This window comes from Mumia sp. zg.B17 (assembly GCF_019550915.1).
In the GTDB taxonomy this organism is placed as follows: domain Bacteria; phylum Actinomycetota; class Actinomycetes; order Propionibacteriales; family Nocardioidaceae; genus Mumia.
The window spans coordinates 1-112731 of record NZ_JAHWCI010000005.1 but is presented as its reverse complement, the minus strand read 5'-3'; the positions used below and the strand labels follow the sequence as shown (position 1 = coordinate 112731).

109 protein-coding genes (1 of these 109 only partly in view) are annotated in these 112731 nt (G+C 70.8%); 81 read left to right on the top strand and 28 right to left on the bottom strand.

All coding sequences use genetic code 11. From position 1 onward, the window contains the following. The 7 genes from KV097_RS06175 to KV097_RS06145 all read left to right on the top strand — a co-directional run. Positions 1 to 662, top strand: the 3' portion of a protein-coding gene (locus tag KV097_RS06175) for a ribonuclease HII (RefSeq protein ID WP_308289359.1). 205 nt of this gene lie to the left of the window's left edge; only the last 662 of its 867 coding nucleotides appear in the window; its start codon lies off the left edge, out of view; its stop codon occupies positions 660 to 662. Between the two features lie 67 nt (positions 663 to 729). Further along, positions 730 to 1038 (top strand): DUF2469 domain-containing protein, encoded by a 309-nt coding sequence (locus KV097_RS06170; RefSeq protein ID WP_220341290.1) that lies wholly within the window; start codon positions 730 to 732, stop codon positions 1036 to 1038. Between the two features lie 102 nt (positions 1039 to 1140). Continuing rightward, positions 1141 to 1509 carry a YraN family protein gene (locus KV097_RS06165; protein WP_220341291.1) on the top strand — a complete coding sequence of 123 codons (369 nt, stop codon included), beginning with the start codon at positions 1141 to 1143 and terminating at the stop codon, positions 1507 to 1509. Beyond that, positions 1506 to 3074 carry a YifB family Mg chelatase-like AAA ATPase gene (locus KV097_RS06160; protein WP_301021654.1) on the top strand — a complete coding sequence of 523 codons (1569 nt, stop codon included), beginning with the start codon at positions 1506 to 1508 and terminating at the stop codon, positions 3072 to 3074. The genes KV097_RS06165 and KV097_RS06160 overlap by 4 nt, the downstream gene beginning before the upstream one ends. Then, positions 3071 to 4303: a DNA-processing protein DprA gene (dprA, locus tag KV097_RS06155; RefSeq protein WP_220341292.1), complete on the top strand. Its 1233-nt coding sequence runs from the start codon at positions 3071 to 3073 to the stop codon at positions 4301 to 4303. Before KV097_RS06160 ends, dprA begins: the two co-directional genes overlap by 4 nt. 48 nt (positions 4304 to 4351) lie before the next feature. Beyond that, positions 4352 to 5335: a tyrosine recombinase XerC gene (locus tag KV097_RS06150; RefSeq protein ID WP_220365384.1), complete on the top strand. Its 984-nt coding sequence runs from the start codon at positions 4352 to 4354 to the stop codon at positions 5333 to 5335. Positions 5336 to 5509: 174 nt separating this feature from the next. After that, entirely contained in the window at positions 5510 to 7762 is a 2253-nt protein-coding gene (locus KV097_RS06145) for an NADP-dependent isocitrate dehydrogenase (RefSeq protein WP_220365383.1), read from the top strand. Between the two features lie 55 nt (positions 7763 to 7817). Here KV097_RS06145 and KV097_RS06140 read toward each other — a convergent pair whose 3' ends face one another. Further along, entirely contained in the window at positions 7818 to 8741 is a 924-nt protein-coding gene (locus tag KV097_RS06140; protein ID WP_220365382.1) for a peptidoglycan DD-metalloendopeptidase family protein, read from the bottom strand. Positions 8742 to 8864: 123 nt separating this feature from the next. Here KV097_RS06140 and KV097_RS06135 point away from each other — a divergent pair, with 123 nt between their 5' ends. The 11 genes from KV097_RS06135 to KV097_RS06085 all read left to right on the top strand — a co-directional run bounded on the left by KV097_RS06135 (position 8865) and on the right by KV097_RS06085 (position 17681). Next, entirely contained in the window at positions 8865 to 9377 is a 513-nt protein-coding gene (locus tag KV097_RS06135; RefSeq protein WP_220365381.1) for a CAP domain-containing protein, read from the top strand. 260 nt (positions 9378 to 9637) lie between these two features. Continuing rightward, positions 9638 to 10621, top strand: coding sequence for a 30S ribosomal protein S2 (gene rpsB / locus KV097_RS06130; protein WP_220346932.1), 984 nt, complete (start codon positions 9638 to 9640; stop codon positions 10619 to 10621). Positions 10622 to 10690: 69 nt separating this feature from the next. After that, positions 10691 to 11515 carry a translation elongation factor Ts gene (tsf, locus tag KV097_RS06125; protein ID WP_220365380.1) on the top strand — a complete coding sequence of 275 codons (825 nt, stop codon included), beginning with the start codon at positions 10691 to 10693 and terminating at the stop codon, positions 11513 to 11515. A 105-nt stretch (positions 11516 to 11620) separates the two neighbouring features. Continuing rightward, positions 11621 to 12355, top strand: coding sequence for a UMP kinase (pyrH, locus tag KV097_RS06120; protein ID WP_220342465.1), 735 nt, complete (start codon positions 11621 to 11623; stop codon positions 12353 to 12355). 35 nt (positions 12356 to 12390) lie between these two features. Beyond that, entirely contained in the window at positions 12391 to 12945 is a 555-nt protein-coding gene (frr, locus tag KV097_RS06115) for a ribosome recycling factor (RefSeq protein WP_220342466.1), read from the top strand. Beyond that, complete coding sequence (locus tag KV097_RS06110) at positions 12945 to 13787, top strand: phosphatidate cytidylyltransferase (RefSeq protein ID WP_220341299.1); 843 nt, start codon at positions 12945 to 12947, stop codon at positions 13785 to 13787. Before frr ends, KV097_RS06110 begins: the two co-directional genes overlap by 1 nt. A 49-nt stretch (positions 13788 to 13836) precedes the next feature. After that, the gene (gene rlmN / locus KV097_RS06105) at positions 13837 to 14967 is read left to right on the top strand and encodes a 23S rRNA (adenine(2503)-C(2))-methyltransferase RlmN (RefSeq protein WP_220365379.1); all 1131 of its coding nucleotides are present in this window, start codon (positions 13837 to 13839) and stop codon (positions 14965 to 14967) included. Continuing rightward, positions 14960 to 15814, top strand: coding sequence for an HAD family hydrolase (locus KV097_RS06100; RefSeq protein ID WP_220365378.1), 855 nt, complete (start codon positions 14960 to 14962; stop codon positions 15812 to 15814). The genes rlmN and KV097_RS06100 overlap by 8 nt, the downstream gene beginning before the upstream one ends. Positions 15815 to 15829: 15 nt before the next feature. Then, positions 15830 to 16558, top strand: a complete 729-nt coding sequence (locus KV097_RS06095; RefSeq protein ID WP_220365377.1) for an enoyl-CoA hydratase — start codon at positions 15830 to 15832, stop codon at positions 16556 to 16558. After that, complete coding sequence (locus KV097_RS06090) at positions 16558 to 16971, top strand: thiol-disulfide oxidoreductase DCC family protein (RefSeq protein ID WP_220346935.1); 414 nt, start codon at positions 16558 to 16560, stop codon at positions 16969 to 16971. Before KV097_RS06095 ends, KV097_RS06090 begins: the two co-directional genes overlap by 1 nt. Then, a complete protein-coding gene (locus KV097_RS06085; RefSeq protein WP_220365376.1) occupies positions 16968 to 17681 on the top strand; it encodes an AMP-binding protein in 714 nt (237 codons plus the stop codon). Before KV097_RS06090 ends, KV097_RS06085 begins: the two co-directional genes overlap by 4 nt. Positions 17682 to 17685: 4 nt before the next feature. Here the strand turns inward: KV097_RS06085 and KV097_RS06080 are convergent, their stop codons facing one another. After that, a complete protein-coding gene (locus KV097_RS06080) occupies positions 17686 to 18159 on the bottom strand; it encodes an Lrp/AsnC family transcriptional regulator (protein WP_220346936.1) in 474 nt (157 codons plus the stop codon). Positions 18160 to 18404: 245 nt separating this feature from the next. Here KV097_RS06080 and KV097_RS06075 point away from each other — a divergent pair, with 245 nt between their 5' ends. Genes KV097_RS06075 through KV097_RS06060 form a run of 4 tightly spaced genes read left to right on the top strand, consistent with a single transcriptional unit; the run spans position 18405 to position 22465 of the window. Continuing rightward, positions 18405 to 19553: a PotD/PotF family extracellular solute-binding protein gene (locus tag KV097_RS06075; protein WP_220365375.1), complete on the top strand. Its 1149-nt coding sequence runs from the start codon at positions 18405 to 18407 to the stop codon at positions 19551 to 19553. Beyond that, complete coding sequence (locus KV097_RS06070) at positions 19537 to 20706, top strand: ABC transporter ATP-binding protein (RefSeq protein ID WP_220365374.1); 1170 nt, start codon at positions 19537 to 19539, stop codon at positions 20704 to 20706. Before KV097_RS06075 ends, KV097_RS06070 begins: the two co-directional genes overlap by 17 nt. Beyond that, positions 20706 to 21650, top strand: a complete 945-nt coding sequence (locus tag KV097_RS06065) for an ABC transporter permease (RefSeq protein ID WP_220341308.1) — start codon at positions 20706 to 20708, stop codon at positions 21648 to 21650. The genes KV097_RS06070 and KV097_RS06065 overlap by 1 nt, the downstream gene beginning before the upstream one ends. Continuing rightward, positions 21647 to 22465, top strand: coding sequence for an ABC transporter permease (locus tag KV097_RS06060; protein WP_255559257.1), 819 nt, complete (start codon positions 21647 to 21649; stop codon positions 22463 to 22465). Before KV097_RS06065 ends, KV097_RS06060 begins: the two co-directional genes overlap by 4 nt. An 81-nt stretch (positions 22466 to 22546) precedes the next feature. Here KV097_RS06060 and KV097_RS06055 read toward each other — a convergent pair whose 3' ends face one another. Beyond that, on the bottom strand, positions 22547 to 23923 hold the full coding sequence (locus KV097_RS06055) for an aspartate aminotransferase family protein (RefSeq protein WP_220365373.1): 1377 nt from the start codon (positions 23921 to 23923) through the stop codon (positions 22547 to 22549). 142 nt (positions 23924 to 24065) lie between these two features. Between KV097_RS06055 and KV097_RS06050 the strand changes: the two genes are divergently transcribed. Beyond that, a complete protein-coding gene (locus tag KV097_RS06050) occupies positions 24066 to 25508 on the top strand; it encodes a gamma-aminobutyraldehyde dehydrogenase (RefSeq protein ID WP_220365372.1) in 1443 nt (480 codons plus the stop codon). A gap of 15 nt (positions 25509 to 25523) precedes the next feature. On the opposite strand, the gene KV097_RS06045 is transcribed toward KV097_RS06050, so the two are convergent. After that, on the bottom strand, positions 25524 to 26168 hold the full coding sequence (locus KV097_RS06045; RefSeq protein ID WP_220341311.1) for a response regulator transcription factor: 645 nt from the start codon (positions 26166 to 26168) through the stop codon (positions 25524 to 25526). Further along, a complete protein-coding gene (locus KV097_RS06040) occupies positions 26165 to 27331 on the bottom strand; it encodes a sensor histidine kinase (protein WP_220341312.1) in 1167 nt (388 codons plus the stop codon). The genes KV097_RS06045 and KV097_RS06040 overlap by 4 nt, the downstream gene beginning before the upstream one ends. Before the next feature lie 137 nt (positions 27332 to 27468). Between KV097_RS06040 and KV097_RS06035 the strand changes: the two genes are divergently transcribed. The 5 genes from KV097_RS06035 to ispG are packed head-to-tail and all read left to right on the top strand — an operon-like array spanning position 27469 to position 33010. Beyond that, positions 27469 to 28434: an ABC transporter ATP-binding protein gene (locus KV097_RS06035; protein ID WP_220341313.1), complete on the top strand. Its 966-nt coding sequence runs from the start codon at positions 27469 to 27471 to the stop codon at positions 28432 to 28434. Continuing rightward, the gene (locus KV097_RS06030; protein ID WP_220365371.1) at positions 28431 to 29225 is read left to right on the top strand and encodes an ABC transporter permease subunit; all 795 of its coding nucleotides are present in this window, start codon (positions 28431 to 28433) and stop codon (positions 29223 to 29225) included. The genes KV097_RS06035 and KV097_RS06030 overlap by 4 nt, the downstream gene beginning before the upstream one ends. A gap of 50 nt (positions 29226 to 29275) precedes the next feature. Continuing rightward, positions 29276 to 30514 carry a 1-deoxy-D-xylulose-5-phosphate reductoisomerase gene (gene dxr / locus KV097_RS06025; protein ID WP_220365370.1) on the top strand — a complete coding sequence of 413 codons (1239 nt, stop codon included), beginning with the start codon at positions 29276 to 29278 and terminating at the stop codon, positions 30512 to 30514. Next, the gene (locus tag KV097_RS06020) at positions 30511 to 31824 is read left to right on the top strand and encodes an RIP metalloprotease (RefSeq protein ID WP_220365369.1); all 1314 of its coding nucleotides are present in this window, start codon (positions 30511 to 30513) and stop codon (positions 31822 to 31824) included. Before dxr ends, KV097_RS06020 begins: the two co-directional genes overlap by 4 nt. A 37-nt stretch (positions 31825 to 31861) precedes the next feature. Beyond that, positions 31862 to 33010 carry a flavodoxin-dependent (E)-4-hydroxy-3-methylbut-2-enyl-diphosphate synthase gene (ispG, locus tag KV097_RS06015; RefSeq protein WP_220365368.1) on the top strand — a complete coding sequence of 383 codons (1149 nt, stop codon included), beginning with the start codon at positions 31862 to 31864 and terminating at the stop codon, positions 33008 to 33010. 8 nt (positions 33011 to 33018) lie between these two features. On the opposite strand, the gene KV097_RS06010 is transcribed toward ispG, so the two are convergent. Then, on the bottom strand, positions 33019 to 33534 hold the full coding sequence (locus KV097_RS06010; protein WP_220365367.1) for a DinB family protein: 516 nt from the start codon (positions 33532 to 33534) through the stop codon (positions 33019 to 33021). Positions 33535 to 33622: 88 nt separating this feature from the next. Here KV097_RS06010 and KV097_RS06005 point away from each other — a divergent pair, with 88 nt between their 5' ends. From KV097_RS06005 to KV097_RS05985, 5 genes are all read left to right on the top strand, one after another. Then, positions 33623 to 34465 (top strand): GNAT family N-acetyltransferase, encoded by an 843-nt coding sequence (locus tag KV097_RS06005; protein WP_220365366.1) that lies wholly within the window; start codon positions 33623 to 33625, stop codon positions 34463 to 34465. Beyond that, positions 34465 to 35037, top strand: a complete 573-nt coding sequence (locus KV097_RS06000) for a hypothetical protein (protein WP_220346947.1) — start codon at positions 34465 to 34467, stop codon at positions 35035 to 35037. Before KV097_RS06005 ends, KV097_RS06000 begins: the two co-directional genes overlap by 1 nt. Before the next feature lie 49 nt (positions 35038 to 35086). After that, a complete protein-coding gene (locus KV097_RS05995) occupies positions 35087 to 35659 on the top strand; it encodes a hypothetical protein (RefSeq protein WP_220365365.1) in 573 nt (190 codons plus the stop codon). Beyond that, positions 35641 to 36222: a hypothetical protein gene (locus tag KV097_RS05990; RefSeq protein ID WP_220365364.1), complete on the top strand. Its 582-nt coding sequence runs from the start codon at positions 35641 to 35643 to the stop codon at positions 36220 to 36222. The genes KV097_RS05995 and KV097_RS05990 overlap by 19 nt, the downstream gene beginning before the upstream one ends. An 80-nt stretch (positions 36223 to 36302) precedes the next feature. After that, on the top strand, positions 36303 to 38072 hold the full coding sequence (locus KV097_RS05985; RefSeq protein ID WP_220341323.1) for a proline--tRNA ligase: 1770 nt from the start codon (positions 36303 to 36305) through the stop codon (positions 38070 to 38072). A gap of 7 nt (positions 38073 to 38079) precedes the next feature. On the opposite strand, the gene KV097_RS05980 is transcribed toward KV097_RS05985, so the two are convergent. The 3 genes from KV097_RS05980 to KV097_RS05970 are packed head-to-tail and all read right to left on the bottom strand — an operon-like array spanning position 38080 to position 40242. After that, positions 38080 to 39225 (bottom strand): GNAT family N-acetyltransferase, encoded by a 1146-nt coding sequence (locus KV097_RS05980; protein ID WP_220365363.1) that lies wholly within the window; start codon positions 39223 to 39225, stop codon positions 38080 to 38082. A gap of 31 nt (positions 39226 to 39256) precedes the next feature. After that, a complete protein-coding gene (locus KV097_RS05975; protein ID WP_220365362.1) occupies positions 39257 to 39703 on the bottom strand; it encodes a ferritin-like domain-containing protein in 447 nt (148 codons plus the stop codon). Then, positions 39700 to 40242, bottom strand: a complete 543-nt coding sequence (locus KV097_RS05970; protein ID WP_220365361.1) for a hypothetical protein — start codon at positions 40240 to 40242, stop codon at positions 39700 to 39702. The genes KV097_RS05975 and KV097_RS05970 overlap by 4 nt, the downstream gene beginning before the upstream one ends. A gap of 141 nt (positions 40243 to 40383) precedes the next feature. On the opposite strand from KV097_RS05970, the gene rimP reads away from it, so the two are divergent. The 9 genes from rimP to KV097_RS05925 all read left to right on the top strand — a co-directional run bounded on the left by rimP (position 40384) and on the right by KV097_RS05925 (position 49759). Continuing rightward, positions 40384 to 40842, top strand: coding sequence for a ribosome maturation factor RimP (gene rimP / locus KV097_RS05965; protein ID WP_220341327.1), 459 nt, complete (start codon positions 40384 to 40386; stop codon positions 40840 to 40842). Then, positions 40842 to 41840, top strand: a complete 999-nt coding sequence (nusA, locus tag KV097_RS05960; RefSeq protein WP_220341328.1) for a transcription termination factor NusA — start codon at positions 40842 to 40844, stop codon at positions 41838 to 41840. Before rimP ends, nusA begins: the two co-directional genes overlap by 1 nt. A 66-nt stretch (positions 41841 to 41906) precedes the next feature. Then, positions 41907 to 42269, top strand: a complete 363-nt coding sequence (locus KV097_RS05955) for a YlxR family protein (protein WP_308289356.1) — start codon at positions 41907 to 41909, stop codon at positions 42267 to 42269. 112 nt (positions 42270 to 42381) lie between these two features. Beyond that, complete coding sequence (infB, locus tag KV097_RS05950) at positions 42382 to 45342, top strand: translation initiation factor IF-2 (protein ID WP_220346952.1); 2961 nt, start codon at positions 42382 to 42384, stop codon at positions 45340 to 45342. 79 nt (positions 45343 to 45421) lie between these two features. Continuing rightward, on the top strand, positions 45422 to 45904 hold the full coding sequence (rbfA, locus tag KV097_RS05945; protein WP_220341330.1) for a 30S ribosome-binding factor RbfA: 483 nt from the start codon (positions 45422 to 45424) through the stop codon (positions 45902 to 45904). Then, complete coding sequence (gene truB, locus KV097_RS05940; RefSeq protein WP_220365360.1) at positions 45901 to 46791, top strand: tRNA pseudouridine(55) synthase TruB; 891 nt, start codon at positions 45901 to 45903, stop codon at positions 46789 to 46791. The genes rbfA and truB overlap by 4 nt, the downstream gene beginning before the upstream one ends. A 50-nt stretch (positions 46792 to 46841) precedes the next feature. Further along, positions 46842 to 48077, top strand: a complete 1236-nt coding sequence (locus tag KV097_RS05935) for a phosphatidylserine/phosphatidylglycerophosphate/cardiolipin synthase family protein (protein WP_220341332.1) — start codon at positions 46842 to 46844, stop codon at positions 48075 to 48077. Between the two features lie 86 nt (positions 48078 to 48163). Next, positions 48164 to 49120: a bifunctional riboflavin kinase/FAD synthetase gene (locus tag KV097_RS05930; protein ID WP_308289355.1), complete on the top strand. Its 957-nt coding sequence runs from the start codon at positions 48164 to 48166 to the stop codon at positions 49118 to 49120. A 39-nt stretch (positions 49121 to 49159) separates the two neighbouring features. Next, positions 49160 to 49759, top strand: coding sequence for a GNAT family N-acetyltransferase (locus KV097_RS05925; protein WP_220365359.1), 600 nt, complete (start codon positions 49160 to 49162; stop codon positions 49757 to 49759). 27 nt (positions 49760 to 49786) lie between these two features. On the opposite strand, the gene KV097_RS05920 is transcribed toward KV097_RS05925, so the two are convergent. Next, positions 49787 to 51397, bottom strand: coding sequence for a multicopper oxidase family protein (locus tag KV097_RS05920; RefSeq protein WP_220365358.1), 1611 nt, complete (start codon positions 51395 to 51397; stop codon positions 49787 to 49789). A gap of 98 nt (positions 51398 to 51495) precedes the next feature. Further along, positions 51496 to 54225 (bottom strand): AAA family ATPase, encoded by a 2730-nt coding sequence (locus KV097_RS05915; protein ID WP_255559294.1) that lies wholly within the window; start codon positions 54223 to 54225, stop codon positions 51496 to 51498. A 225-nt stretch (positions 54226 to 54450) separates the two neighbouring features. Between KV097_RS05915 and KV097_RS05910 the strand changes: the two genes are divergently transcribed. The 5 genes from KV097_RS05910 to KV097_RS05890 are packed head-to-tail and all read left to right on the top strand — an operon-like array spanning position 54451 to position 59084. Continuing rightward, the gene (locus KV097_RS05910) at positions 54451 to 55380 is read left to right on the top strand and encodes an ABC transporter ATP-binding protein (RefSeq protein WP_220365356.1); all 930 of its coding nucleotides are present in this window, start codon (positions 54451 to 54453) and stop codon (positions 55378 to 55380) included. Continuing rightward, complete coding sequence (locus KV097_RS05905; protein ID WP_220346959.1) at positions 55361 to 56080, top strand: ABC transporter permease; 720 nt, start codon at positions 55361 to 55363, stop codon at positions 56078 to 56080. Before KV097_RS05910 ends, KV097_RS05905 begins: the two co-directional genes overlap by 20 nt. Further along, complete coding sequence (locus tag KV097_RS05900; protein WP_255559255.1) at positions 56077 to 57054, top strand: protein kinase; 978 nt, start codon at positions 56077 to 56079, stop codon at positions 57052 to 57054. The genes KV097_RS05905 and KV097_RS05900 overlap by 4 nt, the downstream gene beginning before the upstream one ends. Continuing rightward, positions 56949 to 57788, top strand: coding sequence for an alpha/beta fold hydrolase (locus KV097_RS05895; protein ID WP_220365354.1), 840 nt, complete (start codon positions 56949 to 56951; stop codon positions 57786 to 57788). Before KV097_RS05900 ends, KV097_RS05895 begins: the two co-directional genes overlap by 106 nt. Positions 57789 to 57794: 6 nt before the next feature. Next, positions 57795 to 59084 carry a glutaminase gene (locus KV097_RS05890; RefSeq protein WP_220365353.1) on the top strand — a complete coding sequence of 430 codons (1290 nt, stop codon included), beginning with the start codon at positions 57795 to 57797 and terminating at the stop codon, positions 59082 to 59084. 9 nt (positions 59085 to 59093) lie between these two features. On the opposite strand, the gene KV097_RS05885 is transcribed toward KV097_RS05890, so the two are convergent. Beyond that, positions 59094 to 59300: a hypothetical protein gene (locus tag KV097_RS05885; protein WP_220341341.1), complete on the bottom strand. Its 207-nt coding sequence runs from the start codon at positions 59298 to 59300 to the stop codon at positions 59094 to 59096. A 224-nt stretch (positions 59301 to 59524) separates the two neighbouring features. Here KV097_RS05885 and rpsO point away from each other — a divergent pair, with 224 nt between their 5' ends. From rpsO to KV097_RS05870, 3 genes are all read left to right on the top strand, one after another. Continuing rightward, complete coding sequence (gene rpsO / locus KV097_RS05880; RefSeq protein ID WP_220342470.1) at positions 59525 to 59788, top strand: 30S ribosomal protein S15; 264 nt, start codon at positions 59525 to 59527, stop codon at positions 59786 to 59788. Positions 59789 to 60079: 291 nt separating this feature from the next. Continuing rightward, positions 60080 to 62323, top strand: a complete 2244-nt coding sequence (locus KV097_RS05875) for a polyribonucleotide nucleotidyltransferase (protein ID WP_220341342.1) — start codon at positions 60080 to 60082, stop codon at positions 62321 to 62323. Then, a complete protein-coding gene (locus KV097_RS05870; RefSeq protein ID WP_220346964.1) occupies positions 62320 to 63642 on the top strand; it encodes a pitrilysin family protein in 1323 nt (440 codons plus the stop codon). Before KV097_RS05875 ends, KV097_RS05870 begins: the two co-directional genes overlap by 4 nt. A 35-nt stretch (positions 63643 to 63677) precedes the next feature. On the opposite strand, the gene KV097_RS05865 is transcribed toward KV097_RS05870, so the two are convergent. Continuing rightward, positions 63678 to 64088 (bottom strand): TIGR03667 family PPOX class F420-dependent oxidoreductase, encoded by a 411-nt coding sequence (locus KV097_RS05865; protein ID WP_220341344.1) that lies wholly within the window; start codon positions 64086 to 64088, stop codon positions 63678 to 63680. 65 nt (positions 64089 to 64153) lie between these two features. Here KV097_RS05865 and KV097_RS05860 point away from each other — a divergent pair, with 65 nt between their 5' ends. The 3 genes from KV097_RS05860 to KV097_RS05850 all read left to right on the top strand — a co-directional run bounded on the left by KV097_RS05860 (position 64154) and on the right by KV097_RS05850 (position 68492). After that, on the top strand, positions 64154 to 66862 hold the full coding sequence (locus tag KV097_RS05860) for an HAD-IC family P-type ATPase (protein WP_220365352.1): 2709 nt from the start codon (positions 64154 to 64156) through the stop codon (positions 66860 to 66862). Further along, positions 66859 to 68076, top strand: coding sequence for a kynureninase (gene kynU / locus KV097_RS05855; protein WP_220365351.1), 1218 nt, complete (start codon positions 66859 to 66861; stop codon positions 68074 to 68076). The genes KV097_RS05860 and kynU overlap by 4 nt, the downstream gene beginning before the upstream one ends. Before the next feature lie 98 nt (positions 68077 to 68174). Continuing rightward, positions 68175 to 68492, top strand: a complete 318-nt coding sequence (locus KV097_RS05850; protein ID WP_220341347.1) for a hypothetical protein — start codon at positions 68175 to 68177, stop codon at positions 68490 to 68492. 96 nt (positions 68493 to 68588) lie between these two features. On the opposite strand, the gene KV097_RS05845 is transcribed toward KV097_RS05850, so the two are convergent. Both KV097_RS05845 and KV097_RS05840 read right to left on the bottom strand, forming a co-directional pair. Next, on the bottom strand, positions 68589 to 68792 hold the full coding sequence (locus KV097_RS05845) for a cold-shock protein (RefSeq protein WP_220341348.1): 204 nt from the start codon (positions 68790 to 68792) through the stop codon (positions 68589 to 68591). A 166-nt stretch (positions 68793 to 68958) separates the two neighbouring features. Next, positions 68959 to 69990, bottom strand: a complete 1032-nt coding sequence (locus KV097_RS05840; RefSeq protein ID WP_220341349.1) for an NYN domain-containing protein — start codon at positions 69988 to 69990, stop codon at positions 68959 to 68961. Between the two features lie 87 nt (positions 69991 to 70077). On the opposite strand from KV097_RS05840, the gene dapB reads away from it, so the two are divergent. Continuing rightward, the gene (gene dapB, locus KV097_RS05835) at positions 70078 to 70830 is read left to right on the top strand and encodes a 4-hydroxy-tetrahydrodipicolinate reductase (RefSeq protein ID WP_220365350.1); all 753 of its coding nucleotides are present in this window, start codon (positions 70078 to 70080) and stop codon (positions 70828 to 70830) included. A gap of 10 nt (positions 70831 to 70840) precedes the next feature. Here dapB and KV097_RS05830 read toward each other — a convergent pair whose 3' ends face one another. From KV097_RS05830 to KV097_RS05815, 4 genes are read right to left on the bottom strand one after another with little or no spacing between them, the layout of a single operon-like run. Further along, entirely contained in the window at positions 70841 to 71140 is a 300-nt protein-coding gene (locus KV097_RS05830; RefSeq protein WP_220341351.1) for an AzlD domain-containing protein, read from the bottom strand. Continuing rightward, a complete protein-coding gene (locus KV097_RS05825) occupies positions 71137 to 71910 on the bottom strand; it encodes an AzlC family ABC transporter permease (RefSeq protein ID WP_220341352.1) in 774 nt (257 codons plus the stop codon). The genes KV097_RS05830 and KV097_RS05825 overlap by 4 nt, the downstream gene beginning before the upstream one ends. Next, on the bottom strand, positions 71900 to 72544 hold the full coding sequence (locus KV097_RS05820) for a DUF2461 domain-containing protein (RefSeq protein WP_220365349.1): 645 nt from the start codon (positions 72542 to 72544) through the stop codon (positions 71900 to 71902). Before KV097_RS05820 ends, KV097_RS05825 begins: the two co-directional genes overlap by 11 nt. Then, a complete protein-coding gene (locus KV097_RS05815; protein WP_220346971.1) occupies positions 72537 to 73091 on the bottom strand; it encodes a GNAT family N-acetyltransferase in 555 nt (184 codons plus the stop codon). Before KV097_RS05815 ends, KV097_RS05820 begins: the two co-directional genes overlap by 8 nt. A 39-nt stretch (positions 73092 to 73130) precedes the next feature. Between KV097_RS05815 and KV097_RS05810 the strand changes: the two genes are divergently transcribed. The 4 genes from KV097_RS05810 to KV097_RS05795 all read left to right on the top strand — a co-directional run bounded on the left by KV097_RS05810 (position 73131) and on the right by KV097_RS05795 (position 77275). Continuing rightward, entirely contained in the window at positions 73131 to 73943 is an 813-nt protein-coding gene (locus tag KV097_RS05810; RefSeq protein WP_220365348.1) for a thymidylate synthase, read from the top strand. Next, positions 73940 to 74461, top strand: coding sequence for a dihydrofolate reductase (locus KV097_RS05805; RefSeq protein WP_220341356.1), 522 nt, complete (start codon positions 73940 to 73942; stop codon positions 74459 to 74461). Before KV097_RS05810 ends, KV097_RS05805 begins: the two co-directional genes overlap by 4 nt. 201 nt (positions 74462 to 74662) lie before the next feature. Further along, entirely contained in the window at positions 74663 to 75580 is a 918-nt protein-coding gene (gene dapA, locus KV097_RS05800) for a 4-hydroxy-tetrahydrodipicolinate synthase (RefSeq protein WP_220365347.1), read from the top strand. A 3-nt stretch (positions 75581 to 75583) separates the two neighbouring features. Next, positions 75584 to 77275: a ribonuclease J gene (locus KV097_RS05795; protein WP_220341358.1), complete on the top strand. Its 1692-nt coding sequence runs from the start codon at positions 75584 to 75586 to the stop codon at positions 77273 to 77275. Between the two features lie 142 nt (positions 77276 to 77417). Here the strand turns inward: KV097_RS05795 and KV097_RS05790 are convergent, their stop codons facing one another. Together KV097_RS05790 and KV097_RS05785 are read right to left on the bottom strand one after the other, a co-directional pair. Further along, complete coding sequence (locus KV097_RS05790) at positions 77418 to 79025, bottom strand: hypothetical protein (RefSeq protein WP_220365346.1); 1608 nt, start codon at positions 79023 to 79025, stop codon at positions 77418 to 77420. Between the two features lie 96 nt (positions 79026 to 79121). Then, positions 79122 to 79421, bottom strand: a complete 300-nt coding sequence (locus KV097_RS05785; RefSeq protein WP_220341360.1) for a MerR family transcriptional regulator — start codon at positions 79419 to 79421, stop codon at positions 79122 to 79124. Between the two features lie 105 nt (positions 79422 to 79526). Between KV097_RS05785 and KV097_RS05780 the strand changes: the two genes are divergently transcribed. The 6 genes from KV097_RS05780 (at position 79527) to KV097_RS05755 (ending at position 85925) form a co-directional block, all read left to right on the top strand. After that, on the top strand, positions 79527 to 79949 hold the full coding sequence (locus KV097_RS05780) for an Hsp20/alpha crystallin family protein (RefSeq protein WP_220365614.1): 423 nt from the start codon (positions 79527 to 79529) through the stop codon (positions 79947 to 79949). A 139-nt stretch (positions 79950 to 80088) separates the two neighbouring features. Next, a complete protein-coding gene (locus KV097_RS05775; RefSeq protein ID WP_220365345.1) occupies positions 80089 to 82614 on the top strand; it encodes a DNA translocase FtsK in 2526 nt (841 codons plus the stop codon). 1 nt (position 82615) lies between these two features. Further along, positions 82616 to 84298 (top strand): helix-turn-helix domain-containing protein, encoded by a 1683-nt coding sequence (locus KV097_RS05770; protein WP_220365344.1) that lies wholly within the window; start codon positions 82616 to 82618, stop codon positions 84296 to 84298. 85 nt (positions 84299 to 84383) lie between these two features. After that, on the top strand, positions 84384 to 85022 hold the full coding sequence (pgsA, locus tag KV097_RS05765; protein WP_220341363.1) for a CDP-diacylglycerol--glycerol-3-phosphate 3-phosphatidyltransferase: 639 nt from the start codon (positions 84384 to 84386) through the stop codon (positions 85020 to 85022). Between the two features lie 7 nt (positions 85023 to 85029). Further along, complete coding sequence (locus tag KV097_RS05760; RefSeq protein WP_220341364.1) at positions 85030 to 85509, top strand: CinA family protein; 480 nt, start codon at positions 85030 to 85032, stop codon at positions 85507 to 85509. Positions 85510 to 85628: 119 nt separating this feature from the next. After that, positions 85629 to 85925 (top strand): helix-turn-helix domain-containing protein, encoded by a 297-nt coding sequence (locus KV097_RS05755; RefSeq protein ID WP_220341365.1) that lies wholly within the window; start codon positions 85629 to 85631, stop codon positions 85923 to 85925. Between the two features lie 12 nt (positions 85926 to 85937). Here KV097_RS05755 and KV097_RS05750 read toward each other — a convergent pair whose 3' ends face one another. Then, complete coding sequence (locus tag KV097_RS05750) at positions 85938 to 86756, bottom strand: DNA-formamidopyrimidine glycosylase family protein (protein WP_220365343.1); 819 nt, start codon at positions 86754 to 86756, stop codon at positions 85938 to 85940. A gap of 2 nt (positions 86757 to 86758) precedes the next feature. Further along, positions 86759 to 91351 (bottom strand): ATP-dependent helicase, encoded by a 4593-nt coding sequence (locus KV097_RS05745; protein ID WP_220365342.1) that lies wholly within the window; start codon positions 91349 to 91351, stop codon positions 86759 to 86761. 105 nt (positions 91352 to 91456) lie between these two features. On the opposite strand from KV097_RS05745, the gene KV097_RS05740 reads away from it, so the two are divergent. Genes KV097_RS05740 through KV097_RS05730 form a run of 3 tightly spaced genes read left to right on the top strand, consistent with a single transcriptional unit; the run spans position 91457 to position 94031 of the window. Beyond that, positions 91457 to 92371, top strand: coding sequence for an ABC transporter ATP-binding protein (locus KV097_RS05740; RefSeq protein WP_255559289.1), 915 nt, complete (start codon positions 91457 to 91459; stop codon positions 92369 to 92371). Next, positions 92368 to 93222 carry an ABC transporter permease gene (locus KV097_RS05735; protein WP_220341369.1) on the top strand — a complete coding sequence of 285 codons (855 nt, stop codon included), beginning with the start codon at positions 92368 to 92370 and terminating at the stop codon, positions 93220 to 93222. Before KV097_RS05740 ends, KV097_RS05735 begins: the two co-directional genes overlap by 4 nt. Beyond that, positions 93222 to 94031 carry an ABC transporter permease gene (locus tag KV097_RS05730; RefSeq protein WP_220341370.1) on the top strand — a complete coding sequence of 270 codons (810 nt, stop codon included), beginning with the start codon at positions 93222 to 93224 and terminating at the stop codon, positions 94029 to 94031. Before KV097_RS05735 ends, KV097_RS05730 begins: the two co-directional genes overlap by 1 nt. A gap of 3 nt (positions 94032 to 94034) precedes the next feature. Here the strand turns inward: KV097_RS05730 and KV097_RS05725 are convergent, their stop codons facing one another. Continuing rightward, positions 94035 to 94856, bottom strand: a complete 822-nt coding sequence (locus KV097_RS05725; protein ID WP_220341371.1) for a TetR/AcrR family transcriptional regulator — start codon at positions 94854 to 94856, stop codon at positions 94035 to 94037. A 142-nt stretch (positions 94857 to 94998) separates the two neighbouring features. Between KV097_RS05725 and KV097_RS05720 the strand changes: the two genes are divergently transcribed. The 4 genes from KV097_RS05720 to KV097_RS05705 are packed head-to-tail and all read left to right on the top strand — an operon-like array spanning position 94999 to position 99272. After that, entirely contained in the window at positions 94999 to 97185 is a 2187-nt protein-coding gene (locus tag KV097_RS05720; RefSeq protein ID WP_220365341.1) for an MMPL family transporter, read from the top strand. Beyond that, positions 97182 to 97376: a DUF3046 domain-containing protein gene (locus KV097_RS05715; protein WP_220341373.1), complete on the top strand. Its 195-nt coding sequence runs from the start codon at positions 97182 to 97184 to the stop codon at positions 97374 to 97376. Before KV097_RS05720 ends, KV097_RS05715 begins: the two co-directional genes overlap by 4 nt. Before the next feature lie 22 nt (positions 97377 to 97398). Next, positions 97399 to 98232 carry an S-methyl-5'-thioadenosine phosphorylase gene (locus KV097_RS05710; RefSeq protein ID WP_308289354.1) on the top strand — a complete coding sequence of 278 codons (834 nt, stop codon included), beginning with the start codon at positions 97399 to 97401 and terminating at the stop codon, positions 98230 to 98232. After that, positions 98229 to 99272 (top strand): NAD-dependent epimerase/dehydratase family protein, encoded by a 1044-nt coding sequence (locus tag KV097_RS05705; protein ID WP_220365340.1) that lies wholly within the window; start codon positions 98229 to 98231, stop codon positions 99270 to 99272. The genes KV097_RS05710 and KV097_RS05705 overlap by 4 nt, the downstream gene beginning before the upstream one ends. Before the next feature lie 24 nt (positions 99273 to 99296). On the opposite strand, the gene KV097_RS05700 is transcribed toward KV097_RS05705, so the two are convergent. Continuing rightward, positions 99297 to 100646, bottom strand: coding sequence for a hypothetical protein (locus tag KV097_RS05700; protein WP_220365339.1), 1350 nt, complete (start codon positions 100644 to 100646; stop codon positions 99297 to 99299). Positions 100647 to 100750: 104 nt separating this feature from the next. Between KV097_RS05700 and KV097_RS05695 the strand changes: the two genes are divergently transcribed. The 7 genes from KV097_RS05695 (at position 100751) to KV097_RS05665 (ending at position 108202) form a co-directional block, all read left to right on the top strand. Continuing rightward, a complete protein-coding gene (locus tag KV097_RS05695) occupies positions 100751 to 101416 on the top strand; it encodes a glycosyltransferase family 2 protein (RefSeq protein ID WP_220341376.1) in 666 nt (221 codons plus the stop codon). Then, positions 101413 to 102075 (top strand): DUF2064 domain-containing protein, encoded by a 663-nt coding sequence (locus tag KV097_RS05690; RefSeq protein WP_220365338.1) that lies wholly within the window; start codon positions 101413 to 101415, stop codon positions 102073 to 102075. Before KV097_RS05695 ends, KV097_RS05690 begins: the two co-directional genes overlap by 4 nt. Before the next feature lie 20 nt (positions 102076 to 102095). Next, on the top strand, positions 102096 to 102743 hold the full coding sequence (locus tag KV097_RS05685) for a class I SAM-dependent methyltransferase (RefSeq protein WP_220365337.1): 648 nt from the start codon (positions 102096 to 102098) through the stop codon (positions 102741 to 102743). A 110-nt stretch (positions 102744 to 102853) separates the two neighbouring features. Continuing rightward, a complete protein-coding gene (locus KV097_RS05680) occupies positions 102854 to 105109 on the top strand; it encodes a catalase (protein ID WP_220365336.1) in 2256 nt (751 codons plus the stop codon). 297 nt (positions 105110 to 105406) lie between these two features. Continuing rightward, positions 105407 to 106543 carry a recombinase RecA gene (gene recA, locus KV097_RS05675; RefSeq protein ID WP_220365335.1) on the top strand — a complete coding sequence of 379 codons (1137 nt, stop codon included), beginning with the start codon at positions 105407 to 105409 and terminating at the stop codon, positions 106541 to 106543. 2 nt (positions 106544 to 106545) lie between these two features. Beyond that, complete coding sequence (locus KV097_RS05670) at positions 106546 to 107127, top strand: regulatory protein RecX (protein WP_220365334.1); 582 nt, start codon at positions 106546 to 106548, stop codon at positions 107125 to 107127. 304 nt (positions 107128 to 107431) lie between these two features. After that, positions 107432 to 108202, top strand: coding sequence for a M28 family metallopeptidase (locus KV097_RS05665; protein WP_220365333.1), 771 nt, complete (start codon positions 107432 to 107434; stop codon positions 108200 to 108202). Between the two features lie 7 nt (positions 108203 to 108209). Here KV097_RS05665 and KV097_RS05660 read toward each other — a convergent pair whose 3' ends face one another. Beyond that, on the bottom strand, positions 108210 to 109619 hold the full coding sequence (locus KV097_RS05660) for a CapA family protein (protein ID WP_220365332.1): 1410 nt from the start codon (positions 109617 to 109619) through the stop codon (positions 108210 to 108212). Positions 109620 to 109655: 36 nt separating this feature from the next. Between KV097_RS05660 and KV097_RS05655 the strand changes: the two genes are divergently transcribed. Genes KV097_RS05655 through KV097_RS05645 form a run of 3 tightly spaced genes read left to right on the top strand, consistent with a single transcriptional unit; the run spans position 109656 to position 110996 of the window. Further along, positions 109656 to 110228 (top strand): GNAT family N-acetyltransferase, encoded by a 573-nt coding sequence (locus KV097_RS05655; protein ID WP_220365331.1) that lies wholly within the window; start codon positions 109656 to 109658, stop codon positions 110226 to 110228. A 10-nt stretch (positions 110229 to 110238) separates the two neighbouring features. After that, positions 110239 to 110697, top strand: a complete 459-nt coding sequence (locus KV097_RS05650; protein ID WP_308289353.1) for a hotdog fold domain-containing protein — start codon at positions 110239 to 110241, stop codon at positions 110695 to 110697. Beyond that, positions 110694 to 110996 (top strand): hypothetical protein, encoded by a 303-nt coding sequence (locus KV097_RS05645; RefSeq protein ID WP_220346991.1) that lies wholly within the window; start codon positions 110694 to 110696, stop codon positions 110994 to 110996. The genes KV097_RS05650 and KV097_RS05645 overlap by 4 nt, the downstream gene beginning before the upstream one ends. A gap of 26 nt (positions 110997 to 111022) precedes the next feature. Here the strand turns inward: KV097_RS05645 and KV097_RS05640 are convergent, their stop codons facing one another. Together KV097_RS05640 and KV097_RS05635 are read right to left on the bottom strand one after the other, a co-directional pair. Continuing rightward, a complete protein-coding gene (locus KV097_RS05640) occupies positions 111023 to 111943 on the bottom strand; it encodes an amino acid ABC transporter permease (RefSeq protein WP_220365330.1) in 921 nt (306 codons plus the stop codon). Further along, positions 111940 to 112587: an amino acid ABC transporter permease gene (locus tag KV097_RS05635; protein WP_220346993.1), complete on the bottom strand. Its 648-nt coding sequence runs from the start codon at positions 112585 to 112587 to the stop codon at positions 111940 to 111942. Before KV097_RS05635 ends, KV097_RS05640 begins: the two co-directional genes overlap by 4 nt. Positions 112588 to 112731 lie beyond the last annotated feature (144 nt).

Sequence of the window (112731 nt, the reverse complement as noted above, 5' to 3'; positions counted from 1 at the left end):
GCCTCGTGCCACGGATCAAGCGGTGGGCACCGTCGCACGGCGTCGGCCATGCGACCCCGAACGAGATCGACGAGTTCGGGATCATCGCTGCGCTCCGACTGGCGGGTCATCGTGCCCTCGCCCAGCTCGACGTCGCACCGGACTCCGTGCTGCTGGACGGCAACCACGACTACCTCACGCCGCCCGAGCAGACCAGCCTCTATGGGCCGCCGCAGGTGGTCGAGCGGGTGCCTCCGGTGGTGACGATGATCAAGGCCGACATGCGCTGCGCGGCGGTCGCCGCCGCGAGCGTCCTCGCCAAGACGGCTCGGGACGCGATCATGGTGGCCCTCGCCGAGGAGCATCCCGAGTACGGATGGGCGGACAACAAGGGGTACGCCGCCCCGGAGCACATCGCGGCGCTCGCCTCGTTGGGCCCGACGCCGCACCACCGCGTCTCCTGGCGGTTGCCGGGCTTGATCACGGACGGTGCCGGCCCGGCGGCAGCGCTGGGTGAGGCGCTCCCGCCCGGCATGACGGACGAGTGGGGCCTCGAGGTCGAGGAAGCCGCTGGGGAGGAGAGCGATGCCGTCGCGTCGCAGACAGACGACCTCTGGTGGTCGTCGGTCGCTCCCGAGGGCCTGATCGGTCCCGAGGAGCGGTCGGCAGAGCGCCACGCGTGAACGGACCGCGCGCGGCGGACGCCGTACGCGGTAGTTTCGCAGGGACGGTCCCGACCGAGGGAGGACGATGAGCGCGGAGGATCTCGAGCGGTACGAGGCGGAGATGGAGCTCGCGCTCTACCGCGAGTACCGCGACGTCGTCGGCATCTTCACCTACGTGGTCGAGACGGACCGCCGCTTCTACCTGTGCAACGCCGTGGACGTGAAGGTGCGTTCGGAGACGGGTGACGCCTACTTCGAGGTGACGATGACCGACGCGTGGGTGTGGGACATCTATCGCCCCGCCCGGTTCGCGAAGAACGTCAAGGTCCTCACGTTCAAGGACGTCAACGTCGAGGAGCTGGCGACCTCGGACTTCGAGCCACCGAAGGGCTAGGCGTGGCGGCCGTCTGTCCACAGACGGTGCTCGTCCCCAGGCGCGGATGACGCGCGTCCCGGTCGTGCCGGAAGGCGCCACCTTGTCCGTGGAGGTGGCGACATGGCATCGAGCTATGAGCAGCGGCGCGCGGTCGGGGTGCACGGCGAGAACGTCGCGGCCGACTATCTGCGTGCCCAAGGCATGCGGGTCATCGACCGCAACTGGCGGTGCCGGTGGGGTGAGATCGACATCGTCGCCCAGGACGACGACGCGCTCGTCTTCTGTGAGGTCAAGACCCGCCGGAGCGCCGCGTACGGGACCCCGCTGGAGGCCGTGACCCCCCAGAAGGCAGCACGCCTCCGGCGTCTCGCGGGCGTCTACCTGTCCGAGCACCAGCCCGGTGCCGGACTCGTGCGCATCGACGTCGTCGCGGTCGTCGTCCCCGCGCGTGGAGCGGCCGAGGTCACGCACGTGGTGGGGGCGGCGTGACGGGCCTGGGCCGGACCATGTCGGTGTCGCTGGAGGGGATGCGGGGCCGGGTTATCGACATCGAGGTCGACGTGAGCCCCGGGCTGCCCCGGACGACGCTGGTCGGGTTGCCGGACGCCTCGCTCGCGGAGTCCCGTGATCGTTGCCGTGCCGCCATCGCCAACAGCCGGTTCGCGTGGCCCGACACCAAGGTCACCATCAACCTGTCACCTGCCTGGCTCCCCAAGGCGGGCTCCCACTTCGACCTCGGCATCGCGCTCGCCGTCCTCGCCAGCCAAGGGCACGTGCCCCAGGAGAGGCTCGCGAGCGCGGCCGTGCTCGGTGAGCTCGGACTGGACGGGCGGCTGCGTGCCGTTGCGGGCGTCCTGCCGGCGACCGCCGCGGCGGTGGCAGCAGGCTGCGGGCTCGTCATCGTTCCGGAGTCCAACGCTGCCGAGGCCTCCGTCGTCGCGGGCGCGCGGGTGCTCGGCGTGCGGTCGCTGCGTCAGACCGCCGCGCTGCTCCGCGGCGAGGATCCCCCGGACGACCCTCCGGTCGACGCCCTGGTGCCCGGTGAAGCGGCGCGCCCGGACCGGTTCGAGGGGCTCGACCTCGCCGACGTCGCGGGGCAGGACGACGCGCGTGCTGCCCTCGTCGTGGCGGCGGCGGGTGCCCACCACCTGCTCCTCTCGGGTCCGCCAGGGGTCGGCAAGACCATGCTCGCGCAGCGACTCCCGTCCCTGTTGCCGGACCTCGACGACGAGCAGGCGATGGAGACGAGCGCCGTCTACTCGGTCGGGGGGATGCTCTCTCCCGACGCGCCGCTGCTGCGTCGACCTCCGTTCGTCGACCCCCACCACACGGCGTCGGCGGCGGCGCTGGTCGGGGGAGGGAGCCGCACCGTGAGGCCTGGTGCGATGTCGCTGGCGCACCACGGGGTGCTGTTCCTCGACGAGGCCCCGGAGTTTCGTCGCGACGTGATCGACGGCCTGCGTCAACCGCTCGAGAGCGGGCGCGTGACCGTGTCCCGTGCGGTCCAGACCGCGGAGTTCCCGGCACGGTTCCTGCTGGTCCTCGCTGCCAACCCGTGTCCGTGCGGTCGGCGGACCGGTGAGCTGTGCGAGTGCAGCGCGGTGGTCAAACGACGCTACGGCGAGCGTCTGTCCGCACCGGTCCGCGACCGTATCGACCTCCAGCGCGAGGTCGGTCCTGTCTCGGCCCACCACTACGGACCGGGTGCGGAGCAGCCCGAGTCGTCGAAGGTCGTCGCGCAACGGGTCGTCGAGGCGCGAGACCGTCAGCGTCGACGGCTCGAGGACACGCCGTGGCGGACCAACGCCGACGTGCCCGGCGCTGCGCTACGTCGTGACCTCCCGACCCCGACACGTCTCGTGGTGGCTGTCGGTCGGCTGGTCCGGGCGGGGACGGTCAACGCCCGGACGGCCGACCGCCTTCTCCGGGTCGCGTGGACGGTGGCCGACCTGCGACAACGGCCGGCACCCGACGACGACGACCTGGAGACGGCGACGGCGCTGCGGCGCGGCACCACACCCGAGGGCTCCCTGTGGGAGCGGGTGACCGCGTGACTGCGACAGAGCAGGACGGCGTGTCGCCCCGTGGTCGGCGAGACGAGCGGCGCGCCCGCCTCGGGCTGAGCCTGGTGGCCGAGCCCGGTGATCCGAGGCTGGCCGCCGGCCTGCTCGAGCGCACGCCGACGGAGCTGCTGGCCGCAGTGACGTCCGCAGACGCGGGGACACCGGAAGCCTGGCGTGCTCGTGCCGTCGCACTCGACACGCGGCTCGAGGCAACAGTCACCGTCGCGCGCGGTGCCGGGCTGCGCTGGGTCTGCCCCGGGGATGCAGGCTGGCCGGAGCGGTTGGACGACCTCGATCAGGTCGGTGCCGTGTCGGGGGTCGTGGGGCGCCCGCTCGGCCTCTGGGTCCGCGGCCGGGGCCGTCTCGACGACCTGACCGCTCGGTCGGCTGCCGTCGTGGGAGCGCGCGACGCGACGACCTACGGCCGTGACGTGGCGGGGGACCTGGCGGCCGACCTCGTGGACGCCGGGACAGCGGTGGTGAGCGGGGCGGCGTTCGGCATCGACGCAGCGGCGCACCGTGGTGCCCTGGCCCTCGGCGGGCCAACGGTCGCGGTCCTGGCCTGCGGCCTCGACATCGACTACCCCCGTGCCCACGCGAGCCTCCTGCGCGCGATCTCCGAGTCCGGGCTGCTGGTGAGCGAGCATCCTCCCGGCGCGACTCCCACCCGGTCGCGGTTCCTCACGCGCAACCGGATCATCGCAGGTCTCACCCAAGGCACCGTCGTCGTCGAGGCGGCGCGACGCAGCGGAGCGCTCAACACGCTGAGCTGGGCCAACGAGCTCGGTCGGCTCACCATGGCCGTGCCCGGCCCGGTGGCGCACCAGTCGTCGGTCGGCGTGCACCAGGCGATCCGCGAGGGTCGTGCCGTGCTCGTCACCAACGGCGCGGAGGTTCTCGAGGACCTCGACGTGCTCGGGCGTCGTGACGCCACCCCACCGTCGGCGCCAGCGACCGTCTGGGACGGTCTCGACCCGACGTCACGGGCCGTGATCGAGGCCCTGCCTGCGCAGGGACCCCGGACCACCGACGAGATCGCCTGGCATGCCGGTGCGTCCCCGGAGGCGGTCGCCGCAGCACTCGACCATCTGGAGCGAAGCGGATTCGTCCGGCCGTCGGGTCGGGGATGGCACCTTGCGCGGCGCGCCGACCTCGCGCGCGCCGGCGATGGCGCGGGCGAGAGGGCCGGAGACCCTGCCGCCGGGGACCAGGACCGGTGACGGCGTGCCCGCTTGGAGGTCACGCGACCCACCGTCACACTCGGGGTCATGGCCACGACCGACCGCAGTCCTGCCTGGACCGACGCCCTCGAGGCCTACACGCGGCATCTGCGCTCCGAGCGTGGGCTGAGCGAGCACACGGTGCGCGCGTACGCCGGCGACCTCGACCTGCTGGCCGCCCATGCGGAGGGGCTCGGCGTCCGCGATCCGGCGTTGCTCGAGCTGAGGTCGCTGCGGAGCTTCCTTGCCGCACAGCAGGTCCGCGGCCGAGCCCGGAGCACGCTGGCGCGTCGGGCGGCAGCCGTCCGTCGCTTCACGGCGTGGCTGGTGCGTACCGGTCGCGCCGACCAGGACGCCGGCGCGTTGCTGGTCAACCCCAAGCGGCACCGCGAGCTGCCCGGCGTCCTCCGCCAGGACGAGGTGCGCGCCCTCCTCGACTCGGCCGCCGCGGTCGCCACCGGAGGTCCGGGCGGCGCCGACGAGGCGGAGGCGGGCGCTCCACGACCTGCGCACCCGTCGGACTCCGACCCCGTCGCGGTGCGCGACGTGGCGGTCCTCGAGCTCCTCTACGCGACCGGCATCCGGGTCGGCGAGCTGTGCGGGCTCGACATCGACGACGTCGACCGTTCGCGCGACGTGGTGCGGGTCATCGGCAAGGGCGACAAGGAACGCAGCGTGCCGTTCGGTCGCCCGGCCGGTCGCGCCGTCGACCGGTGGTTGACGGTCCGGCCGGAGCTGGTGGTCGCCGGGAGCGGGCCTGCGCTCTTCCTCGGCCGACGGGGTGGGCGCGTCGACCCCCGGACGATCCGCCGGATGGTCCACTCCCGCCTCGCCGACGTCGACGACGCCCCCGACCTCGGCCCGCACGGACTCCGCCACACCGCCGCCACGCACCTTCTGGAGGGCGGCGCCGACCTGCGCAGCGTCCAAGAGCTCCTCGGCCACGCGTCGCTCGCGACCACCCAGCTCTACACCCACGTGAGCTCCGAGCGGCTGCGCAGCGCCTACGCCCAGGCACACCCGCGGGCCTGACCAGCAGTGCGAGAGACTCTTCCCGCGTCGGGCGGGGCAGCCGCGACGAAGTAGGCTGCCTGTGGAGCGCCTTCCTACCGGCGGACCATCAGCACCTGGTGCGTCCCCTCCCGCGCCGCGCGCGGGCTCGTAGGACTAGACCCCCCAGCACGCCGAACCATCCTGGGAAGCGGGATGGTCGAACGCAGGAATGGAGCCTCGGAGTTGGACTCGAAGGTCATCTACACCCACACGGACGAAGCGCCGCTGCTCGCGACGTACTCGTTCCTCCCGATCATCCAGGCCTACGCGGCCAAGGCGGGCGTCACGGTGGAGAGCCGCGACATCTCCCTCGCCGGGCGGATCCTCGCGCAGTTCCCCGACCGCCTCCCGCCCGAGCAGCAGGTCGGTGACGCCCTCGTCGAGCTCGGCGACCTCGCGAAGCGGCCCGAGGCCAACATCATCAAGCTCCCCAACATCAGTGCGTCGGTTCCTCAGCTGAAGGCCGCCATCACCGAGCTGCAGGGCCAGGGGTACGCGATCCCCGACTACCCCGACGATCCGTCGACCGACGAGGCCCGCGACGTGCGCGCCCGTTATGACAAGGTCAAGGGCAGTGCCGTCAACCCGGTGCTCCGCGAGGGCAACTCCGACCGCCGGGCGCCGGCGTCGGTCAAGCAGTACGCCCGCCAGCACCCGCACTCGATGGGTGCGTGGAGTGCCGACTCCAAGACCAACGTCGCACACATGGACTCGGGCGACTTCCGGTCCAACGAGAAGTCCGCCGTGATCGACAAGGACGGCTCGCTGCGGATCGAGCTGGTCGCCGAGGACGGCTCGACCACCGTGCTGCGCGAGTCGGTGCCGGTGCTCGCCGGCGAGGTCGTCGATGCGACCGCCATGGACGTCGCCGCACTGCGTGAGTTCCTGACCGCGCAGATTGCGCGGGCGAAGGCGGAGGGCGTCCTGTTCTCCGTCCACCTCAAGGCCACGATGATGAAGGTCTCCGACCCGATCATCTTCGGGCACGTCGTGCAGGCGTTCTTCCCCGAGCTGTTCGCCGAGCACGGCGAGGCGCTCGCCGCGGCCGGCCTGAGCCCCAACAACGGTCTCGGCAGCATCGTCTCCGGTCTCGGGACGCTCCCGGCCGACAGCCGCGATGCCGTGCAGGCCGCGATCGAGCAGGGGATCGCGGACGGCCCCGCGCTCGCGATGGTCGACTCCGACAAGGGGATCACCAACCTGCACGTCCCGAGCGACGTCATCGTCGACGCGTCCATGCCCGCGATGATCCGTACCTCGGGTCACATGTGGGGACCGGACGGCGTCGAGGCCGACACGCTGGCGGTCATCCCCGACAGCAGCTATGCCGGCATCTACCAGGTCGTCCTCGACGACTGCCGGGCTCACGGCGCGTACGACCCGACGACGATGGGCTCCGTACCCAACGTCGGCCTCATGGCGCAGGCAGCAGAGGAGTACGGCAGCCACGACAAGACGTTCGAGATCCCCGCTGCCGGCACGGTCCGCGTGACCGACCAGGACGGCTCGGTCGTCTTCGAGCACCCGGTCTCCCAGGGCGACATCTGGCGCATGTGCCAGACCAAGGACGTCCCGATCCGCGACTGGGTCAAGCTCGCCGTGACGCGGGCCCGGGCCACCGGCGCCCCTGCGGTCTTCTGGCTCGACGAGTCGCGGGCGCACGACCGCAACCTCATCGAGAAGGTGACGACCTATCTCGCCGACCACGACACCGACGGTCTCCAGATCGAGATCATGTCCCCGGTCGACGCGACGGCGTTCTCGCTGGAGCGCATCCGCAAGGGCGAGGACACCATCTCGGTCACGGGCAACGTCCTCCGCGACTACCTGACCGACCTGTTCCCGATCCTGGAGCTGGGGACGAGCGCCAAGATGCTCTCGGTGGTGCCGCTCATCAACGGAGGTGGTCTCTTCGAGACCGGCGCCGGCGGCTCGGCGCCCAAGCACGTGCAGCAGCTCATCAAGGAGAACTACCTTCGGTGGGACAGTCTCGGCGAGTTCCTCGCCCTGGCCGTCAGCCTGGAGCACCTCGCCCAGGTCACCGACAACCCGAAGGCTCAGGTTCTCGCCGACACGCTCGACCGAGCGACCGGCACCTTCCTCAACGAGAACAAGTCGCCCAGCCGCCGCGTCGGCGGGATCGACAACCGTGGAAGCCACTTCTATCTCGCGCTCTACTGGGCGCAGGAGCTGGCCTCTCAGACCGAGGACGCCGAGCTCGCGGCGGAGTTCGCGTCGTTGGCAGAGCAGCTCGCTGCCAACGAGCAGGCGATCACCGAGGAGCTCATCGGGGTCCAGGGCTCGCCCGTGGACATCGGCGGCTACTTCCGCCCCGATGACGCACTCGCGTCGTCGGTCATGCGGCCCTCGAAGACCCTGAACGACGCGCTGGCGGCACTCGGCTGACAGGCCACCGCTGACGACGAGACCCGCCGGGTGCACACCCGGCGGGTCTCGTCGTCTACAGCATGGAGGTCGGATCCACCGGGTGTCCCTCGTCGACGACCATGAAGTGAAGGTGGCAACCGGTCGAGAAGCCGGTGGACCCGACCGACCCCACGACGGTGCCTGCCTCGACCGACGTGCCGGCGGCTGTGCCCGGCCGGATCAGATGGTTGTAAGTGGTCGACAGCCCGCCGCCGTGCTCGACCACCACTCGGTTGCCGTACGCGGGGTCGTACCCCGAGCCGACCACGCGTCCCGCCGCCGCCGACCGGACCGGCGTCCCGCACGGGACCGCGAAGTCCGTGCCGTCGTGCAGTCGGAGCTCTCCGGTGACCGGGTGCACGCGCATCCCGAACGGGGAGCTGATCGGACCGTCTACCGGATGGACCAGCCCTCCCGGGGTGCCACGTCCCAGTGCCGGGGTCGGCGGCGGCACCGGTGGCGGTCCGTACGGCGTCACGAGCCGCACCGCAGCCGCACGGCCGAGGAGCGCGAGCGGATCGGCGTACGCGCGCCCGTGACGACGACCGAGGTGCAGGCAGGCGACGGGAAAGCAGTGTCCGCCCGCGAGGAGGACCCTGCCGAGGACGGCGCCGCGAGCGACGCGGTCACCCTTCACGACGTCGGCGCCGACCGGTTGGTACGTCGAGCGCACGCCGTCGTGGTCGACGCTGACCACCTCGACGCCGGCGACCCGGCCGGCGAACGCCACCACCCCGCCGTCCACCGCCCGGACGATCGCGCCCGGCGCCGCAGCCAGGTCGACCCCGCGGTGACCGGCGGCGTACGGGCCGGTGGGGGCCTCGTAGGCGCGGACGATCGACGGTCGCGGCTCCAGGGGCCACGACCAGGACGACTCCTCGGCGGCTGCCGGGGGAGAGAGGGCGGCGGCCGCGGCCATCACAGGAAGCGCGACGAGGCGAAGACGGTGGGTGTTCATCCGAAGATGCCATCGCAGACAGCGCGGTTAGCGTAGGGACAAGTCGGACATCTGTGGACGGACATCTCGAGCGGACACCTGGGGACGATCTCGGCGTCGCTCGTTCTGCGAGTGGGGGTTCGTATGAGAAGGATCGGTCCTGTCGCAATCATCACCGCCGCGCTGATGGCGGCGTCCGGGGCGTGGACGTCGGCGCAAGGGGCGTCCGCGGCCGCCCCCGTGACGGCGACGGCCGTGACCGCGGTCGCGGCCTCGGCTCCTCCCGGCCCCTCGCGCTACGAGAGGAGAGTCGTCCGGCACACCAACCGCGCGCGCTCGGCCCGCGGCCTGCGCGCGCTCGGCAGGTCCGCGTGTCTCGACCGCTACGCCCAGCGCAGTGCCGACCGCATCGCGCGGACCGGACGACTGACGCACCAGAACCTCCGACCGGTCCTGCGGGCCTGCGGCGGCCACAAGGTGGGGGAGAACATCGCCTACGGCTATCGCTGGCCCGTCCGGGTCGTCCGGGCGTGGATGAACTCACCAGGCCACCGGGCCAACATCCTGGAACCGCGCTACCGGCGGATCGGGGTCGGCGTCCGGCGGGACCGCCGCGGCATCATCTGGGTGAGCCAGGTCTTCGCCTACCGCCGTTGACGCGAAGGACCGGGATTTCGCCGGCTGGACCCTGTGTCCTAGACTGGGAGAAGCGCTCAGACCGTCTGCTGTTCCCTTCACCAGGAACGCCGGCGTGACGAGTGACTTCGCGTGCCCTTCGCCCAGCAAGGCTGGGATGTGCGGCCCTGGTCCTCCCCACACGGGAGGCGGTCCGCGCAAGGGTGCCAGGGTGTCGGCGCCGCCGGCACGTCAACCAGGATCGGGCGCACCCGTGCGCCCTGGCAAGAAAGAGGAACGCCATGGCCGTCGTGTCCATGCGCCAGCTGCTCGAGAGCGGTGTCCACTTCGGGCACCAGACCCGCCGCTGGAACCCCAAGATGAAGCGCTTCATCCTCACCGAGCGCAACGGCATCTACATCATCGACCTGCAGCAGTCGCTGGCCTACATCGACCGCGCGTACGACTTCGTCAAGACGACCGTCGCCCGCGGCGGCACGATCCTCTTCGTCGGGACCAAGCGTCAGGCGCAGGAGGCCATCACCGAGCAGGCGACCCGCGTCGGCATGCCGTACGTGAACCACCGCTGGCTGGGCGGCATGCTCACCAACTTCCAGACCGTCCACGAGCGGATCAAGCGCCTCAAGGAGCTCGACGAGGTCGACTTCGACGACGTCGCCGGCTCGGGCCGCACCAAGAAGGAGCTCCTGCAGCTCAAGCGCGAGCACGACAAGCTCGACCGCACCCTGGGCGGCATCCGCGACATGAGCCGTACGCCGTCGGCGCTGTGGATCATCGACACCAAGAAGGAGCACCTGGCGGTCGACGAGGCCAAGAAGCTGGGCATCCCGGTCGTCGCGATCCTCGACACCAACTGCGACCCCGACGACGTCGACTACCCGATCCCGGGCAACGACGACGCGATCCGGTCCGTCACGCTGCTCACGCGCGTCGTCGCCGACGCCGTCGGTGACGGCCTGATGTCGCGCGGCGCCGGCAAGGAGTCAGAGGGCACCGAGGCGGCCGCCGCGGGTGCCGTCGCTGCCGACGAGCCGCTGGCGGAGTGGGAGCGCGAGCTCGCACAGGGCACCGACCCTGTCACCACCGAGGCTGCCGAGGCCGAGGTCCAGTCGTCGGCCAGCGCCGACGACACCCCGTCCGAGGTCGCCGAGGAGACGGCTGAGGCCCTCGAGGACAAGCCGGCCGATGCGACCGCCGAGGACGCGACCGTCTCCGACGAGCCGGCCGAGGACAAGCCCGCCGACGACAAGCCCGCCGAGGCCTGAGCGCTCCCGCGACACGTCACCACCACTTCGGCCGGTCTCCGGCCACGGACACAGACGAGAGAGATAGAGATGGCAATCTCTGCAGCAGAGGTGAAGAAGCTCCGCGACGCCACCGGCGCGGGCATGATGGACGCCAAGAAGGCGCTCACCGAGGCCGAGGGCGACTACGACAAGGCCGTCGAGATCCTGCGCGTCCACGGTCAGGCCAAGGCCGACAAGCGTGGCGCCGAGCGCCAGGCGACCGCCGGACTGGTGGCCGCGTCGGGCAACGCGATCGTGGAGCTCAACGCCGAGACCGACTTCGTCGCCAAGAACGAGCAGTTCGTCGCGCTGGCGCAGGAGCTCGCCACGCTGGCCGACGAGACCAAGCCCGCCGACGCGACCGCGTTCGCGTCGACCAAGACCGCTGACGGCTCGACCGTCGCCGAGCGGATCTCGAGCCTCGCCGCGATCATCGGCGAGAAGCTCGAGCTCGGGCGCGTCCAGGTCCTCGAGGGCAAGGGCCGCGTCGCGACCTACCTGCACCGTCGCGCGAGCGACCTTCCGCCGGCCGTCGGCGTGCTCATCGAGTACGAGGGCGACGGCGAGGAGACGGTCGCGCGCAGCGTGGCCATGCAGGTCGCCGCGATGCGCCCGCGCTACCTCACGCGTGAGGACGTCCCGGCGGAGGTCGTCGCCAAGGAGCGCGAGATCGCCGAGGCCGCGGCCCGCGAGGAGGGCAAGCCCGAGCAGGCGATCAGCAAGATCGTCGAGGGCAAGGTCAACGCGTTCTACAAGGACTTCGTGCTCCTCGACCAGCCGTCGGTGACGGAGCAGAAGAAGTCCGTGCGTCAGGTCCTCGACGAGGCCGGCCTGAGCATCACGCGCTTCGCGCACATCGAGATCGGCGCCTGACGCGCTCCGATTTGGCAGGATGATCTGACGACGACGCGCGATACGGAGGCCGGTGTGGTGGACGAGAACGAGACAGTCGACCCGCCGGCCTCCGTGCCGTCCGGGCTGGAGCAGGATGCCCCTCCGGCGGAGCCGGCGCGTCGGGTGCTCCTCAAGCTCTCCGGCGAGGCGTTCGGCGGTGGCAGCCTCGGAGTCGATCCCGACGTCGTCAACACGATCGCGCGCCAGATCGCGGAGGGCGTCGCGGCCGGTGTCGAGGTCGCGATCGTCATCGGGGGCGGCAACTTCTTCCGTGGCGCAGAGCTTCAGCAGCGGGGGATGGACCGGGCGCGTGCCGACTACATGGGCATGCTCGGGATCGTCATGAACTGCCTCGCCCTCCAGGACTTCCTGGAGAAGCGTGACATCGAGACCCGTGTCCAGACCGCCATCACGATGGGCCAGGTCGCGGAGCCGTACATCCCGCGTCGGGCGATCCGCCACCTCGAGAAGGGGCGCGTCGTGATCTTCGGTGCGGGGGCGGGCATGCCCTACTTCTCCACCGACACGGTCTCGGCCCAGCGTGCGCTGGAGATCAAGGCCGACGAGGTGCTGATGGGCAAGAACGGTGTCGACGGCGTCTACACCGCCGACCCCCATAAGGACTCCAGCGCCACCAAGATCGACTCCATCTCGTACACCGAAGCGCTCCAGCGCGGGCTGCGGGTCGCCGACGCGACCGCGTTCGCGCTCTTGATGGAGAACAAGCTGCCGATGCGCGTCTTCGGGATCGAGGGAGACGGCAACATCTCCTCGGTCCTGAGAGGTGAGAAGATCGGCACGCTGGTCTACGCAGACTGATCGACCAGAGACCTCTACGAAGGAGCAGGCCAGTGATTGACGAGACCCTGCGCGACGCTGACTCCAAGATGGACAAGGCCGTCGAGCACGCGCGCGAGGAGTTCGCCGCGATCCGCACCGGGCGTGCGCACCCCGCGATGTTCGCGAAGATCACGGCCGACTACTACGGCACCCCGACACCGATCCAGCAGCTCGCGGGGTTCCAGATCCCCGAGCCGCGGGTCGTCATCGTGAGCCCGTACGACATCGGTGCCAAGACCGCGATCGAGAAGGCCATCCGTGACTCCGACCTCGGCGTCAACCCGACCGACGACGGCAAGGTGCTGCGGCTCGTCCTCCCGCAGCTGACCGAGGAGCGCCGCAAGGAATACATCAAGCTCGCCAAGTCCAAGGCCGAAGAGGGCCGGGTGGCCGTCCGCAACATCCGCCGCAGCGCGAAGCAGGCGATGGACAAGGCGGAGAAGGACGGCGAGATCAGCAAGGACGACGTGACCGGCGGCGAGAAGCGCCTCGACGGGCTCACCAAGAAGCACGTGGACCGCATCGACGAGCTCGTCAAGAACAAGGAGCAGGAGCTGCTCGAGGTCTGATGAGCTCACCAGACGTGCCCGCGGCGCCCCAGCAGCGCGGCGGGCGAGACCTTCCTGCCGCGATCGGGGTCGGTGTCGGCCTCGCGGGCGCCGTCATCATCTCGCTCTTCTTCGTGAAGGCGCTGTTCGTGCTGGTGGTCGTCACCGCGGGCGCGGTGGCGATCTGGGAGCTCTCGTCCGCGCTCGCGAAGGCCGGCATCGCCGTCCCGCTCCCGCCGCTGATGGCCGGCGGTCTGGCGACGCTGGCCGCGGCGTACGTCGGTGGCACGGAGGCGATCGCCATCGGTGCCGCTCTGACGGTGCTCGGCGTGTTCGTCTACCGGATGCCCCGCGGCGCGGACGGGTTCGTGCGCGACACCTCCGCCGCCGTCTTCATCTTCGGGTACGTCCCCGTGCTCGGGTCCTTCGTCGTCCTGATGGCGGCCGAGGACGACGGTGCGTGGCGGATCGTGACCTTCATCGTCGTTACCATCGCCTCCGACATCTTCGGGTACGCCGCGGGCTACAAGCTGGGCAAGCACCCGATGGCTCCCACGATCAGCCCCAAGAAGTCCTGGGAGGGCTTCGCCGGATCGGTGCTGGGGTGCGTGCTCGCCGGCGTGCTGTGCGTGGTGCTCCTCCTCGACGGTCGCTGGTGGGTCGGAGTGCTGCTCGGTCTGGCCGCGGTCGCGATGGCCACGCTCGGCGACCTCTCGGAGTCGATGATCAAGCGCGATGTCGGCATCAAGGACATGAGCGATCTGCTGCCGGGCCACGGAGGCCTCATGGACCGCCTCGACTCGCTGCTGGCGGTCGCGCCGATCTGCTGGCTGGTGCTGCACTTCCTCGTCCCCGTCGCCTGACCGCCGGACGGCGCGCGGGGTTGGTGGCGGATGGGACAATAAACCTGACATGTCTCACGTGAACCCGAACCCGCTCCCGCTCGTCTTCGAGCAGCCCAAGGGACGGGGCAAGCCGCCGCGTCACCTGGCCGACCTCGACCTCGCCGCCCGCAAGGAGGCCGTCGAGGCGCTCGGTCTCCCCGGCTACCGCGCCAAGCAGCTCTCGACGCACTACTTCACCCGGCTGGTCTCCGACCCCGGCGAGATGACCGACCTGCCGGCAGGCATCCGCGACCAGCTCGTCGCCGGTCTCATGCCGCAGCTGATCACGCCCGTCAAGACGCAGACCGCCGACCGAGGCACCACCCGCAAGACGCTCTGGCGGCTCTTCGACGGTGCGCTCGTCGAGTCGGTGCTCATGCGCTACCCCGACCGCGCGACGATCTGTGTGTCGAGCCAGGCCGGGTGCGGGATGGCGTGCCCGTTCTGCGCCACCGGCCAGGGTGGGCTGCAGCGCAACATGTCGACCGGCGAGATCATCGAGCAGGTCGTGGACGGAGCCCGGACGATGGCTCGTGGCGAGGTCCCCGGTGGGCCTGGCCGGCTGTCGAACGTCGTGTTCATGGGCATGGGCGAGCCGATGGCCAACTACAAGGCCGTGATCGGCGCCGTACGCCGGATGGTCGACGACGGCCCCGAAGGGCTGGGCATGTCGGCCCGCAACATCACGGTCAGCACCGTCGGGCTGGTGCCCCGGATCAAGCAGCTGACGGAGGAGGGCATCCCCGTCACGCTCGCGCTGTCGCTGCACGCCCCCGACGACGAGCTGCGCGACGAGCTCGTCCCGATCAACACCCGCTTCAAGGTCGCGGAGGCGGTCGAGGCAGCGTGGGACTACGCGCGGACGACCAAGCGGCGTGTCTCGATCGAGTACGCCCTGATCAAGGACATCAATGACCAAGCCTGGCGTGCGGACATGCTGGGCGACCTGCTCCGCTCCTACGGGGACTGGGGCTGGGTCCACGTCAACCTGATCCCGCTCAACCCGACCCCGGGCTCGATCTGGACCGCGTCCGAGCCCGAGGACGAGCGGGAGTTCGTCCGCCGGCTCGAGGCCAAGGGCATCTCGACGACGGTCCGTGACACCCGCGGCCAGGAGATCGACGGGGCGTGCGGCCAGCTCGCAGCGGCCGATGCCTGATCCCACCCACCGGCTCAGCCGGGCCGGGCTGCCGGCGGTGCTCGCCACCGACCTCGACGGGACGCTGCTGCGCTCCGACGGCAGCCTGTCGCCCCGTACCCGCGAGGCGATCGCCCGCGCGGAGGAGTCCGGGGTGCCGACGGTCTTCGTGACCGCGAGGCCGCCCCGGTGGTTGGACGCGTTCGCCGACGCGGTCGGAGACGCCACCGGGGGAGTGGCGCTCAGTGCAAACGGCGCGTTCGTCTACCACGTGGCGAGCCGGACCGTCACCGACCACGGCACGATCGCCCCCGGTCTGCTCCGTGACCTCGGGGCGTCGCTGCGGGAGGCGTTGCCCGGTATCGCCTTGGCGGTCGAGCGTGCCGACGGCATGCGCCGCGAGGAGGCCTTCGCCTACGTCCGGGAGTCTCCCGAGGCCGACGACCTCGACGAGTGGGACGCCATCGCGTCGCAGCCCGCGGGGAAGCTCCTGGCCAAGCTGGACGGGAGTGATCCCGACGAGTTCCACAGGCGGGTGGCGGCCGTGCTCGACGGACGGGCGGAGCTCGGCTTCTCCGGTGCCGTCGGCCTCGCCGAGATCACCGCGCCGGGTGTCACCAAAGCGAGCGGGCTGGCGGCCTGGTGCGCCGGGAACGGCTTCGACCGTGAGTCGGTCTGGGCCGTCGGAGACATGCCCAACGACCTGCCGATGCTGCGCTGGGCCTCCCGTTCCTTCGCGGTCGCCAACGCCCACCACGACGTCCTCGACACGGTCGACGAGGTGGTGCCGAGCAACGACGACGACGGTGTGGCTGCCATCCTGGACCGGATCTGCGACGAGCACGGCGCGCTGCGCCGTACCCCCTGACCGACAGGAGCACCCGTGATCGACGTAACCCGCGACGGAGTCGTGACCACCGTGGAGCTGCGCCGGCCCGAGCGCCGCAACGCCCTCGACCTCGACACCTGCCACGAGGTGCGTGAGGCGGTCGAGACCGCGGTCGGCGACGGGTCACGAGCAATGCTGATCACCGGCCAGGGCACCAGCTTCTGTGCGGGCGCCGACCTCACGGGCGTGTACGGGTCGGACTTCGTCGACGCCCTGTACGCGATGCTCCGCACCATGACCCGGGTCGAGATCCCGGTCGTCGCCGCGGTCAACGGGCCGGCGATCGGCGCCGGGACTCAGCTCGCCCTCGCGTGCGACCTGCGGGTGGCCGCGCCGACCGCGGTGTTCGGCGTGCCGACCGCGCGCAACGGGATGGCGGTGGACGCGTGGACGATCCGCACGCTGGCGGCAGTGGCCGGTGCCGGCACGGCCAAGGCCCTCATGCTCGGCGCAGACCTGCTCGACGCCGAGACGGCGTACTCGCGCGGGCTCGTCGACCGGCTGGGTGACACCGACGCCGCAGCGGCGTGGGCGCACGAGATCGCGACCTTCGCGCCGCTGACGCTGGCCTACAACAAGCTCGTCCTCAACGGTGACCCCACCGATCCCGAGACCGCGGAGCGCATCGCCCGCGGCTGGGAGGCGTGCTGGGGGAGCGAGGACGTCCGGGAGGCCGCGCTCGCCCGTACGGAGAAGCGCGCTCCGGTGTTCCGGGGGGTGTGATGTCTGCTCAGGTGCTCGTCTTCGACGGCGACTGCGGCTTCTGCTCCTCGTCGGTTCGGTGGTTGCGGCGCTGGGCGCCGTCGCGTCGCGCCCGGATCGTCGCCTGGCAGCAGGCCGACCTCGACGCCCTCGGGCTGACGGCTGTGCAGTGCTCGGCGGCCCTCCAGTGGGTCGACTCCGGGCGTCGGGCCGCTGGGCCCGAGGCTGTCGCCGCCTACCTCCGTACGGCTCGCCCGCCCTGGCCGGTGGTCGGACGCGTGCTCGTGACACGACCGGCGACGGCGTTGGCGTGGCCGGTCTACCGGTGGATCTCCGCACACCGTCACCAGCTTCCGGGCGGCACCCCGCAGTGCGCGCTGCCCACGACCCCGGGCGAGCCGGGAGACGCTCCCGACGGAAGGACGGCCCCATGAGCGGACCTCGCTGGTTCACTCCGCCGAAGGATCCGGCCGACCCCTCGACGGGTCGGCTCAACGCCGTCTACGACGCCCTCGACCACCTGGTCGTCGCGGGAGCCGCCGAGGTGCCCGCCCTGCGAGCGCCGACGGGGACGACCTCGTACGCGGTGCTGCTGGAGCAGGTCGCGGCGATGGGTGGGTTGATGCGCGCTCTGGGCGTGCGTGAACGCGACGCGGTCGCCGTGGCGTCCCTGCCCTCGCCCGAGTCGGTCGTCGCGCTACTCGCTGCCGGTCGGGTCGGAGCGACGGCCTGGGTCGGTGAGCAGCCCGCGCCGTTGATCGAGCGGAGCGACCCCGCGCTCGTGGTCGCCGACGGGGAGCAGATGCCCGTGGTCGCGACCGCCGTCGACGCGCTCGACCCTGCGCGTCCGCGTGCGGTGGTGGTCGTACGCCCGGGGGAGTGGTCTCTTGTCGAGACCCGCGACGTCGCCTGGGACCCCGCGTTGAAGGCCGGGGCCACCGATCCCGCGCCCGTCGTCCCGGTGGCCGGCGGGACCGCGCTGGCCGTGACCGGTGACGGGCACCGGGTGGTGCACGAGCGTGCCGGCCTCGTGACGCCGTACGAGGAGCCGGCCGTCCTCGGGTCGGCGTGGGACGAGGCCACCGTGGTCGCCGTCCTGGCCGGGCTCATGTCCGGTCGGGGGCTCGTGCTGCCCGGCGCCTGACGGGCTACTGCACGCCCCACGCGTAGGTCTGCTTGCGCAGCCGCAGATAGACGAACGTCTCGGTCTGTGTGACCGCCGGGATGGCGCGGATCTTGCTGGTGATGACGTCGAGGAGGTCGTCGTCGCTCTCGCACACGATCTCGGCCAGCACGTCGAACCGGCCGGTCGTGATCACCAGGTAGTCCAGCTCGGGGATGTCCGCAAGCGCGTCGGTCACCGCGAACACGTCTCCGTCGACCCCGATGCCGACCATGGCCTGGCGCGCGAAGCCGAGCTCGAGCGGGTCGGTGACCGCCACGATCTGGATCACGCCGGCGTCGGTGAGCTTCTGGACGCGTTGGCGTACGGCCGCCTCGGAGAGCCCGACCGCCTTGCCGATCGCGGCGTACGACCTCCGGCCGTCCACCTGGAGCTCGGCGATGATGCGCTTGGAGACCTCGTCGAGGACGACACCGTTGGTGGACCTGCGCTCCGTCATGCGCACATCCTGCCCGAGCGCCGGGTCCTCTGCCTCCGCACGTCAGTCGTTTCAGCGTGGAGATTGTCACGCATTCTGGGCAGATCGGCCCCGCTGGCTCGCGATTTCGTTGCGAGACAGTAAACAACTGCGGAATCCCTTGTCCCGGTTGCTCCCGACGTGTGACGATCCCCGCAGGTCGAACGCCACCACGGTGCCCGTGAGGCACCCCGTACGGATCGAGGTCGCGTCACTTGGTGAGGCAGATGAGCCGCCGGACGATGCTCCGGGGCGTAGGAGGAGCCGCGTTCCTCGCCGGGAGCGCCGCCGTGCTGCCGATGTTCGGCACACCTGACCGCCGGCAGGACCCGGCCGACTGCAGGGCACCGGACCGCAGCTCGGACCGTCGTCTGATCGTCTCGAACTGGCCGGAGTACATCGACCAGCCCGACGACGGCTACGTCACCACGATGGACCAGTTCATGAAGGAGACGGGCATCCAGGTCAGCTATACCGCCGACGTCAACGACAACAACGAGTTCTTCGCGAAGGTCGTCAACCAGCTCGGCGCCTGCGAGCCTGTGAACCGCGACATGTTCATGCTCACCGACTGGGCCGCGGCACGGACGATCGAGATGGGGTGGATCCAGCCCCTGGACGCCGCGAAGGTGCCCAACCTCCACAACAACCTCATCTCGTCCCTGCAGGGACTGGGCTGGGATCCGGACCGGACCTACTCGGCACCGTGGCAGGCCGGGTTGACCGGCATCGCGTACAACAAGGCCAAGGTCTCCGAGGTGGGCTCGTTCTCCGACCTCCTGACGCGGCCGGATCTCAAGGGGCGCGTGAGCCTGCTGACCGAGATGCGCGACACCATGGGCTTCCTGCTGCTCAAGAACGGCGCCGACCCAGCCGACTTCAGCGACGACGAGTGGGGCGTCGCGATGGAGGATCTCCGGCGTGCCTCCGACGGCGGGCAGATCCGGGCCTTCACGGGCAACGACTACGTCCAGGACCTCGCGGCGGGCAACATCGTCGCGTGCGAGGCCTGGTCGGGCGACGTCCTCGCGGCGGGCGACCCCAACATCGAGTTCGTCGTGCCCGAGGAGGGCCTGATGATCTGGGCCGACAACATGCTCGTCCCCAACCAGGCCGAGCACCAGGCCAACGCCGAGACGTGGATCGACTACTACTACCGGCCGGACGTGGCCGCCAAGCTCGCGGCGTGGGTCAACTACATCTGCCCCGTGGAGGGCGCCCAGGCCGAGATGGAGAAGATCGATCCCGACATGGCGGCCGACCCGCTGATCTTCCCCGACGACGCGACGCTCGCCATGACCCACTCGTTCATGGCGCTCGACGAGTTCACGATGCGTGAGTACGAAGGAGACTTTGCCGATGTCACTGGTGGCTGACGACGACGCGACGACGCGCGACGACCAGGAGACGAGCAACCGCGACCTGCGGCTGACGGCCCTCACCAAGTCGTACGGCTCATTCACCGCGGTGCGGTCGCTGGACCTCGTCGTGCCGCAGGGATCTTTCTTCGCGCTGCTCGGTCCGTCGGGGTGCGGCAAGACCACGACGCTCCGGATGGTCGCGGGTCTGGACACGCCCACCTCGGGGACGATCACCCTGGGCGACCGCGACATCACCTACGACAAGCCGTACAAGCGGCCGGTGAACACCGTCTTCCAGAGCTACGCGCTCTTCCCGCACCTCGACGTCTCCGAGAACGTCGCCTTCGGGCTCAAGCGGCGCGGCGTCAAGGACACCAAGGCGAAGGTCGCCGAGATGCTCGACCTGGTGGAGCTGGGCGGTCAGGGGCACAAGAAACCCACCCAGCTCTCGGGTGGCCAGCAGCAGCGCGTCGCCCTCGCACGGGCCTTGATCAACAGCCCCGAGGTGCTCCTCCTCGACGAGCCGCTCGGTGCGCTCGACCTCAAGCTGCGACGCGGCATGCAGATCGAGCTCAAGCGGATCCAGACCGAGGTCGGGCGGACCTTCGTCCATGTCACGCACGACCAGGAGGAAGCCATGACCATGGCCGACACGGTCGCGGTGATGAACGCGGGCGTGATCGAGCAGATGGGCCCGCCGGCCGCCCTGTACGACAACCCCCGGACGACCTTCGTGGCGAACTTCCTCGGCCAGTCCAACCTCCTCGCGGGAGAGATCCTGGGCCCGGACGGTGACGCCGTCACGGTGTCGGTCCAGGGCACGACCGTCTCCATCCCGGCCGAGCGCAGCCACGCCGTCGGCGGCAAGGGCTGGGTCGGCATCCGCCCGGAGAAGGTGATGATCGCCGAGGTCGGTGGCGAGATCGACGCACCGGGCAACCGCTTCGCGGGGGGTGTGGTGACCGACGTGAGCTTCGTCGGCGTCAGCACCCAGTACCTCGTCCGCATGCCGTGGGGCCAGGAGCTCATGGTGTTCGAGCAGAACACCGGTCGACGCCCGATCTTCGCGGTCGGGACGCCGGTCGACCTGTCGTGGCGCCCCGAGTACGCGTTCCTGCTCGACGCGAGCCAGGACGCGAAGGCCGGCGTCGAGGACGGGGACGACTGATGACCCACCAGCCGCAGGAGGCGCTGGTCGAGCCCGACGCCGTCGGGCTCGGGTCGTCCGGCGACGACCCGGGGGAGGGGCACGAGACGGTCCGCGGACGCGGCGGCCGGTTCACCGGCTACTGGCTGATGCTCCCGTCGGCGCTCTGGCTGGCGCTGTTCTTCCTCGTGCCGTTCTACTCGCTGATCGCGATGAGCCTGTACGACCCCACAGGGTCGAACCTGACCGGCTACGACATGACGTGGCACGTCGCCAACTACGTCGACACGATCCAGGCCTACTGGCGGCCGCTGCTGCGGTCGTTCTGGTACGCCGCGATGGCGACCGTCGCGTGCCTCGTCCTCGGCTACGTGCTCGCCTACGCGATCGCGTTCAAGGCGGGGCGCTGGAAGAACCTGATGCTGGTCCTCGTCATCGCGCCCTTCTTCACCAGCTTTCTCCTCCGCACGCTGTCGTGGAAGCTGATCCTGGCCGACGAGGGCTGGATCGCCGAAGGGCTCCGGACGCTGCAGATCCTCGGCGAGGACGGCCGGCTCCTCGCGACGCCGTTCGCCGTGGTCGCGGGACTCACCTACAACTTCCTCCCCTTCATGGTGCTGCCGCTCTTCGCGAGCCTGGACAAGATCGACAACCGGCTCGTGGAAGCGGCCGGCGACCTGTACGCATCGCCGGCGCGCGCCTTCTTCAAGGTGACGCTGCCGCTGTCGATGCCGGGGGTGGTCGCGGGGACGCTGCTGACGTTCATCCCGGCCGCCGGCGACTTCATCAACGCCGAGCTCCTGGGCAGTCCCAACCAGCGGATGATCGGCAACATCATCCAGAACCTGTTCACCAACCAGGGCGACTATGCCGCCGCCGGCGCGCTGTCGATGACGCTGATGATCGTGATCACGGTCGGCGTCGTGTTCTACATCCGCCGCGCAGGAACGGAGGACCTCGTATGAGTGCGCTGCACAGGCTCGGCCGCTGGGTCGGCGAGCACCTCGTCCTCGCCCTCGGCGTGCTGGTGCTGGTCTACATGTTCGTGCCGGTGGCGATCGTGGGCCTGATGAGCTTCAACGACCAGGCGTCGCGCAACGTCTACCGGTTCGACGGGTTCACGCTGGACAACTGGCTCAACCCGTGCGACCCCTCGGGGATGTGCTCGTCGGTGGTCCGCAGCGTCGAGATCGCGTTGCTCGCGACGGTGGTCGCCACCATCCTCGGGACCCTCGCCGCGTTCGCGCTCGTGCGACACCGGTTCGTCGGTCGCGGCCCGCTCAACACCCTCATCATCCTGCCGATGGCCGCGCCGGAGATCGTGCTCGGGTCGTCGTTGCTCGCGCTGTTCGTCTCGGCCGGGTTCGGCGGCCAGCTGGGGTTCTGGACGATCTTCGTCGCCCACGTGACGTTCTGCCTGTCCTTCGTGATCATCACGGTCCGAGCGCGGTTGTCGGGGCTGGACGACAATCTGGAGCAGGCCGCGATGGATCTCTATGCGACGGAGAACCAGACGTTCTGGCGGGTCACGTTCCCGCTGGTGTTCCCGGGCATCCTGGGCGCGGCCCTGCTGAGCTTCTCGCTGTCCTTCGACGACTTCATCATCACGAACCTCAACGCCGGCCAGACCGTCACGTTCCCGATGTACGTGTGGGGTGCCGCGCAGCGCGGCATCCCGATGCAGGTCAACGTCATCGGCACGGCGATGTTCCTGGTCGCGGTGCTGATCGTGCTCGGCAACGAGGTCGCCCGGCGCCGGCAGTCGAAGGTCACCGCCTGAGCGTGCGCTCGCAAGCGCAGGCCAGCGCACGAACGACGGCCGCCGCTCCCGGGGTACCGGGGAACGGCGGCCGTCGCCGGCTCAGAGCAGGTTCTGACCCTCCGAGATGACCGAGCGCAGGATGCTCTCCATCTCGTCGAAGTGCTCCTGGTCGCAGATCAGCGGCGGTGCCAGCTGCACAACCGGGTCGCCGCGGTCATCGGCGCGGCAGTAGAGCCCGGCGTCGTACAGCGCCTTGGAGAGGAAGCCGCGCAGCAGGCGCTCGGACTCGTCCTCGTTGAAGGTCTCCTTGGTCGCCTTGTCCTTGACCAGCTCGATCCCGTAGAAGAAGCCGTCGCCGCGCACGTCGCCGACGATGTCGAGGTCGAGGAGCTTCTCGAGCGTCGACCGGAAGCCGTCCTCGTTGGCGCGGACGCCCTCGTTGATGCCCTCGCGCTCGAAGATGTCGAGGTTGGCCATCGCGACCGCGGTCGAGACCGGGTGCCCACCGAAGGTGTAGCCGTGGAGGAAGGAGGTGTGACCCTTCAGGAACGGCTCCATGAGCCGGTCGGAGGCGATCATCGCGCCGAGCGGTGCGTAGCCGGAGGTGAGGCCCTTGGCGCAGGTGATGATGTCGGGCTGGTAGCCATAGCGCACCGCGCCGAACATCTCGCCGAGCCGCCCGAACGCGCAGATGACCTCGTCGGAGACGAGCAGGACGTCGTACTCGTCGCAGATCTCGCGGACCCGCTGGAAGTATCCCGGCGGGGGAGGGAAGCAGCCGCCGGCATTCTGGACGGGCTCGAGGAACACCGCCGCGACCGTGTCGGGGCCCTCGAACTCGATCGCCTCGGCGATGCGGTCGGCTGCCCAGCGTCCGAAGGCCTCCGGGTCGTCGCCGTGCTCCGGGGCGCGGTAGATGTTGGTGTTCGGGACGCGGAAGGTGCTCGGCACGAGCGGCTCGAACGGCGCCTTCATGTCGGGGATGCCGGTGATCGACAGGGCGCCCTGCGGGGTGCCGTGGTAGGCGATGTGACGGCTGATCACCTTGTGCTTGGTGGGCTTGCCGGTCAGCTTGTAGTACTGCTTGGCGAGCTTCCAGGCGGACTCCACCGCCTCGCCACCACCGGTGGTGAAGAAGACACGGTTGAGGTCGCCGGGTGCGTACGAGGCGACGCGCTCGGCCAGCTGGATGGCCGGCGGGTGCGCGTACGACCACAGCGGCATGAACGACAGCTCGCGGGCCTGCTTCGCGGCGGCCTCGGCCAGCTCCTCGCGGCCGTGCCCCACCTGGACGACGAAGAGGCCGGCGAGCCCGTCCAGGTAGCGCTTGCCGGCGGTGTCGAAGAGGTATGCGCCCTCCCCCTTCGCGATCACGGGCACGTCCGCGGTGTCGTACGTGCTGTGACGCGTGAAGTGCATCCAGAGGTGATCCTTGGCAGCGCGCTGGAGGTGCGCGTCGTCCCACTGTTCGCTCATGGACCGAGTATCGCGCAGGAAGGGTCTCGGGGCAAAGGTTCTCGACAGTGATAGGCCTTACGAGGTACGGAATCCGAAGGCCGACACCTCCCTGACCATTCAATCCATTGTCAGCCTCTCCGGCCTGTGCCAGATTGAGGGCATGACCGAGACCCTCACGAACTTCGTCAACGGCGACAAGGTGGCGGCCCTCGACGGCGCCACGTACGACGTCATCGACCCCTCGACCGGACAGGTCTACGCGCAGGCGCCGATGTCTCGCGAGGCCGACGTGGACACGGCGATGAAGGCCGCTCAGCAGGCCTTCGACAACGGCTGGCGCGACACCACGCCTCGGGAGCGCCAGGCCGCGCTGAACAAGCTCAACCAGGCGATCCACGACCGCCTCGACGAGATCGTCGACGTGGAGGTGAAGAACACCGGCAAGCCTCGCGGCCTCACCGTGAGCGAGGAGATGCCCATGGTGGACGACGCGCTCACCTTCTTCGCCGGTGCCGCGCGCGTGCTCGAGGGCCGCGCGGCGGGTGAGTACATGGCCGGCCACACCTCGATGATCCGCCGCGAGCCCATCGGCGTCGTCGCGCAGGTGACGCCGTGGAACTACCCGCTGCTCATGGGCATCTGGAAGATCGCCCCCGCCCTGGCCGCCGGCAACACGATCGTGATCAAGCCGAGCGACACGACGCCCGCCTCGACGGCGCTGCTCGCGGAGATCGCTGCGGACATCCTCCCGCCCGGCGTGCTCAACGTCGTCTGCGGCGACCGAGACACCGGGCGCGCGCTGATCGCTCACCCCACCCCGGCGATGGTTGCGATCACCGGGTCCGTCCGCGCCGGGATGGACGTCGCCCGCTCGGCGGCGGAGGACGTCAAGCGCGTGCACCTCGAGCTCGGCGGCAAGGCGCCGGTGGTGGTGTTCGACGACGCCGACATCGAGGCCGCGTCTGCCGCGATCGCCGAGGCCGGCTACTTCAACGCCGGCCAGGACTGCACCGCCGCGACCCGGGTCCTGGCGTCGCCGCGCGTGTACGGCGACTTCGTGGACGCGATCGCCGAGCAGGCCAAGGGCCTGAGGACAGGACTGCCCGACGACGAGGAGGTGCTGTACGGCGCCCTCAACAGCTCCGACCAGCTGACGCGGGTGTCCGGCTTCGTCGACCGTCTCCCGGACCACGCGACGCTCGCCGCCGGCGGGTCGCGTCCCGGCGGAGACCTCGCCGACGGCTACTTCTACGAGCCGACTGTCCTCGCAGGGCTGCAGCAGGACGACGAGGCCATCCAGAACGAGATCTTCGGTCCGGTCATCACCGTCCAGCAGTTCTCCGACGAGGACGAGGCGGTCCGCTGGGCCAACGGCGTCCCGTACGGTCTCGCGTCGTCGGTGTGGACCAAGGACCACGGGCGCGCGATGCGGATGGCGCGGCGTCTCGACTTCGGCTGCGTCTGGATCAACACCCACATCCCGCTGGTCGCGGAGATGCCGCACGGCGGCTTCAAGCGCTCCGGGTACGGCAAGGACCTGTCGATGTACGGCCTCGAGGACTACACCCGCGTCAAGCACGTGATGAGCAACCTCGAGGCCTGAGCGCCGCAGGTTCGGTCACACCAGGCCGGCCTCGTGGACCGCGATCGCGACCTGGACGCGGTTCGCGGCGTCGAGCTTGGTGAGGATCCGCGACACGTGCGCCTTCGCGGTCGCGAGGCTCATGTGCAGGTCGACGGCGATCTCGGCGTTGGACATCCCGCGTCCGACGGCGACCGCCACCTCGCGCTCGCGCTCGCTGAGCACGGCCAGCCGCTCTTTCGCGTCGCCGTCGCCGTCCCCGAGGTCGCGGACCCGCCGGATCAGCTGCTCGGTCACGCTCGGCGACAACATCGGGTCGCCCGCGGCAACTTTGCGCACGGCATCGACCAGCACCTCCGGCGCGGTGTCCTTCAGCAGGAACCCGCTCGCGCCGTGCCGCAGCGCGCGCAGCACGTAGTCGTCGGCGTCGAAGGTCGTCAGGACGATCACGTGGGGCGCCGACGGGGCGCGCTCGAGCTCGGCCGTGGCGGAGAGCCCGTCCATGCGGGGCATCCGGATATCCATGAGCACGACGTCGACGGGTGTCGACCGGAGGACACGGAGGGCGTCGAGACCGTCGGCGGCCTCGGCGACGACCTCGACGTCGTCGGCGCCGCCGAGGATCAGCCTCAGCCCGGCCCGTACGAGGGCGTCGTCGTCGACCAGCGCGACCCGGATCATGCCGGCCACGGTAGTACGAGGGTCAGGACGAACTCGTCCCCGGTCACCCGATGCGAGAGCGTCCCGCCGACGAGGTCGGCACGCTCCGAGAGGCCCACCAGCCCCAGCCCCGACGTAGGCAGACGGTCCTGCGTCGACCCCACCCGCAACGGGTTGCGAGCCTCGATGACGATCCCGTCGCCTGGCTCGCCCCGCATCACCACCGACAGCATCGTGTCCGGAGCGTGCTTGTGCGCGTTGGTGAGTGCCTCCTGAACGACGCGGTAGGCGGTCCGGCCGATGCGCTCGGGCGGCGCGTGCGGTGAGAGGTCATCGGTGAGGGAGACCCGCATCCCCGCGGCGCGCGCACCGCTCACCAGGTCGGGCAGGTCCCGCCACGACGGCTGAGGGCGGTCGCCCGCCCCGGCGTCCTCGTCGGCGCGGAGGATGCCGAGCACCTCGCGCAGGTCGGTGAGCGCGAGGTGGGCGTTGTCCCGGATCACCTCCGACGAGGTGCGGACCTCCTCCGGTGGCAGGTCGGTGCGGTACGCCAGCGCGCCGGCGTGCATCGCGACCATCGAGATGCGGTGGGCCAGCACGTCGTGCATCTCGCGTGCGATCCGGGCCCGCTCTGCCGTGCGAGCCTGGGCGACGCGGCTCGCCTGCTCCGCCTCCGCCACCCGAGCACGCTCCCGCAAGGTGTAGAGCAGCTCGCGGCGCGACCCCACGTACATGCCCACCGCGAACATCGTGACCACGATCGGCACGCTGAGAGCCAGGACGATCCTCCAGTCGTCCTCGAGAGTCGGGTCGATGAGCGTGACGACGACGGTCTGCACGGCCACGAGCAGGCCGATACCGACGATCTCGCGCAGCCTGCGCCGCGTCGCGAGCGAGACCACCGCGAGGACGGCGGGACCGGCGGCGGCGTACGAGAACGCTCCGATCACCGTGACCGCGGCGGCCACCGCCACGGGGTGCTGCCGGCGCCTCGTGACCAGCGCAAGAGCGACCAGACCTCCGACGAGGTCGGCCCAGAACCACCGGGGTGCGTGCTCTGCCTGCCACTGCGCCACACCCGACAGCCAGGTCACAGCGCTGATCAGGACCGCCAGGACGTAGCGCCAGAGCTGGCTCCACCACCGCAGCGGCGGCTGGTACGCCGCGGGGTCGACCTCGTTCACAGCCACAGCCTAGGCACTGGGCACGGTCGGCGAACCGGCCGAAGGTCGGTCTCCGACCCCGTACCCCCTACTTTCGGCCACGTCGGCCGAGCCAATGGGCCGATGTGGATGACCGCGCGCTGCGCGATGCTGGAGCCATGATTGAAGTCCAGAACCTCTCGAAGAGGTACGGCGACCACCTCGCGGTCGACGACATCTCCTTCACCTGTCGTCCCGGCTCGGTGACCGGCTTCCTCGGTCCGAACGGTGCCGGCAAGTCGACGACCCTGCGGATGCTCGCCGGGCTCACGATCCCGACCGCCGGCTCGGCGACCATCGGCAGCCACCGCTACACCGACATCCCCAACCCGGGCACCCAGATCGGCGTCCTCCTCGACGCGTCGGCCCAGCACAACGGCCGCACCGGTCGTGAGGTCCTCACGATCGCGAGCCGCACGATGGGCCTGGACCGCGGGCGCGTCGACCAGATGCTCGAGGTCGTCGGGTTGTCTCCCAAGGAGGCCAAGCGGCGGGTCGGCAACTACTCGCTCGGCATGCGCCAGCGGCTGGGCATCGCGCAGTCGCTCCTGGCCGACCCCCAGGTGCTGATCCTCGACGAGCCGGCCAACGGTCTGGACCCGGCAGGCATCCACTGGATGCGCCAGCTGCTGCGCCACTACGCCGACCGCGGCGGCACGGTGCTGCTCTCCTCGCACCTGCTGCACGAGATCGAGGTCATCGCCGACGAGATCATCGTGATCGGCAACGGCAAGATCGTCGCGCAGGGGCACAAGGAGGAGCTGCTCGCCGGTGCCGGCACGTTCGTACGGGCGGAGGAGGCGGACGCGCTGGCGCGGGCGCTGTCCGTCGCAGGCATCCACGTCACGCCGGCGACCGCTGACGGCTTCGTCACCGACGCTGATCCTGTCGCCGTCGGCAAGGCGGCGGCTGCTGCCGGCGTCGCTCTCGTCGAGCTCCGACCCGGTGACCGCGCGGGGTTGGAGGACCTGTTCCTCCAGCTCACCGCCGACAACCAGCGCGACCCGCTCGCGCCCACCCCCGCCCCGGACGCCGGCCCCCGGCCCGGCTTCGGCCCGCCCGATCCCCAAGGAGGACAGGCATGACCGCGCTCGCCCCGGAGGTCGGGATCGACCTCACCCGTCCTCGGGTGCCCTTCACCCGCCTGGTGGCCGTCGAGCTGCGCAAGCTCGCCGACACCCGTGCGGGCAAGTGGTTGCTCGGCACCGTGGCCGTGATCAGCGTCGTCGTGATGGTGATCATGCTGTGGGTCGTGCTGGCCAACGACATCTCGGTCTCGTTCAAGGACTTCCTCACCGCCATGAGCGTCCCGATGGGAGTTCTGCTGCCGGTGCTCGGAGTGCTGTCGGTGACCAGCGAGTGGTCGCAACGGACGGCCCTCGTCACGTTCACCCTCGAGCCGCACCGCGGCCGCGTCCTCGCGGCGAAGGTCGTCGTGGGGCTGATCGTGGCGCTGTTCGCGGTGGTCGTCGCGGCGATCGCGGCCGCGTTCGGCAACGTCTTCGCCGGGCTCGCGTCGGACACGACGATCTGGAACGTCAACGCGGTGGAGCTCCTCGGCTTCTACGCGATGCAGGCTCTCGGGATCCTGATGGGGCTCACGTTCGGCGCGCTGCTGCTCAGCTCGCCGGCGGCGATCGTCGTCTACTTCGCCTGGGCCTTCGTCCTCCCGACAATCTTCGCGGTGGCGTCGGTCTTCATCGACTGGTTCGGCGACCTGCTCCCGTGGATCGACTTCGCGACCGCACAGATGCCGTTGTTCGACGGAGGCTGGACCGGGGAGAAGTGGGCCCAGCTCCTGGTCTCCGGGACGATCTGGCTGATCATCCCGTTCGTCGTCGGGGCGCGGCGCGTCCTGCGCAGCGAGATCAAGTAGCCGGCACCAGCCGAGGACGACGTCGCGGGCGCACCTGAGACACTGGTCTCATGGTGCAAACCCGCGACGTCGTCGTGCTCGGATCGACCGGCTCCATCGGGACACAGGCGCTCGAGATCGTCGCCGCGAACCCTGACCGCTTCCGGGTCGTCGGCATCGCCGCCGGCGGCAGCGACCCGGTCCTCCTCGCCCAGCAGGCCATCACCCACGAGGTCGAGGCGGTCGCGGTCGCGCAGGCCTCGGCCGCCCAGGACGTGCAGCTGGCCTTGTATGCCGAGGCCCAGCGGCGCGGGTACGCCCACGGGCAGCACCGGCTGCCCCGCATCCTCGCCGGCCCCCGCGCCGCCACCGAGCTCGCGGCGACCCGCTGCGACGTGGTCCTCAACGGCATCACCGGCGCCGTCGGCCTCGGTCCCACGATCGCCGCCCTCGAGGCAGGCACGACGCTCGCCCTGGCCAACAAGGAGTCGCTGATCATCGGTGGGCCGGTGGTCACGGCGCTGGCACGACCCGGTCAGATCGTCCCCGTCGACTCCGAGCACTCGGCGATCGCGCAGGCGCTGCGAGGCGGGACCGCGGAGGAGGTGCGCCGCCTGGTGCTGACGGCCAGCGGTGGCCCGTTCCGCGGCAGGTCCCGCGCCGAGCTGCAGGATGTGACCCCGGACCAGGCCCTGGACCATCCCAACTTCGCGATGGGTCGGGTCATCACGATCAACTCGGCGACCCTCGTCAACAAGGGCCTCGAGGTCATCGAGGCGCACCTTCTCTTCGACGTGCCGATGGACCGCGTCGACGTCGTCGTGCACCCGCAGCAGATGATCCACTCGATGGTCGAGTTCGTCGACGGGTCCACGCTGGCGCAGGCATCGCCGCCCTCGATGCTGATCCCGATCGCCCTCGGCATGGGGTGGCCCGACCGCGTCCCGGACGCCGGCCCGGGATGCGACTGGACCCAGGCGTCGACCTGGGACTTCGCCCCGCTCGACGACGAGGCGTTCCCGGCCGTGCGCCTCGCCCGCGAGGCCGGCGCCTTCGGCCGTACGGCACCGGCGGTCTACAACGCCGCCAACGAGGAGTGCGTCGGCGCGTTCCTCGACGGGAACCTTCCGTTCCTCTCGATCGTGGACACGGTGGGCGCCGTGCTCTCGGAGCACCTCACCGACGCGGGCGTACGCTCGAAGACGGAGCCGGTGACCGCGGACGACGTCCTCGCCGCGGACGCGGCCGCCCGCGAGCGGGCGCAGGAGCTGATGGCAGCGACGACCAGGACGAGGCAGGAGAGCCGATGAACGCGACACCGTGGCTGTACGCCCTCGGCGTCGTCGTGCTCGTCGTCGGCATCGCGGTCTCGATCGCCCTGCACGAGCTCGGTCACATGGTGCCCGCCAAGCTCTTCGGCACCAAGGTCACCCAGTACTTCATCGGCTTCGGACGGACGCTGTGGTCGACCCGCAAGGGCGAGACCGAGTACGGCGTCAAGGCGATCCCACTCGGCGGCTACGTCAAGATCGTCGGCATGCTTCCGCCCAACAAGGGTGACGATCCGGGCACCGTCCGCAAGTCCAACACCGGCATGTTCACGCAGCTGGCGTTCGACGCCCGCTCGGCCGAGTACGAGCACGTCACCCCCGAGGACGAGCCGCGCCTCTTCTATCGCCTGCCGTGGTGGAAGAAGGCGATCGTGATGGCTGGCGGACCGGTCGTCAACCTGGTGATCGCCTTCATCCTGTTCGCCGCGCTGTTCATGACGATCCCTTCCCAGAACGTCGAGAACGCCACGACGACGGTCGAGACGGTGTCCGACTGCGCGATCCCCGCCGCCGAGGCCGGTCGCAAGTGCACCGCCGCCGACCCGGTCACTCCCGCCAAGCAGGCAGGTCTGACCCCGGGTGACACCATCACCTCCTTCAACGGCACGCCCATCAGCAGCTGGGACCAGCTCACCGACCTCATCCGGGCGAACGGCGACAGCCCCGCCACGATCGAGTACGTCCGTGACGGTGCCGAGCAGCAGGCCACCGTCAACACGTCGGTCCAGCCGCGGCCAACCAAGACCGACCCCGACAAGGTCGAGCGCGTCGGTTTCCTCGGAGTCAGCCCCTACGTCCCCGCTCAGCGCGAGGACCTCGGTTTCGCCGTGGCGACGATGGGGGACATGACCGTCAGCACGGTGAAGGCCATCGGCTCGCTGCCGGAGAAGATGGTCGAGGTCACCAAGGCGGCGTTCGGGGCCGAGCGCGGCCAGGACACCCCCATGAGCCCGGTGGGCGCCAGCCGGGTGGCGGGTGAGCTGACCTCGGCCGAGGGCGCCACCTGGAGCGACCGCGTCTTCAGCGTCGGCCTGCTGCTCGCGGGGCTCAACCTCTTCCTCGGGCTCTTCAACCTGATCCCGCTCCTGCCGCTCGACGGCGGCCACATCGCCGGAGCGCTCTGGGAGGGCCTGCGCAACGCGATCGCTCGACTTCGTCGTCGGCCGATCCCCGGGCCGGTCGACGTCGCCAAGATGCTGCCGGTCGCCTACGCCGTGGGTGCCGTCCTCTTGGTGATGGGCATCATCCTGGTCTACACCGACATCGTGAACCCCGTACGCCTCACCTGAGGCCCGACCGCACGCACGCGAGGAGATTCGTACCCGCATGGACGTCAACCTGGGAATGCCGGCCGCCCCGCCTCCGGTGCTCCGGCCCCGTCGGCCGACCCGCAAGATCAAGGTCGGCAAGGTGGAGGTCGGGGGAGACGCGCCGGTCTCGGTGCAGTCCATGACGACGACCCCGACCGTCGACGTCAACGCGACGCTGCAGCAGATCGCGGAGCTCACGGCGGCGGGTTGCGACATCGTCCGCGTCGCGTGCCCGAGCCAGGACGACGCCGAGGCGCTGCCCGACATCGCGCGCAAGTCGCAGATCCCGGTGATCGCCGACATCCACTTCCAGCCGAAGTACGTCTTCGCTGCGATCGAGGCCGGCTGCGCGGCCGTCCGCGTCAACCCCGGCAACATCCGCAAGTTCGACGACCAGATCAAGGAGATCGCGCAGGCCGCGAAGGACCACGGCACGTCGATCCGGATCGGCGTCAACGCGGGCTCGCTCGACAAGCGCCTGCTGGAGAAGTACGGCAAGCCGACCCCGGAGGCGCTCGTGGAGTCGGCCGTCTGGGAGGCGTCGCTGTTCGAGGAGCACGACTTCCACGACTTCAAGATTTCGGTCAAGCACAACGACCCCGTCGTGATGGTCCGGGCGTACGAGCTGCTCGCCGAGAAGGGCGACTGGCCGTTGCACCTCGGTGTCACCGAGGCAGGCCCCGCGTTCCAGGGCACGATCAAGTCCGCGACCGCCTTCGGGGCGCTGCTCAGCCAGGGCATCGGCGACACCATCCGGGTCTCGCTGTCGGCCCCGCCGGTCGAGGAGGTCAAGGTCGGCATCCAGATCCTCCAGTCGCTCAACCTCCGTCCCCGCAAGCTCGAGATCGTGTCCTGCCCGTCGTGCGGGCGGGCCCAGGTCGACGTCTACACGCTCGCCGAGGAGGTCACCGCCGGGCTCGAGGGCATGGAGGTGCCGCTGCGCGTCGCCGTGATGGGCTGTGTCGTGAACGGCCCCGGTGAGGCGCGTGAGGCCGACCTCGGCGTCGCGTCGGGCAACGGCAAGGGGCAGATCTTCGTCAAGGGCGAGGTCATCAAGACCGTGCCGGAGTCCAAGATCGTGGAGACCCTGATCGAGGAGGCGATGAGGATCGCCGAGGGGATGGAGCCGATCGAGGGCGCGTCGCCGGCCGTGGCGGTCTCGTAGGCGATCGCCTACTCGCCGAGGCCGCCGCCGGCCAGCTCGACGACGATGTCGAGGTGGCCGACGTGCCTCGCGTACTCCTGCACGAGGTGGAGCAGGATCCAGGCAAGGTTGGGCGGGTCGGCCTCGAAGCGTCCACCCATCACGGCCAGATCGTCCAGCGACGCGGCGCCGGTGATGGCCCGGGAGCGTTCGACCTGCTCCTCGAAGCGTGCGCGCAGCACCTCGTACGTCTCGTCGTCGGCGACGAACCATGCGTCCGACCCAGGTCGCTCGTCGCCCCACGGGTCTGCGACCTGCTCGCCGAGGAAGCCCCACTGGAGCCACCGGCGCTCGACGTGGCGCAGGTGCTTGAGCAGACCCAGCGGCGTCCACCCCGAGGGCAGGCGGCTGCGGGAGCGCTCGGCGTCGGAGAGGGAGGCGAGCTTGCGCAGCAGCGCGTCGCGCTGGTGGTCGAGCTGTCCCTCGGCGATGGCCTGGGGATCGCGGAGAGAGGTGGCGGGCTCCCCGAGCGGTGCGGTCGTCATGCCGCGCACCCTACGCCGCGACGGCGAGACATGGTCGTGGGCGACCGCGCCAGATAGGCTCGTCCCACCGACGGTGTGAGGAGGCCCGGTGCTGAGCACGGCTGAGGGTGTCCGCGTCCTGCGCGAGGGAGACATCCCCGCGCTGCAGGAGCTGATCGACCGCGACGCGATCGTCAACCTCTTCGTCGACCACCGCACCAGCAGCACGCGGCTGTCTCCCCGCTGGCTGGGCGGAGAGATGTGGGGCTACTTCGAGGGCGACACCCTGGTGTCCGCGTGTCACGTCGCCGCCAACTTCGTCCCGGTCGAGGCGACGCCGCACGCGGTGGAGGCGTTCGCCGAGCGCGCGCGCACGACGGGGCGGCTGTCGTCGTCGATCGTCGGACCTCGCTCCGCGGCCCTCGGTCTGTGGGAGCGCCTGGAGGGGTCGTGGGGACCTGCTCGCTCGCTCCGCCTCGACCAGCCGTTCCTCCAGATCGCCGGGCCGCCGCTCGTGGCTCCTGACTGGCGCGTCCGCCCGGTGCTCATCGACGAGGTCGACATCCTCTATCCGGCGAGCGTCGCGATGTTCGAGGAGGAGGTCGGCGAGAGCCCGGAGCTCCCCGGCCGCAACAGCTATCGTGCTCGGGTCACCCAGCTGGTCGCGCGCGGCTGGGCGTACGCGATCATTCAGGACGGCCAGGTGCTGTTCAAGGCGGAGGTCGGCTCGGCCTCGGCCAAGGGCTGCCAGATCCAAGGCGTCTACGTGGCTCCCGAGCACCGGGGGAGCGGGCTCGGGACGGCGGGGATGGCGGCGGTCGTCGAGCGCGCCCGCCGCGAGGTCGCACCGGTCGTCTCGCTCTACGTCAACGACTACAACGTCGCCGCGCGACGGGTCTACGAGAGGGTCGGGTTCGTGCAGACTGAGACGTTCGCGTCGGTGCTGTTCTGATGAGGCGCCTCGCTCCGGTCGGCGCCGCGGTGGCGCTGGTCCTCGCCACCGGTCTCCTCGCGTCGCCTGCCGATGCGGCGGCGCGCACGGTCCGCGACCAGCGTGGTGACGCGCTCTCGGCCGTCGACATCACGTCGCTACGGGTCCGCAACGCCGAGCACCGGGTGCGTGTCACGATCCGCGTCCCGCGTCTGGAACGCCGCCGCGTCGGGGGCGTCACGGTGTTCCTCGGGCGCAAGGTCGCGGGCCGCCCCGAGTACGCCGCGTCGAAGGTACGCCGCGCCGGGGGTTGGAAGACCACCTGGCAGCAGCTGGATGCGAGCCGCCTGCGCTGCTCCGGGATGCGCTTCAGGATCCGCCCCCGGAGCGTGGTGCTGTCGGTGCCGCAACGCTGTCTGGGCGACAACCGCGCCGCCGTGCGGGTGCAGGTCGCGGTCTTCACGCGTGCCTACCTCCACGGCAACGTGCCCGAGGAGGTCCTGATCGATCCGAAACCAGGCCCCCGGCTGCCGATCGACGGTGTCCCGAAGGCCCGTGGCGCACGGATGACGCCCTGGGCCGCTTACCGCTAGGCTTCGGCGACCCCGATTGGCGGGGTCACCTTTCGCAGGAGCACACCCCATGATCCGTACGATCCGTACCCTCGTCGTCGGCGCGGCCGCAGCGGGCCTCGTCCTCGCGACGACCGCTTCCCCCGCGGCAGCCAAGACCCGCACCTTCAGCGACCCGCGCGGTGACGCCGTCGCCGCGCTCGACGTCACCAAGATCAAGGTGACCAACAAGAAGCACGCCGTCGTCGTCCGGATGACCGTGCCCGGCTTCAAGAAGTCGAAGCTCGGCGGGGTCCTTGTCGGCCTCCGCACGAAGGCCAAGGGCCGCCCGGACTTCGCCTCGATGAAGATTCGGATCGAGGGCGCCGGGTGGATGCCGCTGATGTTTTCCGGTGAATCCGACGAGGACTTCGTCTCCTGCAAGGGTGACCGGATCAGCTTCGGCAAGCGTTCCGTGACGGTCCGCATCCCTCAGCGCTGCCTGGAGCGCAACAAGCGCGCCGTCCGCGTGTCGGTCGCTCTGATCGGCCGCGACGACGCCTTGGAGATGGAGGAGATGCCCGAGCCCGGTCCCGATGCCGTCGTGGACGCGTACCCCAGCCTGACGAGCACCAAGATGTCGCCGTGGGTCCGCTACCGCTGATCCGCACCTGTCGGCTGCTGGTGACGGGTACGGCGGCTGCTCTCGTCGTCTCGGCGGCCGCCTCGCCGGCGGCCGCCGAGACGCGGGTCCTCACCGATCCGCGCCACGACGCCGCCGCCGCGCTCGACCTCACGAAGGTCACCGTCGCCAACACCAAGCGCGCCGTCGTCGTCCGCATCACCGTGCCCCGGCTGCGACGCTCCAAGCTCGCGGCGATCTCGGTCGTCGTCCGGACCAGGGCTGCGGGGCGTCCCGAGTTCGTCTCCCTCAGGACGCGGGGCGTCGCTCGGTGGGACCGTGCCGTCCTGACCGACGACACCGAGGCGACCGTGCGGTGCTCGGGCGACCGTGTTCGGATCGGCAAGCGCTCGGTGACCGTCCGCCTCCCGCAGCGGTGTCTCGGTGGCAACCGCCGCGCGGTGCGCGTGGGGGTGGCGCTCGTCGGCACCGACCTCAAGGGCGTGGGCCCGCTCGAGGTCGACGACCCGGGTCCCCGCACGGCGATCGACGTCTTCCCGAGGCTCGACTCCGACCGGCTCTCCCAGTGGGTGCGCTACCGCTGAGCCGCGCGGTGCCCGGCCGTTAGGCTGGGCACCGCACCGTCTCGACCAGAGACTGCCATCCCGAAACCAGGAGTACGCCCGTGGTCACCCGCATGTCTCGTCTCTTCCTCCGCACGCTTCGCGAGGACCCGGCGGACGCGGAGGTGCCGTCGCACCGGCTCCTGGTCCGCGCCGGCTACGTCCGTCGCGCGGCCCCTGGCATCTACTCCTGGTTGCCTCTCGGCCTGAAGGTCCTGCGCAAGATCGAGGGGATCGTGCGCGAGGAGATGGACCGCATGGGTGCGCAGGAGGTGTCGTTCCCCGCGCTGCTCCCCAAGGAGCCGTACGAGGCGTCGGGTCGCTGGGGGGAGTACGGCGAGAACCTGTTCCGGCTCAAGGACCGCCGTGACGTCGACATGCTCCTCGGTCCCACCCACGAGGAGATGTTCACCCTCCTCGTCAAGGACCTCTACTCGTCCTACAAGGACCTCCCGCTCTCGATCTACCAGATCCAGACGAAGTACCGCGACGAGGCGCGTCCGCGCGCCGGCCTGCTGCGCGGACGCGAGTTCATCATGAAGGACTCCTACTCCTTCGACGTCCACGACGACGGCCTGGCCCGGTCGTACGAGGCTCACCGCGAGGCCTACATCCGGATCTTCGACCGGCTCGGCCTCGACTACGTCGTGGTGCAGGCGATGTCGGGTGCCATGGGCGGATCCGCGAGCGAGGAGTTCCTCGCCACCGCCGTCAACGGCGAGGACACCTACGTCCGCTCGCCCGGCGGCTACGCCGCCAACGTCGAGGCCGTGAGGACGGTGGCTCCCGAGCCTCTGGACGACGAGGCGATCGCCGCCCTGCCTCCCGCACACGTCGAGGACACCCCTGACACGCCGACGATCGAGACCCTGGTCGACGTGGCCAACGAGCGATTCCCGCGCGCGGACCGTCCCTGGACGGCCGCCGACACCCTCAAGAACGTCGTGCTCTGGGTCCGCCAGCCCGACGGGACGCGCGAGGTGCTGGTCGTCGGGGTGCCCGGCGACCGCGACGTCGACGTCAAGCGACTCGAGGCGCAGCTCGCTCCGGGGGAGATCGACCCGTTCGAGGATGCCGACTTCGCCAAGCACCCCGCGCTCGTGCGCGGTTACATCGGCCCCGAGGCGCTGGGGGAGGAGTCGGAGTCCGGCATCCGCTACCTGACCGACCCCCGTGTCGTGCGCGGGTCGGCCTGGCTCACCGGGGCCAACCAGCCCGGCAAGCACGTCTTCGACCTCGTCTGCGGACGCGACTTCACCCCGGACGGCGTCATCGAGGCCGCCGCGGTGCGCCCCGGTGACCCCGCCCCCGACGGGTCAGGACCGCTCGAGCTCGCGCGCGGTATCGAGATGGGTCACATCTTCCAGCTCGGACGCAAGTACGCCGACGCGCTCGGCCTGAAGGTCCTCGACGAGAACGGCAAGCTCGTCACGGTGACGATGGGGTCGTACGGCATCGGCGTCTCGCGTGCCGTCGCGGCCATCGTCGAGAACAGCCACGACGAGGCCGGCATCGTCTGGCCCGCCGCGGTGTCGCCGTACGACGTCCACCTGGTCGCCACGGGCAAGGACGCGGCGGTCTTCGACGCGGCGGCAGCGCTGGCCGACGAGCTGGAGGCCGCTGGTGTCGAGGTCCTCTACGACGACCGTGCCAAGGTGTCGCCCGGCGTGAAGTTCAAGGACGCCGAGCTGATCGGTGTCCCGACCATCGTCGTCGTCGGCCGGGGACTCGCCGAGGGCGTCGTCGAGGTGAAGGACCGCAAGACCGGCGTGCGTGAGAACGTCCCGCTCGACGACGTGGCGGCGTTCCTGCGCGAGCGCACGTCGCGGTGAGCGTCGGCTAGATCCCGAGGAGAGGGTTGACGCGCTCGAGGACGAGCATGTCGGCGATGGTGCCGTCGCGGCGTACGGTGCCGGCCCGCTCGGCGCCGGCCATCTCGAACCCGCACGCCCGTGCGACGTCGAGCGAGTCGCGGTTGCCCTCGTCGATGCGCACGTAGGCTCGCAGCGCCCCGAGCCCGCCGCGGTCGCGAGGCGTGAACGCGTGGTCGACGACCAGGTCGACGGCCTCGCGGGCATAGCCCTTGCCGCGCTCGTCGGCGAGCAGCCAGTAGCCGATCTCGGCACCGGTGTCGCTGCGGTGGGGGACGCCGACGGCGCCCAGCAGGTCGTCGGTCACGGAGTCGACGAGGGCCCACGAGAACGCGGCGCCGTTGGCCGCCGCGTCGAGGGTCGTCGCCCGGAAGGCCGCGGCGTCGGGCAGACCGTACGGCGAGGGGAAGGACGGCATCCACTGCTGGACGGAGGCATCGTTGCCGCCCTCGACCAGCCGGTCGTCGTCGGCGGGCTCGAAAGGGCGCGCACAGATGCGGTCGCCACGCAGCGTCGGCAGGTCCCACCAGAGGGTCGAGGCCTCGCGCACGTCGTCACGGTGGAGGGTCGCGACCCATCCGTCGCGGTACTCGCCGCGCTCGGGCAGCCACCGGTGCACGGTGCCCCCGAAGGTGAAGCCGCATCGCCACACCACCTTGCGCGACGCCCAGTTGCCCTGGTCGGCCCACCAGATGACGGTGTGCAGCCCGAGCGTCTCGAACCCGTATCCCAGGAGCAGCTGCAGCGCGGACGTCGTGACCCCGTCTCCGCGGACGGCGGGATGGGCGACGAAGCCGATGTCCGCGCGTCCGGCGCCGACGTCGCGGAGCGAGACGGTGCCGGCGTAATGCGGGCTGCCATGCGCGTCCGTGACCTCGACCGCGAACGCGTGCTCGGCGCCCGAGCCCCACCCCTCGGGCACCATCTCGGTGACGAAGCCGGTGCCCATCGCGGTGTCGTAGCCGAGAGGAATGGTCGTCCACCGCAACGTCTCGGGGTCGCGGCACTGCTCGACGACGGCGGCGACGTCGTCGAGCCGGTGGGGGCGCAGCGTGACGCGTCCGTCGGTGAGGACCGGGACGCCGTCAGGGAAGCGGAGGGGAGCGAACGGCATGCCTGAAGTCTGGCATGGCGACTGCGACGGATCAGTCGATCCCGGGCAGGGCGGTGGGCTTCCCTCCCCACGCGAGCAGCGCGGTGGCCGACTCGTCGACCGCAGCGCAGGCGTAGGCGCGGCGCTCGCCCTCGGTCACACCGACGACCGCCAGCCAGCTCCGTACGAGTCCGGACTCCACCTGCTGCGCGAGCCGACGTGCGTCGGACGCCGTGGCGACCTGGCCGGTGGCGTACGCGGGCTCGGGGTCGACCGGGTCCTGCTTGTCCTGTGCGAGCCAGGCCCGCAGGTCGTCGCGACGCTTGCGGTGGAGCGCGAACGCGCCTGCTGCCTGGCGCTGGACCGGTGACCGTGCCTCCAGACGACCGGCGACCAGGCCATAGGAGTAGACCGCCGCATGCTCGCCGGCGAGCGCATTCTGCAGGGCGTCGGTGGGATCGGTCTCGAACCCCGCGGGATCCTCGTCGGTCGTCCTCATGTCCCGCTCCTGGTGGTCCGCAGGATGACCGCGTCCTGGCCGTCCCCGGCCGCGACCGACGCGAGCAGCCGTGCGACGCCCGGGTCGCTCGCGCGCACGCAGTCGGCCGCATGGTCACGCTGGGCGGTCTGGCTCACCGTCACCAGAGCACGGAGGGCGGGCGCCGGGCGCGCCGGGACCGCTGCAGTCGCCGTCGGTGGTGACGCCTCAGGGGCGGGGGAGGGGGCGCCGCCGGTCCCGAGGGCCTCCTCCAGAGCGGTGACGCGCTCCTGGGCGCGCGCCGCGACCGGCGACAGCGAGGGCGCCAGGCCGGCGTGCCTCTGTGCCGTCGCCTGGACGGCAGCGACGACGGCGGACTCGCGGGCGTACGCGCCGGAGAGCAGATCGTGGTCCGGATGCTCCTGCGGCGAGGGCGTCTCGGGCTCGCGGTCCAGCCACGAGCAGCCGGGCACGGCCGTCAGCGCGACCAGCCCGGTCCCCCCGAGCAGCAGTCGACGCCGTCCGACCCCAGGACGTGGCGGTGGCGATCCGAGACTCACACCGGTGAACCTATCGGAGTAGAGGTGTGCCGGGGTCGCCCGCCGCCGCGCCACCGGGGCGACCGCCTAGACTTGGAAGCGATCGTCACAGCGGCACCCGCGACACCACCCTCGCGGCACAACAGAAGACGGAGGCGTGCCATGGCTACGACACCGGTCCCCGACAGCCTCCAGGAGCTGCTGGAGCAGATCGTCACCTCCCACGGGATGGATCTCGACGCCGTCGAGCTGACCAACGGGCGCATACTGCGCGTGGTGCTCGACGCCGAGGGCGGACTCACTCTCGACGACATCGCCGAGGTCACGCGAGCGGTCTCCAGCGCCCTGGACGCAGCCGACCCCCTCGGAGACGACCCCTACACGCTCGAGGTCGGCTCCCGTGGAACGAGCCGGCCGCTGACGCTTCCGCGGCACTGGTCGCGCAACGTCGGCCGGCTCGTGAAGATCACCCCCCTCGAAGGCCCCACGTTCGTCGGTCGCCTCCTGTCCTCCGACGATGCAGGAGCAGTCGTCCGCACCGAGACTGGAAGCCGGGACGTTGCGTACTCGGACGTGAAGAAGGCCAAGATCGAGCCCGAGCTCAATCGGAAGGACGTCTGATGGACATCGACATGGCGGTGCTGCGCACCCTGGAGCACGAGAAGGACCTGCCGCTGGACGTCGTGGTGACGGCCATCGAGCAGGCGCTCCTGGTCGCGTACCACCGGACGCCCGGTGCCCGCAGCAACGCCCGCGTGGAGCTCGACCGCAAGTCGGGCCACGTCGTGGTCTGGGCTCGCGACCGCGTCGAGGGCGACGAGGGCAGCACGTTCACCGAGGAGTTCGAGGACACCCCGAGCGACTTCGGCCGGATCGCGGCCACGACGGCCAAGCAGATCATCCTGCAGCGGCTGCGCGATGCCGAGGACGAGCAGCGGTTCGGCGAGTTCGCCGCGCGCGAGGGCGACATCGTCTCGGGCGTGGTCCAGCAGGGGCGCGAGCCCGGCGACGTGCTCGTCGACCTCGGACGCGTCGAGGCGCTGCTCCCGGTCGCCGAGCGGGTGCCGGGGGAGTCCTACGAGCACGGCGACCGCATCAAGGCGCTGGTGACGAGCGTTCGGCGAGGGCCTCGCGGCCCGCAGGTGCAGGTTTCGCGCACGCACCCGACCCTTGTCAAGAAGCTCTTCGCCCTCGAGGTGCCGGAGATCGCCGACGGCACCGTCGAGATCGCCGGGATCGCCCGCGAGGCCGGCCACCGGACCAAGATCGCCGTCCGCTCCACGATGCCCGGCGTCAACGCCAAGGGCGCCTCCATCGGCCCGATGGGCCAGCGCGTCCGCAACGTGATGTCGGAGCTGCACGGCGAGAAGATCGACATCGTCGACTTCTCCGAGACTCCCACCGACTACATCGCCCACGCGCTGTCGCCCGCCCAGGTGACATCGGTCACGGTCGTCGACGCCGACGCCAAGGCGGCGCGGGTCGTCGTTCCCGACTTCCAGCTGTCGCTGGCGATCGGCAAGGAGGGCCAGAACGCCCGGCTTGCCGCGCGACTGACCGGCTGGCGCATCGACATCCGTCCTGACACCGAGGTTCCGGAAGGCGGCACGGCGTCCTGACCCGGCCGGGCCCTGTCGGGACGGGGTGCGCGACACTCCCGGGGCGGACCCGCTAGACTGGCGGCGGTGAATCACTCGACTCCGTCCGGCGGTGTGTCGCAAGATGCAGCGTCGGGCACCCCGGTACGCGTGCGGCCTGTCCGTACTTGCATCGGGTGCCGAGCTCGAGTCGACAAGACCGATCTGGTTCGGGTCGTGGCTGTTCACGGTGAGACGAGCATCAGCGTCACGCCTGACCTCCGCGGTTCAGCACCGGGACGTGGGGCGCACCTGCACCCCGATGTCACGTGCCTCGAACGAGCAACCCAGCGCAAGGCGTTCGCGCGGGCCCTCCGGGTGGAGGGGCCGATCGACACCGGTCCGCTGGAGGCCTACGTCCGAGGAACGACCAGACCGACACAGCCCGCACCGCTCACCGGCGGTGCATAGACAGAAGTGGAGCACACGCTCATGAGCCCTCGATGAGTTTCGTTCGATGAGCATGCACATCAACTAAGCGGTCTGTGCCCCACCGGGCTCGGATCGCCCTTGAAGGAGAGAAGTGGCAAAGGTCCGAGTCCATGAGCTCGCTAAAGAGCTCGGAGTCACCAGCAAGGACGTCCTGTCGGCACTGAACGACATGGGCGAGTACGTCCGTTCAGCCTCGTCGACCGTCGAGGCACCGGTCATCCGTCGCCTCACCGAGAAGTACGGCGACCAGTTCCGCACCCAGGGTGCGAAGAAGACTTCCAAGAAGGCCGCGCCGACGGCCGACGCCGGCTCGGCCGCTCCCGCGGCCACCCCTGCCCCGCGACGGGCAGCAACGCCCGGTGCACCCATGCCAGGTCCGCGCAGGAAGCCCGAGGCTCCCGCAGCCGAGGCTCCCGTGGTGGAGACGCCCGCCGCAGCTGCGCCGGCCGCTCCCGCAGCACCCGAGGCGCCGGCGGCCCCCGCCGCGCCGCAGGCACCTGCGGCTCCCGCCGGTCCCAAGCCCGGTGGTCCGCGTCCTGCCCCGCGTCCCGCACCCCGCGCCGAGGCTCCGGCCGCGCGTTCCGAGGCCCCGCGCCCCGGTGGCGCTCCGGCCCCGCGCCCGGGTGGCGGCGGTCGTCCCGGTCCGCGTCCTGGCGGCAACGCCGGTGGTGCCGGTCGACCCGGTGGTGGCCCGCGTCCGGGCAACAACCCGTTCTCGTCGACCCAGGGCATGCAGCGCCCGGGTCGTGGCGAGGGTGGCGGCGGCGGTGCCACTGGTGGCACCCGCGAGGGTGCGCCGCGCGAGGGCCAGCGTGAAGGCGCCCCGCGTCCTGGCATGCCCCCCCGTCCGCCGGCCTCGCGCGACGGTGCTCCCGCGCCGCGTCCGGGCATGCCGCGCCCCAACCCGGCGATGATGCCCAAGCAGAGCTCGGTCGGCGGTCCCGCACGTGGTGGTGGTGCGGGCGGTCGTGGCCGTGGTGCTCCGGCGGGTGCCGGTCGCCCCGGTGGCGGCGGCGGTCGTCCCGGTGGACCCGGTGGCGGCGCAGGCGGCGGCGGCGGCCCTCGTCCCGGCGGCTTCGCCGGTGGCGGCGGACGTCCGGGCCCCGGTCGCGCTGGTCGCGGTGGCACTCAGGGTGCGTTCGGTCGCGCGGGTGGACCCGTTCGTCGTGGACGCAAGAGCAAGCGCGCGAAGCGTCAGGAATTCGACCAGATGCAGGCGCCGTCGGTCGGGGGTGTCCGCGTCCGCAAGGGTGACGGGCAGACCATCCGTCTGTCCCGTGGCGCGTCGCTGACCGACTTCGCCGAGAAGATCGGCGCTGACGCGGCGTCGCTCGTCCAGGTGCTGTTCGCGCTCGGCGAGATGGTCACCGCGACGCAGTCGGTCAACGACGAGATCCTGCAGATCCTCGGCGATGAGCTGAACTACGACGTTCAGGTCGTCTCCCCCGAGGACGAGGACCGCGAGCTGCTCGAGTCGTTCCAGATCGAGTTCGGCAACGACGAGGGTGACGAGACCGACCTCACCGCGCGTCCGCCGGTGGTTACTGTCATGGGTCACGTCGACCACGGCAAGACCAAGCTGCTCGACGCCATCCGCTCGGCCAACGTGGTCGACAAGGAGGCCGGCGGCATCACGCAGCACATCGGCGCCTACCAGGTGGCGACCGAGGTGGACGGCACAGAGCGCCGCATCACCTTCATCGACACACCGGGCCACGAGGCGTTCACCGCCATGCGTGCCCGTGGTGCGCAGGCGACCGACATCGCGGTGCTGGTGGTCGCGGCCGACGACGGCGTCATGCCGCAGACGGTCGAGGCGCTCAACCACGCGAAGGCGGCCGGCGTGCCGATCGTGGTCGCGGTCAACAAGATCGACAAGCCCGACTCCGACCCGACCAAGGTGCGCGGACAGCTCACCGAGTACGGCCTGGTGCCCGAGGAGTACGGCGGTGACACGATGTTCGTCGACGTCTCCGCGAAGTCGCAGCTCAACATCGAGGGTCTGCTCGAGTCCATCGTGCTGACCGCTGACGCGTCGCTCGACCTGCGTGCCAACCCGCACCAGGCAGCAGAGGGCATCGCGATCGAGGCACACCTCGACCGTGGTCGTGGCCCGGTGGCCACCGTCCTGGTCCAGCGCGGCACGCTCAAGGTGGGCGACTCGATGGTCGCCGGCCCCGCCTACGGCCGCGTCCGCGCCATGCTCGACGAGCACGGCGACCCGGTCAGCCAGGCGGACCCGTCTCGTCCTGTCCTCGTGCTCGGCCTGACGGCCGTGCCGGGTGCCGGTGACAACTTCATGGTCGTCTCCGACGACCGGATGGCCCGGCAGATCGCCGAGAAGCGTGAGGCGCGTGAGCGCAACGCCGCTCTCGCGCAGCGTGCCGGCCGCCGGACGCTCGAGGACTTCATGCAGCACATGGAGAAGGGCGAGACCGACGAGCTGCTCCTCATCCTCAAGGGTGATGGTTCCGGCTCGGTGGAGGCGCTCGAGGATGCCCTGAGCAAGATCGACGTCGGTGACGACGTGGCGCTGCGGGTCATCGACCGTGGTGTCGGTGCGATCACCGAGACCAACGTGATGCTGGCGGCCGCGTCCAACGCCGTGATCATCGGCTTCAACGTGCGTCCGCAGGGCAAGGCGACCGAGGTCGCCGACCGCGAGGGTGTCGACATCCGCTACTACTCGGTCATCTACCAGGCGATCGACGAGATCGAGGCGGCGCTCAAGGGCATGCTCAAGCCCGAGTTCGAGGAGGCCCAGCTCGGCCGTGCGGAGATCCGCCAGATCTTCCGCTCGTCCAAGATCGGCAACATCGCGGGCTGCATGGTCACCTCCGGCTCGATCCGCAGGAACTCCAAGGCCCGGCTGCTGCGTGACGGCGCCGTGGTCGCGGACAACCTGGACCTCTCCAGCCTGCGGCGTGAGCGCGACGACGTCACCGAGGTCCGTGAGGGCTTCGAGTGTGGTCTGACGCTCAAGGGATTCAACGACATCAAGATCGGCGACATCGTCGAGACGTTCGAGATGCGGGAGATCCCTCGGGCCTGACGCCTGACGGTCATGACTGAACGAGGCGGGGTGCTGCGGACAGCGGCGCCCCGCCTCTCGTTTCGAAAAGGAGTTCGTGATGGGAAGCATGCGCGTCAACAAGGTCGCCGACCGGGTGAAGGTCATCGTGGCGGAGATGCTGGAGCGCCGGGTCAAGGATCCGCGGATCGGCTTCGTGACGGTCACCGACGTCCGCGTCACCGGCGACACCCAGCATGCGACCGTGTTCTACACGGTGATGGGTGACGCCGATGAGCTGGAGGGCACGGCCGCCGCGCTGGAGAGTGCCAAGGGCCTCATCCGGTCCGAGGTGGGCAAGCAGCTCGGCATGCGGCACACGCCGTCGCTGGAGTTCGTGCGCGACGCCGTCCCGGAGAACGCACGTCAGATCGAGGACCTGCTGACCCGGGCCCGCGAGCGCGACGCCAGGGTCGCCGAGAAGGCTGCTCGCGCGGAGTACGCCGGTGACGCCGACCCGTACAAGGCGAAGGCCGAGGAGCTCGAGGAGCAGGTCGCCCTCGAGGATCAGGCTCCCCGGATCGACCGCGACCCCGAGGCGTGAGCCCCGCCGAGCCGCCGACCGGCCTGGTGGTCGTCGACAAGCCTGCGGGCCTGACGTCGCACGACGTGGTGGCACGGGTCCGGCGGCTGGCGGGGACGCGCAAGGTCGGCCACGCCGGCACGCTCGACCCGATGGCGACCGGCGTGCTGGTCCTCGGGGTCGGTCGGGCCACGCGTCTGCTCGGGCACGTCTCGGGCCACGACAAGGATTACGAGGCGACCGTTCGGCTCGGCGCGACGACGGTGACCGACGACGCCGAGGGTGAGGTCGTCGCGACGGCGGACGCCTCGGGGCTCGACCTCGAGGCGGTCCGTACGGCTGCACTCCCGCTGGTCGGGGAGATCGACCAGGTCCCGTCGGCTGTGTCGGCGATCAAGGTCGACGGCCGCCGGGCCTACGCGAGGGTCCGCGCCGGTGAGGAGGTGGACCTGCCGGCCCGCCGGGTGACCGTCGAGCGGTTCGACCTGCTCGACCTGCGCCCGGGGGAGGGGAGCACGGTCGACGTCGATGCCCGCGTCACGTGCTCGAGCGGCACCTATGTCCGAGCGCTTGCTCGCGACCTGGGGGCGTCGCTCGGTGTCGGCGGACATCTCACGGCGCTGCGCCGTACCCGCGTCGGCGGCTTCGGCATCGACGTCGCGCGCACGCTCGACCAGCTCGCGGAGGAGCTCGTGGTGGTCTCGCTCGAGGACGCCGCCCGGTTGGCGTTCCCGTCGGTCGACCTCGACGCCGAGCAGGCGCGGATCGTCCGGCACGGCCGGGCTCTGACGTCGTACGATCTCGGCGCGCGGGGGCCCGTCGCGGTGTTCGACCCTGGTGGTGCTTTCCTGGCGTTGTACGAGCAGCGGGGGGCCGACGCTCGTTCGGTCGCGGTGTTCGTGGGCTGATACGAGCAGTGAGACGTCGTTCACGGCGGTGAGCCCCTAGTCTGTGGTGCATGGTGACGGTCCTGCGGGTCGCACTCTGGGTGGTGGCGATCTGGTTCGTCCTGATCGTCGTGGTGGCAGCCGTCCTGACGGCGATCGACACCCACCGCAAGCGCCGGGTCGACGACACCGCGGAGGTGACGTTCCCGCGCCTTCCTCCGATCTCGGAGAAGCTCGGCGACTCCACCGTCACCGTCTACACCTACGGCCACGACCTCTTCGACGCGATGCTTGCGGAGATCAGGGGCGCGCAGCACGAGATCCACCTCGAGTCCTACATCTGGAAGGGCGACTCCCTCGGCGAGGAGTTCAAGCGCGAGCTGGTCGCCGCCGCGGAGCGCGGCGTCAAGGTCCATGTCATCTACGACGTCTTCGCGAACCTGGTGGTCAAGCGGTCGTTCAAGAAGTTCCCACCGTCGGTGCAGGTGATGCGGCACCCATGGTTCAGCCCGTGGATCTTCCTGCTGCGGATCCGCAAGACCGGGCGTGACCACCGCAAGATCCTGGTCGTGGACCGCAACGTCGGGTTCGTCGGGGGCTACAACATCGGCGCCGACTACGCGAGCAAGTGGCGCGACACCCACCTGCGGGTCGAGGGGCCCCACACCTGGGAGCTCAACAACGCGTTCGTCGACTTCTGGAACGCCCACCGCAGGACCGAGCAGCCAGAGCTGCTGGACACCGGTGACATCGACTGGGAGCCGCGGTTCCGCGCCCACCGCAACGCCCCGCTCCACCTGTCGTTCCCGATCCGCAACATGTACCTCGACGCCATCGACCGTTCGAGCGTCCGGGTCTGGATCACCCAGGCCTACTTCATCCCCGACCGCGACGTCCTCGCCGCTCTCCTGCGAGCAGCCGCACGCGGCGTCGACGTCCGCGTGATCGTGCCGGAGATCTCCAACCACGTGCTGTGCGACTGGCTGTCGCGCGGGTTCTACTCCCAGCTGCTGCGTGGTGGGGTCAAGATCCTCCTGTTCCAGGGTGCGATGGTGCACGCCAAGACCGCCACCGTGGACGGTCGCTGGTCGACGATCGGCACCGCCAACATCGACCGGCTCAGCCTGACCGGCAACTACGAGGTCAACGCGGAGATCATCGACGAGGCGATCGCGGCGATGATGGAGCGCATCTTCGAGAACGACACCTCCGCCACGCGCGAGCTCACCGTCGACGAGTGGTCTCGCCGGCGCGCGATGGCGCGCTTCAGCGAAGCCGTCCTCGTGCCGCTCCGCCCGCTGCTCTAGCCGTCTCACCCCGAATCCGGACGGAAGGCGGCTCGGCCGGGGGGACAGGCGGGAGCCTCGACCGTGGTCCGTGGCACAGTTGCCCTGTGAACGTGTGGCGAGCGATCGACGGTGCGGCGACGGAGTCCCGCAGCACACCCAGTGTGGCCACCATCGGCGTGTTCGACGGCGTCCACGCGGGTCACCGGCGTGTGCTGGCGCGAGCCCGCACCCTGGCGGCGGAGATCGGGTCGTCGCGGGCCCCGGTCGTGGCCGTGACCTTCGATCCTCACCCCACCGCCGTCTTCGCCCCGGATCGAGCGCCCCGGATGCTCACCACCGTGCCGCAGCGGCTCGAGCTGCTGCGCGCTGCGGGAGCGGACGAGGTGCGGGTGCTGGCCTTCGGGCCCGAGATGGCGGCGTGGAGTCCCGAGGAGTTCGTCGAGCGCATCCTGGTGTCCGAGCTCCGGGCCGAGGGCGTCGTCGTGGGCGACAACTTCACGTACGGCACCAAGGCCGCGGGTGACGTCTCCACGCTCGTCGCCAGCGGCCACGAGCACGGTTTCGTCGCCGAGGGTGTCGACCTCGACGGCGCTCGTGACATCGTCTACTCCTCCACCTACGTGCGCGGGCTGATCGCGGACGGGGACGTCTCCGACGCCGCGCGCGTCCTCGAGCGGCCGCACAGCATCCGCGGCGTGGTCGTCGAGGGCGACAAGCGGGGCCGGGCGATGGGGTTCCCGACCGCGAACGTCCTCCCGCCGGCCGGCTACGCGGTGCCCGCCGACGGCGTCTACGCGGGGTGGCTCCGCCGCTGCGACGACGAGGGTGAGCCGCTGCCCGCCGCGATCAGCGTGGGCTCCAACCCCACGTTCGACGGGGTGCAGCGCCGCGTCGAGTCCTACGTCCTGGACCGGGACGACCTGGAGCTGTACGGCGTCGAGGTCGAGGTGTCGTTCGTGGCTCGGATCCGCGGCCAGGTGCGGTTCGACGGGATGGACGCGTTGGTCCAGCGGATGCACCGCGACGTCGCCGAGGTCCGCGACGCGCTGCAGCCGCACTGACCGGACACGCGGGTCCAGACCCGGTTGTAGGTTGAACGTGTGCCCGACCTCGTCGAGCCGTCGCTGCCCCGCGGGACGCTGAGCGACCGGCCACAACCGATCTTCACGCTCACGGAGCTCACGATCCGGCCGTGGCGCCCGACCGATGCAGACGCGTTGGCCGCCGCGTACGAGGACGCGGAGATCCAGCGGTGGCACGTGCGCTCCCTGAGCACGACGGAGGCGACGAGGTGGATCGGTGCAGCGGCACGCCACTGGGCCACCGACGTCGGTGGGCAGTGGGCGGTCGTCGACGACCCCGACACCCTCCTCGGGCGGGTCGGCATCAGGGGCGTCGACCTGAGCGACGGGTGCGCCGAGCTGGGCTACTGGACCGTCGCCGCTGCCCGGGGCCGAGGGGTGGCCACCCTGGCGGTCGACCGCGTCGCGGCGTGGCTCCTGGACCTCGGGTTCCACCGCCTTGAGATCGAGCACGCGGTCAGCAACGTGTCGTCCTGCCGGGTCGCACAGAGAGCGCGGTTCAGTCTGGAAGGAACGCGGTGCTCGGCAGCCCTGCACGCGGACGGGTGGCACGACATGCACGTGCACACCCGCTTCGCCGATCTCGGGCCTGGCCCGGCCCATGACTCGCCGCGTTGATCCGTACGGTGTGACTGGCGGCGGACCTCAGTGCGTGTGCGCGGTGGTCGGCGTCGGAGGCGCCGTCGCCGTGTCCGACCCCTGACCGGGCGGGACCACGACGAACTGCCCCATCGCTCCGGAGTCCTCGTGGCGCAGGAGGTGGCAGTGGAACATGTAGGGGGCGCCTCCGGGCGCGCCGCTCGCGCCGGGCGGCAGGTCGAACCGGACCGCGAGACGGACGGGATCCCCGGGTCGCACCGGGACGGTGTCCTTCCACCCACGCTCGTCGACGGGGGGCGTCCTCCCGCCCACGCTGACCACGCGGAACTGCACGTCGTGGACGTGGAAGTTGTGGAGCCCGCCGTCGCCGGACGAGACGTCCCAGATCTCGGTGCTCCCGTCCTCGACCTGCGCGTCGATCCGGCCCATGTCCATGCGTCGACCGTTGATGGCGTTGCTGCTCACCTGGAACGTCCGCGTGCGTACGGCGTCCGAGGGATCGACGTCGGGAGGTGGCGCCAGCCGGCGGGGGAGCGGGGGCGACGGGTCGAGCCGGTCCGCCGCGCGGAGCTCGAGGACGTCGAGGCGGTCGTCGTCGCCGGTGAAGCGGCTCCCGCCGCCGAACCGGTCGGGGAGGGGCTCGCTGCGCAGCACGGTTCGGTCGCCCGGCTCCATCGTGACGACGATCTCGGCGCGCTCACCCGGCGTCAGGACGATCTGGTCGAGGGAGACGGGCCTCTCGACGAGACCGCCGTCGGTGCCGACGAGCGCGAACTCACGGCGGTCGGAGAACGCGAAGGTGTAGGTCCTCGCGGTCGACGCGTTGAGCAGGCGGTAGCGGGTCCGCTGCGCTGTCACCTCGTCGTACGGCCCTGGCGTCCCGTTGACGAGGACCCGGTCACCCAACGCTCCCACCGAGCTGAACAGCGATTCCTGGTCGTCGATGCGGCCGTCGTCGTCGAGGCGCACGTCCTGCACGACGAGCGGGACGTCGTCGACCCCGTAGCGGTGGGGAAGGGCCGCGCCGACACGCCCGCCCGCGCTGTCGGCCGGGTCGTCCAGGAGGAACATCCCCGCGAGCCCGCGTCGTACGTGCGACGCCGTCGCCCCGTGGGGGTGGGGGTGGTACCACAGCGTCGTCGCCGGCTGGTCGATCACCCAGTGCGGTGACCAGGTCGTGCCGGGCTCGACCATCTGGTGCGGGCCGCCGTCCATCTCCGGGGGAAGGTGCATCCCGTGCCAGTGGACGGTGCTCGGCTCGCTGAGGCCGTTCGTGACCTCCACGCGCACCTTCTCGCCCCGCGTGGCGCGCAGCGTCGGGCCGAGGTAGGCGCCGGCGAAGCCCCAGGTCGGTGTCGGGCGCTCTCCACCGAGGTCGGACTCGCCCTCCTGCATCCGCAGGCTGAACACGCGCGTGCCGTCCGGCTCGACCCGCGACTCGGCCAACCGGGGGACCGCGAGGACACGGTCGAAGTCGACCTCGCCCACCGTGTCGACGCGGGCGTTCGCGAAGCTCACGGCGATCCACGTGCCGAGGCCACCGACGGCGAGGATAACGAGCAGCAGGAGGGAGCCGACGACGAGCAGCAACGTCCGGCGCACCGGACGGCGCCGGCGCGGCGTGGTGCTCGAGAGCGAGTCCTGCGTTGCGTCCATACCGACAGGCTCGGCCCTCCCGCGCCCCGGTCCCAAGCCTTTTGGCGAATGTCAGGGGCCGCTCCGGGTGGTCCCTGACGCCGTCCGCGACGCCCAGCTCAGGGCAGCGGGAACTCTCTGAGCTGCCGGCGCGAGGTGATGTCCAGCTTGCGGAAGATGCTGCGCAGGTGGGCTTCGATCGTGCGCGGGCTCAGGAAGAGCTGCACGGCGACTTCGCGGGAGGTCGCCCCCGTGGCTACGAGGCGCGCGATGTGCAGCTCCTGGTCGGTGAGGGAGTCGGCCGTCTGGACGGTGCGCTTGCGCGGATGCTCACCGGTGGCACGCAGCTCGCGGGCGGCACGCTCCGCGAACGCCTCGATCCCCATGTCCGTGAGCTGCTGATGGGCGATCCGTAGCTGCTCCCGCGCCTCCTGGCGGCGGCCCTCCCGCCGCAACCACTCGCCGTAGACGAGATGGGTACGAGCGAGGTAGCCGCCCATGCGGCTGCGCCGGAGCTGTTCGATCGCCTCGCGGTACTCGTCCTCGGCGCTCGATCCGGTGCTCGTGAGGGCCTGGGAGCGCGCTGCCATCCCGAGCGCCCAGCTCGTGCCGCTGGCACGCGCCCGGCACTGAAGCTGCTCCAGCGCAGAGGCGGCGTGCTCGGGATGACCGGCACGGACGGATGCTTCGATGAGCTCAGGGAGACTGGCGCTGCTGAGTGCGAGCTCAGGTGACTCGCACGCCCGTGACGCAGCCTCCCGCGCAGCCGAGTAGTTGCCCAGACCGTTGTGAAGTACTGCCAGCGCGTACTGCGCCTGGGAGGCGTCCGTACTTCCTTCGGGGTAGGCGGCGTCCTCGGCGGTGACGGCACTGAGCGCGATGGTCTCGGCCTCGTCGCCTCGCCAACCACCCAGAATGACCGGGGCGTGCCGGAGCTGGAGGCCGCCGGTGGCCTGAGTGATGGCCGTCGCCTCGGCGGCGAGCTCGCCCGCTCGGGTGAGCTCGCCCATCAGGACGGAGGCGATGGACATGAGATTCAGCGCGGCGGGCAGCGCTGCCAACGCACCGGCTTCTCGCGCCAGTGCGACGTTGCGGCTGGCCAGTGCGTGAAGCAGCTCGTCGTCGAGGATGGCCACCGCGTTGCGGCCGGCCAGCCACAACCAGCCGGCGTTCTGACGGTTCTGATCAGGATCGGTGTGCGGGCTGTCGCGAAACGACTCGAGGGCGCCCCGCAGCAGGGGCGCCCCTTCTGCGTACCCCTTCGTCAACGTCGTCGCGAGGCTGTCGAGAAGCAGATCCACCGGTCGCGGCGGTACCTCGGAGCGGGGAGCGGCCGAAGCCGCTGCAGCGATCTGCACGGCGTCGCCGCTCCCTGTGAGGACCGCCGCATCGAGCGCGTGCAGGTAGGTCTCGCGAGAGAGCGCGGGGTCGAGCGGGGCGAGCATCTCAGCCGCGTTCAGCAGCATCCCCGGCACGCCGTGGTCTCGCGTCAGGTGGAACGCGATCTGAGCACGCAGCAGGTCGAGGCGGGCGCGGGACAGGTCGCCCAGCGGCCCCGCCGCCGCGACCGCCAGCAGTGCCAGAGCAGCTTCGGTCGCACCAGCCTCGTGCTGCGCGTGGGCGCCCTCCAGCGCCCGCCGCGCGCGAGCGGCAGGCTCCGGCGTCAGCTCGGCTGCGCGCTGAAAGAAGGCGGCGGCAGCAGCCACGCCTCCGCGGTCGCGTGCTCGGTCGGCCGAGCGCTCCAGCTCCGCAGCCGCCTGCTCGTCGGTGCCCAGGACCGCCTGAGCCTGGTGCCAGGCGCGCCGGTCGGGGTCGGACAACGGGTCGGTGGCGGCCGCCAACGCTCCGTGGACGCGGCGGTGGTCAGGCGGAGTGGCGGACCGGTAGACCGCTGATCGCACCAGGGGATGACGAAAGCGCACCTGACCGTCGATCTCCAGCAAACCTGCGGTCTCGGCCGGTGCGGCCGCCTCGCGATCGAGCCCGAGCCGCGCCGCGGCGCGCCAGAGGAGCTCGACGTCACCGGTCGGATCGGCCGATGCGACCAACAGCAACCGCTGGGTGGCGACCGGCAACCCTGCGGAGCGCCGCTGGAAGCTGTCTTCGACACGGCGTGGAACGCCCCGCGCATCGGGCACCGCGAACCCGCCGGCCAGATGCGCGGCGTGGATGCCGTGGGGGAGCTCCAGCAGGGCGAGCGGGTTGCCGCGCGCCTCCGCGAAGATCCGCTCGGACACCGCATCGTCCAGCGGCGTGTGGACCGCGGTGGCCAACAACGATCGGGCTTCCATCTCGGACAGCCCTGCCAGGCGCAGCTCGGGCAGTCCGGCGAACCGATGATCGCTGTCCACGTCGGTGTCGCGCACCGCGAAGAGCAGCGCCACCCTGTCAGCGTCGACCCGGCGCGCAGCGAAGGCCAGGACCTGCGCGGATGCCTGGTCGAGCCACTGTGCATCGTCGATCAGGCACAGCAGCGGCGCCTTCTCGGCGGCGTCGGCCAGAAGGTTGAGGACGGCGAGCCCGACCAAGAACAGGTCCGGTGCGGCACCGGCCTGCTGTCCGAACGCCACGCGGAGTGCCGTCTGCTGCGGCTCGGGCAGCGCATCCACGCCGTCCAGCAGCGGCCCGCACAGCTGGTGCAGACCAGCGAAGGCGAACTGGGTCTCGGACTCCGCCCCCACACAGCACTCCACGCGGAACCCCAAGGGGACCGCGCGGTCGCGGGCATGCTGGACGAGCGCCGTCTTGCCGATGCCTGCTTCGCCACGCAGTACGAGTACGCCGCTGCGACCGGACAGGGCTTGGTCGAGCAGCTGTGTGACCGTTTCGCACTCCTCGCGCCGGCCCAGAAGCGTCGTCAGTGTGCACTCCCAGCGTCGTCACCTAGGTGGAGGTCTAGGTAATCCTTACCGATGCGAACGGGGCGCACCAGACCGGGTCGTCCTCCGTGGACGCGGAAAGGGCGAGCGGGTCGCCGCACGCGCGAGGACATCAGGGGCTTTCACTGACGCGAAGTGCCACCGGCCGCTGCGAGTCTGATGACCCGGCAAGAACCCCGAAATGAAAGATCCGCCATGTCCATCAGCCCCGTCATCGAGGTCGACAAACTGAGCATCACGTACGGCGACTTCACCGCCGTGCGGGATCTCTCGTTCCATGTCCAACACGGTGAGCTCTACGCCCTCCTCGGCACCAACGGAGCCGGCAAGACGTCCACCCTCGAAGTCGTCGAAGGCCACCGCCAGGCCACCGCCGGCAGCGTACGGATCTTCGGCGAACCCCCCACGAACCGTCGTGCAGTACGGCCTCGGATGGGGATCATGCTGCAGGAGAGCGGCTTCTCCCCGGATCTCACGGTGCGGGAGTCGGTGGGTCTCCTCGGCACGCTGAGCGGGAGGCACGACGACGTCGAGCGCGTCCTCGCCATCTCCGGCCTCACCCACAAGGCGGGCACCCAGGTCGCGCAGCTCTCCGGTGGGGAGAAGCGACGCCTCGACTTCGCTACCACCGTCTACGGCGGGCCCGAGCTCGTCATCCTCGACGAGCCGACGACCGGACTGGACATCCAGTCCCGTGATGCACTGTGGGCCGCGGTGGACCGCCTGCGCGAAGAGGGCTCCACGATCGTGCTCACCACCCACTACCTGGAGGAGGCGCAGCAGCGGGCGGACCGCATCGGCGTCATGCACCAGGGGACGTTGCGCAAGGAGGGAACGCTCGTCGAGCTGACCCGGAGTCTCCCGTCGGTCATCAGCTTCATCCTTCCTGCGGGCGCACCCGAGCCGCCGCTCTCCCTCGCCCACGCCGACGGGACGGTGCGCGTCGAGACGTTCGGGCTCCAGGAGGACCTCTATCGGTTGTTGGACTGGGCGCACGACGCCGGGGTGGAGCTGCAGGAGCTGCAGGCTGGTGCCACCCGCCTCGACGACGTCTTCCGTGCCCTCAGCAGCGAAACCACGACACCGACTCTCGAAAGGCCGCAGCATGTTGGCGATCGCGCGTAGTGAGCTGATCCAGATCTTCCGGAACCGGCTGGTCATGGTCACGGGCCTGATCATCCCGTTGGCCGTCGGTGGGCTCTTCGTCTACCGGCACGAGGCATTCGCCGACGGGGCCAGCCTCGGTTACATCGCGGCGATCGTGCTCTTCACGGTGATGGCCTTCGGCCTCTACACCACCGCGGTGACCACCCTGGCTTCGCGGCGACAGAACCTGTTCCTCAAACGGCTGCGTTCCACCGCAGCGAGCGACGCCGAGATCCTGACAGGGCTCGTGCTGCCGATCACCGTCATCGCGCTCGGGCAGACGGTCGCGATCCTGGTCGTCCTCGGGGTGGTGGCCACCGCGCCGGTCGACATCCCGATCCTCGTCGTGGCGATCCTCGCCATCGCCGCCATGATGGTCGGCCTGGCGCTGGCCACGACCGGACTCACGAACTCTCCGGAGCACGCCCAGGTGACGACCCTGCCGGTGAGCCTGGTCGTGATCGCCGTCGCGAGCTGGGTGGGGATCACGGGCCTCGAGGACCTTGCCGTGCTCAAGCGTCTGCTCCCCGGGGGCTCGGCCACCCAGCTGGTCGTCAACGCCTGGAACGGCGGTGTCCCGGTTGTCGAGTCGCTGCCGCTCCTGGCGCCCACGCTGGGCTGGGTCGTCGCTGCCTTCGCGCTGGCATCGCGGTACTTCCGATGGGAGCCGCGCCGATGAGCACACCTCGGGTGCTCGGTGGCCGCTACGTGCTGGGCGAGGTCGTCGGACGCGGCGGGACGGCCGACGTCCACCGAGGACACGATCTCCGCTCGGGCGGCCAGGTCGCCGTCAAGGTGTTCCGTACGCATCTCGCACACGATCCCCTGGTGCTCTCCAGGCTCCGGCGTGAAGCGCGCCTGGTGGCAGGGCTCTGCCACCCCGCGATCGTCGCTCTCCTCGACACCGGATGCGAGGAGGTCGTCGGTGGCGGGGAGGGCAACGTACGCGTCCCGTTCCTCGTCATGGAGTACGTCCCCGGCTGGTCGCTGCGGGACATGCTCAAGCGCGGTGGCGTCTCGCTCGAGCGGGCGATCCGGTATCAGCTCGGGGTGCTCTCGGCACTGGAGTCCAGCCATCGGGCGGGCGTCGTCCACCGCGACATCAAGCCGGCCAACGTGATGATCACGCCGTCCGGCGCCGTCAAGGTCGTCGACTTCGGGATCGCGCGCGACAGTGGTGATCCGACCGCGACGATCACCCACGACCGGGCGTTCATGGGGACTCCCGTCTACCTCTCGCCGGAGCAGGCCCGCGGCGAGGTCGCGGACGTCCGCAGCGATCTGTACTCGGCGGGTTGCCTGTTCTACGAGATGCTGACCGGGCGGCCGCCCTTCGTCGCGGACGACCCGGTCTCTGTCGCCTACCAGCACGTCCACGAAGAACCACCGCGAATCACCGCCTACGACCACTCGCCGGCGCTCGGAGCCGTACTCGTCAAAGCACTCGCCAAAGCGCGAGAGGACCGTTTCCAGAGCGCCCGGGCGTTCGCGGATGCGCTCCAGTCAGCAGCGAAGGGCCTCATCGGCCACAAGGAAGGGAACGCATCATGGGCTTCATCACCGTCGGCAACGAGAACAGCACCCCGATCGAGCTGTACTACCAGGATCAGGGCACGGGACAGCCTGTCGTCCTCATCCACGGCTATCCGCTGAACGGTGACAGCTGGGAGAAGCAGACCCGCGAGCTGCTCGACCTCGGCTACCGCGTCATCACCTACGACCGTCGTGGGTTCGGCCGGTCCTCCAAGGTCGCCACCGGCTACGACTACGACACCTTCGCTGCCGACCTGAACGCCGTGCTCGAGACGCTCGACCTGCACGAGGTCATCCTGGTCGGGTTCTCGATGGGCACCGGTGAGCTCGCCCGCTATGTGGCGACGTACGGGACCGACCGCGTCGCGAGGCTTGCGTTCCTCGCCTCCCTCGAACCGTTTCTCGTGCAACGCGACGACAACCCCGAAGGCGTCCCGCAGGCGGTGTTCGACGGCATCATGGACGCGGCGAAGGCCGACCGGTACGCCTGGTTCACCCAGTTCTACGGAGACTTCTACAACCTCGACGAGAACCTTGGGTCGCGGATCAGCGAGGAAGTCGTCCGGGCGAGCTGGAACATCGCGGTCGGCAGTGCCCCCGTCGCGGCGTACGCGGTGGTCCCCAGCTGGATCGAGGACTTCCGAGGTGACGTCGCCGCGGTCCGCGACGCTGCTCTGCCGACGTTGATCCTCCACGGCACCGCCGACAACATCCTGCCGATCGATGCCACGGGTCGGCGATTCCGAGACCTTGTTCCGGACGCCGAGTACGTCGAGGTGGAAGGTGCGCCGCACGGTCTGTTGTGGACACATGCCGACGAGGTCAACGCCGCCCTTCGTACCTTCCTCGGCTGAGCGCTCGTGCGGTCACCGATCCCCGACTACCTCGCTGAGGCGCTCTCTCACGTCGTCTCGAACACGTCCGGCGCGCCGGCCGGGTACATCCCCGAGCTCGCCACGGCGGACCCTCGGTGTCTCGCCGCGGTCTTCGCCACCGTCGACGGCGAGGTCTACGGCGCCGGTGATGTCGACGCCCCGTTCACCATCCAATCGATCTCCAAGCCGTTCGTCTACGCGCTGGCCCTCGCCGATCGAGGCTTCGACGCGGTCCTGGACAAGGTCGGCGTCGAGCCATCCGGGGAGGCATTCAACGAGATCTCCCTCGAACCCGACTCCGGGCGTCCGCTCAACCCCATGATCAATGCCGGTGCGATCACCGCTCACTCACTGACCGGGCCCGAAGGAGCCGACCCCGCGGGGCGTATGGCGCGCGTGGTCAGCGGGCTCTCGGCGTTCGCCGGCCGCCGGCTGGAGACCGACGAGTCGGTGTGGGCGTCGGAGATGGAGCACGCGCACCGCAACCTGGCCATCGGGCACATGCTCCGCAGCCACGACATCCTCACCGATGATCCGCACACCGTCGTCGAGGGCTACACCCGCCAGTGCTCCCTGCTGGTCTCTGCCCGCGATCTCGCCGTGATGGCCGCGACCCTGGCCAACGGGGGAGTCAACCCCAGCTCGGGGGAGCGGGTCGTGCCTTCGCCGGTGGTCCGTCAGGTCCTCAGCGTCATGTCCACCTGCGGGATGTACGACGCCGCCGGTGACTGGGCCACCCAGGTCGGCATCCCGGCGAAGAGCGGGGTGGCGGGCGGGCTCATCGGTGCCCTTCCTGGTCAGATCGGCATCGCGACGTTCTCACCCCGGTTGGACCCGCACGGGAACAGCGTGCGCGGGGTGTCGCTGTTCGAACGGTTCTCGTCCGACATGGGCCTGCATCTGATGGAGGTTCCGCCCGCTGCTCGCGCGGTCGTACGGTCCAACCACGTCGTCGGTGCCGGGCAGGATGCGGTCCGGGTTCTCCAGCTTCAGGGCGGGATCCGCTTCGCCGGGGCCGAGAGGGTCGTACGAGAAGCCGTCGAAACCGTACGTGCCGAGTCGAGGGTCGCACTGGACCTCACCATGGTCTCGTCGATCGACGACGTGGCCCGGCGCATGCTGCTGGAGGTTGCGCGGCGGCTCACGCTCGAGGGTCGTCATGTATACCTCGTCGACCCGGACTCGATCCTTCCCGACCCAGACCCTGGAGACGGCGGCCAGGTCGTCGTCGTCGCCGACCTCGACGAGGTCGCCGGGGTCGGCGACGATCGCTGACGCGACCGGTCAGCCCCGGTCGAAGTCGTCGTCGAGAGCGACCTCCCAGGCCTGCTCCACCTGGTCGGCCTCGGCGGCATCCGCGTCGGGGTCGACCTCGTCGACGTCCACCCGGGGCGTGGGATCCAGCTCCGGGTCCGGTGTCAGACGCTCCTCCGGCCCGTCGTCGTCGAGCGGGGCTTCGGTATCGTAGGACTCGCTCTCGAAGTCAGACATGCGCCACCTCCGTCGTCGGATACCTCCGATGGTGCGTCAGCCCCGCCGACAGCACAACTGCCGGCAGGCGTCCGGATTGGGGATGGGTCGCGGCCGCTGATACGCTGGACGTTGCCGTCAGATCGGCCACGGATCCAGAGTGCCCGGGTGAACATGCCCCGGCGCGCCGTGCAACGACCAAAGGAGACCGCGTGAGCGCGACCAAGACGTACACCCCTGCCGAGATCAAGGACGTCGACCGCAAGGACATCATCGCGGAGTTCGCGACGACCGAGGGCGACACCGGTTCTCCGGAGGTCCAGGTCGCTCTCCTGACGGCGCGCATCGCGCACCTGACGGAGCACCTCAAGACGCACAAGCACGACCACCACAGCCGGCGCGGCCTGCTGCTGATGGTCGGCCAGCGTCGCCGCCTCCTGAACTACCTCCAGAAGAACGACATCGCCCGCTACCGAAGCCTCATCGAGCGCCTCGGCCTGCGCCGTTGATCATGAGACGAGCGGCCCCTCCGCCAAGGACGGGCCGCTCGTCTCATCGTTCCTGACCACAACTCCACATCGCACGACCGCAAGCAGACGGAGCAGCACACGGGGCGACGCTCGGTCCTCGGTAGTGGCCCGCGGATGGCGCTGTACGACACCTCGTACGCCGCACTTCGCGGACCTCGATCGAAGACCGGCGCCCCCGGGGCCGATGGCGCACCCAGACGGTGCGCACGCCCGCTCGCGTGACTGCTCCGCGAGACGCACGCGCAGGATGCGCGTGAGAAAGGGGTACCCATGACGGGACCCGAGATCCACTCCACCACTGCTGTCATCGACAACGGCCGCTTCGGCAAGCGGGAGATCCGCTTCGAGACCGGTGTGCTGGCTCGCCAGGCCGGCGGTGCTGTCACCGCCTTCCTCGACGACGACACGATGCTGCTGTCGACGACGACCGCTGGGAAGCACCCGAAGGACCACTTCGACTTCTTCCCGCTCACGGTCGACGTCGAGGAGCGCATGTACGCCGCGGGTCGCATCCCCGGCTCGTTCTTCCGGCGTGAGGGACGGCCGAGCGAGGACGCGATCCTCACCTGCCGCCTCATCGACCGCCCGCTGCGCCCGACCTTCAAGAAGGGTCTGCGCAACGAGGTGCAGGTCGTCATCACCGTGATGGCACTCAACCCCGACGTCGCCTACGACGTCCTCGCGATCAACGCCGCGTCGGCTTCGACGCAGATCTCGGGCCTGCCGTTCTCCGGCCCCATCGGTGGCGTGCGGGTCGCGCTCATCGACGGCCAGTGGGTCGCGTTCCCGAAGCACTCCGAGCTCGAGAACGCCGTGTTCGACATGGTCGTCGCGGGCCGCATCGCCGGTGACGACGTCGCGATCATGATGGTCGAGGCCGAGTCGACCGAGGTCACGTGGGAGCTCGTCCGCGGCGGCGCCACCGCGCCGACCGAGGAGATCGTGGCCGAGGGCCTCGAGGCTTCCAAGCCGTTCATCCGCACGCTGTGCGAGGCGCAGGCCGCGCTCGCCGCGTCGGCAGCCAAGCCGGTGCAGGAGTTCCCGGTCTTCCTCGACTACCAGGACGACGCCTACGACGCGGTCGAGGCGGCTGCCTCCGAGGACCTGCGTCAGGCGCTCACCATCGCCGGCAAGGCGGAGCGCGAGGAGCGTCTCGACGCCATCAAGGCCGACGTCCTCGACAAGCTCGGCGAGCAGTTCGAGGGTCGCGAGAAGGAGCTCGGCGCGGCTGTCCGTGCGGTCACCAAGAAGCTCGTCCGCCAGCGCGTGCTCACCGACAAGATCCGCATCGACGGTCGCGGACTCGCCGACATCCGTACGCTGCACGCCGAGGTCGGCACGATCCCGCGCGTCCACGGCTCGGCGCTGTTCGAGCGCGGCGAGACGCAGATCCTCGGCGTCACGACGCTCAACATGCTGACGATGGAGCAGAAGCTCGACACGCTCTCGCCCGAGCGCGCCCGTCGCTACCTGCACAACTACAACTTCCCGCCGTACTCGACCGGTGAGACCGGTCGTGTCGGTTCGCCGAAGCGGCGCGAGGTCGGTCACGGCGCCCTCGCCGGCCGTGCGCTCATGCCGGTGCTGCCGGCTCGCGAGGAGTTCCCCTACGCGATCCGTCAGGTCTCCGAGGCGCTCAGCTCCAACGGCTCCACCTCGATGGGCTCGGTCTGCGCCTCGACGATGGCGCTGCTCAACGCCGGTGTGCCGCTGCGCGCCCCGGTCGCGGGCATCGCGATGGGTCTGATCTCGGGCGAGGTCGACGGCAAGACGGAGTTCGTCACGCTGACCGACATCCTCGGCGCCGAGGATGCCTACGGCGACATGGACTTCAAGGTCGCCGGCACGCGCGAGTTCGTCACCGCCCTGCAGCTCGACACCAAGCTCGACGGGATCCCGGCGTCGGTGCTCGCAGGTGCGCTGACCCAGGCTCGCGACGCGCGGTTCACGATCCTCGACGTCATGAACGAGGCCATCTCGACTCCGGACGAGATGTCGCTCTACGCGCCGCGGATCATCACGATCCACATCCCGGTCGACAAGATCGGTGAGGTGATCGGCCCCAAGGGCAAGGTCATCAACCAGATCCAGGACGACACGGGTGCGCAGATCACGCTCGAGGACGACGGCACCGTCTACGTCGGCGCAGAGTCGGGCGAGGCAGCAGAGGCCGCCCGTGCGGCGATCAACGCCATCGCCAACCCGACGATGCCCGAGATCGGCGAGCGCTACCTCGGCACGGTCGTCAAGACGACCAACTTCGGTGCGTTCGTCTCGCTGATGCCGGGCAAGGACGGCCTGCTGCACATCAGCAAGCTGCGTGACCTCAACGACGGCAAGCGTGTCGAGAACGTCGACGACGTCGTCAAGGTCGGCCAGAAGGTCATGGTCTCCATCGCCGAGATCGACGACCGCGGCAAGCTGTCGCTGATCCCCGTCGTGGAGGGCTCGTCCGCGGACGAGGCTCCCGCCGAGGGCGCGGACACCGCCGCGAAGGCCGACAGCGCTTCGTGACCGTCCTGCTCGACCCGGACCAGAGCCCGGGCACCACACGCACCCTCCTGACCGAAGGCGGACTCGTCCGCCGGACGGTCCTCAAGGGTGGGCTGCGTGTGGTGACCGAGGCCATGCCGGGCGTGCGGACGGCCACCATCGGCATCTGGGTCGGGGTCGGGTCTCGCGACGAGGCCCCGACCCTGTCCGGTGCGTCGCACTTCCTGGAGCACCTGCTCTTCAAGGGGACGAGCACGCGCTCGGCCCTGGACATCTCCGCCGCCCTCGACGCGGTCGGTGGAGAGATGAACGCCTTCACCGGCAAGGAGTACACGTGCTACCACGCACGCGTCCTCGACGACGATCTGCCGCTGGCCGTCGACGTGCTCGCCGACATGGTGACCGACTCGCTCATCACCACCGAGGACGTCGAGGCTGAGCGCGACGTCATCCTCGAAGAGATCGCCATGAACGAGGACGACCCGGACGACGTCGTCCACAACCTGGCGACGTCGCTCGCCTGGGGACCCACGCCGCTCGGTCGCCCGGTCGCCGGTGACCCCGGCACGATCCGCGAGCTGACACGCCCGCAGATCCTGCGTTACTACCGCCGCCGCTACGTGCCGTCGGCGATGGTGGTCTCCGTCGCCGGCAACGTCGACCACGAGCGGGTCGTCGAGCAGGTCGCGCAGGCGTTCGGCCGGGTGCTCGCCATCGCCGGTGACGCCGGTCCCGCCGCCGTCCGCAGGGGCGGCGGCCGTACGCGGTTCCGGCGCGCTCGCGGCCTCGTGGCCCGGCCGACCGAGCAGGCCAACGTCGTCGCGGCGCTGCCCGGCGTGCAGCGCGGAGACGACCGCCGGCACGCTCTCGGCGTGGTCAACGCGGTGCTCGGAGGGGGCATGTCCTCCCGCCTGTTCCAAGAGATCCGCGAGAAGCGCGGCCTCGCGTACTCGGTCTACTCGTTCGGCGCCAGCTATGCCGACGCCGGCATGCTCGGCGTCTACGCGGGGTGCGCGCCGGGCAAGCTCGGCGACGTGCTCAAGGTCGTCCGCGACGAGCTCGGCACGTTCGCCGAGCGCGGACCGACCGCCGAGGAGCTCGAGCGCGGCAAGGGACAGCTCAAGGGGAGCGTGGTGCTCGGGCTCGAGGACCCCGCCTCGCGGATGAGCCGCATCGCCAAGGCCGACCTCCTCCACGGCGAGCTGGCCGGCATCGACGACCTGCTCGCCAGCATCGACGCCGTGACGCTCGACGACGCGCGCGAGGTGGCCCGGATGTTCGCCGGCAAACCCGCCCTCGCGGTGGTCGGCCCGTTCGAGTCGCTGGACGACCTGGACTGACCTGGCGCGGCCACCGCAGCGTCAGGCGTGCCCTGCTACCAGCTGCGTACCCGCCCGACCGCGACGCGCAGCGTGGTCGAGTAGGACTCCGCGAAGGACTCCGCCGTGGAGCCGAGCCCGGAGATCTGGTTGCCGTACTTGCCGGTGTAGGCGGCCCACGTCTCGTCCGGCATGGTCTCCTCGATGGTCGCCGTCCCGTTGAGGACGACGACGTCGTTGCCTGCGCGGTCGCTGTTGAGGTTGAGCGCGACGTGCGGATTGGCGGCGAGGTGCGCGATCTTGGCGCCCTCGGGCCGGCTCCGGATCCACAGCGCGCCGTCGTGCCAGACGAACCAGACGGGTGTGGGTGTCGGCTCCCCGGCCGCGTTCACGGTCGTCAGCCAGACGACGAGGTCCTCGGCCAGGCGTTCGGCGACCGCGGCGGGGATCGTGGGAGCGACGCTCATGGTTCACCGTAACGCGAAGGGGACCCGCGGGTGCGGCGCAAGACCAGCCACGGTTCGATGGACCCATGGACGAGGTCACCGATCAACCGCCGGTCTGGGCCACTCCCGTCGACGAGGTCCTGGAGCGCCTGGGGACGTCGCGTGACGGGCTGACCGACGCCGAGGCCGAACGCCGGCTCGCCGACGTGGGTCCCAACCGTCTGCCGCCGCCCGAGCCGACCCCGTGGTGGAAGCGGGTGGTCGCTCAGTTCGAGGACACGTTGATCTACATCCTCCTGGCGTCCGCGGCAGCGAAGGCCGTCCTGGAGGACTGGGTCGACTTCACGGTGATCCTGGCGGTCGCGGTCATCAACGCCGCGATCGGCCTGATCCAGGAAGGCCGGGCCGAGAAGGCCTTGGCCGGCATCCGCACGATGCTGAGCGTGCAGGCCGACGTACGCCGTGACGGTGGCTGGCGTCGTGTGGACGCCGAAGCGCTCGCCCCCGGCGACGTCGTACGCCTCCGGGGCGGCGACAAGGTCCCCGCCGACCTGCGGCTCCTGGCGGCCTCGAACCTCCAGGTCGAGGAGTCCGCGCTCACCGGCGAGTCCGTGCCCTCCAGCAAGGACGTCGACGTCGTGGCCGCGGATGCAGGGGTGGGGGACCGCGCCGACATGGTCTTCTCCGGGACGCTCGTGACGCAGGGGAGCGGGCTCGGGGTCGTGACGGCGACCGGTCAGAGCACCGAGGTCGGCAGGATCCAGACCCTCGTCGACGAGGTCGAGCCGCTCGAGACCCCGCTGAGTCGCCAGCTCGACGCGTTCGGCAAGGCGTTGGCGCTCCTGATCGCCGTCATGGCGGTCGTGATGGTGCTCGTCGGCCGCCTCGTGCACGACTTCGACATCCCCGAGCTCGTGTCGGCGACGATCGGGTTCGCGGTCGCGGCCGTCCCGGAGGGTCTCCCCGCGCTGGTCACCATCATCCTCGCCCTCGGCGTCCAGCAGATGGCGCGGGAGCGGGCGATCACCCGCAAGCTTCCGGCCGTCGAGGCGCTCGGCTCGGTGACGACGATCTGCTCCGACAAGACCGGCACGCTCACCAAGAACGAGATGACGGCCCGCACCGTGGTGACGCGCGCGGCGGCGTACGAGGTCACCGGCATCGGGTACGCCCCGGACGGCGAGATCCGTGACGGCGGCGCGCCCGTGCGGTGCGAGGAACGCCCCGACCTCGCCGAGCTGGTGACCGTGATGGCGCGCTGCAACGACGCCGTCGTTCGCCGCGACGGGGACGACTGGACGCTCGTCGGGGTCCCGACGGACGGTGCGCTGCGGACGCTGGCTCTCAAGGCGTCCTTCGACGACCCGGGCGGCAGGCGCCTCGACGTGGTGCCCTTCGACTCCCAGACCAAGTACATGGCGACGCTCGACCGAGCGGCTGACGGCAGTCTGCAGGTGTCGGTCAAGGGTGCACCCGACCGTATCCTCGACCGCTGTGGTTCCCAGCGTGGCGCAGACGGGTCGACCGAGCCCCTCGACCGCGAGTGGTGGTCGGAGCGGATCGAGGACCTGGGCAGCCAAGGTCTGCGGGTCCTGGCTGCGGCGGTCGGCGCGCCTCGGCCCGGCGAGGAGGCCCTGAGCGACGAGGACGTCAGCCAGGGCTTGGAGGTGGTCGGCCTGGTCGGGATCGTCGACCCGCCACGCCCGGAGGCCGTCGCCGCGATCGAGAAGTGCCACCGTGCCGGGATCCGGGTCAAGATGATCACCGGTGACCACGCGGGTACGGCGCTCGCCATCGGGCGCGAGATGGGCATCGTGGAGGGTGAGGGGGTCGGTGTCCTGACCGGCGCCGAGCTCGAGGCGATGAGCACCACGCAGCTGCGGGAGGCCGTGCTGGAGGTCGACATCTATGCGCGGACGAGCCCGGAGCACAAGATCCGGATCGTCTCCGCCCTCCAGCACCACCGCGAGGTCGTCGCCATGACCGGTGACGGTGTCAACGACGCCCCTGCGCTCACCCAGGCCGACGTCGGGGTGGCGATGGGGATCAAGGGGACGGAGGCGACGAAGGAGGCGGCCGACGTCGTCCTGGCCGACGACAACTTCGCGACCATCGAGAAGGCGGTCGAGGAGGGCCGGCGGATCTACGACAACGTCCGCAAGTCGGTGCTGTTCCTCCTGCCGACCAACGGGGCGCAGGCCCTCGTGATGCTGGTGGCCGTCGTCTTCGGCATGACCCTGCCTCTCGAGCCGGTGCAGGTCCTGTGGATCAACATGGTGACCGCCGTGACCCTGTCGTTGGCCCTCGCCTACGAGAAGGCGGAGCCCGGGATCATGGACCGGCGTCCGCGCGACCCGGGTGCCTCGGTCGTCGACCTCGCCTACGGCTGGCGGATCGCGGTCGTGTCGGTCCTCATCGGCGGAGCAGCGCTGCTCGTGTTCACCACCACCTACGACGCCGGGCTGTCGCTGGACGAGGCCAGGACGGCGGCCGTCACGATGTTGGCTCTCGGCCAGCTCGCGTACCTGTTCAACAGCCGCTACCTCGACGCCTCGAGCCTGACGACGAGGGCGCTGCGCGGAAACCCCGCCGTCTGGATCTCCTCCGCGGCGATGGTCCTCGCCCAGATCGGCTTCGTCTATCTGCCGTTCATGAACACCTGGTTCGAGTCGGCACCGATCGGTCTCGACGTGTGGGGCTACACCGCGGCGCTGGCGATCGCGGTGTTCCTCCTCGTGGAGGTCGGCAAGGCGGTGGACCGCTGGCGAGGCGTCCATGGTGAGATCGGCGGATGATCCCCTCCTACGACGACGCGGTCGCGCTGGACGCGGCCGACCCGCTGTCGCGATTCCGCGAGGAGTTCCTCCTCGCCGAGGACCCGGTCGCCTACCTCGACGGCAACTCGCTCGGTCGACCACCGCGGCGGACCCTCCAGCGCGTGGAGGACGTCCTGCACCGCCAGTGGGGCGAGCGCCTGATCCGGAGCTGGGAGGAGGGGTGGCTGGAGCTTCCTGAGCAGGTCGGCGACCGCCTGGCGGCGGCGTGCCTCGGGGCCGCCCCCGGACAGACCGTGATCGCCGAGTCGACGTCGGTCAACCTCTTCAAGGTGCTCCACGCCGGCTGCGACCTGAGGCCGGACCGCGACGAGATCGTCGCCGCAGACGTGGACTTCCCCACCGACCGCTATCTCGTCGACTCCGTGGCGGCCTCGCGCGGGATGACCGTGCGATGGCTGTCCCCCGACGTGGTCGAGGGTGTCACCGAGGACGAGCTGCGAGCGGTGCTCTCCGACCGTACGGCGCTGGTGCTGCTGAGCCACGTCGACTACCGCTCGGGCGCGCTCCTCGACCTGCCGGCGACCACGGCGCTGGTCCACGAGGTCGGCGCGCTGGCGATCTGGGACCTGTGTCACTCCGCGGGCGTCGTCCCGATCGAGCTGGACGAGGCGGGGGTGGACCTGGCCGTCGGTTGCACGTACAAGTACCTCAATGCCGGACCGGGCGCGCCTGCCTTCCTCTACGTCGCGCAGCGGCACCTGGGGACCGTGCGGCAGCCGATCACCGGGTGGTGGAGCACCGCGGACCGCTTCGCGATGGGACCGACGTACGATCCCGACCGGTCGATCCGGGCGATGCTGTCCGGCACCGCGTACGTCCCTGGCATCGCCGCCGTCGACGCGTCGGTCTCGCTGGTCGCCGAGGCGGGGATCGACGCTCTCCGCACGAAGGCGGTCGCCCTCACGCAGATGTGCGTCGAGCTCGCCGACGCGTGGCTCGTCCCGCACGGCTTCGTCGTCGCGTCACCACGTGACCCGGCGCGGCGCGGGGCCCATGTCACGGTGCAGGGTCCCCAGGCTCGTGAGGTCGCTGCCTCGATGTACGCGGCCGCCGTCATCCCGGACTTCCGGAACCCCGACATGATCAGGCTCGGTCTCTCGCCGCTCACCACCTCCTACGCCGAGCTCTGGACGGCGATGGACATCACCCGCGAGATCGTCGGGGCCCTCTGAGCGGTCGGAGCCACCCCGCTCGGTGGCGTAGTCTGGAGTCACCGGTTCGACGAGCTCGCCCCCGAGCACGCCGCCGGCCGACCGAGAGCTGGTGCCTCGTGAGCGACCAACCCGAACCTGCTGCGACGACCACACCCGGACGCAGCCGCCGCCCCCAGCGAGACCTGAGCCGGATGGGCCTGAGCCACGACCGGCCCGAGCGTCCGCGCGTCTTCGCGTGGTGCCCCGGACCGGGCCGCACCTGTGCGCCGATCCTGGCCGCTCTGCGCGAGGCCGGGGTCGACTGCTGGATCGGCTCCCGTCGCGAGCCCGTCGGCAACTTCGAGGTCTCCCACCTCGAGGCCGACACCGATCAGGTCCGCAGCATCATCGCTTCGGTCGATCCCGACGCGGTCCCGCTGACCGTCGGACGCTGACGCGCCCCGGCCGCTTCGGCGGCCGGACGTGCAGAACCCCCGCACCCAGAGAGGGAGCGGGGGTTCTGCGGGTTCGAGACCCGATTCAGTCGGGTGTCAGAGCGGCCGGATGTTGGCGGCCTGCAGACCCTTGGGGCCCTGCTCGACGTCGAACTCGACCTTCTGGTTCTCCTCGAGCGAGCGGAAGCCCGAAGCAGCGATCGCGCTGAAGTGCGCGAACACGTCCTCGCCGCCGCCGTCGGGGGCGATGAAGCCGAAGCCCTTGTCGGCGTTGAACCACTTGACGGTACCTGTAGCCATGTTTCTCTCCTTCGGTCGTGCGCACGCTGTGTTAGCGAGCGACTGGTGTCGCGAGCACATCAACCTGGGAAAGAACGTTCCTCGCGAGCGAGGTCCAGATTCGAATCTGCGGCAATGACGTCATGCAACATCTCCGACGCTATCACCTCCTGGTTAACCGGTGGTGTCACCGCCCCGTCCTGGCCGGGTGAAGTCGGATGAGACGGGCGGTGCTGCTCTCGTCCATCTCGGCCACACCGTCGCGCGACTTGACGAAGTCGGAGAAGGAGCGGTAGCCCAGGGACTTCTCGTTGAAGGACGGATCCATCCGCTTCATCTGGCTCTTGACCGCGGAGCTGTGGAGCCAGTCAGCGTCGTCCTTCTCGTGGCCAAGACGCAGCGCGCGCTCGAGGAGACGTGTCGCCAGGTCCTGGGCGTCCTCGGGCTCGGTCTCGACGGCGTCGTCCGATCCCGGCTCGGCGAAGAGGGGCACCGTGGATCGTGCGGCCGCCTTGAGCGGGGCCTTCTTGGCGGCAGGTGCGCTGGGCTCCTCGGTGGCGGGCTCGGCCGATGCCGTCTGGGCGGACTTGGAGGTGCGCTTGCGGGTGGAGCCCCGCGCAGGCTTGTCCGGCGCCGGGGGAGGGGCCTCGACACCGGGAAGTGAGTCGTACGTCACCATCTCGTCGCACGCCGCGGCGAGCGACTTGCTCGTCGAGCCGGCCACCCCGACACCGACGACGTAGCGGCCCAGCCGCTTGCACCGCTGCGCGAGCGCGATGTAGTCGGAGTCGCCGGCGACGATCACGACGTGCGTGAGGTCGGGCAGACGGAACATGTCCTCCACGGCGTCGACCGCCAGGCGGATGTCAGCACCGTTCTTGCCGTAGGCCGCTGCCGGGAAGAGCTGGACCAGGTCCACGGCGCGGCTCACGAGCTGCCCGCGGTACTCCGCGTTGACCGGCGCCGACCAGTCGGCGTAGGCCCGTGTGAGGACCAGCGTGCCGAACGACGACGCGAAGTCGATGATGGCGCCGACGTCGACGGTCGCCCGTGCCAGCTTCTCGGTGACCTCACTGTCGGCGGCGGTCTCGTTGGTCGAGAACGCCCGCGCCTTGTCGCGCTGGAACTGGTTGCGTCCGTTCACCTGGTCGTACCGGGAGATGACGATGTTGTCGAAGTCGATGTAGACGGCGACGCGGGTTGCGCCCGGTTCAGGCATGCCTGCTCTTTCTGTCGGTGACGCGGGTGCGTCTCGTACACAGTCTGCCGGACGCTGCCGCCGTGCGGACGATGAGAGGATCGGCACATGAGTGAGATCACGGTCGGGGTGCTGGGCGCGCAGGGGCGGATGGGGTCGGAGTCGGTGCATGCACTCGAGGCGGCGGACGGCATCTCGGTGGTGGCGAGGATCGACGCCGACGAGCCCCTCGAGCAGCTCGTCGAGGCCGGTGCGACCGTCGCGGTGGACTTCACCAGCCCCGACGTCGTGATGGACAACCTGCGGTTCTGCGTCGGCCACGGGATCCACGCGGTCGTCGGCACGTCGGGCTTCGACGACGCCCGGATCGCCGAGGTCCGCGACCTTGTCGAGGCGTCACCCGGAGTCGGCGTGCTCATCGTGCCCAACTTCTCGATCGGTGCGGTGCTGATGATGCGGTTCGCCCGCGTCGCCGCGCCCTACTTCGAGTCGGTCGAGATCGTCGAGCTGCACCACCCGAACAAGGTCGACGCACCTTCTGGCACCGCGACCAGGACGGCGGAGCTGATCGCCGCGGCGCGGGCGGAGGCCGGGACGCCCCCGGTGCCGGACGCGACGACCTCCGACCCCCTCGGAGCCCGGGGAGCCGTCGTCGACGGGATCCACGTCCACGCCGTCCGTGCCCGTGGCCTGGTCGCGCACCAGGAGGTCGTGCTCGGTGACGCCGGCGAGACGTTGACGATCCGGCACGACTCCGTCCACCGTGAGTCGTTCATGCCCGGCGTGGTGGCGGGAGTGCGTGGCGTGGTGGACCGCCCGGGGCTGACGGTCGGTCTGGACGGAGTGCTCGGACTCGAGTGAGCGCTGCTGCTCAGATCAGCCTGACGAGAGCGGCGGTGAGCGCCGCACCGGCGACGACGACGAGGAACGGCGCCCGGAGCAGGAGCAGCCCCACCGCGACGCCGACACCGGCGACGCGGGCGTCGAGCACGAGGGCCTGACCGTCGGCGAACGCCTGGACCGCGACGAGGGCGCCGAGGAGCCCCACGGGGATCAGCGCCGCGACCCGCACCGTCAGCGGCCGCTCGAGGACACGGTCGGGCACCGACAGGCCGGCCAGCTTGAGCGCGTAGCAGGCGAGCGACGCGACGATCACGGCCCACCAGATCACGACGTGCCCTCCTCGGGCTCGTCACGGTGGTGACGGTGCTCGTGCGGGTCGTCCGCGTGCTCGAGAGCGTCGGCGACCTCGGCCTCGCTGGTGCGGCGGGTGAGCCACAGACCGACGAGCACGGCGACTGCACCGCCGACGATGATCGGCGCCCCCGCCGGCGTCAGCGGCACCGTCCCGATCGCCACCAGCGCTCCCACCGCCGCGACCAGCCGTTGGGGCCAGGCGGTGAGCCGGGGCCACAGCAGCGCCAGGAACGCAGCGGCGACCGCGGCGTCGAGCCCGTACGTGCGGGGGTCGCCGAGCGCGTTGCCGGCCAGGGCCCCGAGGAACGTCATGAGGTTCCACAGCACGAAGATCGACGTGCCCGTGACGTAGAACCCGATGCGGGCGTGCCGGTCGGTCTCGCGCGCGACCCCCATCGCGGTCGACTCGTCGATGACCAGCTGTGCGGTCACCAGCCGCCGCCAGCCGCGCACGCGCAGCCGCGGTGCGAGACCCAGCCCGTAGAACGTGTTGCGGCTGCCGAGGAGGAAGGCGGTGACCCCTCCCGTGACCGGGTTCCCGCCGGCGGCGACCACGCCGGCGAACGCGAACTGGGAGGCTCCGCTGAACATCAGCAGCGACAGCACGCAGGTCTGGGCCACGGTCAGCCCTGATGCGGTGCCGATGGCGCCGAAGGAGATGCCGTACACACCGGTGGCGAGGCCGACACCGAGGGAGTCGACGACGACGCTGCGGTCGCTGGGAGCGGGGACCTCAGCCGACATGCTGCGCGTGCCAGTCGAGGAGAGGGGTGAGCGTGCGCCAGTCGTCGGCCACCCGGGTGGCGAGCCCGGGAGTCTCCATCCAGCCCGGTGTGCCGTACCAGCGCATGAGCGTCAGCGTGTTGTGGCGCAGGAGATCGATGCGCGGATGGTCCGCCGGCCAGCCTCGCGGCCGGGTCTTGACCCGGTCACCACCGACCTCGAAACCCTTCGCGACCAGCGAGTCGATCAGCCGCTCGAGCGCGGAGCCCCTGCGTGGGTCGTCCACCGCCTGGCGGAACCGGTGCTTGCGGTCCGCCGTGGCGTCGTACCAGCCGGCGCCCACCCTGACGCCGGAGGCGTCGATCTGGACGTAGTAGCCGGTGGCCGGCGACGTCGAGACGAACGCGCCCTGGTGAGTCTTGTACGGCGTCTTGTCGGCACTGAAGCGGACGTCGCGATAGGGGCGGAACACCTTCGCGGGGCCGAACTCGTCGGCCAGCACCGCCGTGAGGGCCAGCATGGGACGCCGTACGAGCGTCTCGTAGTCGTCCTTGCGGGCGGTCCAGAAGGTGCGCGAGTTGTCGTTCTCGAGGTCTTCGTAGAAGTCGGCCGCCGCGACGGAGAACCCGACCGGGCCGTGGTCGCTGTCAGTCACCGTCACCCCCGAGGGTGGTGTGGAGCCTCACCTGCTTGAGCCGGACGCTGCCGTCGCCGACGGGGTCGACCTCACGGTGAGCGCCGTCGGGAGCCCACCCCGTGCTCGCGACGAAGGCGCGCAGGGCGTCGTCGCGGGCGTCGAGCCACATGGTCGCCCGGGTGAACCGGTCGGCCCGAAGGGTGTCGGCCGCCGCCTGGAGGAGCCGGGAGGCGTGACCGGTACGCCGGTGGTCGGGCGAGACCGTCAGCTCGCTCACCTCGCCGTCGGCGACCGGGTCGGCGTCGTCGTCGGTCGAAGGGCCCGTCACGGTGAACCCGCGGACGGTGCTGTGCTCCAGGGCGACGAGGACCCGGTTGCGTGCGTCGCCGGGACGGTCCAGGGAGGCGGCCCACTTCTCGGCGAAGAGCTCGGGCACGACCTGCTCGAGGAGCTCGGGAGGCAGCACGTCGGCGTAGCGCTCGCGCCACGCCGCGGCCTGGAGCGTCGCGATGGCGTCGGCGTCGGCGCTCCACGCGATCCGGACGCTGGTGTCGGCAGTGGTCACGCCTGCGATTGTGTCAGGTCGGTGCCGTAGCGTGACCACGTGCGCGCCTACCTCGACCTCGTCCAGCGGATCCTCGACGACGGCGTCCGCAAGGACGACCGCACCGGCACCGGCACGCTCAGCGTGTTCGGTCACCAGATGCGGTTCGACCTGCGTGAGGGGTTCCCCCTGGTCACCACCAAGAAGGTGCACGTGAGGTCGGTGGTCGCCGAGCTGCTGTGGTTCATCGCCGGCAGCACCAACACCGCCTACCTCAAAGAGAACGGCGTCTCGATCTGGGACGAGTGGGCTGACGAGCAGGGTGAGCTGGGCCCGATCTACGGCTACCAGTGGCGGTCCTGGCCGACGCCCGACGGCCGCCACGTCGACCAGCTCCAGGGCGTGGTCGACGCCATCGTGGGCGACCCCGACTCGCGCCGCCACATCGTGAGCGCCTGGAACGTCTCCGACCTCCCCGACATGGCGCTGGCGCCGTGCCACACGATGTTCCAGTTCTACGTCGCGCCTGGGGCCGACGGGGGCCCGGGCCGTCTGTCGTGCCAGCTCTACCAGCGATCCGGCGACGTCTTCCTCGGAGTGCCCTTCAACATCGCCTCGTACGCGCTCCTCACGCACATGGTCGCCCAGGTGACCGGCCTCGAGGTGGGCGACTTCGTCCACACGCTGGGTGACGCGCACCTCTACGTCAACCACCTCGACCAGGCGCGTGAGCAGCTCATGCGCGAGCCGCGCCCGCTGCCGCAGCTCGAGCTCGACCCGGGCGTCACCTCGATCGACGGCTTCACCCTCGACGCGGTCACGGTCACCGGCTACGACCCCCACCCGGCCATCAAGGCCCCCATCGCCGTATGACGCTCGATCCGGGCAGCGACGACGACACAGGGCGCGGCGGCCACCGTGCCCGCATCACGCTCGTCGCCGCCGTCGGGACCAACGGCGTGATCGGTCGAGACGGTGGTCTGCCGTGGCCCCCGACCGGTGATCTCGCTCAGTTCAAGGCGCTCACCACCGGCCACGTCCTGGTGATGGGTCGCAAGACGTGGGACTCGATCGGGCGGCCGCTCCCGCACCGCACCTCCGTCGTGGTGACGCGGCGCACGGGCTGGAAGGGACCGGACGAGGTCGTCGTCAGCCACGACGTGGACGGCGCACTCGACCTGGCATCCGAGCTGGACGACGAGGTCTTCGTCATCGGAGGGGAGCAGCTCTACGCGCAGTCCCTCTCGAGAGCAGATCGCATGGTCCTCACGCACGTCGACGCCGCCCCGCCTGGCGATGCCTGGTTCCCCGAGGTCGACTGGTCGCAGTGGCGCGAGGCCCAGACCGTGCCCTACGAGGGCTACCGGATCGTGACGTACGAGCGGGTGTGACCCAGATCACACGAGACAGTTCCCGATCAGGTGTAACACCGACGAGGGCTTCGACGATCTCCCCAGTGTCCCGGTCCTGTCCGGGCCCCCGAACGGACAGGATCGGGACATTCCATGTCCGCTTCCGGAGCCGGCGGCCGGTGCGGCGCTCGGTGTGTGGCGCCGGGAGCACAGCGCCACCCAGGCGGTAGCGTGGTCCACATGACCTCACCGCTCGCTTCTCCTGCGGCCCCGTTCGGCCGGGTGCTGACGGCCATGGTGACTCCGTTCGCCCCCGACGGCGCCCTCGACCTCGACGCCGCCGCCAAGCTGGCCTCGTACCTCGTCGACCAGGGCTCCGACGGTCTCGTGGTCAGCGGCACCACCGGCGAGTCACCCACGACCAACCCGGAAGAGGACGGTCAGCTCCTGACGGCGGTCCTCGAGGCCGTAGGAGACCGTGCGTCGGTCGTCGCCGGCGTGGGCAACAACGACACCCGCGCGTCGGCCCGCCTCGCCCGCCAGGCCGCGGCCGCAGGTGCTCACGGGATGCTTCTCGTCTCGCCGTACTACAACAAGCCGCCGCAGGCCGGGCTCGTCCGCCACTTCACGACCGTCGCCGACGCCGGCGGCGGCGTGCCTGTGATGCTGTACGACATCCCCAGCCGCTCGGTCGTCCGCATCTCCACCGAGACCTACGCCGAGGTCGCCCAGCACGAGGCGATCGTGGCCGTGAAGGACGCCGTCGGCGACCTCGCCGGCGGTGCTGCCGTGATGCGTGACACCGGGCTCGCGCTCTATTCGGGCGACGACGCACTCAACCTCGCATGGCTCGTCACCGGCGCCGCCGGCCTGGTGTCGGTGGTCAGCCACGTCGCCGCGGCGGAGTACGCCGCGATGGTGCGCGCGGTCGACGACGGCCGCCTCCGTGACGCCCGTGCGATCAACGAGCAGCTGCTCGACGTGGTGGCCGCTGTCATGCCGCCAAGCTCCCAAGGCGCGATCATGTCCAAGGCAGCGTTGCAGCTGCTGGGTGTGATCGACGACCGGACTACGCGTTCGCCCTACGTGGACGCGACTGACGAGCAGGTGGCCGAGCTGGCACGCGTGCTGCGTGACGCCTCCCTGCTGAAGGACTGATAAATGAGCCATCCTCATCCCGAGCTCGGCGCACCGCCGGAGCTCCCCGCCGACGGGCTGCGCATCATCGCGCTCGGCGGTCTCGGCGAGATCGGTCGCAACATGACCGTCTTCGAGCACGCCGGCAAGCTCCTCATCGTGGACTGCGGCGTCCTCTTCCCCGAGGACCACCAGCCAGGTGTCGACCTGATCCTGCCCGACTTCTCGCCGATCCGGCACCGTCTGGACGACATCGTCGCGATCGTCTTGACCCACGGTCACGAGGACCACATCGGTGGCGTCCCGTACCTCCTGCGCGAGCGCGGCGACATCCCGCTCGTCGGATCGCGCCTGACGCTCGCCCTGGTCGACTCGAAGCTCCGCGAGCACCGTCTCAAGGACGTGCCGAAGTACGTCGTGGCCGAGGACGACACCCTGTCGCTGGCGCCGTTCGACCTGGAGTTCATCGCGGTCAACCACTCGATCCCGGACGCTCTCGCCGTCGCGATCCGTACCGAGGCCGGCCTGGTCATCCACACCGGCGACTTCAAGATGGACCAGCTTCCGCTCGACGGCCGCATCACCGACCTGCGGGCGTTCGCGCGGCTGGGGGAGGCCGGGGTCGACCTCTTCCTCACCGACTCCACCAACGCCGACGTCCCGGGCTTCACGACGACCGAGCGTGACATCTCGCCGGTGCTCGACCGCGTCTTCGCGCAGAGCCAGCAGCGCATCATCACAGCCTGCTTCGCCTCGCACGTGCACCGCGTCCAGCAGATCCTCGACGCCGCGGTCAAGCACGGCCGCAAGGTCGCCTACATCGGCCGCTCGATGATCCGCAACATGCAGATCGCGCGCGACCTCGGCTATCTCCACGTCCCCGACGGCGTGATCGTCGACGGCCGCAAGATCTCCGACTACCGGCCCGAGGAGCTCGTCCTCGTGTCGACCGGGTCGCAGGGCGAGCCGATGGCGGCGCTGTCGCGGATCGCGGCCAACTCGCACGACTCCGTCCGCATCGAGCCCGGTGACACGGTGGTGCTGGCGAGCTCGCTGATCCCCGGCAACGAGAACGCCGTCTACCGCGTCATCGACGGCCTCATCCGGCTGGGGGCGCGCGTGGTGCACAAGGGCAACGCCCTGGTCCACGTCTCCGGCCATGCGTCGGCGGGCGAGCTCCTCTACTGCTACAACATCGTCAAGCCGAGCAACGTCATGCCGGTCCACGGCGAGATGCGTCACCTGCACGCCAACGCGGCGCTGGCGCGGGCGACGGGGGTCGAGCACGACCGCGTCGTCATCGCCGAGGACGGGTTCGTGGTGGACCTCGTCGACGGTCGCGCCAAGGTCACCGGGAAGGTCGACTGCGGCTACGTCTACGTCGACGGCTCGTCGGTCGGAGACATCACCGAGTCCGAGCTCAAGGACCGGCGGATCCTCGGCGAGGAGGGCTTCGTCTCGGTCATCGTGGTCATCGACTCCTCGAGCGGCAAGGTCGTCAGCGGTCCGGAGATCCAGGCTCGCGGCTTCGCCGAGGACGATTCGATCTTCACCGAGATCGTGCCCCGGATCGAGCAGGCGCTGGCCGACGCCGTCAGCGACGGCACGTACGACACGCACCAGCTCCAGCAGATCATCCGCCGTACGGTGGGCCGCTGGGTCTCGGGAGCGCACCGCCGGCGCCCGATGATCGTGCCCGTCGTCCTCGAGGCCTGAGAGACGTCTCGGCGGCCTCTCGTGGCGGCGGCGGTTGTCCGCCGCCCGTGAGGTCGTCCGAGCCGTCCGGTCGGACCCTGGGGCCACCCAGGGGGTGAGTTCTCCCCGCTTCGCACTGGCCGGCCGCAGGCTCGCCAGGCGGTCAGTCGGCCGGACCTGCCTGTTCGCGACGTTGGAGCTCGGCGGTGATGTCGGCGAGGTCCTTGAGCAGCTCCGCGTCGCTGCGATCAGCGAGGGCACCACCGCTCGGGTCGGCGCCGTCCGACGGAGCGAGGACCGGCCCGGCTCCGTTGCCGTCGACCCCGGCCTGCGCGCCGCACTGGATGGTGCGGCCGTCGAGCGCCTTCAGGCACGCTTCACCCTCGCTGGGGATCTCGATCCGGTACGCGGGAGAGATCACGTCGGCCGCCTCCATCCCGAGCGTGGCCACCCACATGTCGGCGCTCGTGGGGACGACCTCGAGCATCGTGGCCTTGCGGGTCGCGAGGACGGAGACGTTCTGGAAGTTGGTCAGCGTCTTCGAGATCCGGCCGCGCAGGCCCGACTCCGCCGGGACCTTGTGGACGGTCAGCGTGGCGAGTCTGCCCGGCTCGGTCCTGTCCGCCGCGATCGTGGAGACTCCGACGATCGACTGAGACCCGGAACGGTCGCTCGATGCACGGGTCAACGGCGTCACGTAGTCCATCCCGCCCTTGGCGCGGACGAGGGCGAACTCACCGGTGTTGGCGGCCCCCGCCTCGCCGACGGCGTCGCTGTCGGCGTACCCGGAGCGGTGCCTGACGTAGTCCCAGAACGACCCAGCGGCTCGTGTCGACTCGCGCTGCTCGGCAGCGAGCGAGATCGGATAGACCGGCCCGTCGATCCCCTTCGCGGTCTTGTCGACACGGACGCTCCCGTCGGTCTCGACGATCGCGACGCCGGCGGGGACCTGGTGCGACGCCCAGTGACCGCTCCACCGCGTGAGGGGCACGACGATCCTGGCTCCGTCGCCGTCGCACAGCCCGAACATGTCGGACTCGTCCCACACGACGGGGGCGAAACGGCCCCAGGTGTCGATGACCTGCCCGGTGATCGCGCGGCCGAGGTTGTGGCTGAACTTCCCGCCGAACTTGACCCCCGAGTGCTCGTCGTCGAAGGCGCACGACGTGTACTCGCCGTCGGTGTCGCGGGAGACGACCTTCGCGTACCCCTTGTTCCATCCCTTGCGGGGGACGATCGCCGTCCACTCTCCGTCGACGTGCTTGATCGCGGTGGCGCGGTCGGACGCGATCACGTCACCGATGCCTTGTGAGACGTTCGACCTCGCCACCTCGTACGGCTCACGAACCTCGTACCCGCCCTGAGGGTCGTCGGTCTCCACGACGGACGCCTCGTACACGCCCTTCGCTGCGTGCCATCCGACGGTCAGCGTCGAGTAGACCCCGAAGGCCACCCATCCGACCGTCAACGCGATCACGAGCACGACCATCCGCCTCCCGCGCAGGTCGGTGACGAGCGCCAGCAGGACCAGGAGCACCGCGGTGAGCGTCACCGGCGCGGCGGCGTTGTAGGCGACGCCGCGCAGGAACCCGAACCAGTACGGGGCGATGAACAGCAGCGCGAGGCCGATCAGCGCGAGAACCGCGTAGACGATCAGCAGCGCCGTGGTCACCGGAAGGCGGAGGCCGGTCTCCTTGCCTCTGCGCTTGTCGAGACGTGCACGCGCATACGCTCGCGGGCCATTCTTCTTGTCGGCGTCGCGACGACTCACGTGTGCCTCTTCCGCTGTGGGACGATTCGCCGGTCATCTTCGCAGCAGCGGATGGACGGACGGAGACCGCCACCGTCCCGAGATGATCTGGCCCGCTCAGCCGTCGCGACCGGCATCCTGCTCGACGTCGCGGTCGGCGCGCAGGCGGGCGTTCTCGTCCTCCAGCTCGAGGACCATGGTGATGCCCGCGAGGTTGAGCCCCGAGTCGAGCAGCGCCACGATCCGCCGGAGCCGTACGACGTCGTCGTCGCTGTAGCGACGCGTGCCGCCGCTGGTCCGGGCCGGTGCGACCAGACCTTCGCGCTCGTAGACGCGGAGGTTCTGGGCGGCTGTGCCCGCGAGCTCGGCGGCGACCGAGATCGCGTAGACCGCGCGGTCCCGCGCTCGACCAGTCATCTGTCGACCCCTCTTGCATCGTCTTCAACTCTGCGGTATATAAAAAGTGTAACAGCCAATATAGGTCATGCGTGAGGCATGAAAGGTTCTGTGGAGGTGATGATCATGCTCATGCGCACCGATCCGTTCCGTGAGCTCGACCGTCTGACTCAGCAGGTCTTCGGGACCGCCGCTCGTCCGGCCGGGATGCCGATGGATGCGTGGCGCGAGGGCGACTCGTTCGTCGTCGAGCTCGACCTGCCGGGCGTCGACCCGGGCTCGATCGACATCGCCGTCGAGCGCAACGTCCTGACGGTCCGCGCCGACCGTCCGGCCCGCGAGGGCGTCGAGGAGCTGATCGCGGCCGAGCGTCCGCGCGGTGTGTTCAGCCGGCAGCTCATCCTCGGCGACACGCTCGACACCGAGCGCGTCGAGGCGCGCTATGCCGACGGGGTGCTGCGGGTGACGATCCCTGTCGCGGAGAAGGCGAAGCCGCGCAAGGTCGAGATCCAGCACGGCGAGGACACCAGCCGCGCGATCAGCGCCTGAGCGAGCGCGGGGGCGGGGGCCCACTGCGGGCCCTCGCCCCGGCGCGTCCGCACGACGACGAGGTGGGCCCGCGACGAGCAGCCCGTCGCACGGCGTGGGCTACCGGACGGGTGCGGCTCTCAGGCTTAGAGTCGCCCCCATGGCGAGCCGTACGTCTTCCCCACCGCGAGGGTCGTCCAAAAAGAACTCGCGGTCGTCCGGTGGCCAGGGCCGTCGTCCGCAGCAGCGTGGGCAGGGTACGACCAGGCGTCGTCCCGCTCCGCCGCCGCGTTCGGGTCCTGGTCCGGTCCTGCGTGCCCTCAGCGCGCTCGGGAGGGGGATCGCGGCGCTCTGGATGGGCCTGGCCCGCATGCTCGGCGCGATCGTGCGGAGCGTCGGGCACGCTGCTCGTGACCTCGAGCCGGAGCACCGTCGTGACGGTGTCGGGCTCGTCCTCATCGGCGCCGGCGTCGTCGTCGTCGGCGCTGTGTGGTTCCAGGTCGACAGCCCGTTGACCAAGGCGGTCGGCGAGGCGGTCTCCAACAGCGTCGGCCTGCTCGCCTGGACCGTGCCGCTGGCGCTCTTCGTCGCCGGTGGACGCACGATGCGCAACCCGGAGGCCAACGGGCCGCCCGGACGTCAGATCATCGGGTGGGCGTCGTTGTCGGGTGGAATCCTCGGCATCGTCTCCATCGCCAACGGCATCCCTGCGCCGTCGGAAGGTGACGGGGCGGGGATCCGCGATGCCGGCGGCGCGATCGGCTACGGCGTCTCCAAGCTCCTCGACGACCTGCTGCGCACGCCGTACGTGACCGTCCCGCTGCTGGTCCTCCTCACGTTCTTCGGCCTGCTGGTCATCACCGGCACCCCGGTCTACCGGATCCCCGAGCGCCTCCGCTCGGCGCGCGACCTCCTCATCGGTGCCAAGCACGACGCGGCCGACGGGGACGAGGACGCGGCCGCTGCCCAGTCGGGTCGGAGGCGACCCTCGAGGGGTGGCCCCGGCAGCGACGTCCCGTACGACAACCCGCTGGTCGGCGGGCCCGGCGACGAGCCGACGGTCGCGACGCCGACCCGCAAGGGCAAGGTGCAGAAGTCGCCCGAGGACGACGACACCGTCTCCGTCACCCCGGCGGCCGCCGTCAAGGACGACGAGCCTGTCGAGCTCCCGCCCATGACGCCTCTGCCGGCGCGCGCTGAGCAGCTCGCGCTCTCGGGCGACATCGTCTACACGCTCCCCGCCAACGACATGCTGCGCGAGGGCACCCCGCACAAGGCGCGCACCGCCGCCTCCGACGCTGTGGTGGCACGGCTGACCACCGTGCTCGAAGAGTTCAGTGTCGATGCGGAGGTCACCGGCTACACGCGTGGTCCGACCGTCACGCGCTACGAGATCGAGCTCGGCCAGGGCGTCAAGGTCGAGAAGATCACGGCGCTCGCCAAGAACATCTCCTATGCCGTCGCCTCCAACGAGGTGCGGATCCTCTCGCCGATCCCGGGCAAGTCCGCGATCGGCATCGAGATCCCCAACACCGACAAGGAGACCGTCTCCCTCGGAGACGTGCTGCGCTCCAACCGGGCGCGCAGCGACCATCACCCGATGGTCGTCGGGCTCGGCAAGGACGTCGAGGGTGGCTTCGTCGTCGCCAACATGGCCAAGATGCCGCACCTCCTGGTGGCCGGTGCCACAGGCTCGGGCAAGTCGAGCTTCATCAACTCGATGATCTCCTCGGTGCTGATGCGGGCGACCCCCGACGAGGTCCGGATGATCCTCGTCGACCCCAAGCGCGTCGAGCTCACCGCGTACGAGGGCATCCCGCACCTCATCACGCAGATCATCACCAACCCGAAGAAGGCGGCGGAGGCGCTGCAGTGGGTCGTGCGCGAGATGGACATGCGCTACGACGACCTCGCCAACTTCGGGTTCCGGCACATCGACGACTTCAACAAGGCCGTCCGCGCCGGCACGGTCAAGGTGCCGCCGGGCAGCGAGCGCAAGCTGGCTCCCTATCCGTACCTCCTCGTCGTCGTCGACGAGCTCGCCGACCTCATGATGGTCGCCCCGCGCGACGTCGAGGACTCGATCGTCCGCATCACCCAGCTCGCCCGCGCCGCCGGCATCCACCTCGTGCTCGCCACCCAGCGGCCCTCGGTCGACGTCGTCACCGGTCTGATCAAGGCCAACGTGCCCAGCAGACTGGCGTTCGCGACCTCCTCGCTCGGTGACAGCCGTGTGATCCTCGACCAGCCCGGCGCGGAGAAGCTGGTCGGCGGCGGTGACGGGCTGTTCCTCCCGATGGGCGCCAACAAGGCGGTCCGCATGCAGGGCGCCTGGATCACCGAGAAGGAGATCCACGAGGTCGTCCAGCACTGCAAGGAGCAGCTCCAGCCGGTCTACCGCGAGGACGTGACCGCGCCCCAGGCCAGCAAGCGCGAGATCGACGACGACATCGGCGACGACCTGGAGCTCGTGCTGCAGGCTGTCGAGCTGGTCGTCAACACCCAGTTCGGGTCGACGTCGATGCTCCAGCGCAAGCTGCGCGTCGGATTCGCGAAGGCGGGTCGCCTGATGGACATCCTCGAGTCCCGCGGCGTCGTCGGGCCGAGCGAAGGATCGAAGGCACGTGACGTGCTGATCAAGCCCGACGACCTCGACGAGGTCCTGGAGACGTTGCGAGGGGAGTGACATGACGGATCACCTGGAGGAGGAACGTGCCGCGGCGGAGCCGATCGGCGGTGCGGTGATGCGTGAGGAGGTCCTCGAGGTGCGCCGCAGCGCGGGCGCGCTCGCGATGGTCGCCGTCGGCGCGGCCGCACTCGCCATCCTGTACGGCGTGCGAGCGGTCGGCGGCTCGCCGGTCCTGGCACTGATCGTGCTCGTGCTCGCTGCCATCGCGGTGGTGGCGGGGGCAGCGTGGTGGGACGCACGCAGCCCGCTGCTGGTCGCCGACGGACTGGGCGTCCGGTTCCGGCACGACCGTGAGTGGCGTGGTCTCCCGTGGGGTGAGGTCGACCATGTCGTGCTCGTCGAGCCGAGCGGACTGCTCCGCGACGGCGCCCTCGAGGTCGTGGCCCGCGACGGCACGGCGTACGTCGTACCCCTGGGTCTCGCCGTCCGCGTGAGCGACGCCGACATCGCGCAGGCACTCATCGCGCTGTCCGGCGACGAGCATCTCCTCGTGCGCCAGGCGCCGCAACCAGAGCCCGACGCCCGTGAAGGGGAGGCCGAGCCGGCCGAGCCCGAGCCGGATGAGCCCTCGGCGCGCGAGGCGGAAGCCGCCCCGCGGCCAGCGCCCGTCCCGCAGTCTGACGTCCACCGGGAGCCGCCCGAGGTCGCTGGTCACGACGTGCCACGGACAGCCTCGTCGAGTCCTCTCGATGGCGGTCCCTCCGCGCCGGCGCGGATCGATCTCGGTCTGGTCCAGAGCGCCGGTTCGTCGGCCTTGGCGCCTGGGTTCCGCGTGGTGACCGCCCTGCGGGCCAGCGGCGGCCGTCCCGAGCTCGTGATCGACCGTCCGATCGAGGAGTCGGCGCGAGCCGACACGGCAGGGCGGGCAGATCCCGTCACCGAGGTCGCGCCCGCCACTGAGCGTGTCCCGGAGATCGACGCCCCTGCGCCGCCCGGGCCTGGCGCCGAGCCGGCCGAGCCCGTCCTGGGCACGATGCTGCGCGAGGCTCGCGGGCGTGCCGGCGTGAGCATCGACGACCTCGCCGCCCGCACCCAGATCCGCCCGCACGTCATCGAGGCCCTCGAGGACGGCGACACCGGGGTCTGCGGGGGCGACTTCTACGCCCGCGGGCACCTGCGCGCGATCGCCCGCGTGCTCGGCACCGACGCCACACCCCTGGTTGAGGCCTATGACGCGTCGTACGCCCAGGGGCCGGTCCCGGCCCGCGCGGTGTTCGAGGCGGAGCGTTCGACCGGCGGGCAGACGATCCGTGTGGCGCGCGGTGGCCGCAGCTGGGTTGCCCTCACCGTGGTCGTCCTCGTGCTCGCGATCATCTGGGGGATCGGCCAGCTCGTCGTCGGGGGCGAGGGGGACGCGCCTCCGGCCGCCGTCCCGACCGACGCCGCACCCGCTCCGGCGGACCCGTCGGCGCTCGCCGGCCTCGGAGCGCCGACGACGAACCACCTGGTCATCCGTGGCAAGGAGCGCAAGCCCACGAAGGTCACGGTCACCGACGCACGAGGCACCACGGTGTGGTCCGGTGAGCTGGCGAGGTCCGAGTTCCGGCGGGTCAGCGTGGTCGGGCCGGCGAAGGTGAGCCTCGGGCGCGCAGACGCGGCCACGGTGGCCGTCAACGGAGGCAAGGCCCGCCACCTGGAGGAGGGCTCCGGCAAGGTCAGCGCCACCCTCGGGAGGTCTTGAGGCGTGCCGCTAGGCTGGGCAGAGGCCCGCGGCCGCCGGGTCACCGACGGACCGGCCGCCCCTGTGAGCCGCCCGAGGAGACACGATGAACGGCACGCCGACGTCCGCCGCCGCGCAGACGCCGAGCATCTACAACATCGCCAACGCGCTGACCGTTCTCCGGATCGCGTTCGTCCCGGTGTTCGGTTGGCTGCTGCTGATCGACGGTGGCGAGAGCACCGGCACCCGGCTCGTCGCCTGGGCGGTGTTCGTGGTCGCGATGGCCACCGACCGCATCGACGGCAACCTGGCGCGGAGCCGTGGTCTGATCACCGACTTCGGCAAGATCGCCGACCCGATCGCCGACAAGGCGCTGACCGGGATGGCGTTCGTCGGTCTGTCGATCATCGGTGCGCTCCCGTGGTGGGTCACCATCATGGTGCTCGTGCGCGAGTGGGGCATCACGGTGATGCGGTTCGCCGTGCTCCGCTACGGGGTCATGCCGGCCTCCCGTGGTGGCAAGCTCAAGACTGTCCTCCAGGCGGTCGCCCTCGGCATGTACCTGTTCCCGATCGAGGCGCTGCTGCCCGACTGGACGATGTGGCTCGCGTACCTCACGATGGCGGCTGCCGTCGTCGTCACCATGGTCACCGCCGTCGACTACATCGGGCAGGCCGTCCGCATGGTCCGCGGCTCCCGGTCCGCGAGACGCTCTGCGGATCAGGTGCCCGGCGAGCCGCGCTGAGGCTGCCGTGACGTCGTCGGTTGACGTGCCGGCCCTGGTCGATGCGCTGCGACAGACGGGCGCGACCGTCGCTGCGGCAGAGTCCCTGACCGGTGGTGCAGTGTGCGCGCGGCTGGTCGACGTCCCAGGGGCGTCCGACGTCGTCCGCGGCGGAGTGGTCGCGTACGCCACGGAGCTCAAGGCGACGCTCCTCGGGGTCGACGAGCTCCTTCTCGCCACCCGCGGACCGGTGGACTCAGCCGTCGCCGAGGCGATGGCTGCCGGCGTCCGCGAGCGGCTCGACGCGGTGTACGGCCTCGCGACGACGGGGGTCGCGGGGCCTGGCCCGAGCGACGGCCAGCCGGCGGGCACCGTCTATGTCGCCGTCGCCGGGCCACAGGGCTCGAGGTGGGAGCGGCTCGCGGTCGAAGGTGACCGAGCGGTCGTCCGGAGCACCACGGTGGACGCGGTGCTGGCGTTGCTGGCCGACGTCCTCGGTGTCGACTGAGCGACCATGAGGCAGTCACTCGGCGGTCCGTTCCCCCTAGGGAACCTGGTGCGCCTAGAGTGGTGGGAAGAACACGGCTCGACGAGGAGTTGTACCAAGTCCGAGAGCGGAGGTGTGAGATGACGGTGCTGCGACGTCTGATCGGTGAGGTCTTGCGGGCCCGGCGGATGGCCAGAGGGCTGACGCTGCGCGACGTCTCCGCCGCCGCGCGGGTCTCCTTGGGATATATCTCCGAGGTCGAACGCGGTCAGAAGGAGCCGAGCTCCGAGCTGCTCGCTGCCCTCTGCGACGCTCTCGACGTCCCGATGTCACAGGTCCTGCGCGACGTCAGCGCCCTCCTGGAGATCCAGGAGCAGTCGACCCTGGAGGCGTCGATCGCCCTGTCTCCGGAGTCCGACTCCATCGGCGTGCGCTGATCCTCCCACCGCTTATCGGCGTTCAGGGGCCGGGCGGTCGGGCGCCGGCTGGCAGCGCGGGCACCAGTACGTGACGCGCTCCTCCACGCCCCCGGTCTGCGTGACCACAGGCGCGCGCCGCTCGACGCGGGCGCCGCAGCGGCGGCACGGCTCACCACCTCGGCCGTAGACCCACGTGCGCTCACCCCGACGGCGTACGCCGGTGGTCACGATCTCGGGGAAGTCGCGGTTGACGAGCAGCATCCGGCGCACCGTCCGGACCGTACGGCCGAGATCGGGGTCGTCGGCCACCGTGAGGTCGGGATGGAGACCGCGCACGAACATGACCTCGTTGCGATAGACGTTGCCGATCCCGGCGAGGTTGCCCTGGTCGAGCAAGGCGTCGGCAAGAGGGCGGTCGGGGTCCGACCGCAGCCGCCGCAGAGCCTCGGCCGCGTCGAACTCCGGGTCGAGCAGATCGGGTCCGAGTCGTGCGACGACCCGGTCCTCCTCGTCGCGAGTCAGCACCGCCACGACGCCGAGTGCGAACCCGACGGCCTGGACCGACGCCGTCTCGAGAACCAGCCGAGCCTCGTGGGCAGGGCGACGCCATCGCGCGCCGCGGGCGTACACGTCCCACCTGCCCTCCATCTTGAGGTGCGTGTGGATGCTGAGGTCACCTACGTGCGCGAAGAGGTGCTTGCCCCGGCTCACAACCTCGTGAACGGTCTCGCCCGAGAGGTCCACGGTCGCGAAGTCGGGCACCCGGAAGTCGCTGCGGACGAGCGTCCGGCCGCCCAGCGCCTCGTCGAGCCGTCGGGCCGTCCGCCAGACCGCGTCTCCCTCGGGCACGCTCAGCCCCGGATGCGCAGGCCGCGCGGGGTCGCGTGGAAGCCGGCCTGGGCGAGCGCGTCGCCGAGCGGGGTCCCGAGCACGGCCTCGCCGTCGGCCCGCTCCACCATCAGGCGACCGAGCGCCCCGTCGCGCACCGCGGTGGCGAGCGCGTCGATGGCGGGCTGGAGCCTTGCCGCACCCTCGGGGTCGCCGAGGTCGTCGAACGTCAGGAGGGTGCGGCCGCCCCGCTCGACGTACAGCGACAGCGCGCCGTCGACGAGCACGACCAAGGCCCCCGCCTTGCGCCCGGGGCGATGACCTCCCTCGGTCTCGGGCCACCCGAGCGCGGCACCGTACGGGTTGGCAGGATCGGTCGCCGCGAGGGTGACGGCGCGCCGCTCGGGGTCCTGGCCCGGCTCGCGCGAGTAGGAGCGGAGGCGGTCCACGGAGCCCGGCGTCGCGAACTGGGCTGCGCCGAGGCCCTCCACAAAGTAGCCGCGCCGAGCCCGGCCGGCCTCCTCGAACCCGCTCAGCACCTTGTAGACGGCGGCGAACCCGCCCGGCACGCCCTCGGCGACGGCGGTGCCGCGCGTGACCAGACCATGACGCTCCAGGAGCTGCTCGGCCTGCGCGTGCGCGCGGACGGTCGGGTTGTCCTCGGTCCGGGGCACCAGCGCCCAGCGGCCGCCGACGGTCGGCGGGGCCGTACGGGAGGGCATGGTCGGGCGGACGAAGGACGGCGCGCGGCGCCCGCGCAGGCGGGGCGTGGTGCGGGCCTGCCGATGGCTGGTCCGCCCCACCCCGACGAGCGCCCGCAGCGGAGCGAGGGTGTCGTTGGTGAGGTAGCCCGCCCAGACGAGGTCCCAGACCGCGTCGGCCAGCTCGCTGTCGAGCACCGTCGGTAGGCCCTCGCCGGAGCCGGTCGCGAACGCCTTCACGGCCTCGGCCAGCTGTCGGAAGAAGTAGGCACCGCCTGACTGGACAACACCGAGGACAGCCTCCTGGAGCGACGTCAGCTCGAGCTCGACCGGCGGCGCCAGGGTGAGCGGGGCGGTGTCGGCCAGGTGGAGCGAGACCCAGCCGTCGTTGCCCGGCAGCCCTCCGGCACCGGACCAGAGCACCTCGCCCGCCGCCGTCAGCTCGTCGAGCATGGCGGGGGAGTAGTCGAGGACCCGCGAGCCCAGCACCAGCGGCTCGAGCGCGGAGGCCGGGACGGACGCGCCGGCGAGCTGCTCGACGGCCGTCACGAGACCGTCGATGCCACGCAATCTGCCGCCGACGTGCTGCCACGCGGGCAGGAACCGGCCGAGCGTCTCGGGCGAGACCGGCTCGACCTCCTTGCGCAGGGCCGCGAGCGAACGCCGCCGGAGCCGTCGGAGCACCTCGGCGTCACACCACTCAGAGCCACCCGCCCCCGGGGTGAACTCTCCCTCGCTGACCCGACCGCGGCCGGCGAGCCGGCGCAGCGTCTCCGAGACCACCGCGACGCCCAGGCCGAGACGCTCGGCCACGTCGCCGGCGACGAAGGGAGCGTGGGTGCGCGCATAACGAGCCACGAGGTCGCCGAGCGGGTCGTCGACGGGCGCCAGGAACGCGTCGGGCACCCCCATCGGCACCGGGACACCGAGCGCGTCGCGCAGCCGGGCGGCATCCTCGACCGCGACCCACCACTGACGGCCGGCGAAGCTCACCCGCAGGATCCGGCGGGCCTCGGCGAGCTCGACCAGCCACGCCGCGGAGGCGGACGGCTCGGTGCTCCGCTCCGCGACCTCCTCCGACGTGAGGGGACCGAGCAGTCGCAGGAGGTCGGCCACGCCCTCTGCGCCCCGGGCTCGACGGTCGGGCACCAGGCGCTGGAGCTCTGCCTCGGTCTGGGCCAGCACGCCCGCGTCGAGGAGGTCGCGCAGCTCGGCCCTCCCGAGGAGCTCCGACAGCAGGGACGAGTCGAGCGACAACGCTGCCGCACGCCGCTCGGCGAGCGGAGAGTCGCCCTCGTACAGGAAGGCCGCGACGTAGCCGAACAGCAGCGACTTGGCGAAGGGTGAGGGCTCCTGCGTCTCCACGTCGACGACGCGCAGGCGCCGGCTCTCGAGGTCGCGCATCATCTGCACCAGCGACGGCACGTCGTACACGTCCTGGAGCACCTCGCGGACGGTCTCCAGCACGATCGGGAAGGTCGGGTAGCGGCGGGCGACCTCGAGGAGCTGGGCGGCGCGCTGGCGCTGCTGCCACAGCGGGCTGCGCCGACCGGGATCGCGGCGGGGGAGCAGCAGCGCTCGGGCGGCACACTCGCGGAACCGGGCCGCGAACAGCGCCGAGCCCCCGACCTCCTCCGTGACCAGGTCCTCGATCTCCTCCGGGGTGAACGCGAAGAGCTCCCCGCCCGGAGGCTCGGCGTCGGTCTCCGGGAGGCGTACGACGATGCCGTCGTCGCTGGCCATGCTGGCCGAGTCCAGGCCGTAGCGGTCACGCACACGCGCGCCGACGGCCAACGCCCACGGCGCGTGCACGGCGAGTCCGAGTGGTGAGTGGAGCACGAGCCGCCAGTCGCCGAGCTCGTCGCGGAACCGCTCGACGACCAGCAGCGTGTCGTCGGGGACCCTCCCGGTCGCCGCGCGCTGCTCGTCGACCAGCGCGAAGAGGTTGTCGATGGCGTAGGCGTCGAGGCCCGCCGCCTCGCACCGGGCGCGCGCCTGCGGCCGGTCGCCGGTGGCCATCACGCGGGTGAACGCGCCGAGCGCACGCCCCAGCTCGATCGGGCGCCCGGGGTTGTCTCCGCGCCAGAACGGCAGCCGGCCGGGCTGGCCGTACGCGGGGGAGACCAGCACACGGTCGTGCGTGATGTCCTCGATCCGCCAGCTCGTGGCACCGAGCGCGAACACGTCGCCGACCCGCGACTCGTAGACCATCTCCTCGTCGAGCTCACCGACGCGCGCGCTGCCTTGGGCGGTCGACTGCGCGCCGACCAGGTAGACCCCGAAGAGACCGCGGTCGGGGATGGTCCCGCCCGAGGTGACGGCGAGACGCTGGGCGCCGGGGCGGCCGGTGATCGTGCCGGCGACGCGGTCCCACACGATCCGCGGGCGGAGCTCGGCGAACTCGTCGGACGGATAGCGGCCGGCGAGCAGGTCGAGGGTCGCGTCGTAGGCGGACCGGGGGAGGGTCGCGTACGGGGCGGCGCGGCGCACCGTCTCGTACAGGTCGTCGACGTCCCAGCTCTCCAAGGCGCACGTGGCCACCACCTGCTGGGCGAGCACGTCGAGCGGGTTGGTGGGGACCGACAGCTCCTCGATCGCCCCGGCGACCATGCGTTCGATCGTCACGGTCGCCTCGAGGAGGTCGATGCGGTGCTTGGGGAAGACGACGCCGCGCGAGACCTCTCCCACCTGGTGACCCGCCCGTCCCACCCGCTGGAGCCCGCTGGCGACCGACGGCGGCGACTCGACCTGGACGACGAGATCGACGGCACCCATGTCGATGCCGAGCTCGAGGCTCGAGGTGGCCACCACGCACGGGAGCCGCCCGGACTTGAGGTCGTCCTCGATCAGCGCCCGCTGCTCCTTGCTGACCGAGCCGTGGTGGGCCCGGGCCAGCAGCGGTGAGGCGCCCGCCGCCGTGCCCGACTGCGCCGGTGTCGCGGCGGCCGGGGAGCCCGTGTCGGGGAGCTCGACGCCCAGCCTCTCGGCGTGGATCTCGTTGAGTCGTGCAGTGAGGCGCTCGGCCAGGCGGCGCGAGTTGGCGAAGACGATCGACGACCGCGCCTGCTCGACCAGGTCGACGACGCGCTCCTCGACGTGGGGCCAGATCGACGCCTGGTCGCGGACGTCGGGCTCGCCCTCCTCGGCCTCTCGCACCGGGGGCGCCGTCATGTCCTCGACCGGGACGACGACCGAGAGGTCCCAGCGCTTCTCCGACTCGGGTGCGACGACCCGGACCGGGGCGGACCCCGCGAGGAAGCGAGCCACCTCCGCGTGCGGGCGTACGGTCGCCGACAGGCCGATCCGCTGGGCCGGCTGCTCGAGGAGCGCGTCGAGCCGCTCCAGGGTGAGAGCGAGGTGGGCGCCTCGCTTGGTGCCCGCGACGGCGTGGACCTCGTCCACGATCACGGCCTCGACGTCTCGCAGTGTCTCGCGGGCGGCCGAGGTCAGGACGAGGAAGAGCGACTCGGGCGTCGTGATGAGGACGTCCGGGGGACGGGTGGCGAGTGCTCGGCGCTCGGCCGGTGTGGTGTCGCCGGAGCGGACTCCGACGGTGACGTCGCGTGGCGCGGGGGACTCCCCGGTGGCGGCCATCCTCGTGGCGGTCTGCGTGATCCCGACCAACGGGGCACGCAGGTTGCGCTCGACGTCGACGGCGAGCGCCTTGAGAGGGGACACGTAGAGGACCCGTGTGCGTCGCTTGGGGTCGTCGGGCGGCGGACCGGTGATCAGCCGGTCGAGTGCCCACAGGAAGGCGGACAGGGTCTTGCCGGACCCCGTGGGGGCGACGACGAGCGCGTTGCGGCCGTCGGCGATCGCGTCCCAGGCGCCGGTCTGCGCGGTCGTCGGCGCGGGGAAGGCGCCGCGGAACCACGCCGCGGTGGCAGGGGAGAAGCGGTCGAGCACATCGGGCACCCGTCCATCATCGCGCGCAGGGGTGACAGTTGCGGGGCGCGTGGGGCCGATATGGACAAGACAGCCTCCGTGCGAATCCTTAGGGTCGGACGGGTGACCGAGGCGATGCTCGAGGCTCGAGGACTGCGCAAGGCGTACGGCGACTTCGAGGCCGTGCGCGGGATCGACGTGACCGTGCAGCGGGGTGAGGCGTTCGGGTTCCTCGGTCCCAACGGTGCGGGCAAGTCGTCGACGATGCGCATGGTGGCGGCGGTGTCGCCGATCAGCGGCGGCTCCCTGCGGATCCTCGGGATGGACCCCGCGACCGACGGGCCTGCCATCCGCGCACGGATCGGGGTGTGCCCGCAGGAGGACTCGCTCGACGGCGACCTGACCGTCCGCGACAATCTCGTGGTCTATGCCCGCTACTTCGGGATCAGCCGTCGCGACGCGGCCCGCAAGGCCGACGAGCTGCTGGAGTTCGTCCACCTCACCGAGAAGGCCGACGGCATGGTCGAAGACCTGTCGGGTGGCATGAAGCGGCGCCTGACGATCGCCCGCTCGCTCGTGAACGAGCCCGAGGTGCTCCTCCTCGACGAGCCCACCACCGGTCTCGACCCGCAGGCGCGACACGTGGTCTGGGACCAGCTCCACCGTCTCAAGCAGACCGGGGTGACCATCGTCTTGACGACGCACTACATGGACGAGGCCGAGCAGCTGTGCGACCGGCTCGTCGTCATGGACAACGGCGTGATCGCCGCAGAGGGCTCGCCGTTGTCGCTGATCGCCCGCTACGCGACCCGGGAGGTCGTCGAGCTGCGCATGGGCGTGGGCGAGAACGACGACGCCGCTGCCCAGGTCGGTGATCTCGCCGAGCGCGTCGAGGTGCTCCCGGACCGGGTTCTGCTCTACGTCGCCGACGGCGAGAAGGTCCTCGAGGAGGCGGTGGCGCGCGGGCTGGAGCCGCTGAGCACGCTCGTGCGCCGCTCGTCCCTGGAGGACGTGTTCCTGCGCCTGACCGGACGGGCGCTGGACGAGTGAGCACCACCGGCACACGCCCGACCGCAGGTGTCCGTACGCCCACGGGGACGCCGACCGCCTGGCAGGCGTTGGTGCGTCAGGTGCCGTACTACACGACCGTGGTCCGACGGACATGGCGCGGCTCGGCCTTCTCGTACACGGTCCTCCCCGCGCTGGTGCTGGCGTCCCTCGGCCTCGGGCTCGGCGGCTTCGTCGATGACGGGACCCAGGGCGGTGGCGAGGGTACGGCGGCACTCGGTGGCCTGTCGTACCTCGCCTACATCGCTCCCGGCATGGTCGCGGTCACCGCCGTGATGGCCGGCGCCGGGGAGAGCACGTTCCCGGTCTATGCGGGCTTCACCTGGAACAAGATCTACTTCGCGATGCGCTCCACCTCGTTGCAGGTGAGGGACATCGTCAACGGCGTGGTCGTCTACGTCGCGGTTCGCGTGCTGATCGCGGTCGGGCTGATCACGGTGGTCGTCGCGCTCTTCCAGGTGATCGGCAGCGTGCTGGGCGCTGCGGCGCTCGTGGGCGCGGCCGTCCTCGTCGGCGCCGCCCACGCGGCACCGATCATCGCCTACGCCGGATGGGCGCACGAGGACACCGCGCTCGGGCTGGTGTACCGCGTGGGGGTGATCCCGATGACCCTCTTCTCCGGTGCGTACTTCCCGGTCGAGCAGCTCCCCGCCGTCGTCGAGGCCGTCGCGAAGGCGCTCCCGGTGTGGCACGGGGTCGAGCTGTGCCGAATGGCGACCACCGGCGACGTCACGTCCGCCGCGTGGGTCCATGTCCTCTACCTGCTGGTGGTCACAGGCGTCGGCTGGGCGCTGGCACAACGGCAGTTCGACCGACGGCTGGGGAGGGTCTGATGGTCTCGACGACAGCGCTGCGGCGTACGGGGCCGTCCCGCACGCCACGGCCGAGCCCGTACCCGCTGCTCGAACGCCACGTCCGCGTCTATCGTCGCGCGCCGGTGGCGTTCGCCTCGGGATTCCTGGAGCCGCTGTTCTACCTGCTCTCGATCGGTGTCGGGATCGCGGCGCTCGTAGGCGAGGTGACCCTCGACGACGGGCGCACCATCGGCTACACCGCCTTCCTCGCACCGGCGATGCTCGCGACGCAGGCCATGAACGGCGCGATCTTCGACGCGACCTTCGGGTTCTTCTTCCGGCTCAAGTACGAGAAGCTCTACGACGCCGTGCTCGCGACCCCGCTGCGACCGGTGGACGCCGCGGTCGGCGAGGTGCTGTGGGCGACGACCCGGGGATCGGCGTACGCCGCCGTGTTCGTGGTCATCATGGTGGCCCTCGACCTGACCTCCTCGTGGTGGACGGTGCTGGCCCTGCCGGCCGCACTGCTGGTCGCGTTTGGGTTCGCGTCCGCGGGGCTCGCTCTGACCACGTGGATGCGGTCGTGGCAGGACTTCGAGTTCATCCAGGTGGCGATCATGCCGATGTTCTTCCTGTCGGCGACGTTCTATCCGCTGTCTGCCTATCCCGAGGGCATGCAGCTGCTCGTGCAGGTCACGCCGCTCTATCAGGCCGTCGACCTGATCCGGTCCTTGACGACCGGCGACGTGGGCCCGGGACTCCTGCTGCCGGTGGCCTACTTCGTGGTCATGGGCGTGCTCGGCCTGCGCGTCGCCGGGCGCCGGGTCGGGCTGCTGATCCTGCGGTGAGCGTCAGGTCGCGAGGACCTCGGTGACGACGCGCTGGAGCTCGGCACGTCGATGCTGCAGACCGAGCACCTCGCCGCAGTCGTTCATGGTGTCGCGGAAGAGCGCTCCGGAGGTGACGATGTCGCTGTCGATGTGGCCGAAGACCTCCAGGGCCGTCGTGCCGTAGAGGCGCGCCCATGCGCGGACGAAGGACCAGGAGGCCTCGGTGGGGACCTCGGGGGCGAGCCCGGCCCACCGGGAGGCCGAGAGGCCTCCGTCGGACGGTGCGGGCACCTGCCCGGTCTCGGGATAGCCCTGGACGTCCCAGAGCGCGACGACGAGCCGACCGAAGAAGCTGCCGAAGCGGTGGGCCGCGGCGGTGCACTCGGCACCGATGGGTGGAGCGCCGGGCGGAGGCTCGACGTGTCCTCCGAGGAGGTCGGCGCCGAGGTCGACGGACTTGGCGCTGCTCGTGATCGGGTTCGCGAAGGTGAGCCCGAACTCCTGGCGGTGGCGCAGCGACCACTGGCGGAAGGCCGTGGAGCCGGCCACCACCTGCGCGGCGGGGTCTCCCTCGTACGGGGCCGCAGCATCCTCGAGCGTGGCGAGGAGGTCGTCGTAGACCTGCGCGGCGACACGGAGGGTGAGGTCCTCGAGGTTGCTGACGTAGCGGTAGAGCGCCGGTGCGGTCATCCCCATCGTCTGCGCCACCGCCCGGAGCGAGATGTCGTGCGTCTCGACGAGAAGCGTGCGCGCCGTCCGCACGATCTCGTCGAGCGTCGCCTGACGCTGCTGGTCTCGCCGTGTCGGTGGCTTGACGGTCACGTTCTCACCCTGCGTCGTCATGGCCCCTACCTTGGCAGGCCGGTCGGCTGTGTCGTTGACCCCTTGACATCGATGATCATGCTTCAGCATAGTGAACACCGTTAGCAGTGACTCATGTTAACAAACGTGAACACTATTCATCGCGTGATGCAGGGGGAGTCCGATGGAACGGTGGGGGCGCTTCGTCGCACGACGAGCCGGATGGGTGGTCGGCCTGGGGCTGCTCGTGCTGGCGGCAGCCGGCGCATACGGGACAGGGGTGTTCGCCGCCCTCAGCGACGGCGGCTTCGACGACCCCGGGAGCGAGTCCTACCGGGCCTCGGAGCTGATCGACGACTCGGTCGGTCGTCACGGAGCCGACGTCGTCGCGGTCTACGAGAGCGACGAGATGACGGTGGATGCGGCGCCCTTCCGTGCGGCGGTCACCGAGGTCGTCGAGGGTCTGTCGGACGAGGCCGTCGAGCAGGTCATGGTCTACGGCGCCCCGGGGACCGACGCCCTCGTCTCGGCGGACCGGCACGCCACGAGCGTCGTCATCACGCTCGCCGGCGACGACGAGGACGCCGTGCTCGAGGCGTACGACGAGGTCCGGCCGGCGCTCGACGGGGCTGCGGTCGAGAACGGCACGCTCGACCTCGCCGTCGCGGGGAAGTCGGCGGTCTTCGACGACGTCAGCACGACCGTCTCGCAGGACATCGCCCGGGCGGAGATGCTGGCGATGCCTCTCGTGCTGCTGCTGAGCCTGGTCGTCTTCGGCTCCGTGGTCGCGGCCCTCATGCCGGTCGGGGTCGGCGCCGTCGCGGTGCTCGGTGCGTTCGCCGTGGTCCGGCTGCTCACCACCGTGACCGACGTGTCGGTCTTCGCCCTCAACATCATCACGCTGCTCGGGCTGGGGCTGGCCATCGACTACGCCCTCTTCGTGGTGAGCCGTTTCCGCGAGGAGCTCGCCGTCCGGGACGCGGGCGATCGCGGTCAGGTGCAGGACGCCGTGGGGGCGACGATGCGTACCGCCGGCCGTACGGTGCTCTTCTCCGGCCTCACCGTCGCCGTCGCGATGTCCGCGCTCCTCGCCTTCCCGCAGACCTTCCTGCGCTCGATGGCCTACGGCGGGATGGCGGCCGTCGTGGTCGCGATGGTTGCGGCGCTGACTCTCCTGCCGGCGACCCTCGCGCTGCTCGGTCGGCGGATCGAGGCCGGCGCGATGCCGTGGCGGCGTCGGGCGCGGCGTACCTCCCAGGGGTGGGCACGCTTCGCGCACGCCGTCATGCGGCGACCGGTGGTGAGCCTGGCGCTCGTGACCGGATTCCTCCTCCTGCTCGCGAGCCCGTTCCTCTCGGCGACCTGGGGCGGGGTCGACTACCGAGCGCTGCCGTCGGACGCGCCGTCGAGGATCGCCACCGAGAAGCTCGACACCGACTTCGGGGGACCGAGCAGCAGTGCTGATGTCTTCTTCGCCAGCACCGAGCGGACGGAGGTGGCCTCGTACGCCGCCGACCTGCGCGCCGTGGACGGCGTCACCCAGGTGCGGCCGGTCGCCGAGGGTGGGGGAGGCACGCTCATCGACGTCGACTGGACCGGGACGTCACAGAGTGCTGCCTCGCAGGAGCTTGTCCGCAGCCTCCGGGCCGTCGACGCTCCCGCCGATGCGTACGTCGGAGGGAGGAGCGCGGAGACCGTCGACATGCTCGACGGGATCGCCGACCGCTTGCCGCTGATGGGGAGCCTCATCGTCGTCGCGATGCTCGTGCTGCTGTTCCTCGCCTTCGGGTCGGTGGTGCTGCCCGTCAAGGCGGTGCTGGTCAACATCGTCTCGATCACGGCGGCATTCGGCGTCGTGACGTGGGTGTTCGCCGACGGCAACCTCGAGGGCCTGCTCGGCTACAGCTCGACCGGCTACCTCGACGGGACCCAGCCGATCCTCATGGCCGCGATCCTCTTCGGGCTGTCGATGGACTACGAGATCTTCCTGCTGTCGCGGATCCGCGAGGAGTGGGACGCCACCGGAGACAACGAGGTCGCGGTGGCGAGGGGTGTCCAGAAGACGGGCCGCATCATCACCAGCGCCGCGCTGCTGCTCGCGGTGGTGACCGGAGCGTTCGCGACGTCGGGCATCGTGTTCATCAAGATGGTCGGCGTCGGCATGCTCGTGGCGCTGATCGTCGACGCCACCCTGGTCCGCCTTCTGATGGTCCCCGCGACGATGAAGCTCCTCGGCCGGGCGAACTGGTGGGCGCCGGGCCCGTTGCGCCGGTGGTGGGAGCGGCACGGCCTGCGTGAGGGCGGCACGGTCCCCGTGGCGGGAGGCGCCACGGACGACCGTGTGGGCCGTGCCCGCATACTGGCCGAGTGAGGCACAGTGAGCTCTGGGAACGCATGGAGAGGCACCTCGGGGGCGGCTACGCCCAGGTGTGGGCCGACCAGCAGGTGCTGGCCGAGCTCGGAGGGCGGACGGTGTCCGAGGCGCTCGATGCAGGCGACGCACCCAAGACGGTGTGGCGCGCCGTCTGGTCCTCCCTCGGGCTCCCACCGGCGGAGCGCTGACGCACCGAGACAGAGTCGGGACGTGCTGGCAGACTCGGCAGGCATGGATGCCCCGCTGACTCCCGAGGTCGCCGTCATCGGCGGCACCGGCTTCTACACCTTCCTCGACGACGTCCACGAGGTCGACGTCGACACCCCGTACGGCCTGCCGTCGGGGCCGATCGCCCTCGGCACGGTGCCGACCGAGGACGGCCCGCGCGCGGTCGCGTTCCTCCCGCGGCACGGCCCCGGCCACCGCTACCCGGCGCACGCTGTGCCGTACCGGGCGAACCTCTGGGCGCTGCGCAGCCTCGGCGTGCGCCAGGTGCTGGCGCCGTGCGCGGTCGGCGGGCTGCAGCCCGAGCTGGGGCCGGGCACTCTGGTGGTCCCGGACCAGCTCGTGGACCGGACGACCAACCGCAACCAGACGTTCTACCACTCGGGTGCCGTGCACATCGGGTTCGCCGACCCGTACTGTCCGCGGCTCCGTACGGCGCTCGTCGACGGAGCGCCGGGTGGTGCCGTCGACGGGGGCGCGCTGGTCGTGATCGAGGGTCCGCGGTTCTCGACCCGGGCCGAGTCGCAGTGGTACTCCCGCGAGGGCTGGTCGATCATCGGCATGACCGGGCACCCCGAGGCGGTCCTGGCCCGCGAGCTCGCGCTCTGCTACGCCACGGTCGCGCTCGTCACCGACCTCGACGCCGGGGTGGAGGCGGCGGAGGCGGTGAGCCACCAGGAGGTGCTGCGTGTCTTCGGCGAGCACCTCGACACGCTCCGCGACGCGTTGCGCGGGGTGGTCGGCGCGGTCGAGTCGGACCTTACGTGCGACTGCGCGAGCGCCCTCGACGGTCTCGACCTGCCGATCACGCTGCCGTGAGGGTCCTCGTCACCGGGTCGGCCGGCTTCGTCGGCGGCCACGTGGTGACGGCGCTCGAGCGGGCAGGGCACGACGTCGTCGGCCTCGACCTCCTGCTTCCGCTCGCTCACGGACCGGACGCGAAGGTGCCCGAAGGCACGCGGCTCGGCGACGTACGATCGGCCGCCGACGTCGATGCCGCGCTCGCCGGCGTCGACGTCGTGTGCCACCAGGCCGCGATGGTCGGCAACGGCGTGGATGCCCAGGACATGCCGGGGTACGCCGACCACAACGACCACGGCACCGCGGTCCTGCTCGCGGCGATGGCCCGCGCCGGCGTCGGGCGGCTGGTCTTCGCGTCGTCGATGGTCGTCTACGGAGACGGTCGCTACACGTGTCCCGAGCACGGAGACGTCACGCCGGCGGCACGACGCGCGGTGGACCTCTCCGAGGGCCGGTACGACCCCGGCTGCGGCATCTGCGGGCGCGAGGTGTCGTGGCGGGAGGTCGACGAGTCCGTGCCCTTCGCCCCGCGCAGCACCTACGCCGCCTCGAAGGTCGCGCAGGAGCACTACGCGCAGGCGTGGTGCCTGCTGGCGGGGGCGTCGGCGGTGGCGCTGCGCTACCACAACGTGTACGGGCCAGGGATGCCCGCGGACACGCCGTACGCCGGCGTGGCAGCGATCTTCCGCTCGTCGCTGGCGCGCGGCCAGGCGCCGAAGGTCTTCGAGGACGGCGGCCAGGTGCGCGACTTCGTGCACGTGCGCGACGTGGCCCGCGCCAACGTCGCGGCCGTCGAGCGCGTGGTCGAGCAGGGCCCGGCGCTGCGCGCGTACAACGTGGCGTCAGGGCATCCGACGCCGCTCGGCGTGATGGCGCAGGTCCTTGCCGCCGCCGCCGGAGGGCCCGCGCCCGAGCTCACCGGTGACTTCCGCCCGTACGACGTCCGCCACGTCGTCGCCTCGCCGCGGCGAGCGCGCGAGGAGCTGGGGTTCGTGGCGGAGATCAGCCCGGAGGACGGGCTCGCCGAGCTGGCGACCGCGCCGCTGCGAGAGCGCTGACGCCGCCGAGCCGCCCGCCAGACCTCACCACCGCGTCAGGAGCAGGTGCTGGACGGCGAGGGCGGCAACCACCTGAGCGATGACGAACGGCGTGCGCAGACGAGGGCTGAGCAGGGCCGGGGCGACGAGCGCCCACAGGGCGAACGGAAGCCAGATCCGCTCGACCTCGGCCTTGCTCATCCCTGAGAGCGTCGCCAGCAGCACGCACGCGAGCCCGCTGATCGCGAGCACCGACACGGCCACCGTCCCGCGATCCGGCCGTGGTCGTGCCACCACCGATCGCCCAGCCTCCGCGAGGCCGGCCCAGCCGGCGAGCCCGATGGTGAAGGTCCAGGCCGCGAGGTTGGCCCACACCCAGTAGCCGTAGGGCCGGTCCGAGGCGACCCCGTCGTAGTAGCGCTCCCTCAGGACCGCGTACCCCTCCCACCAGGCGAAGCCCGCGAGCGTGAACCCGGCGGCGACCGCGACGGCCCCGAGCGCGGCCCAGAGCACGGGCCGCGGCCGGCGTGTGAGAAGGACGACCGCGAGGGCGAGCACGGCGAGGAGGACCAGGCCGTACGACAGGTAGACGCAGGCACCGAGGACGACGCCTGCGGCGACGCCCGACGCGATCTCGACGCCCGTGCGTCTCGTGGTGAGCGAGACCGCGAGCAGGGCGAGACCCCAGGCGGCGACGGCCATGAAGACGGCGTCGGCGCTCACCCCGACCCAGACCGCGGCCGGCGCCAGCACCCACCAGATGCCCGCCCGCCGGGCCCAGTCCTCACCCGCGACGCGGCGTACGACGACGGCCGCAGCGACGAAGGCCGTGCAGCCGAGCGTGAGGACCGTCATCGCGATGGTGACCGGATCGGTGATGCCGAGCCGGTCGATGCCGACGAACATCAGGAGCGCGCCGGGAGGGTGACCGGCGACGTGGATGCCCCAGTTGTCGGCGGCATCGACCGGGATGCGGTCGACGAACCCGGCGAGCATGGCGCTCACGTCCGTGACGGCCTGCGCGTCGGCGACGTACTCGCCGCGACGGGCGAAGACGGCGCCGAGGCCGTCCTCGCCGTCGACGAGGGCAAGGGCGACGGTCCAGCTCCAGGCCGCGACGAACAGCGCGCCGAGATAGACGGGCCAGCGCAGGGCCGACACGCGCGGCCACGCGAGGAGGACGACCAGCGCGACGGCGAGTGGGAGCCATGACGTCGCGGTGAGCCGTGGCATCCAGTTCGCGTGAAGGGGCGGGAAGCGGGGGAGACCCGAGATCCCGTTGTGCACGAACGTGCCCGTCACGGCCGGCCAGAGCATCGCTGCGGCGGCGAGCACGAGCCCTGTCGCGGCGCCCGCGAGGGCGGTTCGGCTCCGACTGTCGGGGCGGCTGGTCATCTGGACACCGTAGGCGTTGGCGCAGGCCTCGGGCACGGTGCGCGGGCGCGGCTGACGCCGTCGTCGACCCGGACGGATCGGACATCTCGCCCTAGGGTCGGACCATGACGGATGCGCGCGTGTGCGACCTCGTGGTGCCGTGCCGCGACGAGGCGCGGGCGCTCCCGGAGGCGCTCGCCCACGTGCCGGAGCGGTTCTCGGTGATCGTCGTCGACAACGGCTCGCGTGACGGCACGGCAGAGGTGGCGCGGGAGCTGGGCGCTCGTGTCGTCCACGAGGCCGTCGCGGGGTACGGGGCCGCCGTCGACGCGGGGGTTCGCGCGTCGCGTGCGCCGTACGTCGCTGTGATGGACGGCGACGGCTCGATGGACGCCGCCGACCTGGACCCGCTGCTCGACGCGGTTCTCGCCGGGCGGGCGACGATGGCGCTCGGGCGACGTCGACCCGTCTCCTCAGGTGTCTGGCCGTGGCACGCGCGGGCCGGTACGACACTGCTCGCTGCCTGGATCCGCCGATCCACCGGGCTCGCGCTGCACGACCTGGCGCCGATGCGGGTGTGCCCCCGCGAGGACCTGGTGGCGCTCGACCTGCGGGACCGGCGGTTCGGCTACCCGCTGGAGCTCATGCTGGGGGCGGCTCGCGCCGGCTGGACGGTGGAGGAGCACGACATCGCCTACCGCGCGCGTGCGGCCGGGACGCGGTCGAAGGTCAGCGGGTCGGTGCGGGGGACGGTGCGGACCGCGCTCGACTTCGCGAAGGTCATGAGATGACCGCGCCGACGCTGCTGGTGGTCGCGAAGGCGCCGGAGCCAGGGCTCGCGAAGACCCGCCTGGCCGGACGGACCGGAGCCGACGTCGCGGCGCGGTTCGCGGCGGCCGCCTTCCTGGACACGCTGGAGACCGTGTCGGTGCTCGGCTGGCCGGTGGTGGTCGCCCTCACGGGCGACCTCACCCGTGCTGCCCGCGGTGACGACCTCCGTGCCGCGTGCGCGCCGCACCGGGTGGTCGCCCAGCGGGGGACCACCTTCGGCCAGCGCCTGGTCAACGCTCACGAGGACGCCGACGCAGGCGCCGGGGTCGTCCAGATCGGCACGGACACCCCGCAGGCGACGACCGCCGACCTCATCGCGGTCGCGGACGGTCTGCAGTCCCACGAGGCCGTGCTCGGCCCCGCCGCCGACGGGGGCTGGTGGGCGCTCGGGGTCCGGTCGCCGCGCTGGGCTCGGCCCCTCAGCGACGTCGCGATGTCGCGATCCGACACCGGCGCCCGGACGTACGCGGCCCTGACGGCGGCCGGCGCCCGGGTCGGCGGCGCTCCGGTCCTCACTGACGTCGACACGTGGGAGGACGCGCTGGCCCTCGTACGCACCGCCCCGAGGAGCAGGGCCGGGCGCGTGATCGCCGAGCTCGTCGCTGGTGGGGTGTCATGACCCTCTCCGAGGAGCGCTCAGTGACGGTACGGCCGCCGATGTCGTCGGGGGCGGTCGTGGACGCCGCCTTCCGCGGGGCGGCGGTCGAGATGGTCACCGCTCGTGGGACGGTCCTCTCGCTCCCGGTCGCTCGGTGGCGGGGTGAGGCGACCGAGTCCGACCGGCAGCTGTTCGTCGACCGGTGTGACGGGCCGACCCTCGACGTGGGCTGCGGGCCCGGCCGGCTCGCCGGGGCGCTCGCCGGACGCGGGGTGCACGCGCTGGGTCTCGACATCTCCGCGGAGGCGGTTCGCCAGGCACGCGGGCGTGGGGCGGCCGCGGTGCGCGGGGACGTGTTCGGCAGCGTCCCCGCGGCAGGGAGATGGCGGCACGCCCTGCTGGCCGACGGCAACATCGGCATCGGCGGGGACCCCGTCCGGCTGCTTCGGCGCGTGAGCGAGCTGGTCGGAGCCGGGGGCAGCGTGCTGACCGAGGTCGAGTCACCCGGGGTCGGAGTCCGGAGCCACCACGTCCGTCTTCGTGCGGGTGGCCGCGAGAGCGCCCCGTTCGCCTGGGCGCGGGTCGGGGTCGACGGGATCGGCGCCGTGGCGCGCAGGGCGGGTCTGGTGTGGTGCGGTCTGCGCCTGCACGGGGGCCGGCGAGTCGCGGAGCTCGCGGTCGAGGAGTGAGCGGCCGCCGTCCCGCTGCTGGTGGTCAAGCTGGCCACCTGCGACGGCGATCGCCGCGGGAGATAGTGGGGACAAGGCCGCGACGCGGCTATCGACCACCGAGGAGTCACATGGATCTCAAGCAGCTGGCCAAGGAAACGTTCGACCGGATCGCGCACGGCGTCGCCGGAAGCACCGACCCCGCGATCCCCGGAGCACCGGGGCCGGAGCCCGCCAGTCTCGCTGAGCCCACGGAGCCGAGGCCACCGTTGCCGCCCAAGGCCGACCAGAGCGCCCCGGCGACCCGCACCGCCACCGGCGTGGAGACCGGCGCACCCGTGACCGCCCGGTCGCAGCAGGAGACCTACCTGACGACGTCGACCGGTGTCCGCCTTCGTGACACCGACCACTCCCTCAAGGCAGGGGAGCGGGGCCCGACGCTGCTCCAGGATCACCACCTGCGGGAGAAGATCACGCACTTCGACCACGAGCGCATCCCCGAGCGCGTGGTGCACGCCCGCGGTGCCGGCGCGCACGGCGTGTTCGTGGGCTACGGCACCGCCGACGCGGTGTGCAAGGCAGGGTTCCTGCGCGAGGGCGTCGAGACACCCACATTCGTACGCTTCTCGACCGTGCTCGGCTCGCGCGGCTCGGCGGACACGGTCCGTGACACGCGAGGCTTCGCGACCAAGTTCTACACCGACGAGGGCAACTTCGACCTCGTCGGCAACAACATCCCGGTGTTCTTCATCCAGGACGGCATCAAGTTCCCCGACGTCATCCACGCCGGCAAGCCGCACCCCGACCGGGAGATCCCCCAGGCGCAGAGCGCCCACGACACCTTCTGGGACTTCGTCTCGCTGCACACCGAGGCGCAGCACCACACCATGTGGAACATGTCCGACCGTGGCATCCCGCGCTCCTACCGGATGATGGAGGGCTTCGGGGTCCACACCTTCCGCGTGGAGAACGCGGCGGGGGAGACCTCGCTGGTGAAGTTCCACTGGAAGCCGCGCCTCGGCGTGCACTCGCTGACGTGGGAAGAGGCGCAGATGATCGGTGGCATCGACCCCGACTTCCACCGCCGTGACCTCTATGACGCGATCGAGGCCGGGGCGTACCCCGCCTGGGAGCTGGGCCTGCAGGTCTTCCCGGACAACCCCGAGCAGGTCTTCGAGGGGATCGACCTCCTCGATCCGACCAAGATCGTGCCCGAGGAGCTGGCGCCGGTGCAGCCGGTCGGCCTGATGGTGCTGACCGCGAACCCGACCAACTTCTTCGCCGAGACCGAGCAGGTCGCGTTCCACGTCGGCCACCTGGTGCCCGGCATCGACGCGACCGACGACCCGCTGGTGCAGGCGCGGCTGTTCTCGTACGTCGACACGCAGCTGACTCGGCTCGGTGGGCCGAACTTCAACCAGCTCCCCGTCAACCGGCCGCACACCGAGGTCAACGACATGTTCCGCGACGGCTTCCACCAGCACGCGGTGCACGCGGGCGTGGCGCCGTACAAGCCGAACTCGCTCGACGGCGGGTGTCCGTTCCACGCGGGTGCCGACGTCGACGGCTCGTTCGAGCACCTCGCGGTGCGGGTGGCCGAGGGCACCAAGGTCCGCGCCCAGCCTGCGTCGTACGACGACCACTACAGCCAGGTGCGGCTGTTCTGGAAGAGCATGACGCCGGTGGAGCAGGAGCACATCATCCGTGCCTACACCTTCGAGCTCGGCAAGTGCTACGAGCAGGCGATCAAGGAACGCCAGCTGCAGTGCCTGGCCAACATCGACCCGGTGCTCTGCCAGGAGGTCGCGACCGGCCTCGGGCTGCCGGCGCCGTCGCCGACGGTCGAGCTGATCGAGCCCGTCACGAGTCCTGCGCTGTCGCAGGTGGGCGAGCCGTGGCCGGCCGACGGCCGGATGGTCGGCATCGTGGTCGACCCCCAGGGTGACCTCTCCGGTGTCGAGGAGGTTCGTACGGCGATCTTCACGGCCGGCATGGTGCCGCTGGTGATCGCGCCGCACGGCGGGATGATCGGTGACGGCATCGCCGTGCAGCGTACGTTCGCGACCGCTCGGTCCGTGGAGTTCGACGCCGTCCTGGTCGCCGGAGCCCCGGTGCCGGCCCCGGACGCCCTGCCGAACCGCGACGAGAAGGCGGGCGCGGCCGACACGGTCACCATCGATCCGCGCGTCGTGCTGCTGGTCGAAGAGTGCTTCCGGCACGCGAAGGTCATCGGTGCCTGGGGCGCCGGTACGGCCGTGCTCGACGCCGCCGGCTACGTCGGCGGACCGGGCATCGTCCGGGGTGAGAGTGGCGCCGAGGTGCTCGGCCAGGTCCAGGAGGACATGGCTATGCACCGGGTGTGGGAGCGGTTCGCCGTCTCCGTCTGACCTGTCTGGACCCACGTCGGCCCCCGGCCGTGACGCTGAGCCGTGCTGCTCAGCACCTCACGGAGGGGGCCGACGTGTCGGTTCCGGGGGATCGGTGGCAAAGACATCCGCAGCGCGGTCGACACGCGACACTCGGCGTGTCGGTAGTCGCATCGAACACGTGTTCGGACTAGAGTCGTCCCCAGGTCGACGAGCAGGCCCGGACTCCACAGCACACGTGCGAGACGCACGAAGTGTCGGTGCCGGCCCCTAACGTCGTAGATGACCGGCGGATACGAGAGACAAGGGACCACGCTGATGGCTGCTGACCCGGGCAAGGGAGCACCGAAGGACCGCGACAAGGCACTCGACACGGCAATGGCCCAGATCGAGCGTTCGCACGGCAAGGGATCGGTGATGCGCCTCGGCGAGCGTGGCAAGATCCCGATCGAGGTCATCCCCACCGGGGCGACCTCGTTGGACATCGCCCTCGGCATCGGCGGGCTCCCGCGCGGCCGGATCGTCGAGATCTACGGCCCAGAGTCCTCCGGCAAGACGACCGTCGCCCTCCACGCGGTGGCCAACGCACAACGCGCCGGTGGCATCGCGGCGTTCATCGACGCGGAGCACGCGCTCGATCCCGACTACGCCAAGGCCCTCGGTGTCGACACCGACGCCCTCCTCGTGTCCCAGCCGGACTCCGGAGAGCAGGCGCTCGAGATCGCCGACATGCTGATCCGTTCCGGTGCGCTCGACATCATCGTCATCGACTCCGTCGCCGCTCTGGTGCCACGCGCCGAGATCGAGGGCGAGATGGGTGACAGCCACGTCGGTCTGCAGGCTCGACTGATGAGCCAGGCGCTGCGCAAGCTGACCGGCGCGCTCCATGGTGCCGGCACGACCGCGATCTTCATCAACCAGCTCCGCGAGAAGATCGGCGTCATGTTCGGCTCGCCCGAGACCACGACGGGCGGCAAGGCGCTCAAGTTCTACGCCTCGGTCCGTCTCGACGTGCGACGGATCGAGACGCTCAAGGACGGCACCGATATGGTCGGCAACCGCACCCGCTGCAAGGTCGTCAAGAACAAGATGGCCCCGCCGTTCAAGCAGGCCGAGTTCGACATCATGTACGGCCAGGGCATCAGCCGAGAGGGCAGCCTCCTCGACGTCGGCGTCGATGCAGGCTTCGTCCGCAAGGCCGGCGCTTGGTACACGTACGAGGGCGACCAGCTCGGCCAGGGCAAGGAAAACGCGCGCAGCTTCTTGCGTGACAACCCCGACCTCGCCAACGAGCTCGAGAAGCGGATCATGGAGCACCTCGGCATCGGAGCCACGGTGGACGAGCCGACCGACGCCGTGGCCGCTGACGCCGTGGTCGCCGGTGCGGCCGCGGGGACGCGTGCAGGTGCTGCGAGCAAGTCAGCCAAGGCCGGCAAGGCTGCGGTCGACTTCTGAGCATGGCGCGCACGCAGCGCTCGGGATCCTGGGGCCGCCGGGATCCCGAGCCGGACGCCGACCGGGACCTCGGTCCGGAGCCCGACCACGAGGCCGTGGCACGCAAGATCCTCCTGGACCGGTTGGCTGAGCGTCCGCGATCCCGAGCGGAGCTGGCCGCGCAGCTCGCGCGGCGCAACGTTCCTGACGAGATCGCCGAGAGGATGCTCGACCGGTTCGAGCAGGTCGGGCTCGTCGACGACGAGGAGTTCGCCCAGCTGTGGGTGCGCTCCCGGCAGCAGTCGCGTGGCCTCGCGGGACGGGCGTTGGCGCTCGAGCTCCGGCGCAAGGGGATCGACGACGAGATCGTGCGCGACACGATCGACACCCTCGACCCGGAGTCGGAGGAGGACGCCGCCCGTGCCGTCGTCCGCAAAAAACTCCGCTCCATGCGCAATCTCGACGAGCAGGTCAAGGTGCGACGACTTGTCGGTGCGCTCGGCCGCAAAGGCTATGGCCCCGGCATCGCCTACCGGATCGTCCGTGAGGAGGTCGGCGCGGCCGACGACTCGATGGAGGCCGAGGGCTGGCAGGACGGCCCCTGACACGTCGGACGGCCACCCGCCGACGTGTCAGCATGGAGCGGTGCGCACTGCCGTCGTCGGTGTATCGCTGGTCCTGCTCCTCGCCGCGTGCAGTGCGAGGGAGGCCGACGACGAACCGTCCTCGCCAAGCCCCGCGCCTGCGACCTCGAGCGGTCCGTCAGCGGGGAGCTCGTCGCCGGCGAAGCCTCCGGGAGTAGCCCCGAGGGATACCGGCTCGCCCGGTGGCCCGGGTGAGCCGGGCACGGACGCCCCGTCCCCGGGAGAGCCGCCGAAGCCGGACGCGCCGACGGCCGACGGATCGGCGATGCGGGCGGCCATCCGGCATCTCGCCGTCCGGGTCGGCCCGCGCGAAGCCACGAGTGCGGCCTTCCGCCAGGCAGCAGGCTGGTTCGGCGGGGAGATGCGGCGGCTTGGCTACACCGTGACGGAGGAATCGTTCGCCGTACCCGCTGGAGACTCGTGGGGGACGCCGGTGAGTGCGGGCGACTCCGTCAACGTGATCGCCGATCCGCCGGGCTTCGACGCCTCGCAGCCGCACCTGGTCGTCGGCGCCCATCTCGACACCATCGCGGTGTCGCCGGGGGCCGAGGACAACGCGTCCGGCGTGGCCGTCGTGCGTGAGCTCGCCCGCTTGGCGAGTGCGTACGGTACGAGGCTCCCCGTGCGGCTCGTCGCCTTCGGGGCCGAGGAGCCACGCGGTCCGGGTGACAGCCTGCACCACTTCGGGTCTCGGCACCGCGTCGCCGCGATGAGCGGCCCCGAACGCGCTGCGGTGCGGGCCATGGTCTCGCTCGACCGCGTGGGAGTCCGGGGTCGGACGGTGCCGGTCTGCGACGGCGGGACGAGCAACGGTCGCGTCGTCCGCTCGCTGGTCGCCGCGGCCGGCGGGATCCCGACGAGCACGTGCGAGGACCGCGCCAGCGACCACTGGTCGTACGAGAAGGCCGATGTCCCGGCCGCCCGGCTCGGAAGCATCCCGTATGCCGGATACCACTCCGCTGACGACCGCTCGGGCGTGGTGGACGATCGGCAGCTCCGCCGAGTCGCGACGATCGTCTGGCGCTGGATGCGATGAGGAGAGGTCAGGGCAGGGCGTAGGGACCGGTGCTGGTCTCCCACGCGGTCCTGAGGACGGTCTGCCCCCTCGCGCCCTGGACCGGGCGCGGCGTGAAGTCGTCGTCGATCACGTACGGCACCAGCTCGATGCCCTTGAGCTCGCCGTCCCACAGCACGAGCTCGAGGACCGCGCCCTCGCGGGTCCGCCGCTGGAAGTCCATGTCGAACACGAAGTTGCCGAGCGAGTGCACCACCAGCGTGTCACCGACCTGCTCGAGTCCTTGGAGCCAGTGCGGATGACCGCCCACCACGACGTCGGCGCCCGCCTGAGCGACCACGCGCGCGACGCGGCGCTGGGACGGCTCCGGCAGGTTGGTGTATTGAGTGCCCCAGTGGGTCAGCACGACCACCGTGTCGACCCGCGCGGCCAGCGAACGGGTCTGAGCCTCGAGTCGTGCCAGTCGTCGCTCGTCCATCGGTCCGGTGCGGGGAGGCATGTCCAGTCGGCTCGTGCCCGGGCTGGTTGCGGTGGCAGCGGGCGTCTCGCCGATCGAGTCGACGGCGAGGAACCCGACGGACGTGTCGCCCCGCTCGATGATCACCGGGCGCTCCGCCTCCGTGCGGTCACGACCGGCGCCGACGTACGGGAGGCCACTGGAGCGCAGTCGGGCGAAGGTGTCGAGCATGGCGCGCTCGCCGAAGTCGCCGAGGTGGTTGTTGGCGAGGCTGACGAGGTCGAACCCCGCCACCCGTAGGCCTCGTCGCACCGACGCATCGGCGCCGAAGGAGTCACCGCCCTGGGTGGGCGAGCCACGCCGTGACAACGTCGACTCCAGGTTCCCCACCGTGATGTCGGCACCCGCGAGGCGGCTTGCAAGCCGTCGGAACACGGCCGTGGGGTCGTCGGCCCGCCGGAGGAAGGACCCCACTCGTCGTCCGAGCATGATGTCACCCGTGATCGCGACGGTGACGACCTCGGGCTCGGGTGCGGGGGAGGCCTGCGGGGTCGTCAACGGATACGCCGCGGGGTGCCGGATCGGGTCCTTGCTCTCGACACGCACCGTGCGCACCGTCTCGTCGACGACGGACGCGGAGACGTAGCCGACGGCATCCGGGTCGAGGCGGACCGCAGCGACGACGGCGGCAGCATCGGCGAGACGGTCGGCCGCCGGGACGTCGGAGCGGTCGGTGACCAGTCGGAGCTCGGAGGGTGGGCCGGTGCTGAGGAGCCGTAGTGCGCCCTCGTGAGTGAGGACGCGCAGGGGAGAGTGGTGATGGGTGACGAAGACCGGCGCGGCACCGGTCTCGGCCCGGGGCGAGGGCGCGGCGGACGTCGGTCGGTCCCGAGTCGGCGACTGCGCCGGCTCCGGAGCAGGTCCGATCGTGCACCCGACGGCGAGCAGGAGCACTGAGAGGGTCGACGCGGTGCGTCCCATGTCCTGAGGGTACGGCGGCGTCGTACCCTCAGGGCCATGTCCGACGCCGGATCACGCGGGATCGCCTTCCGCGCCATGCGCGAGCCGGATCTGGCGATGCTGGTCGGCTGGAGGAGTGCCCCTCACGTGCTCGCGTGGTTCCGTGATCCGCCGAAGGACGTCGATGAGGCGCGCGCACGGTACGCCGAGCGGCTCGCCGGAGAGCACCCGACATGCATGTGGGTGGTCGAGGTCGAGGGTGAGCCGGTCGGCTATGTCCAGGACTTCCCGGTCGCCTCCGACGACGACCTGGCCGTTCGGGTGCAGCTGCCGGGGGCCGTCGGGTTCGACTACCTGATCGGGCGCCCGGACCTGATCGGCGCCGGGCTGGGCACGCGGATGGTCGCGGCATACCTGACGGACGTCCTGCTGGCGGCCTACCCCGATGCGAGGTGGTTCGTCGCGTGCCCGGATGCGCGCAACGCCGCGTCTCTCAGGGTGCTCGGCAAGCTCGGATTCGAGCAGCGTCAGTGGATCCAGATGCCGGGGGAGGACTACGCCGACATCGTCTGCCGCCTCGCTCGCGACGGTGTCCACCGATTGTTACCGACGAGTAACCAATCCTGCTAGGGTGCCACTCGTGAACTCGACCCTCGCGATGTACGAGCGCCTGACGACCCTGCCTCTCGGTGGCCGCCTGTTCGACCTGGCGTTCAGTCTGAAGGCCCCGTACTTCCGGACCGTCCGCCCACGGATCCGCCAGATGAGGCCGCACCGAGCAGAGCTCGTGCTCCCGAAGCGGTGGGCCGTCAAGAACCACATCGGCACGGTCCACGCGATCGCCGTCTGCAACGGCCTCGAGGCCGCGATGGGCCTGCTGGCCGAGGCCACGGTCCCCGACGGCTATCGGTGGCTGCCCAAGGGCATGGACGTCTCCTACCTGGCGAAGTCGACGTCCGACCTCGTCTGCGTCGCCGAGACGACCGCGGAGGACTGGGCGAAGGCCCCGGAGGTCGACGTGACCGTCCACGCCACGCGTGACGACGGCACGCGCGTCGTCGAGGGCACCATCCACCTCTGGGTCACCCCGACGCGATGACGAGCCAGATCAACGCTTTCAGCACGCTGTCCGTACGCCGGGTCGACGGCAGCCGTGAGCTGCACGAGTACGCCCGGATTCTCGGGCTGCGCGACGGCTACCTGTTCCTGGAGGACGGCGTGCTCACCGACCGGTCGGGCAACGGCATCCGTACGGCCCAGGTGCACGCGATCCCGCTCGGGGAGATCGCCGCCGTCGACGTGGAGACCCACGCCGACGACGACGAGAACAGCGAGACCACGATCGGGTTGGAGTCCGCGGGGATGCTCAACTTCGACGGCAGCGTCTACGTCCGCTGAGGGGGACAGTCAGTCAGCCCTCAGGCTTAGCCGCTGCTGGCGCCGCCGATGCCGGCGCCACCCTTCGTCGCAGTCTGACGTGCGGCCTCGACCTCGGCCATCGCGATCCGCTCCTGCTCGCCGAGCGCACCGACGGCGTCGACGTCGAGTCGACGACCGCCGCTGTATTTGCGCTCGACCCAGCGCCCGAGCCAGTCGAGCAGCAGGTTGATGATCAGGTAGATGACCAGCAGCACCAGCGCGGTCGCGAGGTAGTTGCCGAACTGTCGCCAGATCTCGCGGCCCACGGTCGTGAGGCCCGGAGCGAGGATGACGAACCCGAGCGAGGTGTCCTTCAGGGCGACGATGCACTGGCTGATGATCGACGGCAGCATGATCTTGACCGCCTGCGGCATGAGGACCGACCCCATGACCTGGTACTTGCGCATGCCGAGGGCGTAGGCGGCCTCCGCTTGTCCCTTGGGCACGGCGTTGATGCCGGCGCGGAAGACCTCGGCGAGGACCGAACCGTTGTAGAGCACGAGCCCGATCACGAGCGCGTGGAACGAACGGTCGAGCTGGAGCGAGTAGAGAGACCAGACGAAGATGATGAGGATCAGCAGCGGCACGGCGCGGAAGAACTCGACGACGAGCCAGCACGGCCAGCGGATGATGCGGTGGTCCGACAGCTTGCCGATCCCGAAGACCACCCCGAAGATGAGGGCGCCCAGGATTGCGAACACCGCGGACTTCAGTGTGTTGATCGCGCCCTGTCCGAGGAGCTCAAGGTACGCCGGGGTGACGAACGGCTCCCAGACCTCGTACTCGAGCTGATCGTTCTTGTAGAGCGTGTTGACGACCAGGAGCGCGAGGGCGATCAGAGCGATGACCGTGACGATGGCGATCGTCCGGTAGAGACGTCTGGCGCGAGGCCCTGGGGCGTCGTAGAGGACGGTGCTCTGGCTCATCGTTCTGCCCTCCAGCGACGCTCGAGCATGGCCGCCCCGAACGAGATCGTCTCGACGATGATGATGTAGCCGAGGGCGATGCCGATGAAGATCGTCCACCGCTCGGTGGCGTAGTCGTTGATGAGACCCTTCATCCGGAACGCGGCCTCGGCGATACCGAACGACATCGCGAGCGAGGTGTTCTTGGTGAGGGCGATGAAGACGCTGGCCAGCGGCGGGACCACGTTGCGGAAGGCCTGGGGAAGGACCACCTGGGTCATCGACTGGCCGAACGTGAAGCCGAGCGAGCGGGAGGCCTCGGCCTGACCGAGAGGGATGCCGTTGATGCCGGACCGTAGGGACTCGGCCACGAACGCACCGGTGTACAGGCCCATCGCGAGGATGATCTTCCAGTAGAAGCTCGGGTTGATCCCGAGCTGAGGAAGGCCGTAATAGGTGACCAGCAGCAGGACCAGCAGAGGGCTGTTGCGGAAGATCGCCACGTAGACCGCGCCCGTCCGGCGCAGGACCGGGACGGGACTGACCCGGAACATGGCGATGACGGTGCCGATCACGAGCGCAAGTGCGCCGGCGCCGGCGAGCAGCCGCAACGTCGTGAGAAAACCGTCGAGAATGATGTCCCAGTTCTCGGTCAAAGCGTCCACGGGTCACCTCCTCACGAGGTCAGGTGTTGAACAGGGCGGATCGGACACGACAGGTGGCGGGGCCCGCCCCCCCCCGGGCCCCCCCCCCCCCCCTCACGGGCCGGGGGGGGGAGGCGGCGTAGCGGGCCGGGCGGTGCCCCCCCA

What these genes read in the sequence shown, in the direction of transcription:
- KV097_RS06060 (WP_255559257.1), top strand. Translation starts at nt 21,647, where the DNA reads ATGAGTGCGCTGCACAGGCTCGGCCGCTGGGTCGGCGAGCACCTCGTC.
- KV097_RS05660 (WP_220365332.1), bottom strand. Translation starts at nt 109,619, where the DNA reads ATGGGACGCACCGCGTCGACCCTCTCAGTGCTCCTGCTCGCCGTCGGG.
- KV097_RS06070 (WP_220365374.1), top strand. Translation starts at nt 19,537, where the DNA reads ATGTCACTGGTGGCTGACGACGACGCGACGACGCGCGACGACCAGGAG.
- kynU (WP_220365351.1), top strand. Translation starts at nt 66,859, where the DNA reads ATGATCCCCTCCTACGACGACGCGGTCGCGCTGGACGCGGCCGACCCG.
- KV097_RS06135 (WP_220365381.1), top strand. Translation starts at nt 8,865, where the DNA reads ATGAGAAGGATCGGTCCTGTCGCAATCATCACCGCCGCGCTGATGGCG.
- KV097_RS05910 (WP_220365356.1), top strand. Translation starts at nt 54,451, where the DNA reads ATGTCCATCAGCCCCGTCATCGAGGTCGACAAACTGAGCATCACGTAC.
- KV097_RS06140 (WP_220365382.1), bottom strand. Translation starts at nt 8,741, where the DNA reads ATGAACACCCACCGTCTTCGCCTCGTCGCGCTTCCTGTGATGGCCGCG.
- KV097_RS06145 (WP_220365383.1), top strand. Translation starts at nt 5,510, where the DNA reads ATGGTCGAACGCAGGAATGGAGCCTCGGAGTTGGACTCGAAGGTCATC.
- KV097_RS05775 (WP_220365345.1), top strand. Translation starts at nt 80,089, where the DNA reads ATGGCGAGCCGTACGTCTTCCCCACCGCGAGGGTCGTCCAAAAAGAAC.
- KV097_RS06170 (WP_220341290.1), top strand. Translation starts at nt 730, where the DNA reads ATGAGCGCGGAGGATCTCGAGCGGTACGAGGCGGAGATGGAGCTCGCG.
- dapA (WP_220365347.1), top strand. Translation starts at nt 74,663, where the DNA reads ATGACCTCACCGCTCGCTTCTCCTGCGGCCCCGTTCGGCCGGGTGCTG.
- KV097_RS05740 (WP_255559289.1), top strand. Translation starts at nt 91,457, where the DNA reads ATGCTCGAGGCTCGAGGACTGCGCAAGGCGTACGGCGACTTCGAGGCC.
- rimP (WP_220341327.1), top strand. Translation starts at nt 40,384, where the DNA reads ATGGCTACGACACCGGTCCCCGACAGCCTCCAGGAGCTGCTGGAGCAG.
- KV097_RS05655 (WP_220365331.1), top strand. Translation starts at nt 109,656, where the DNA reads ATGTCCGACGCCGGATCACGCGGGATCGCCTTCCGCGCCATGCGCGAG.
- KV097_RS05785 (WP_220341360.1), bottom strand. Translation starts at nt 79,421, where the DNA reads ATGACTGGTCGAGCGCGGGACCGCGCGGTCTACGCGATCTCGGTCGCC.
- KV097_RS06020 (WP_220365369.1), top strand. Translation starts at nt 30,511, where the DNA reads ATGAACGCGACACCGTGGCTGTACGCCCTCGGCGTCGTCGTGCTCGTC.
- KV097_RS05895 (WP_220365354.1), top strand. Translation starts at nt 56,949, where the DNA reads ATGGGCTTCATCACCGTCGGCAACGAGAACAGCACCCCGATCGAGCTG.
- KV097_RS06075 (WP_220365375.1), top strand. Translation starts at nt 18,405, where the DNA reads ATGAGCCGCCGGACGATGCTCCGGGGCGTAGGAGGAGCCGCGTTCCTC.
- nusA (WP_220341328.1), top strand. Translation starts at nt 40,842, where the DNA reads ATGGACATCGACATGGCGGTGCTGCGCACCCTGGAGCACGAGAAGGAC.
- KV097_RS05770 (WP_220365344.1), top strand. Translation starts at nt 82,616, where the DNA reads ATGACGGATCACCTGGAGGAGGAACGTGCCGCGGCGGAGCCGATCGGC.
- KV097_RS05875 (WP_220341342.1), top strand. Translation starts at nt 60,080, where the DNA reads ATGACGGGACCCGAGATCCACTCCACCACTGCTGTCATCGACAACGGC.
- KV097_RS06090 (WP_220346935.1), top strand. Translation starts at nt 16,558, where the DNA reads ATGTCTGCTCAGGTGCTCGTCTTCGACGGCGACTGCGGCTTCTGCTCC.
- KV097_RS05845 (WP_220341348.1), bottom strand. Translation starts at nt 68,792, where the DNA reads ATGGCTACAGGTACCGTCAAGTGGTTCAACGCCGACAAGGGCTTCGGC.
- KV097_RS06065 (WP_220341308.1), top strand. Translation starts at nt 20,706, where the DNA reads ATGACCCACCAGCCGCAGGAGGCGCTGGTCGAGCCCGACGCCGTCGGG.
- tsf (WP_220365380.1), top strand. Translation starts at nt 10,691, where the DNA reads ATGGCAATCTCTGCAGCAGAGGTGAAGAAGCTCCGCGACGCCACCGGC.
- KV097_RS06150 (WP_220365384.1), top strand. Translation starts at nt 4,352, where the DNA reads ATGGCCACGACCGACCGCAGTCCTGCCTGGACCGACGCCCTCGAGGCC.
- KV097_RS05980 (WP_220365363.1), bottom strand. Translation starts at nt 39,225, where the DNA reads ATGCCGTTCGCTCCCCTCCGCTTCCCTGACGGCGTCCCGGTCCTCACC.
- KV097_RS05755 (WP_220341365.1), top strand. Translation starts at nt 85,629, where the DNA reads ATGACGGTGCTGCGACGTCTGATCGGTGAGGTCTTGCGGGCCCGGCGG.
- rlmN (WP_220365379.1), top strand. Translation starts at nt 13,837, where the DNA reads ATGTCTCACGTGAACCCGAACCCGCTCCCGCTCGTCTTCGAGCAGCCC.
- KV097_RS06055 (WP_220365373.1), bottom strand. Translation starts at nt 23,923, where the DNA reads ATGAGCGAACAGTGGGACGACGCGCACCTCCAGCGCGCTGCCAAGGAT.
- KV097_RS06050 (WP_220365372.1), top strand. Translation starts at nt 24,066, where the DNA reads ATGACCGAGACCCTCACGAACTTCGTCAACGGCGACAAGGTGGCGGCC.
- KV097_RS05700 (WP_220365339.1), bottom strand. Translation starts at nt 100,646, where the DNA reads ATGACCAGCCGCCCCGACAGTCGGAGCCGAACCGCCCTCGCGGGCGCC.
- KV097_RS05805 (WP_220341356.1), top strand. Translation starts at nt 73,940, where the DNA reads ATGACGCTCGATCCGGGCAGCGACGACGACACAGGGCGCGGCGGCCAC.
- KV097_RS05995 (WP_220365365.1), top strand. Translation starts at nt 35,087, where the DNA reads ATGATCCGTACGATCCGTACCCTCGTCGTCGGCGCGGCCGCAGCGGGC.
- KV097_RS06085 (WP_220365376.1), top strand. Translation starts at nt 16,968, where the DNA reads ATGAGCGGACCTCGCTGGTTCACTCCGCCGAAGGATCCGGCCGACCCC.
- KV097_RS05695 (WP_220341376.1), top strand. Translation starts at nt 100,751, where the DNA reads ATGACGGATGCGCGCGTGTGCGACCTCGTGGTGCCGTGCCGCGACGAG.
- KV097_RS06035 (WP_220341313.1), top strand. Translation starts at nt 27,469, where the DNA reads ATGATTGAAGTCCAGAACCTCTCGAAGAGGTACGGCGACCACCTCGCG.
- KV097_RS06030 (WP_220365371.1), top strand. Translation starts at nt 28,431, where the DNA reads ATGACCGCGCTCGCCCCGGAGGTCGGGATCGACCTCACCCGTCCTCGG.
- KV097_RS05780 (WP_220365614.1), top strand. Translation starts at nt 79,527, where the DNA reads ATGCTCATGCGCACCGATCCGTTCCGTGAGCTCGACCGTCTGACTCAG.
- KV097_RS05885 (WP_220341341.1), bottom strand. Translation starts at nt 59,300, where the DNA reads ATGTCTGACTTCGAGAGCGAGTCCTACGATACCGAAGCCCCGCTCGAC.
- KV097_RS05860 (WP_220365352.1), top strand. Translation starts at nt 64,154, where the DNA reads ATGGACGAGGTCACCGATCAACCGCCGGTCTGGGCCACTCCCGTCGAC.
- KV097_RS05665 (WP_220365333.1), top strand. Translation starts at nt 107,432, where the DNA reads ATGCGGGCGGCCATCCGGCATCTCGCCGTCCGGGTCGGCCCGCGCGAA.
- KV097_RS05825 (WP_220341352.1), bottom strand. Translation starts at nt 71,910, where the DNA reads ATGTCGGCTGAGGTCCCCGCTCCCAGCGACCGCAGCGTCGTCGTCGAC.
- KV097_RS06100 (WP_220365378.1), top strand. Translation starts at nt 14,960, where the DNA reads ATGCCTGATCCCACCCACCGGCTCAGCCGGGCCGGGCTGCCGGCGGTG.
- rbfA (WP_220341330.1), top strand. Translation starts at nt 45,422, where the DNA reads ATGGGAAGCATGCGCGTCAACAAGGTCGCCGACCGGGTGAAGGTCATC.
- recA (WP_220365335.1), top strand. Translation starts at nt 105,407, where the DNA reads ATGGCTGCTGACCCGGGCAAGGGAGCACCGAAGGACCGCGACAAGGCA.
- ispG (WP_220365368.1), top strand. Translation starts at nt 31,862, where the DNA reads ATGGACGTCAACCTGGGAATGCCGGCCGCCCCGCCTCCGGTGCTCCGG.
- KV097_RS05795 (WP_220341358.1), top strand. Translation starts at nt 75,584, where the DNA reads ATGAGCCATCCTCATCCCGAGCTCGGCGCACCGCCGGAGCTCCCCGCC.
- KV097_RS05730 (WP_220341370.1), top strand. Translation starts at nt 93,222, where the DNA reads ATGGTCTCGACGACAGCGCTGCGGCGTACGGGGCCGTCCCGCACGCCA.
- KV097_RS05840 (WP_220341349.1), bottom strand. Translation starts at nt 69,990, where the DNA reads ATGCCTGAACCGGGCGCAACCCGCGTCGCCGTCTACATCGACTTCGAC.
- KV097_RS06165 (WP_220341291.1), top strand. Translation starts at nt 1,141, where the DNA reads ATGGCATCGAGCTATGAGCAGCGGCGCGCGGTCGGGGTGCACGGCGAG.
- KV097_RS05690 (WP_220365338.1), top strand. Translation starts at nt 101,413, where the DNA reads ATGACCGCGCCGACGCTGCTGGTGGTCGCGAAGGCGCCGGAGCCAGGG.
- KV097_RS05975 (WP_220365362.1), bottom strand. Translation starts at nt 39,703, where the DNA reads ATGAGGACGACCGACGAGGATCCCGCGGGGTTCGAGACCGATCCCACC.
- pgsA (WP_220341363.1), top strand. Translation starts at nt 84,384, where the DNA reads ATGAACGGCACGCCGACGTCCGCCGCCGCGCAGACGCCGAGCATCTAC.
- dxr (WP_220365370.1), top strand. Translation starts at nt 29,276, where the DNA reads ATGGTGCAAACCCGCGACGTCGTCGTGCTCGGATCGACCGGCTCCATC.
- KV097_RS05865 (WP_220341344.1), bottom strand. Translation starts at nt 64,088, where the DNA reads ATGAGCGTCGCTCCCACGATCCCCGCCGCGGTCGCCGAACGCCTGGCC.
- KV097_RS06010 (WP_220365367.1), bottom strand. Translation starts at nt 33,534, where the DNA reads ATGACGACCGCACCGCTCGGGGAGCCCGCCACCTCTCTCCGCGATCCC.
- KV097_RS05720 (WP_220365341.1), top strand. Translation starts at nt 94,999, where the DNA reads ATGGAACGGTGGGGGCGCTTCGTCGCACGACGAGCCGGATGGGTGGTC.
- KV097_RS05935 (WP_220341332.1), top strand. Translation starts at nt 46,842, where the DNA reads ATGGTGACGGTCCTGCGGGTCGCACTCTGGGTGGTGGCGATCTGGTTC.
- KV097_RS06110 (WP_220341299.1), top strand. Translation starts at nt 12,945, where the DNA reads ATGAGCTCACCAGACGTGCCCGCGGCGCCCCAGCAGCGCGGCGGGCGA.
- KV097_RS06045 (WP_220341311.1), bottom strand. Translation starts at nt 26,168, where the DNA reads ATGATCCGGGTCGCGCTGGTCGACGACGACGCCCTCGTACGGGCCGGG.
- KV097_RS05645 (WP_220346991.1), top strand. Translation starts at nt 110,694, where the DNA reads ATGACGAGCCAGATCAACGCTTTCAGCACGCTGTCCGTACGCCGGGTC.
- KV097_RS05670 (WP_220365334.1), top strand. Translation starts at nt 106,546, where the DNA reads ATGGCGCGCACGCAGCGCTCGGGATCCTGGGGCCGCCGGGATCCCGAG.
- rpsB (WP_220346932.1), top strand. Translation starts at nt 9,638, where the DNA reads ATGGCCGTCGTGTCCATGCGCCAGCTGCTCGAGAGCGGTGTCCACTTC.
- KV097_RS05680 (WP_220365336.1), top strand. Translation starts at nt 102,854, where the DNA reads ATGGATCTCAAGCAGCTGGCCAAGGAAACGTTCGACCGGATCGCGCAC.
- KV097_RS06000 (WP_220346947.1), top strand. Translation starts at nt 34,465, where the DNA reads ATGAGGCGCCTCGCTCCGGTCGGCGCCGCGGTGGCGCTGGTCCTCGCC.
- KV097_RS05905 (WP_220346959.1), top strand. Translation starts at nt 55,361, where the DNA reads ATGTTGGCGATCGCGCGTAGTGAGCTGATCCAGATCTTCCGGAACCGG.
- KV097_RS05900 (WP_255559255.1), top strand. Translation starts at nt 56,077, where the DNA reads ATGAGCACACCTCGGGTGCTCGGTGGCCGCTACGTGCTGGGCGAGGTC.
- KV097_RS06080 (WP_220346936.1), bottom strand. Translation starts at nt 18,159, where the DNA reads ATGACGGAGCGCAGGTCCACCAACGGTGTCGTCCTCGACGAGGTCTCC.
- KV097_RS05640 (WP_220365330.1), bottom strand. Translation starts at nt 111,943, where the DNA reads ATGAGCCAGAGCACCGTCCTCTACGACGCCCCAGGGCCTCGCGCCAGA.
- dapB (WP_220365350.1), top strand. Translation starts at nt 70,078, where the DNA reads ATGAGTGAGATCACGGTCGGGGTGCTGGGCGCGCAGGGGCGGATGGGG.
- KV097_RS05920 (WP_220365358.1), bottom strand. Translation starts at nt 51,397, where the DNA reads ATGGACGCAACGCAGGACTCGCTCTCGAGCACCACGCCGCGCCGGCGC.
- KV097_RS05725 (WP_220341371.1), bottom strand. Translation starts at nt 94,856, where the DNA reads ATGACGACGCAGGGTGAGAACGTGACCGTCAAGCCACCGACACGGCGA.